This is a genomic window from Tenacibaculum profundicola, assembly GCF_057220795.1.
The window spans coordinates 1618015-1733357 of the sequence record NZ_CM170137.1 but is presented as its reverse complement, the minus strand read 5'-3'; the positions used below and the strand labels follow the sequence as shown (position 1 = coordinate 1733357).

The following is a 115343-nucleotide window of genomic DNA, read 5'->3' as shown; positions in this document are numbered from 1 at the left end:
TAAGAGATCCAGTACAGCTAGCTAATAAGATGAAAGTAATTGAAGATAGAATAATTTTTTTCATTTTAGTGAATTTAACAAATGATGTTAATCGTGTAAATCAACCTCAAAATCGTAGTGTAATGCCATTTACCATTTGAATTTACCTAATAAAACGTCGCTTTTCCCTTTCTATTTCCATATAAAAAGAAGTCATAGCTACTGCTATTATTGATTTTCCTATCTTATATAAAGAAAAAAAATGCTCGTTTTATTTTACAGTAAATTCAAACAATAACTGGTATAATCATTATCGTAAAACAAGTTTCTTTGTTAGGCTTTTATTGTTATTCGTAATTTTAACAAGGTAAATACCACTCGAAAACTTGTCAAGAGAAATGGTTTGATGAGTTTTACTCATGCTTGTATTATTGATGACTCCACCTATAATATTGTATATTAATACATTCGTTTTTCCAGTTAGATTGTGTAATCTAATATTAAAAACTTTAGTGTCTGTTGGGTTCGGGTATAAAGTAACCGCCTCTTCTGGGAGTTTACTTTTGTTGATATCCAATGCTGAAGGATCTATCGATACTTCCCAAACACCTCTTCCATAGGTTGAAGCTCTTAACTTATTCGTTGCATAATGAATTTCAATATCGCTTACAATAACATTTGGTAACCCGTTACCTAAACGAATCCAATCTTCATTAGTGTTTGTTCTATAGTAAACACCAAGATGTGTCGCTAAAAATAATTCTCCATCTGAGCTGCCAGTTTTATAAATGATTTTATAGGTAGGGACATCTGGCAAAGAACCTGATATGTTCGTCCAATTCACTCCTTCATCTGTTGATTTGAATACTTTGGCTCCTGAATATCCAGAGTAGCAGATATATATTTCAGAGGGGTTTGTTGGGTGTACTTCTATACTTTTCACGAAGCCTGATCTAGGAAGCGTAACAGCAGACCACGTGGCTCCTCCATCTAATGTTTTTTTTACCGTTCCATTTTCACCAGAGACATAAATTACATCTGGATTAGAGGGTGAGATAGAAATGAATTCAATTGCTCCTACTTGAGAATTCAAGTTAACCCAGCTATCACCTCTATTTGTTGACTTATAAAGATCTCCAAATCCACCAAAAATTATTGCAGGGTTGGTTGGATGTATTTCCAATTCCCAAACAAAAGGAGCTCCATTTGGTGTGTTAATATAGGTTGCAGGAGTACTAAAACCATTTAGTGTTCTTTTCATTTGTCCGGCCTGACTGCAGGCCCAAGCAATGTTAGAGTTAGAATAGTCCCATAAGCCGTCAACACCATCACTACCTGGGTTTTCTCCTTTAAACCCGTTTGCTCCGTCGTACACCGCAATGTCGTTGTCTTGAGCGCCCAAAATCAATTTACCTTCGTCTTGAGGGGTTCCAGAAACATTGTAATATTGAGTAATAGCTAAGCCAGAAGATAAATCTTCCCATTTGTTATTTAAGGAAGCATCACCTTTAAAAACACCGCCGTCATTAACTGAGAAGGCGATATTTGTTTCTGGAATAAACATCATATCATGATGATCCGAATGTACGTAGAAGTAAGGGTTTCCATTGACCCAATAACCATCTAAATATTTTTCCCAAGTTGTTCCTCCATTTTTTGAACGCCAACCATCTACTCCTCCTGCTAAAATTAAGTTTTTGTCAGTGGGAGAAATAGCCAGACACATATTATACCCTCCTTGTGAATTGAAACCAGGTATGTTGGAGACAGTCACCCATGTACTGCCTTGATCAGAAGATTTTTTAATTGCCCCATTATTATTTATGGAGAGAATTAAATTTGGGTCATGAGGTGTTTGCGCGATATCGATTCTACTAGAAGAAAGGGAAGAAGTAGTTGACCAACTAACACCATTATTTGATGAAGTGTAGAATCCCCCTCTATATGAAGTAGCATAGATTAAAGAGCCGCTGTCGGTTTTATACTCAATATCATTGAAGTAGGCGTTATTTTGTATAAAAGCATCTGTCCAAGTATCGCCTCCATCTGTTGATCTTTTAATACTGTTTTTTGTAGTTGCAAAAAGGATGTTTGAATTGTTAGGGTCGATGAGTAATTTACTAATACTATTATTTTCTTGTAGAGAGAAACTTAACCCTGTAACGTTCCAAGTTTCGCCTGCATCGGTTGACTTAAGAACGCCAATTGATCTATTGTTATGACCATCCCAGTCACCAGTAGCTACATAAAGAGTGTTTGTGTTATTTGGGTCTATAATGATATGAGAAACACCCATGTTTGGTAAGTTATCACCCTTAGCTACCCAGTTTTGACCTCCATCTGTTGTTTTCCAAACGCCGCCTCCAGGGCTGCCAACATAGATTGTATTGGTATTTGATTTATCTATTGCTAATGTATTTAATCTTCCCATGCCAGGATAGTAGGTAATTGAAGATTCTGGAAACGTAGTCGGGCCTACTAAAGACCAGTCAACGCCCATTACGGTTCTATTCTCTCTTAATCTTGAATATTTTTTCCATTCTTTTTTCCATTCATTAAAGTTATGGGTAGCAGTAACGAAAGAACCATCGGGTAAAATTCGGTCTTTCCACAAGGCGGCCCAGCGTTCAAAATGTTTGATGTTTTTCTTGCTTTTTTGATCGTTCTTTGATCGAATGCCTTTTAAGGCTCTTCTATTTTTTTTAACAACATCAAAATAGTTGCTGTTTTCATCAAGCGTAGCAGTTCTCCATGAATAATCTTGTGCATTTAAAGAATAGGAAAGGAAGGTGATGATTCCCAGAACAAGAAACAGTTTAGTTTTCATTATAGTATTATTTGAGTTACTATAACGACAGTTAAAATATAGAAAACCCTACTTCATTTTTTTTAATTAAAGCAGGGGTCTCTTTGTAATATGTTGTTTTTCAGAGCGTTAGAACGGGTTGCTTATTTAAAGTATAATATCGTTTTTCCAAACATAGGGAGCAGGTATATTTGAATCATCAATCAATTCACGAATGTCAATCTCAATACTTCTTGAGAGATCTGTAATAGGAACATCATTCGGGCCTCCTTCAAATGGGTTTTCTGAGTTTTCACCTATTTCTTCCATTGTAAAGAATACCCAAGATATTAAAACGCTAAAGGGAATTGAAAACCACTCGAAATGGAGAGCTATAAACTTTTGTATTCGATGCATGATGTCAGTTCGTATTTCATTTTTTGAAAGGGTATCTAATATCCGATCGCCTAACGATTCAAATTCTTGCATCATTCCGTATGGCAGTAAAATGATAAAAATCCAAACAAAAATGAAGTTTAAGGTAGCAAATTGCCTTGGGTATGGAAAGTTTTTGATACGTTCTGACTTCCCTTGCAATGTGTATAACTCAACTATTATTTTTTCAATTTCCATATGACGGAAATTATCAATGAATCCTTGATTTTGCAATTCTTTAATTCGCCTAGATTGAATTCCGAGTAGTTGGGAAGCTTGATTTCCTTTAGCAAAAACTTCCTTGTATTCTTTTTTTGTAAGGTAGGGCCCAATTGCTTCTTCTATCGGAATCTCGTTTTCTAAAATACGAATATGTTCTGCCCGATATTCTCGGTTTGATTTGTTGGTGTTTAGATGGTTTTCCCATGGTTTGTCTTTCCGTAGTTGATAACGAAGAGCTGTTAACCAAGCTATATGGCGGTATACTAGTTCTTTGTGAATTACTTTCAGTTGGTTGTTAGAAAGAGAGTCGTTTTTTATAAAATCTTTTACCATCACTGTAAAAGAACGAGAAGTGTTTACGATTCCTCCCCATATTTTACGAGCTTCCCATAAACGATCATAGGAAGCATTGTTTTTAAAACTGACAATAAAAGAAACCGCAGTCCCTAAAACACCTAGTGGTAACCATGGCACATATAACCATTTCCAACGTAAGAGGTCAAACAAAAAAACGGGGATAAAACTTAGTAGTAAAAACACATAAATATATCTTCTAGTCCAACGAAGCATTCCTGCAAGTGGGTAAGTTTTTTTAATGTACATAAATAGAAACTTGTTTTCTTCGAAATTAATAAAAAAATAGGTTAATAAAGGTAAGGTCTATGTTTTTGTGAGTAAGTCAGGTAAAGTAAATTCATCTATGCATATGTTTTTAAAATTTAGCTTATTTGTAACAAAACAACTATTCAATCGTCTTTATTAAAAATACTAAAGAGATCTATGAGTTTATTAAGAGTTTTACTGGCTATACTTTTTCCTCCATTAGCAGTTTTGGGAAAAGGGTGTGGCTCTGTTGTTATTGTGCTGCTGCTTACACTTTGTGGTTGGGTTCCTGGTGTTATAGGAGCTTTAGTGATTTTGAATAATCCGAATTAAATGATGTTTTTTTGTAAGGATTTCGTAGCTAATGTGACTTTCTATTTAAAGATGTGTCATAATAGTGTAACAATGATTTAAAACCCCCAATATATGAAGTCCCTTAAAAAAATCTCCTTAGCATTTCTTCTACTCTGTTTTTTTACAGAAATCCCTGTAATTTTTTCGCAACAGGTAATAGTAGAAAATGGAGTTGAGTATTTGATTGAAAAAGATGACGTAGAAGATGAAAACTCATTATCACTAGACCTAGTTCGATCTGTAAAAAGTGTAGAGAATAAAGTTGTGGTTAAAAAAAAGAAAAAAAGAGTTCGAAAGGTGAATCCAAAAGATTTGGAAAATCTTATGAATGCAGGAAATAGTTTGAGATATAGAAAGGTGCGAGAATCGAACAAATGTTTTAAAGAAACTACGGAGAAACAGTGTGAACCAAAAGATAAAAAAAACGCTCAATAGAGCGTTTTTTTATTTTAAAACTTCTTCAATTACTTTTCCAGTACTACCATTAGGAAACTCTATTTGCAAGAGGTTCGAAATTGTAGGGGCAATATCTATGATTTCATATTTTTTCTTTGATGAACCTTGTTTTATACCGTGACCATAAAAAATGACAGGAACGTGAGTGTCATAAGAATACCCTGAGCCATGAGTAGTCCCTTTTTTAGGATAGATAATGGTTGATGGGTTAGGAATTAACAGTACATCTCCAGAAAATTTTTGATTATATCCATTCTGTAAATAGTTTAGAATCCCATCTGTAAATGTGTTATTTTGCATTGTTTTAGCAGTGACAGCTTTGTATATTCCTTTATAATTTATTGCTTCATAAGCGATTGTTTGACTTACTTTTTCATGGTCTAATTGTAACTCATTGATCTTATCTTTATTTAGAAAAATTTGAAAATTAGAAACATTCTCAATTAATTGATCAGACTTAAAGTGCTTAAGAGTAACTTCTTTTAGGAAGTTTAAAAATTTAACAGGCTTAATATAGTTCGCAGGAATTCTAAGCGATTGTAAATAAGCAGGAACTTGAGTCGCTGCATGATCAGCGGTTAAGAATAAGGTGTACTTGCCTTTTCCAACTTCAGTATCTAAAAATTTAAATAACTCTGCTAAATCTTTATCTAAACGTAAATAAGTGTCTTCGGTTTCTTTAGAAGCAACGCCAAACTGATGTCCTACATAATCTGTGGAAGAATAACTAATAGCTAAAAAATCTGTATTCTCAGATTTGCCTAAATTTTCACCAATAATGGTGGCTTTGGCAAAGTCTGTAGTAAAAGAGTTTCCACCTGGAATTGTTTTTAAAATACTGTAATTTTTATTTTTGGCTCTCAGGGAAGGAATATCATGTGGAAAAACAGGTTTTTCTTCTCCTTTGAATGGAGCTTCAAAATTATTGTTATCAACAACACTTTCGGTGTATGTGCTAATATCGTATAAAGTTTCCCATGGTTTACTTAGATATTCATCAGCTATGTTTGAATTGTTGAAATCCACTACCCAATTAGGTAATTCTTCCATATAAAAAGAAGAAGAAATCCATTGTCCTTTGTCACCACCATCAAACCAGTATGCAGCGTTCGCTGTATGTCCTGCTGGTAAAATAGCAGATCTATCTTTAATAGCAATACCAATGGTTTTACCATGCATGTTTTGTGCTAAATGTAATTGATCTGTGAGGGTGGTAGTAACCATCCTGTACGGAGATTTGCTACCTCCATTACCATCGTTGCCAATCGTGTTATACCGATCATCAGTTACACAATAAATAGATTTTTTTTGATACTTATCATACCAGTTGTTGCCTATAATTCCATGATTAGTTGGTGTGGTTCCTGTATAAATAGAGGTGTGTCCGACAGCGGTATAAGTAGGAATATAGTTAAAATGAGCATTTTCAAGTGAGAAACCACCATTTAACAAACGTTTAAAACCTTCATTGCTATATTTTTCAGCAAAACGAGTAAGGTAATCATAGCGCATTTGATCGACTACGATACCGATCACTAATTTAGGTTTTTTCGACGTGTTTTTTTTCCTTGGTTGGCAAGATGCAAATAATACTAACAACGCCAATATTAGATAAACATTTTTTTTCATTTTTAATTTAATTATAATAAACAAAGGTAATTAATTATAAAGAAAGCTTAGACATATAAATATCGGTATAGTTAATGGATTTTTATACTTTAGCAAAAGGAAAAAACAATTTTGATAAATGAATTACATTGAGCACATAGGTAAGTATTTTATGATGCTGAAAGAAGTGTTTACTAGGCCACAACGTGCGAGAGTTTTTAAGGAAGCACTGTTAAGAGAGATCGAGGAACTAGGGCACAAATCAATTGGAATTATTGCTTTTATATCATTTTTTATAGGAGGGGTAATAGCATTGCAAATGGCATTAAATTTAGAAAGTCCGTTTATACCAAAATCATTAATTGGTTTTGCTTCTAAACGGTCTGTGATTTTGGAATTTGCTCCTACCTTTTGTTCCATCATTTTAGCAGGTAAGGTAGGGTCTTATATAACATCTAGTATAGGAACGATGAGGGTTACTGAGCAGATTGATGCATTGGAAGTTATGGGGATAAATTCATTAAGTTATTTAGTATTGCCTAAAATTATAGCTACCGTATTTTTTTACCCTTTTTTAATTGTTTTAGGAATGTTTTTAGGGGTGTTTGGAGGATGGATTGCAGGGGTGTTTTCTGGACTTTTCTCAGGAATAGATTTCATAAACGGAGTACAAATGGAGTTTAATCCGTTTTTGATAACATACGCATTGATTAAAACAGTGATTTTTGCCTTTTTAATTGCTACGGTTCCTTCTTACCATGGATACTACGTAAAGGGAGGGTCGTTAGAAGTTGGAAAAGCGAGTACACAATCTGTAGTGTGGACAATCGTGGTAATTGTAATAGCTAATTATTTCTTAACTCAAATGTTGTTAACTTAAAATGATAGAAGTAAAAAACTTACATAAAGGATTTGGTGGCGTTGAAATTTTAAATGGTGTGAGCACTACGTTTAATTCAGGTGAAACAAGTCTAATAATTGGGCAAAGCGGATCAGGGAAAACAGTGTTTTTGAAATCTTTGGTAGGGCTTCATACTCCGGAAAAAGGAAAGATTTTGTATGATGGGCGGGTCAATACGGAAATGGCGAAAGAAGAAAAAAGACAGTTTCGTCAGGAATTAGGAATGGTGTTTCAGGGAAGTGCTTTATTCGATTCCCAGACGGTAGAAGAAAATGTCATGTTTCCTCTGAAAATGTTTACCAAAGACCCTGATGATGAAATGCTCGATAGGGTAAATTTTGTATTGAAAAGAGTGAATTTAGAAAACTCAAATCAAAAATTCCCAGCGGAATTATCTGGTGGAATGCAAAAGAGAGTCGCTATTGCAAGAGCTATTGTAATGAATCCTAAATATTTGTTTTGTGACGAACCTAACTCCGGACTGGATCCTAATACTGCCATTGTAATAGACAACCTCATCCAAGAGATTACAGATGAGTATAAGATAACTACAGTGATTAATACGCATGATATGAATTCTGTCATGGAAATAGGCGAAAAGATAGTTTTTTTACAAAATGGAAGAAAAGAATGGGAGGGAAGTAGTAAAGAAATATTCAAAACAGAAAATGAAGCAGTGGTTAATTTCGTGTATTCTTCGAACTTATTTAAAAAAGTTAGAAAAGCATATTTAAATGATATGTAAGTAACTTTCTGTTTTTTAAGGAGCTAAAAAAAAAGCTGTATTTTTTCAAAAAATAAATTAATAAAAAGTTTGTCTAATCAATAAAAGCTTCTATATTTGCACCCGCAAACGCAGAAATGCAAGAGCAAAAAATGACCGGGTAGCTCAGTTGGTAGAGCATCTCCCTTTTAAGGAGAGGGTCCTGGGTTCGAGCCCCAGCCCGGTCACTTAAAGACTTCTTTCATCAAGAAGTCTTTTTAAAATATACTCGGGGAGATTCCAGAGCGGCCAAATGGGACGGACTGTAACTCCGTTGTCTTACGACTTCGCAGGTTCGAATCCTGCTCTCCCCACAAAAGCCTCGATCATATAGATCGAGGCTTTTTTTTACGCATATTTTACGAATCAAGAACAATTGAAAAAACACTCATTTTCTTTTACAGTAAATTCAAACAATAACTGGTATTAGTCCTCTAAAATTAGATTAAAAATTGATCCCAAAAAAGCTCTTAGAAATTATTTTCTAAGAGCTTTTATAACTAAATCAATTGTTGTAATTGATAAAAGGATTATTGATCAGATTTTATAAATGATTTCGAGTATTTATTTTTTAGATCAAATACGGTTATGAAATATAAACCAGATGGTAGATTTTCAATATTAATGGATGGAGATAATGGCTTTCTTTCCATTATTCTTCCGTTAATGTCAGTTATTTCATAGGCTCCGTTTTTAAGAGGCACAGGAGGGTTTATCGTAAGTACTTTGCTAGAAGGATTCGGGTAAACTAGTAAGTTCATTAGAGGCGATCTGTTGCTGCCATTTGCTATAGTGTTATTTTGACGCGCAGAAGATGAAATAATCTTAACCGTATAATCTTCAACTTCACCGTCATCGAAAGATTCACATGCCGTTGGTGCGTATTTGTATTTCATTGCAACACGCATTCTTGTCAATCCTAAAGAAGCGTCTACAGGTATTTTGATAGCATAGCTATTTTTTCGACCATTTTTTGTTGTAGCGGAAACAACTTTTTCACTAGATTCAAAGATCCCGTTTTGGTTGTAATCTATCCAAACTCCAAAATGTTCTTTATAAGTACTCCCACTAAAACCGGCGCTTAGGATTAAATCATTTGTCGAATTTATAATTACGGTGGCTACTTTATCAGTAAAATCAGCATACCCATTATTTTCACCAGTAGGATTAGTCATATCATTAAAAGACACAAAATCAATCCACTCGTATGTTGTTCTGTTTCCTCGAGATTCACAATAATTTGGCAAGGTATCTAATGTAGTAATGCTAACATTATTGCTTTCTTCCGATATGTTTTCTGCATAATCAATTGCTTTAATAGAAAAGGTATAGCTAGTGTTGGCTTCTAATTCTGTTATGAAATGTTGTAAAGAGTTTACCGTTGTAATTTTTATATTATTTTGATAAACTTCGTAAGCTTTTATTTTGGCATTATCAGTAGAAGCATTCCAAGTTAGTGTTAGAGATGTTTGAGTAATATTGGATGCAGTTAAATTACTAGGGATCGAAGGTGGTTCTTTGTCAATAACGATGCTTTTATAAGTGATATTGTCAATCATTGCGAGATCTCGCCCTATGTTAACAGAACCATCTTTTTTATAGGACCATGTAAGTGTATGTTCACCTAACGGAATGTTAAAACTAGTGGTTGTCCATGGTATGTCACCGCTCCATTTTTTTAATTCTTGACCATCTAGTTTGAAAATTAAAAAGTCATATCCACTTTCTGAGGAAACAGTATAATCAAATTTTACGGTACTACTTACTGGGAAATTTTCAATTAGCGAAATATTTGACTCTTGGTTGTTGGATATATTGCTCGATTGAGTAAAATGGTTATTGTCATTCTCGATGGTAAAAGGAAATCTTTCGTTGTTGGAAAAATTAGCTTGACTAAAATCGGCTGTTTCAAAATCAATAATTGATGTTTTCACGACTTCATCGTTTCTTAATACAAGTATTGTGAATTCGTGCCTAGTAGTGTTAGAGCCGTCAGTAGCAATAACAACAACTTTGTGAGATCCAGCATCATTTTCAGATGGGGAACCCTGCAATAGGTATTGCCCATTTTTAGATTCAAAAGTTAACCATGACGGGCTTTCGGTCAATGATACTTCAATATTATCTTTTCGGTTTTCATCTATTACAGACATTTGATACTGATAATTGTTCCCAATACGTGTATATGTTGAGGGTTCAGAAGTAAATACAGGGGCAACATTTGTTGGGTACAAATTTATCATGATGGCATTGTTATCTATCCAATTGTATTTCCCACCATGTGTAATCATTTCGGTTAGATAAAAATAACCATTGCTTCTACCTGCCCAACCCCAGTTAATATGAAAGAAATCACCCTGTTCTGTTGTGTCATAACCGTCTAAAGCGAAAAGATGTCCTGCTCCGCTAGCGCTTGGGTCTTCGAGGTTTTTGCTTCTTCCAGAATAGAGTACAGGTCTTTTTTCATTAAGTTGCTCCTTAATAATGTTGTTCCAGTTTTGATCAGAATAATTATATCTATACACCATACTAGCACCTTCATTGTATTTGAAATATTGTTTTAAAGCAGACAAGGCGTCTCCTGAATAGGCACCGGACCCACCATTGGCTGATGTTCCGTAGTTCATTTCTACGGCAACTCCACAATGATATGATAGCTTTGCGTTCTCATCATCAGCGATTGTTTTGGACATATTATTCCAGTCATAAGTTTGTTGTTCGAAGTTAACTGAGAGTATTCCATATTTATGATGTGAATATGATTTTTGGGATCTACCAATGGTTGGAAACTCCCAATATCTCATTACTTGGCTCATTGCTGTAGCAACGCAACCTACAATTGCTTGCCCATCATCGTCAGTTGGACAATATTTATTAAATCCATTCGATTGTGTATAAAGAATGTCGTCCATGAAAGGAGGTATAACCTTTGTTCTACTCTGATTTTCAGTTGAATTGAGTAGTGTTTTCCATCCTGGATTTGCAACAGTTTTTTTACCATGTTTCTGTGCTTTAGCACTTTCGAAAACAAAAGATTTATAAGCGTTAAGCAAATTTTTGACTGCTGGGTTTTTCTCAGTTGAATCAAATAAATTTGTATCTGAATATCCTAAAATTGGTTTCGTAGAATCGTCTGCTGAGACAATTACAAACCCATCATTGTGATAATTAACGATGTAATAAACCAGTTTTTCACTAAAAAAAACTTCTTTGATAGAAGTGATTTTTTTTGAGATTGAATTAATTCCTTTGCTATGTATTTGGTTAAGCCATTTGTTAGCAACCAGGGTGGCTTTATTTTTGTCAATTGGATCCGCAAAAATGCTTTTAAAGCAAAGTAATAACACAATGCTAAGTATTGTAATTTTATCTTTCATTATAAAATAGTTTAAATTCGAGGGCAAAACTATATAATATTAATACGTTGTAAAATAAGTGGTTATACCATATGTTCATGGGGGTTTTTCTCATTTTATATAGGGAGTGCTAAGGAGTAGGGCTTAGGGGTAATGAGTATGGTAAAGTCAACAATTTAGTGAAACGGAGTAATTATTAAATAAGTGGTAAAAATTACATCCATAAGTTATGGATGTGTGAATTTGTTTTTTGGGGTAAAATACTACCTGTTTTTTTAAATAATTACACAATAATGTTTAATGTTTTCTGTTTTTTGATAAACAAAATGTATATTTGCCTTCTAACTATATATTTATGAAGAAGCTAGCATATATTTTTTTAACCTTTAATTTCTTGGCATTAAATGCTCAAGATTTTGGCGTTATAAAAGGAAAGATAATAGATTCAAAAACTCGTGAAACGATTCCTTTTGTTAATGTATTTATTGTTGGAACTCAAAAAGGAGGAACCACCAATGACCAGGGTGAATTTACAATAAAAGATGCACCATTAGGCTACCATCAGGTTCAAGCCTCTTTTCTGGGCTACAAAACAACTGTTTCTGAAGACTATTTGGTAACAAGAGAGAAAATTCCTTACATAGTGGTTGAGATGACCGAAGATGCAACACAGCTTGCAGAAGTTGAGGTGAAAACGAAACTATTTAAAAAGACATTAGAAAGCCCACTTTCCTTGCAATCATTAGGGGTTGCTGAGATTGAAAGAAATCCGGGGGGAAATCGTGATGTTTTACGTGTAATTCAGTCTTTCCCTGGTGTGGCATCTAACCCTGGGTTTAGAAATGATATTATTATTAGAGGTGGTTCAACCTCTGAAAACAAATTTTATGTAGATGGAATTGAAGTACCTGTGATAAATCACTTTCAAACACAAGGAGCAACTGGTGGTCCGGTAGGTATTATGAATACTGACTTAATTAGAAAGGTAGATTTTTACGCAAGTGCATTCCCTGCGAACAGAGGAAATACCTTAAGTTCAATTATTGAGTTCACTCAAAAAACAGGAAATCCTGATCGATTAAATGTAAGAGCTACTTTAGGAACGTCTGACGCAGGTGTTACCCTTGATGGACCATTAGGAAATAATACTACCTACACGGTTTCAGTTCGTCAATCGTATCTACAGCTTTTGTTCAAACTAATTAAGCTGCCTTTTTTACCAACGTATAATGATTTTCAGTTCAATATTAAAACAAAGTTAAACGATAATAGTGAGTTGTCGGTTATTGGTTTAGGAGCCATTGATAATTTTGAAATAAACAAAGAGGTAAATGATGGTGTAACAGAGGAGGAAACATTGAAGAGAAATCAAGTTATTCTAAATACAGTTCCAGTTAATAGTCAATGGAATTATACAGTTGGGGTGAATTATAAACGATTTGGAGAAAATGCTACCCAACAATTTGTACTCAGTAGAAATGAATGGAAAAACAAAGCGATAAAGTATTTTTTAAATGATGAATTAGAAAGACCAGAAAATTTACTTTTAGATTATAATTCTAAAGAAACTGAAAATAAATTCCGATTTGAAAACACTGTAAAAAAAGGAGAGTATGCATTTAATATTGGGGTTAATTTAGAATTAGCGAAGTATACAAATAATACATTTCAAAAAATAGTAAACACACAAAATGTAGCAGAAAAGAATTTTTCATCTACTGTAGATTTTTTTAAATATGGAATGTTTGGTCAATTTTCAAAATCATTTTTTAATAAGGCGTTAGGAGTTTCTTTTGGCTTTAGATTTGACGGAATTGATTATAATAACGAGATGAAAAATATATTTAATCAATTTTCACCGAGAATTGCAACCGTATATAATATAAATGATAAATGGTCATGGAATACTTCTTTAGGAATTTATAAACAATTGCCTTCTTATACTATTTTAGGGTATCGAAATACGGCAAACGAGTTAGTGAACAAAAACGGGTTAAAGTATATAGAGTCTCAGCATATGGTTACGGGTGTTGAATTTAAACCCAATACTACTTCGAAAGTAACTTTAGAAGGGTTTTATAAAAAATATAAAAACTATCCATTTTCTGTAAGAGATCAAATAAGTTTGGCAAACCTCGGAAATGATTTTGGGGTAGTTGGTAATGAAGAGGTAGTGTCTAATTCTGTAGGAAGAGCTTATGGTTTTGAAGTGTTAGCACAGAAAAAATCATACAAAGGCTTGTATGGTATCGCTGCGTATACCTTTGTTCGTAGTGAGTTCAAAAATAGCATGGGAGCTTATATTCCTTCTACATGGGATAACAGACATTTATTAACGATTACAGCAGGTAAAAAGCTAGCCAAAAATTGGGAAATAGGAACTAAGTTTAGACTCGTTGGAGGGAGGCCATATACACCGTATGATTATGATGTCTCTTCGGTAAAAACAAATTACGATGTGAGTAATGGTGGGATTTTGGATTTTGCTCGATTAAATGAAGGACGTTATAAAATGTATACCCAATTAGACCTTAGAGCTGATAAAACTTGGTATTTAAAGAGATATTCTATCAATTTGTATGTAGATGTGCAAAACCTATATGCTAGCATTGCTGATGGGCAACCGTTTTTATTACCTCAAGAAGATGCTGATGGCAATAGATTGTCAGATCCTAATGATTCTTCCAGATATTTACTAGAGGAAATTGAAAGTTCTTCTGGGAGAGCTATACCGAGAATTGGAGTAATTGTAGATTTTTAATTTTTATTGATAGATACATTTCAAATCTTTTTAAAAAAAGGTAAATTGCCGTCAAAACAACTAAATAAAAATATAAGATGAAGCAACTATTCATTGCAACTGCTTTTTGCGTGCTGAGTATAACCGCTATTAATGCTCAGAAATATCAATTTGAAACGGTAAAGGATATAGAAAAAACGGAAGTAAAAAGCCAAGGAAGAACAGGTACTTGCTGGAGTTTTTCTACTACGTCATTTTTAGAATCAGAGGTTATAAGATTGACGGGGAAAAGAATAGATCTATCAGAAATGTACACGGTTCGCAATACCTATTCAGAGAAAGCCTTGACTTATTTATACCGTCAGGGTAAAGCGCAGTTTAGTCAAGGTGGTTTGGCACATGATGTGATTAATTCAGTTGCCAAGAAAGGCCTGGTGCCAGAAGAAGTGTTTACGGGACTTGATTTCGGACAAGAAAAACACAATCATGCAGAGTTGATTGCTGTATTAAAAAGCATGTTAGATGCCTATATTGAAAACCCAGCAAAACAATTAAGTCCTAAGTGGAAGCAAGCTGTAGAGGCTGTGTTAGACGTCTATTTAGGTAAGAATACAGATGAATTTGTGTATGAAGGGAAAAAGTATACCCCGAAATCATTTGCTGAATATGTAAACATTGAACCTTCAAATTACGTAACAATTTCTTCATTTGAACACGTTAAAAAGTACGATAAATTTATCTTAAATATTCCTGATAACTTTTCAAATGGGGCTTTTTATAATGTGTCATTAGACGAGTTAGTAGCTGTTACAGAAAAAGCTATTGAAAATGGGTATACTGTTGAATTAGATTGTGATGTTTCTGAAAAAACTTTTTCATCTAAGGCTGGAGTGGCTGTAATTCCTGTAATGAGTTCAGAGAACAAAAAAGGGTTGGAAGAAATTGTTCAAGAAAAAAACATTACTGCGGCATACAGGCAAGCTGAATTTGAGAATTTTAATACTACTGACGATCACTTGATGCATATTGTGGGTATTGTAAAAGACCAAACAGGAAATAGGTATTTTAAAGTTAAAAATTCTTGGGGTACTCGTCAAGGAAATCAAGGCTATGTGTTTATGTCAATACCTTATTTTAAACTGAAAACAATTTCGGTATTATTGCACAAAGATGGAATTTCTAATTCTTTAAAAGATAAGTTAAGAATACAATAGTAGCTCAATATATAAGCAGTAAGTAATACGGTTTTCTTATGTAAGAAAAATAGTACACCTCTTAACATTCGACGTTTTAACAAAGCACCATTATCATGGTGCGTAAAATGAAATAGGTGGTTTTAAGTATAAAATAGGTGTGCTGTGTAAAATATTTTTTAAAAGCCTTAACATAGGTGTAAACCCGAAGTATGAGTACTTCGGGTTTGTTTTTTACCATTTTATTAACTATGGAATTTTGTATCTTTCCACAGATAAAAAAGCGATACGTATGGAAGAAAAGCTGAACAAGGATAAGTCTGTAGAAGAATCAAAACAAGCGGTACAAGACGATGCTAAAGGATTATGGCAAAGCTCTAAAAAGTTTTTGATAGAATTACTAGATTTTCGCCATGACACTGATCAAGAAGCAACCATTGAGGCAATAAAGGGAGATATTGCCTTTAAAGGAGCCACGGCATGGATTTTAATTTGTTCTATTTTTGTGGCATCCATTGGTTTGAATGCTAATTCAACAGCCGTAGTTATTGGAGCGATGTTAATATCACCACTAATGGGACCTATTTTAGGAATAGGAATGTCTATTGCGATTAATGATATTGATACCTTGAGAAAATCATTAACAAACTTAGCAACTATGATTGTTTTAAGTTTATTAACCGCTTTTTTGTTTTTTGCCATATTTCCGCTAAAAGAAGAAACTTCTGAGTTATTAGGAAGGGTTAAACCAGATATCAGAGATGTGTTAATTGCCTTTTTTGGTGGATTGGCATTGATTATTGCCAGAACAAAAAAAGGAACTATAGCTTCTGTAATATTTGGAGTAGCGATAGCCACGGCTTTAATGCCTCCTTTGTGTACAGCTGGGTATGGTTTGGCTATTGGGAATTATGATTATTTTTTGGGTGCCATGTATTTGTTTACTATTAATACCATCTTTATCGCTTTAGCCACTTTTGTTGTGTTGAAGTTATTAGGTTTTACGATGATGCGTTACGTAAATTCAGCAAAAAGGAAAAGAATTGCTCGCTTGGCATCATTTGTTGCTATTTTAGTTATGATTCCGGCGGTTTTTACATTTATCAGAGTATATAAGGAAACCGTAATTATGGCCAATTATGAGGCATTTATAAAATCGAAGGTTGAGGCAAATGAAAATTTATGGCTACAACGAAAAAGTATACACAAGAAATCTAAAGAAATAAAACTGTTTTTTAACGGAGAAATTTCTCCAGCGATAAAATCGAGTTTAAAAAATGAGTTGAAAAGTTTTGAAAAAATAAAAGACTTTAAGTTACTATTTAATGAGAACAGCGCAAAAAGTTTAGATGATTTATCAATGTCATTGCAAAGATCGTTTGCTGATTTAGATGAAAAAAATAGTATTATCAAGGGGCTACGTCAAGAAGTTGAGGAATTGAAAGGTACTATTGCCAATTTAAATGAACGTATTGAGCAAGAAGCAACGAATAGAGATAAAAACAGTATTCCTTTTGGTTCAATTGCAAAGGAAGCGAAAATTAGGTACAATGATATAACGTCTATCAGTTTCTCTAAAAAACTTATTTCTAAAGATTTTATTAAGGTCGATACTATTCCTGAAATAGTAGTTACCTGGAACAAAATATTACCAGACTCTACGGTTCTTAAAAAAGAAAAAGAATTGGAAAAATGGTTAAAAAAAGAACTGGCGATTGATAATTTGGTGCTAAAGCAGTACTAAAATGTTTTGTGCAAAAATGAGTGGTTTTTCTCTTAGAGTCCAATTTGTCTATGATTATGAATCTTTTAGGTTGGAAATAGATTTACATTGTATATATTTGTTCTAGTACATTGAGTTATGTATGTCTTTATGAATTAAATATATTTTTATGTATAAAACAACGGTAAAAAGAATTATTACATTTATTGAGAAATACGGAGTTTCGGCTGAAGAAATGGAAAGAATTATAGGGGTCGAAATAGGGATGCTTGAAATAGCAATTGAAGAAGAACCAGAAATGCGCGATAGATTGGTTATTGAGATTTTAAAGAATCATCCTGATTTAAATGCGAATTGGTTGATTCATGGAGTAGGTAAAATGTTTACCGATAGTGGATCTAGTGAATATGTGGTTGATTTGCGAAATGTAAGTAGAGAAGATGTATTAGATTATATTTTAAGTAATCCAGATGCTTTTAGAGAAGAACCCAAAATTGATGCGGTAGTCACGTTGTTTTCAAATTTTGAGCAACAACGAGAACTTAAAAAGGTTTATCATAAAATTGAAAAATACGAAAAGTTACTAGATGATGATAAACAGGATTGATTTTTTTAAAAAGAAATCGGTTTTTTTGTTTAAAAACGTACACATTTTCTGATCAACTTGATCATTAATTCTATGGGTGTTGTTTTCTTCAGTTAAATGAGAATCGGTTGATTCATGGAGTAGGTAAAATGTTTACCGATAGTAAATCTAGTCGATATGTGGTTGATTTTCGAAAGGGTAAGTAGAGAAGATGTATTAGGTTATATTTTAAGTAATCCAGATGCTTTTAGAGAAGAACCCAAAATTGATGCGGTAGTCACGTTGTTTTCAAATTTTGAGCAACAACGAGAGTTTAAAAAGATTTATCATAAAATGGAAAATACGAAAAGTTACTAGATGATGATAAATAGGGCTGATTTTTTTAAAAAGAAATCGGTTTTTTTGTTTAAAAACGTACACATTTTCTGATCAACTTGATCATTAATTCTATGGGTGTTGTTTTCTTCAGTTAAATGAGAATCGGTTGATTCATGGAGTAGGTAAAATGTTTACCGATAATAAATCTAGTCAATATGTGGTTGATTTCCGAAACGTAATAGAGAAGATGTGTTAGATTATATTTTAAGTAATCCAGATGCTTTTAAAGAAGAACCAAAAATAGATGCGGTAGTTACGTTGTTTTCAAATTTTGAGCAGCAATGAGAGTTTAAAAAGATTTATCATAAAATTGAAAAATACGAAAAGTTACTAGATGATGATAAATAGGGCTGATTTTTTTAAAAAGAAATCGGTTTTTTTGTTTAAAAACGTACACATTTTCTGATCAACTTGATCATTAATTCTATGGGTGTTGTTTTCTTTATTTAAATACGAATCGGTTGATTTATGGAGAAGGTAAAAATGTTTACCGATAGTGCATCTAGTCAATATGTGGTTGATTTTCGAAAGGGTAAGTAGAGAAGATGTATTAGGTTATATTTTAAGTAATCCAGATGCTTTTAAAGAAGAACCAAAAATAGATGCGGTAGTTACGTTATTTTCAAATTTTGAGCAGCGACGAGAGCTTAAAAAGATTTATCATAAAATTGAAAAATACGAAAAGCTACTCGATGATGATAATCAGGACTGATTCCTTTAAATAGAAATCGGTTCTTTTTTGAGTAAAAACGCACACATTTTCCGATCGACTTGGTCATTGATTCTTTCGGTCTTGCCTTCTTCTTCAAGAACTTTTTCAGCGATCTCAATAATTGTTTTCTTCTCACGGTTTTTTAGTTGCTCCCGTGTGGAATACGTTTTCTTTCTAAAAATTCTTCTTATTATGTTTGCTAGTAATGTTTTCATAATGTTAATGTTGGCTAAACATTTTTTAATGTGGTGGATATGTCCTTGTCAAAGGCATTTGCGTTTTCTTTAACGCTATCAGTAGACAACATGGGTTTACCGTTTTTTTCGAAAAACAAAGCTTTTAGTGCAACTCGTGGATAGTGAATGGTTTTAATTCGATCAATTAATGACAGTTGTTTTAAAATAATATCGTCTTTATAGGTGTAGTTTTTAACAAAGAAATATGTAAAAAGGCTAGATAAAATCGCACATCCCAGAATTACGACTATATAACTGTTTTTAGTGAAATCCTTTTGGGTAAGAAAAGTAAGGTGCATTAACCAAAAAAACGATACGGTTATTCCAGTTAATGATAAAAACTGGAATTTGTAATTACTTCCACTAACAAGGTCGTGATAAAGTGATTTACAGCTAAAAAATAATAAGGCCGTAACCAAACCAAAAACAAAAATCCAAAAATGAAAGCTATTTCTTCCTCTGAAATTGTGTTTCTTTTCTAATAATCTCTTTTTTTTCGTGTATTCTTTAAGATTATTGTTAGAAGATTTGTAGTGTTCTTTGTAATCGACTAATAATTGAGTCGATAAAATTAATATTGAGTCTCTATTGGTTTTGTTTTTTACTGCATGATTGAAATCTCTGATTAATTTAATAGTGTTTGAGTCTCGCTCCTTGATAATTCCTTTGTAGGTTGTTTTGTGTGCCAAAAAATCTTTAGAATAGGGAGAAAAGAAAACATGAAATAGGGACATGGTAACTAAGGTAAAAGAAACCATGCCTACTATTAATCCTTTTAATTTATGAGGGAACGTTTTTTTTCTAAGCTCCTTCTTCTTCCTCGTCAGCATCCGCACCTCCGTCATTTTGTGGGTCGACGAATTGGATGCTGTTGAACTCTCTGATTTCTTGTTCTTCATGTTTTTCAATTTCCTCTAATGAATTGTCTGTACAACTAACAGATAATAATAGACTTAATATAACAGTAAAAATTGTAACTACTTTTTTCATGATTTACTCTAGGTTTTAAATTATCAATAGAGTAAATGTAAGACTTATTTAATTTTTAAATGTTAAATTATCTGTCTTTTAGAATATTAACTCATGTAAATGAAGTCAAACTTACTTCGTTTTTTTAAAAAATACAATACCTAATACCCCTAGTTTTCGCTCAGGGTTTTCCCTAGTGTGTCAAGATCGAATCTTTTTTTTTATAGTTGTTTTGGTTAGGGAAAATAACACCAATTCTGACGTTAATTTACCGACCATAATTGTTATGGTAAATTGATCTATAGGTAGATACTGTTTTAACGTTAAATTATCGCTATTACTTTGATGGTATAGAGCCTTATAGTTATTTGAAACCTCTTAATGAGTGAAGGAGAATTAAAAGGTAACTTCAAAACCCGATCGGTATAAAACATAAGCATCACGGGAAAGAAATATTTATCGGTAAATCGTATAATTCGGGTTTAACTGAAAATTGTAGAAAGAAAGAAACCGAGCATGGCTCGGTTTCTTTCTTTTGATTACTTTGTTAGAGTAATTGCAGTAGGTATGGAGTTACTTTTGATTAATAACTCTAAATGTGGTTCTACGATTAGCAGCGTGCTCTCTTTCTGTACAAGAAACACCATCAGCACATCTATTAGTCAATCGGTTTTCACCGTAACCGTTAGCGGTTAATTGACTTGGGTTAATTCCTTTTGAAATTAAGTAATTAACCACCGATCTCGCCCTTCTTTCAGATAAAGATTGGTTGCTTTCTTTGGTACCTCTTGAATCTGTATGAGATTCAATTGACACAGCAATACCTCTTCTTAAAATAGGTAATAATCGGTTTTCAATTAATTTTTTAGCGCCTGATGTAAGCGTAGCACTGCCTAAATTCCAGTTAATTGGTAAAGGAGTACTTTCAACTAACTTACATTCTACTTCTTTCCACGATGTTAAGCCACCTTTAGAAACTAATGTTTCTTTTGTGATAGTCTTACTTTTTGCAGCTACCGGAATCTCTTCCTTCCATGCGTCTTTAACTAATATCGTCTTTTTAATGGTCTTATAAGTAGGTTTACCTTTCACTAAAGTTGTTGAAGGTGGCGTTGCCATAACCGTTTTCTTCATGGTTGTAGTAACCTCTGGAATATCAATAACCTTAGTAGTGGTAACAGCTGGTATTTCTTTTTTAATCGCTGTGGTAGCTTCTGGTATTTCAATAGTTCTAGTAGAAGGAGGAGTAGTCATTACTCGTTTCTTAATTACCTTGGTTACCGCAGGTACTTTAATTGTTCTTGTTGTTGGAGGGGTTACCATTACTCGCTTCTTAATAACCTTGGTTTTAGCCGGTATCTCTACAACTCGGGTTGTTTCAGGAGTAATAACGGTTTTCTTAATAACATTCGTTTCTGCTGGTATTTCAATGGTTCTAGTGGAAGGAGGAGTAGTCATTACTCGTTTTTTAACGATTTTTGTTACTGCAGGTATTTTAATCGTTCTAGTAGAAGGAGGTGTAACCATTACTCGTTTTTTAACGGTTTTTGTCACAGCAGGAATGTCAATTGTTCTAGTACTAGGTGGAGTTTTCATTACTCTTTTTTTGTAACTAGCTATTCCACATCCTTTTGAGCCAGCTTTGCTTTCATCACATTCTGGTGTAGATACCAACGAAGCGTCTTTTTCCAATACAGTTTTATTGATGTTCTGATATTGAGCGGGGACTTCTTTATAACACCAGTAACGACAATCATTCGGGTCAGAAGATTCACAATCGGGTGCTTTTTCACTCATTTGCCATCTAGCCGATTTTGCTCTTACTTCGATAGTTTCCATATCTTGATTAAAAGAGGCTGGTATGATGCTTAATTTAGAACCGTAAACTTTTCTCTTGTAAGTTACTGTTTCTTCTGCGTAAATAGCAGGAATCGCCTCTAATCGCTTCGAGGCTTCTTTAATGGTAACCACAACATCTTTCATTTCGTATTTAGCAGGAATCAGTTCAATTCTTTCTCCCGCTTCTTTAATGGTAACTACTACATCGCGCATTTCATATTTTGCAGGAATAACTTCTAAACGTTTAGAAGCTTCTTTCACAACCACAGATTCATCTACGATACTAGTTTTAGCCGGAACTTTAACTAAACGTTTGCTTGCTTCTTCTACCGTGACAACAACGTCTTTCATTTCGTATTTAGCAGGCACTATTTCTAATCGCTCTGTTGCTTCCTTAACGGTCACCACTACATCACGCATTTCATATTTTGCAGGAATAACTTCTAAACGTTTAGAAGCTTCTTTGGTAATTACTGATTCAGTAGTTACTCTAGCCTTTGATGTCGATTTTGTAATACGCTTGGCAGCTTCTCTTGTAACTACTGAAAAGGTTTCTGTTTTATATTTGGCTGGAACAACAACTAATTTCTGGCTTCCTTCATCCACCAAAACTCTCTCTGTAATTGTTTTGTATTCTGCTGGGTGTGTGATGATTCTTTTATAAGCAGGCGCTACTTCAATTGTAACATTTTCATTTTTCCATATTTCAGGAGTCTTACATCGAACATAACATTTCCCTGGTTCCGCATTTGTTGGTAAGTCTTGCGAAAAAGCCGAGTGTCCAAAGACTAGTAAAGCTCCAGATAATAATAGTTTCTTCATAATTGATAAAAATTTGTATTGTGATTATTTAGTCTCTGTCTAATATGACACGTTGAGGGGTAGCTAGGTCACATGTACACAAATATATACAATTTTATCAGATGTTAAAGCTTTGTTAAACTAAATTATAATTTGTTAAAATACAAACTTTTAATAATACCGTCTGAGAGCCCTATTTTAGGGACAAATATTTTTCGTGCGCCGCTCCATTTCATAGCAGAAAGATAAATTTTTGTTGCAGGAACAATAACATCTGCTCTGTCTGGGTTAAGTCCCAGCTCAGATATTCTGTCTTTGTATGACATTTTCTTTAAAAATTGGTATTGCGCATTTAAGTAGATATAAGAAATAGGCTTGTCGTGTTGTCTACCAGACATCTTAAACAGTTTATTTATGTTTCCTCCAGAACCAATTAAAGATATTCTTTTGTAGTCTTTCGTGTTCTCTTCTACCCAGTTTTGAACCTTTTTGAAAATTGCTTTGTTTTCAGGTTTTTTGTTGTTTATAAGTCTTACAGTACCTATTTTAAAAGATTTAGAATTTATTATTTTTCCTTTTGAAAATAAGGTGAATTCAGTGCTACCTCCACCAACATCAACATATAAATACGTACTGTCCGATTCAATTAACTGATTTAAATCGGTATATGATATTATAGCGGCCTCTTTTTTCCCGTCTATTATATCTATTTCAATATTTGCTTTTTGCAATATTATTTTAGCAACTTCTTTTCCATTAGAGGCTTCCCTCATTGCTGAGGTAGCACAAGCTTTGTATTTTTCAACTCCATGTACTTTCATAATAAGTTTGAACGCTTTCATGGCATCTATCATTCGGTTGGTATTGTCTTCTGAGATAATTCCAGAAACAAAAGCGTCTGCTCCCAATCGAATAGGAACTCGAACTAATGAAGATTTTTTAAATTGGGGGGAGCTGTTTTCTTCTTCAATTACGTTGGCAACCAATAATCTTACAGCATTTGAACCAATATCAATGGCCCCGTATTTTGTTATTTTCAAAACTAGTTAGTTTTATCTATGATTTTTAGGAAATTCAACTAGTATTGTATTTCCTTTTTTAATATTCTTCCAGTGTTTTTCGTTAAATTCAATCCCTACTACGCCGCAGGTTGGTACATGCGCTATGGGCTTACTACCAAATTTATTTACAAAGGTGTTTATACCATGGTCATGACTAAAAATAATAGCGCTACTAAAACTGTCATCTAAGGCTTTTACAGTTTTTACCAAGTAACCATCACTAAAACTGTATAATTGACGTTTAATTTGAAGGTTTGATAAAGGGTAACCAAAGTTTTCACAAAAAATCACAGCAGTATGCAAAGCTCTATTAGCACTGCTAGAAACAAAAACATCTGGTTTTCGAATTTCTTTGGCTAAAAGTTTAGATAGCATTTGTGCATCATTAATACCACGCTCTTTTAGTGGTCTATCAATGTCTTTAACACTATCATATTTCCATGATGATTTTGCGTGACGTACGATGTATATTGTTTTCATCTATTTATAAAAGATACGTAAATATATAATTAAGGAGCCAAACGTTCAAGTTTCCAAGAAAAATCTTTTTGCAGGCAATATCGAATCCGATCGTGCATTCTATTAGGACGCCCCTGCCAGAACTCAATAGAAACAGGCTTTACTAAAAAACCACCCCAATGTAAGGGTCTAGGGATGTCTTGGTCTTTAAATTTAGCTTCAAACGAAGCTAAATTGTTTTCCAATTCTTCACGAGATGCGACGACTTCACTTTGGTTCGAGGCCCAAGCACCAAGTTTGCTTCCTTCAGGTCTTGATTCAAAATAACCATCAGATAAGTTAGGCGCTAACTTTTCAGCAGTTCCTTTTATAATTATTTGTTGTTCAAGACCTGACCAAAAAAATGATAAGCATATACGATTGTTTTCTACCATAGCTTTTCCTTTTTCAGAATTGTAATTGGTATAAAATATAAAACCTTCCCAGGTGTATTTCTTGAGTAAAACAACTCTACTCTTAGGAAAGCCATCTTTCCCTATAGAAGAGATTGTCATGGCATTGGCTTCATCTACCATTGCAGATTCATTGGCGTTTATAAACCAATTCCTAAATAGCTCAATTGGATTTTCAGGACAGTTTGTTTCTAACAGCTCTTGCTTTTCATAAGATTTTCTGTAATTACTTAAATCTTGCACCATTGTTAGTGTTATATAGTTGCAGTAAAGGTACAATTTTTAGCAAGATTTATAAACTAAATAGCAAGAAATGTAAAGCTCCTATCGCCTGTTTAGAATTATGTTAGTCCTATTACAATTCGTCAACAAAAAGTTACAATTGGGTATTTCTTTTTATATAATCAGTACTAACAGTTGCAATTTTGAACTGTGATAATTAATTAACGACAATAATTTATAAAATGAAACAAATTTCACTAGTTTTAGGAGTGCTATTAATGTGTTTTTCAGTAAAATCTCAAACAACAATTTCAGGAAAAGTAACCGACAAAAAGGGAGAGCCAATCATGGGAGCTAATATCTATTTAGAAGGAACGTACGATGGAACGTCATCTGATGAAAAAGGCTATTTTAGTTTTACAACTGATGAAAAAGATACGGTAACATTGGTGGTTTCTTTTATTTCTTTTGAAACCTATTTGAAAACTGCTGCTGTTTCAGCGTTACAAAATATGAATATCAAATTGAAAGACGATGTAAACACATTAGATGCTGTTACTATTAATGCAGGAACGTTCGAAGCAGGTGATAATGCAAAGGTAACCGCCTTAAAACCTCTTGATGTGGTTACTACAGCAAGTGCCTTGGGTGATTTTGTTGGAGCAATTCAAACCTTGCCAGGAACATCAACTGTTGATGAAGATGGGCGTTTATTTGTAAGAGGTGGTGACGCCGATGAAACTCAAATTTTTGTTGATGGTATAAAGGTATTTACACCGTACGCACCATCTGCTAGAAATATTCCTACACGTGGTAGATTTTCTCCTTTTTTGTTTAAAGGATTTTCATTTTCTACAGGAGGATATTCAGCAGAATACGGACAAGCATTGTCAGGTGTTTTAACCATGAATACTATTGATGAGCCAACTCAAGAGAAAACGGATATATCGCTTATGACTGTGGGGGCAGGGCTAGGGAATACCCAAATATGGGGTGAAAATTCATTGAGTGTAAATGCGTCTTATATAAATTTAGCGCCGTATCAAAAAATGTTTCCAGATAGAAATGAATGGAACAAACCCGTACAGGCAGCAAGTGGCGAAATGGTTTATAGACATAGAACTAACAATGATGGTTTGCTAAAATTATACGGTGCTTTTAGTCATACTGAGTTCGATATGATTCAAGACGATATTAATTATGAAAACGGATTTCACTTCGGACTTAGAAATAGAAATTTGTATGTTAATAGTTCTTATAAACAGCGTTTTGGAGATAATTGGAAGTTTTCAGGAGGTATGAGTTATACGAATGATTATTCAACGATTGGAATTATAGAGGATGAGATAAAAGATAATGAGAATTCAATACATATAAAGGCAAAACTTCAGAAAAAAGTATCGAATAGATTCAAAGTGAATTTTGGAGCAGAATATTTACTAACTGCTTTTGATGAACATTATAACAGGAATATTGTTGGAAAGTTTAATTACCAATTTAACAATGATATTACTAGTGCTTTTGTGGAGACGGATATATTTTTCTCTAAAAAATTAGCTTCTAAAGTTGGTGTTCGTTTTGAACATGCTGGTTTGCTAAATCAATCTACGGTATCACCAAGGTTATCGTTAGCTTATAAAACAGGTAAAAAAGCCCAGTTATCGCTAGCATACGGTCGTTTTTATCAGAACCCTAAAAATGAGTATTTAAAATTTTCTCAGCGGTTAAAAGCGGAGGAGGCGACTCATTTGATAGCAAATTATCAATACGTAAATAAAAAACAAATATTTAGAATAGAAGGGTACTATAAAGCTTACGATAAATTGGTGAAATATGACACACAGCTCATGTTGCCAACTTCTAACTTTACCAATGAGGGAGAAGGATATGCTAAAGGAGTGGATGTGTTTTGGAGAGATGGTAAAAGTATTAAAAACACGGAATATTGGTTGTCGTATTCTTATCTAGATACGGAGCGTAATTATAAAAATTATCCGGTTAAAGCTACCCCAGGGTTTGCTTCTTCTCACAACATGTCGGCAGTTGCTAAGCATTTTGTGAAAGATTGGAAAAGTCAGTTAGGGTTGAGTTATACTTTTGCCTCTGGAAGAACTTATACCAACCCAAATAAAGATGGCTTCCTAAATCAAAAAACAATTAATTATAATTCTGTTAGTTTTAATTGGGCGTATTTAATTAGTCAGCAGAAGATCCTATATTTTTCTGTAAATAATATATTAGGAACTCAAAATATACTAGGGTATAATTATAAGGACATTCCTAATAGTAAGGGGGTTTTTGATAGGCAAACCATCATTCCGTCGGCAGATAGATTCTTTTTTGTAGGCTTTTTCTGGACAATTAGTGATAACAAAAAAGATAATCAACTGAATAATTTATAACATTGGTGAACCTTTTAAAGCAATTCAGCAATGAAATATGACAGTTGAGTTATAAGAGTTTTAAAATAACAAGGAATAATAGGATATTTGAATAGAAATTAAAAACTAGAATCATGCAAAAAATAATTCTAATTAGTGCAATGTTTATATGTGGGTTAATAGCTTCATTTGCACAAGAAAAATATACGTTGACCGTTGAGTTTTCAGGAATGACTTCTGATAAGGGAGATTTGTTTGTCGCCTTGTACTCTAAAGAAACGGATTTTTTAAAGAAAGCATATAAAGGGAAAATTGTCGCCGTTAAAGATCAGAAAGCAAAAGCGGTATTTGAAGAAATTCCTGCTGGCATTTACGCTGTTTCTTCTTTTCACGATGAAAACGACAATAAAAAAATGGATACTAAAATTTTTGGAATACCAAAAGAACCAGTGGGGATATCAAATGACGCGAAAGGTTTTATGGGGCCACCAAAATATAATAAAGCCAAGTTTGATTTACAAGAAGACAAAACGATTCACATAAAAGTTAACTAAAATAAAAGAATTAAATGAGGACAATTACCGTATTAATTGTAATGATGCTTACTGCGAATATCGTAGGGCAAAGCCAATATGAAAAAGGAATGGAGAAAGCCTTTGAATTATGGGATGCTAAAAAGCAAACTGAAGCTTCACAGTTGTTTGAGCGTATTTCTAAAGTAGAAAAAGAAAATTGGCTGCCGCCTTTTTATGTAGCCACTATAGAGTCGTTGGAGGCTTTCAGAATAAAAGATGAAACAACCTTAGAAGCTAAGTTAAAGAGAGCTCAAGAGTTTTTAGACGAAGCAAAGTCATTATCAGAAAACAATGCTGAAATATTGATTGCTCAAGCCTTACTTAATACCGCTTATATTTCGTTTGACGGTCAGAAGTATGGGATGTCTTTATCGATGAAAAATGCAAGCTTATACGCTGAGGCAGAAAAACTAGCCCCAAAAAACCCAAGAGTAATTTTAGGAAAAGCAGAATGGGATATGGGAAGTGCTCAGTTTTTTGGGCAGCCCATAGCTCCTTATTGTAAAGATGTGGAAAAAGCTTTAGAACTTTTTAAAAGCTATAAACCTGAAAAGTTTCATCCAAATTGGGGTAAAGATAGAGCCGAAAAGATCATGAAAAAATGTAAAAAAACACAATAAAAAGAACAGTACATTCTTTACTGTTTACTAAAAGCTTCATTACTGTCAAGTCATGAAGTTTTTGTGTGTTTTATCATTAGATATTCCATTTACCTTGACTGATTTCTACAACACCTCCTCCAATTTTAAGTACATAGTTACCATCCTTTACTTCGCCTTCCAAATGTATATATGACTTCCTACCTATTTGAAACCCTTGTTCGTTAGTCGCTTTTATGTTTGGAGATTGGTTTTTTAAGAGATAGGCTAAAAAACAGCCGTTAGCACTTCCTGTTGCAGCGTCTTCGACTAAATTTTCGTTCTCTATGCAAAACATTCTCGTATTAAAATCATGCTGTTCTTCAAAGGTTTCCTGCGTTATAAAAAAAAGAGAAGAGCTAAGACCATTGTTGCTATTCGTTTTGTATTTCTTATGACGGATTAAAAAATCTATCATTTTCTGAGTATCCAGTTGCAGTGAATTCATGGCGTTTAAATTTGCAAGTGGAATAATAATGTATGGCAAACCAGTAGTCACTTCTTCAATAGGGTTATTTTTATCTAACCAAGCTAGTTTTATCCCTAATTCAATCGCAACATCCTCATGTTTAAAAGTGGTTAAGAATGCTGGTTTTGATTGTTGCATTACAAGTTTTCTATTCGTAAGGTTTTTATTTGCGTTTATATCAATGGTAACTTCTGAGTGTTTTAGGTTGAGGGTTATTTTTTTTGGAGGTTTTGAAAGAAGGTATTTAGAGATAATAAACGCTGTACCGATAGAAGGATGACCAGCAAACGGAACTTCATATTCGGGCGTGAAAATTCTAACATCGAATTTTTCGTTGTGATCATTGTTTTTAATAAAGGTTATTTCAGGGAATTTCAGCTCCTGTGCTATCGTTAGCATCTCCTTTTCCGAGACCTGATTTTCGTAGTCAACAAAAACGGCTAAAGGATTTCCGCCATATTTCGATGAGGTAAAAACATCAACTATGTAATAATTTATGAGTATCATTTTTTATTTATCATGAATTTTAATGATATCAATAGGTATCTGATAATGAGTCTTGTAAGGGAGGTCAGCAACAAAAGAGAAATGTTTTTTTAACTTTTTGAGCTATCTAGTACATTTACCATTTGAATTTACCGTAATAAAACGTCCTTTTTTCCCTTTCTATTTCAATATAAAAAGAAATCATAGCTACTGCTATTATTGGTTTTTCTACTTTATATAAAGAAAAAAACACTCATTTTCCTCTACAGTAAATTCAAATAATAACTGGTATAATATATTTATAAACAAGTGTCTTTTTTAACTGTTTTTTAGTTGATTATCAGTTACTATCGACCTTTGTCTGGGTAGTTGTTAAACTTCTATTTTGTATTTCACAATTTCGTTGACATATAAACAGGAGTTTTGCTCATTGAATTTATAGGTGTTGTTTTTAAAAACACCATCTTCTGTTTTGTCTAGAATAATTGATTTTGGTTCGTTTGGTAAAAATAATTCGATTTTGGTTTTGCCCTCGTTAAAAACAATGAAAGCACTTATAATTGCCTTATTTTTTTCTAGATCAGTAGGATTTAATCTCGTTCCTATTTCGAAAACTCGAATACAATTTTGTTGTAGTATGCTCCATGTTTGGCCTGCCGATGACTTACAGCCGTGTTTGTCAGCATCATTGCCAATAACTTTTTTTATTTCTGTGTTCTGTTGTTCAGTTGAATTAGTCGACTTGTTTTTCGCATAGTTACACGCAACAAGCACGTGTAATCCTAAAATTAGAAAGCTTAGTTTTTTCATTACTAAAGGTTATTTAATAGGTGTGTTAAATGATGTTTAGGTTAATTGTTATGAAATTATGTGTAGCACCACGAAGGTTTCATTTATTGATAAACGTATTGGTTATAATTATACATGTATTAAGGAGAATCAAAGGCTCCTAGCATTTCTTAGCTTTTGTTATGTGTATGTTGTTTTATTCGTACGAAGATTAATTTGTGTTTACTTTTGATGTTTTCTCGTTGCTCAACTTCAAATCTACCAATTGATTTAATTAGAGGTGTTAATTTATCAAAGCCATAATTTCTAGAGTCAAAATTGGGTTGCTTTTTCTGTAATAAACTCCCTACATCTCCAAGAAAGGCCCAACCATCTTCATCGGATAAGTCATTAATTGTGGTAGAAATTAGTTTTATGTCCTTCTTAGTAATTTTATCTACGATTTGTCCGTTTGATTCTTTATTTTCAACTTTTTCTTCTGTTTGTTTCTTTAAAATCTCAATATAAATAAACCTGTCACAAGCTACTATGAACGGATTTGGTGTCTTTTTTTCACCAATTCCTATTACTTGCATACCTGCCTCTCTTAATCTTGTAGCTAAGCGCGTAAAATCACTATCACTTGATACAAGGCAAAAACCATTAACCTTACCACTATAGAGAATATCCATGGCGTCAATGATCATCGCTGAATCTGTCGCATTTTTACCCGTAGTATATCCATATTGTTGAATAGGGGTTATGGCATTTTCAAGAAGTAGATTTTTCCATTTAGTTAAACCAGGTCTAGTCCAATCACCATAGATTCGTTTTATAGTAGGAATGCCATATTTCGCTATTTCTTCCATCATCTCTTTCACGTGAGCTGATGGTATATTGTCACCGTCTATTAAGACTGCCATTTTTAAATTATTCATTTATATTTTTTTACTTTTCAGATTCCAATTTGTATTGTATGTAAGTATTGATATTTCTTTTTTTGTGAAATTACTTTTGGGTTATTCCAAATTTAACAATATTTATGTTGATTCTTTTCAGCATTTTGCTTTTTATTTTATTTTTTGATGTAAATAACACCATTTCTGTTGTTAATTTGCCGATTATTCGTATGTATGGTGCATATCCGATCTATAGGGGATACTATTTTAACGTTGAAATATCTCTGTTAATTTGATGGGCATAAAGCCGATGGTTATTTGAAACCTTTTAATGAGTGAAAGGAAATTAAAAGGTAACTTCAAACTCCAATCCGTATAAAAAAGCATAACTGAAAGGAAATGAGTTGTAGCGGCATTGTATTTAATGGTTAATGTATCGTACTTGATAAAATTTGGAAATCGAAGTGCTTTAGGAAAGCCTTTGTATATGTTTTTGCGGAGTGACACCATTTGCCATTTTCTTTTACAATAAAATCAAACAATAACTAGTATTAGTATAACGACATGACAAAAGCATTCATTCTATTAAAATGAAGAATGATATCTTTTAAAAGAGCAATTTGCACTTTTGTTCTGACTAAATTATGAGTAGGGTAGTCTGTTTTATAATAGGTATCTCCATTCAAATAGTCTCCTAAAAAACGAATAGCTTGTTCATAAGTAATAATTTTGGCACCTAAAACCAAGGTTTTTATTTCTTCCGGAGTTATAAAAGGTTTCGAATTTTCGGCATATCCTTTTGCAAAGGCTTTAAACAAGGGGAAATTTAAGGACACCTTTGAAATATCTTTTTCACTTTCGGAAGCTGTGTTCATTCCTGTTCTTACAGCATCCCCGAAATCATATCCTAGATAGCCTGGCATGGTAGTGTCGAGATCAATAATGCAAATAGTTTTGTTTTGAGTATCAAATAGTATATTACTTACCTTGGCATCTTGATGGATGATTCGTAAAGGAATTTTCTGTTGATTACCCAGTTCAATGATCTCATGCATTTCAGAAGATAGGTCTAACAGATAATTAATTTCTTCCACAGCAAATGGCAGTCTGTTCCTTTTGTTGTTTTTAACAGCATCTTTAAATTCTAGTATTCGAACAGAGGTGTTATGAAAATTTGGTAGTATTTCAAATAGCGGTGGCTCGGGGAAGTCAATCAAAAGCTGATGATACTTGCTAAATGCTTTTCCTAAAGCTTCCGCTTGCTTTTCATTACGTAAAATTTCAATAGTCTTTGAACCAGTTATAAAATTAAACATACGCCAGTAGCAACCATCTTTGTCCTTATAGTACCCTGTATTAGTTTTTGTGACTATAACTTGTAATATTTCGGTGTGTTTTTCTTTGGGAGTTTTATGCTGGATATGCTCGGCAATTCTATGGGTATTCTGTGTTAACTGATCAATGTTTTTAAAAATTTGATGGTTAATTTTTTGCAGAATATAACTAGCTTTTGATGTTGTAATTTTATAGGTAGTGTTGATATAACCCGAATTGATTATTTCAGATTTAACAACACTACCTTGTATTTGAAAAGAATTAATAATTGGCAATAAATCCATTGTTTATTTGTTCCAAAGTTGGTCAGGATATTCTCCTTTAGACGTTAATTCCTTGATGCTGTTTTCTACGACTAACTTATCTTCTTTATAGGTCATGCCGAACCATTTTGAACTAGTGGGCACTACTTTTACGGTGCTTTTGTTGTTAGAAATAAGGTTGTTGACTACCGTTGGCAGGTAGAATTCAGCTTTCAGGTCAGTGATGTTTTCATCTAGAAAATAGATGAAATCACTTTCGAAAGAGGAAAAAACAGCAGGTGTTAAACCAAACATGTTCATTGAAGTAATTTCGCTTGGTTGCAGTGATGTTTCACTAGTATCTTCAATATAAACAATAGCGTTATCTTTTTTCAAAATTTGAGTACGTTCAGTGATAGAAGCAAGGTTATCGTTAGAATCTACTTTACAAATCCCTCTTGAAACACTTCCGTTTTCGGAAAGCGTATTCATCAGGTGATACCCTACCATGCATTGTTTTGAAATAGCTGTTTTATCAAGTGAACTTAAATAGTTGGCCATGATTTTAAATGAGTCACTGCCATAAAAATCATCCGCATTAATTACAGCAAAGTTTTCGTTAACTACATTTCTTGCTGTCCAAATAGCATGACCCGTTCCCCAGGGCTTTGTTCTTTCTGTGGCAATATAACCTTTGGGTAGGTCTTGAGTATCTTGAAACACAAAATCGACCTTAATTTGATTTTTATATTTATGGGTAATTTGTTCTCTAAACTCATTTTCAAACTCCTTTCGGATCACAAAAACAACATTGTTAAATCCAGCTCTCTTTGCATCAAAAACTGAATAATCAATAATAGTTTCGTCATACGAATTTACAGGGCTTAATTGTTTTAAGCCTCCAAAACGGCTACCCATCCCGGCAGCCAAAACTAATAGTGTTAAATTCATTTTATAATAATTAAAAATCTCTCATTATTTCTAAAGGACTTTCCTTTTTCCATTGTCCATTGGTGAAATCTGGTATCGGAATAGACAGGCTTTTACTTGCAACGGAAATTTCAGATAATGGTGTTATAGCACTCCACATAACACTATCATAAGCGTTAATGTCTAATGGTAAACCGAGATTCAAACATCTAATAAGTCGGTAAATCATTACGAAATCCATACCACCGTGTCCTTGTTTAAAACTTTGACTAATAGTCTTTAATTTCTTAATAATAGGGTGTGTATATTTGTTAGAGTAGCTTTTGTAGTCGTCGTTCGACAACCATCTATGGCCCCAATAAGCTAATTCTTCATTATCAATATATAATCTACCTGGGTAACCATCATGGGTGGCTTTGGTACCAACAACTTTGTTAATTCTTGAGTATGGTCGGCCAGTATGTACGTCAAATTGCAATAGAATAGTTTTTCCTTTAACTGTTTTTATCATGGTAGAATTCATGTCTCCACATTTAAAACTAGTATATGGAGAATTCATTCTTTTGGCAGTTTCACTCAAGTTTAATTCTCTTGAACTCATAGATGTTAAATGATCATAAGTGTCACCACGTCCGATATTTAAATAGAAACTGATAGGGCCTAATCCATGGGTTGTATAAAAATTACCATCTCTTGTTATATGATGTTTTAAACGCCATTGATCTTGATAGTAATCTGAACTTAGCATATGGGCTCTTAAATCATGTAAGTATGCTCCTTCTGTGTGTGTTATATCACCAAAAACACCATTTTCGATCATATTTAAAACGAATAATTCCTCCTCATTGTAACAGCAATTTTCAATCATGATACAATGTTTTTGATTTCTTTCCGCTGTTTCGATTAACTCCCAGCACTCACTCAACGTATAGGCAATAGGCACTTCACAGGCCACATGTTTACCATGATTCATTCCAAATACACACATAGGAGAGTGAAGCTCCCAAGGTGTAGCAATTAGTATCAGGTCAATATCATCTTGCTGTACTAGTTTTTTCCATTGGTTTTCATTTCCAAAATAGGTTTTTGGTTTCTTTTTTTGCCATTTACGTAATCTTTTCGCTGCTTTTGATACCTTTTTTTCTTGTAAATCGGCAAGTGCTGAAATTTCACAATAGCCTTGTGCTGCCAACCATTCAAACATTTGAAGTAAAGTAGTACCTCTATTTCCAAGACCAATGATTCCAACTTTTACTGTTGGTATAGGTGCATCTTTAAATCCAAATAAATTCCCTTTGGTAGCTTTAGAAGTGGAATGTATAGCTCCTAATAAAGCATCATTATCATGAGCATATGAAGAAAATGGTAACGATATAAAAGCAGATGCTCCAAGAAGCGATTGTATAAAGTTTTTTCTATTCATAAGATGATTGTTTTATTGCTTGCTTATCATAATATAGAAGTTGTTATTAACGACAAGTTTATTAGTGTTCGTTGTTAGTGTTTTCCAGTTTTGAGTAGGTTTTAATAACATACTTTCGTTGTTAATACTAACGTTCAAGGGCATGTCAAATCCGTCTATAACATTGCTCCAACGATAAACTAGAACTCCATCATTTAACGTGTACTCAAAAACAGGGATTTTTATAGTTCTTAAATATTGGTCAAATACCTTAGATAAATCGATACCTGAATGTTTAGATATATAATTTTCAATTTCTTGAGTAGTCACGGTTTTATGATAAAAATCAGTATTCAAGCCTCTTAAAATTTGACGCCATTTCTCATCATTATCAATAAGATAGCGAATGGTGTGTAACATATTTGCTCCTTTATAATACATGTCTCCAGAGCCCTCATGATTCACGTTATATTGACCAATAATTGGAATATCATTTTGTATCAATCTTCGGGTTCCTATGACATATTCAGAGGAAGCTTCTCTTCCGTAATAATAGTCTAAAAATAAATTTTCAGAATAGGCTGTGAAGCTTTCATGGATCCACATGTCAGCAATATCTTTGTTTGTAATATTATTGGCAAACCATTCATGACCAGCCTCATGTATGATGATAAAATCAAATTTTAAGCCCCAGCCAGTACCTGATAAATCACGACCTAAATATCCTTTTTGGTATTGATTTCCATAGGTAACCGAACTTTGATGCTCCATCCCTAAATACGGAACTTCTACCAATTTGAAACTATCTTCGTAAAAGGGGTATTTTCCGAACCAATATTCAAAGGCTTTCATCATTTTGGGAGCATCTTTAAACTGTTTTTTTGCTTTCTCTAAATGATCACGTAAAACGTAATAATCTAAATCTAACTCACCAGCTTCACCTTTATATTTCTCTGAAAAATTAACATAATCGCCAATATTCACATTAACCCCATAATTGTTAATTGGGTTTTTCACAAACCAATGGTATGTTGTAGTATGATCATTGTGGCGTTCAACCTTGCGCAACCTTCCATTGGAAACGTTTACCAGATCTTTAGGAACGCGAACACTGATCGCCATGCTGTCAACCTCATCATACATATGATCCTTATTAGGCCACCAAATACTAGCGCCTAAACCCTGACATGACGTTGCTATAAAATGATTACCGTTAGTATCTTTTTTCCAAGAAAAACCGCCATCCCAAGGGGCTCTAATAGCTTCTTTAGGATGTCCTTCGTAATAAACAAGAATAGAGTTTGTATCTCCTATTTCTTGTTTTTCTTTTAACTGAATGAAATGGGCATTGCCTTCTGAGGTAACTGCTAACTTTTTTCCGTTTTGTGTAACTTTTGTGATTTTTAATGGAGGTTGCAAATCAACTTGTAGAACGGACGCTGGTTTTAAAATTCGATATCGAATTTCGTTTTTTCCTTTGATAAACTTTTTATCAGGATTTACAGTAATATTTAAATGATAAAAAGTTAAGTCCCACCAAGCTCTTTCCAGGGTAATAGAACCTCTCAGGGAATCTTGACGCGTAAAGGTTTTCGAATGTTGAAAAAGGGATGTTTGAGCAAAAGTTAAAATACTTGTAAGCAATAAAAAGACACTGAAGATTGATTTTTTACCCATAGTTTTCCTGAATTGGAATGCTAATATAAGTTTTTAAAGTGTTTTTTTATTGACTTTAACTTTAGATATTTGTATAAAATTATAAGTAATGTCTAAAGTTATATTTATTACTGGAGCTTCTTCTGGAATAGGAAAATCAGTGGCACTCTATTTACATAGCATGAACTACAGAGTTTACGGAACAAGTAGAAACCCTAACAAGGTAGCAGTTCCTTTTGCGATGGTAGCCCTAGATGTAACCAAAAAAGAAACGATTAAAACAGCGATAGATGATGTAGTGAAAAAAGAAGGTAAAATTGATGTTTTGATAAACAATGCAGGAAAAGGAATAACAGGGCCCATAGAAGATACACCAACAGAGGAAATGAAATCAAACTTTGACACCAATTTTTTCGGAGTAATTGATGTTATAAAAGAAGTGTTGCCAAATATGAGGAAACAAGAAAATGGTCTTATTATCAATGTAACTTCTATAGCAGGGTATATGGGGTTACCTTATAGAGGCATTTATTCGGCTAGTAAAGGAGCATTGGAATTAGTTACCGAAGCATTAAGTATGGAGGTTCAAAACTTTGGAATAAAGGTGGTTAATGTTGCACCGGGTGATTTTGCTACAAATATAGCAGCAGGCAGATACCACACACCGGTTTTTGAAGATTCAGCATATAAAGAAAGTTATGCCGAAAATTTAGCCTTGATGGATGCCCATGTTACTTCGGGAGCAGATCCTATTATGATGGCACAAACAATTCATAGCATTGTAGAGGCTAAAAAAACAAAAATCCACTATAAAGTTGGTGGCTTTATGGAGAAGCTTTCAATTGTTTTAAAGAGAATTCTGCCCGATAAAGTTTATGAAAAACTCTTGATGAATCATTATAAATTGTAAATTCGCAACGGATTAAGTAAGAGTATGTTTTTACTAAAAATAGTGTAACAAACTACTGAACACAAATTTTAAATATAGATAGATGAAATTTTTTATTGACACAGCTAATCTTGATCAAATTAGAGAAGCACAAGCTTTAGGTATTTTAGATGGGGTAACAACTAACCCGTCTTTAATGGCAAAAGAAGGAATTACAGGAGAAGAAAATATTATTAATCATTACAAAGCTATTTGTGATATTGTTGAAGGAGATGTTTCTGCTGAAGTGATTTCAACTGATTTAGAGGGCATGATACGAGAAGGAGAGGCATTAGCCGCTTTAAACCCTCAAATTGTTGTAAAATTACCAATGATCGCTGATGGAATTAAAGCATGTAAGTATTTTTCTGATAAAGGAATCAAAACGAATGTGACATTAGTGTTTTCAGCGGGGCAAGCGTTATTAGCAGCAAAGGCTGGAGCTACTTATATGTCTCCTTTTATTGGACGTTTGGATGATATTTCTACAGATGGATTGAACTTAATAGCTGAAATCCGTCAAATTTATGATAATTATATGTTCGAAACACAGATTTTGGCAGCTTCTGTGCGTCATACGATGCATGTGATTGACTGTGCTAAGATTGGTGCCGATGTAATGACAGGTCCTTTAAGTGCTATTTCAGGATTGTTAAAGCACCCGCTAACGGATATAGGTTTGGAAAAATTCTTAGCAGATTATAAAAAAGGAAACTAAGTATATAAAATAATATAATGTTGAGTCAGAAAGTCGAGAGAGGTACATAACTTTTTAAGGCTTCTGACTTTTTTTGTGCCAAAAAAATTACTAAAGACAAAAAAAATAAAGTTACTACCTTTACAAACTGAAGAAATGTACCCAAAAAAACAGTTAGCACAATTAGTAATTTCAACTTGTAATCAATTTAATATTGATACGGTAGTTATATCTCCAGGATCAAGGAATGCTCCATTAACAATTGGCTTTTCGAATCATACTGGTATAAAAGCATACAGTATTGTTGATGAACGTTGTGCAGGTTTTTTTGCTATGGGAATGGCACAACAGCAACAAAAACCGGTGGCGGTGGTATGTACGTCAGGGTCTGCTTTGTTAAATTATCACCCAGCGATTGCCGAGGCTTTTTATAGTAAGATTCCTTTGGTTGTTATTTCTGCTGACAGACCCAAACATTTGATCGATATTGGTGATGGACAAACCATAAGACAAGAAAATGTGTTTGTTAATCATATTTTGTTTTCAGCGAATTTAGTTGACGAAGAGAAGGAAGTTGAAACGAATACCGCACTTTTATGTAAAGCTTTGCATACAGCCATTGCAAAAAAAGGCCCCGTCCATATTAATGTGCCTTTTGATGAGCCTCTATACGATACCGTTAAAGAATTAGATGAAAGTATAATGGATAGGGTAAAATATGGAGCGCAGAAAATAGCAAAAACGTACGGAGATACAGTGATTAGTGATGAGAGTTTCGTTGAAATGTGGAAGAAAGCCGAGCGTAAAATTATACTGATTGGAGCAAATGATCCTGCGAGCAAACTACAAGACTTATTAAGTAGATTTGCCGATGATGATTCTGTTTTGGTTATGACAGAGACGATATCAAATGTCTGCCATCCAGATTTCATTAATAGTATTGATCAGCTGATCACATCACTAACAGAAGATGCATTCAAAAAATTACAACCTGAGATATTGATCACCTTGGGTGGTATGATTGTATCAAAAAGAATTAAGCAGTTTTTTAGAAAATACCAACCCATGCATCATTGGCATGTGGATGAGTTAACAAAACTAGATACTTATTTTTGCCTCAGTGAGTTTATACAAAAAAAGCCTGAAGAGTTTCTTTTGACGTTGTTAAATGGAGAGAAACATATAGAGAGCAATTATAGAAGAAGTTGGTTGAAAATTAAAAAAGACGTAAAAGCAAGCCATTCAAAATATATAAAAGAAGTTCCCTATTCAGATTTGAAGGTGATTGGTATCTTACTAAGATCTGTTCCTAATGATTGTCAATTGCAATTGAGTAATAGTGCCGTAATTAGATACACACAATTGTTTGACATGAACCCAACATTACGTGTTTTTTGTAATAGAGGAACCAGTGGTATTGACGGAAGCACAACAACAGCAATTGGAGCGGCGGTAGCGACCAAAGAGCAAACGGTTTTTATTACAGGAGATATTAGTTTTTATTACGATAGTAATGCTTTGTGGAATAATTATATCCCCAATAATTTTAGAATTATTATTGTAAATAATTCTGGTGGAGGGATTTTTAAAATTATTCCTGGTCCGAAAAAAACAAATGCATTAGAATTCTTTGAAACACCTCATAATTTAACGGCGGAGCATATTGCAAAAACCTATGGTTTTGGATATACGGCAGTAACGAATAGTAAAGAACTACATGGTTGCCTTACTAGTTTTTACCTAAAATCGGAAAAACCAAAAATTTTAGAGATATTTACACCTTCGGATGTAAATGATCATATATTAAAACAATATTTTAACAGTTTATAATGGATTTAAAAGTAGGAGATAAAGTTAATTTAATAATAGGAGTACAGACTCCTTTAGGGTATACAGTTTTAATTGATGAAACCTATGAAGGCTTGTTGTATAAAAATGAGGTTTTTACAGAGCTGGAAGAAGGTGTTCATGTTGATGGTTATATCAAAAAAATCCGTGAAGACGAAAGAATTGATGTGTCATTGCGACCTCAAGGTTTTAAAAATGTGATTGATTTAGATATGGAAAAAATCCTTGAAAAACTGAATGAAAAAGGAGAATTATTGTTAACAGACAAAAGCTCACCTGAGTCCATTAAGTTTCATTTGCAAATGAGTAAAAAAGCATTCAAAAGAGCTATTGGCAGTTTGTATAAACAGAAGATAATAGAACTAAAAGACGATAGAATTGAGTTAAAAAAATAAAATCCGTATTGATTTAATTTTTAGAATTTGACAAACCCTCTAATACTAGTATTAGAGGGTTTGTTGTTATTTGGTTTTCATTTTTTTCTACAAAATACTATTTGACTTCTTTTAATGAATTAGTTATTAAAAGCTTCAATTGATTTTTGTGTGCTTTTGTAGCCGTATTTCCTGTGCCTTTACTAACCCATGACTTTATGCGGTTTAAGTTGTATAAAGCCATTGCTTTTGAAGCGTTGGTGTATCCTTTACTACCTTTTCCTACAACCATTTTCAATAACATTTTCGTGTATTCTGTTTGTAAATTCTGGCGGAAAGAGTTTATGTTCGAATATAAGTCAGCTTTGAAAATAGCATTGTTAAGATCGGTCATAAAAGCAGATAAGGTATATTTATTTCCATACAAATGAGAATCGGTAATTCTTTGTAAGGTGTTTCTATGTAAAATATGATCTAAAACTCTTTTTTGGTATCTTAAAACTTGGGCGTGAATCTTAGGGTCTTCAGGTCCGCTAAAGAAATTATAGCCACGTCTTTGTCTGGCCAAGTAATTGTATAAGTCTGATGGAGCTTTAAACGCATTTGGTGCAAAAATATATGTTTTTAAGGCGTTCATAGCTCTTTTTTGATCAATTAAACTAACTGGTGTGTAAGGCTGAGTGCCTTCTTTTTGTCCAGAAACAGCTCTATCGACGTACACGCCACCAATAAAACGAGAAATAACGTCACCAGCTGTTGCAGCTTGATTACTTAAAACATAATAAGCATTTCTCAATTCTTCATAAGTTTCTCCATCTTTGGAGAAGCGAGTTTTTATATCTTTCATGATATTATTGGCTAGCTTTATTCTATCTATAGAGTAAGCTATTTGATCATTTGATAAATCACCAATCATTACTCTGGGATCAATCGCTTTGCCTGGTCTACGCATATCATCCGCATCATTGCCAAATATCAATTCAGGTTTTGTGGATAATGCTAGAAGAGCTTTTCTTTCAGCGTTATTTTTGAAAGGTGTATAACCAAATTGAATAGCCCAGATATCGTAAGGGCCAACCGCAGTATCATAATATTGACCTTGCTTTGATCTATCTAAAGTTAAGTTAATCGCAGCATAATCCATAACAGATCCTGTTAGGCATTTTCCTTCAATGAAATTAGCATCTGCTAATTGCGATGGAGAGAATAATTGACTGGCCTTCATATTATGATTTAAGCCTAAAGTGTGCCCTACTTCATGCATAATAAGAGCTTTCATAGCTTCTTTTTTCATTCCTTCCATTTCTAAATCAGAAGCACCAGAGGCAGTAAGAACAGCTCTACCAAACATGGTATTTTCATGCATTAAGTGTCCAGCAGAACAGAACATGTGGTTTTCTTTGTTTGAGAAAATAGTATGCGCTTCTTCTTCCGTTGAAGCTTTTGAGATTTCACCAAAAATTCTATCATATTTAACTCGATTAGTGAAATGAACGTATTCTAGCATAATGTCAGCTCCTAGTATTTCTCCAGTTCTTGGATTTACAAAACTAGGGCCGTAACCACCGAATGGTGGATTCGGAGAAGAGGTCCATCTCAAAACATTATAGCGAACGTCACCAGCGTCCCAATCGGCATCATTTGGTTGAATCTTAGCAACCATGGCATTTTTGAATCCTGCTTTTTCAAAGGCTTTGTTCCAAGCTAAAACACCTTCTTTTATAGTTTCTATAAATTCAACGGGCGTCGAATTTTCGATCCACCAAGTAATTGGTTTAACTGGTTCTGATAGCGCTAATTCAGGGTTTTTCTTAACGAGTCTCCATCGATTTATAAAGTCTCTGTAGTTTACCGCCTTTGTAGATGTCATATCATTTGTGGTTGTTAAGAAATACCCAACCCTAGGGTCATCCATTCTTACTTGATAATCGTCTTTTGGCATTTTCATAAAAGTATGGAATACTTTAATCGATATAAACCGTCCATCAGTTATAGCGTCTGAACCACCATTTAAGATAGAAGGGTTGTTGTAAACGTATTCTGTTTTAATATTGGTGTTTTCAGGATAATTCTTTATGGCATTGATTTTTGATTTCTTTTTATCGAATTTACCTAGTTTAAATGCAAAAGGAGAACTTTTGGGGAAGTTTGGAGGTTTAATTCGGGTAAGAACTTCAGAAAGGAAAAGGTCATCGGCCTCAATTAGGTACTCACCAGTTTTTTCATCAGAAGCCAGTATTTTGGTACTTGATACAACAGCATCGCTGATATTTGCTTTTGAAGATTTGGAAATAGCGTTGTTTTTCTCAAAGTAGAAGGAGGTATTCGGAGTAATGAATTCAATTTTGTTAAAGTATTTTTTAATGTTGAAAATACTTGATCCTCTATATGACCCTCTATAAGCCCTTACCTCGGCGACACCATCAGCTATTTGCGAAAAGTAGATGAAATCTTTATTTAGTTGTTCTTTTTTTATGAGTAATTTTATGTTACCAGTAACCGTATCTTGATAGATTGGGAATAAACCATTTATTTTTTTACTGCTCTCTGTAAGCTCAGCTATTGTTTTTTTCTTCTTTTCCTTTTTTGAAGGGGTTTCCGTTTTGTCTTTGCCTTTTTTCTTTCTTCTTTGAGCATTCGTATCATGAATACCTAAAAGAGTAACTGTTAAAAACATAGATAATAGCAGCCTTAGCCTGAATTGTTTTTTATACATATTAGTTGAAGTTGTATTTTCAAAACACAAATTTACTATTTGAAACGTCTAAATTTGTTAATGTTTTAATAAAAAAAATAGAGCCAATGTTTAGGGTCAAGTTTTTGATTAGTAGTTTGTTAGTTGTGAGTCTTGGTTCTTCTAATAACAGAAAACCTCTTGGTTAATTCAAGAGGTTTTTTGTTAATATTGGTAACGTAATTATTTTTAGTTCTAATCATTATCTTCTTCTTCTTCTTCTTCTTCAATTGGATTCCCTTCCTCTAGTTTTTGTTTCTCTAATAAATCATTAACACGCTTTATGTTTTCATAAAAATCATTTGCAAAAGGATCAGAAGGATTCATTTTTCCGTATGCTGCTTTATAGTAAAAATCTGCTTTTTCATAATCTTTACCCAATTCATAGTATTTACCAATGTAATAATCACCTAAGTGCATGTCAGGGTATTTTATGCTAACAAAATCACCTAATACTCTTAAATAATCTCCGTCTTGCTTATCGATGACAATACCTTCAATAGCATAAATATCTTCTAGGCGTACGTTTAAATTTGTTCCATATAGGTATTGAATGTCTAAGTATTTTTTCTCTAGGTATTTAATGGCTTCTAGAGGCTCTAAATCTTTAACGTTTTTTTCAAAGTCACTTTTCGAAATTTTAGCATATAAAGAAAATATCTCAGAGAAAGCTCTAGGGATAGTTTCACTAATAGTCGACAAAAAGCTAGGAGAATTTGCGAATTGATCAAATGTTACATGTAAGTTTTTATTGTCAAAAGAGGATAAAAAAGTACCGATTTCACTAAATCGGCCGAAAAGCTCCTGCGATGTTTGGTTTTTAGAATTACTAGCAAAAAAGAAATAAGTATTGTCTATAGTTTCGAGCCTTTTAAGAGTATATGATTTGATCATCTCAAAAGAAAACCTTGCAAAATCAGGAGTTGCACAAATATAAGCATTAAAAACAGGCTCAGGTTCTTTTAAAAAATGTGTAAGAAAATTAGCAGCTTTACCCTCTCCTGTGATTGTCATAAAAGGAGAAGTTTTAAAATTAGCTTCTAAAAAAGGAATGAGTTCGTGTTTTATAAAATTATAAAAATGAAGAGCATTGTTAGTAAGTACATTTGTTGTTGGAACGATAGAAATATCTTTGGTATAGGTTGTATTCATATCAATACCAACAACTATCTGTCTAGGCGCTTTATCAACATTGGCAAAAAGTTTTGCATTTCCAACATATAGGTCAAATAAATATTGATCACCTAAGACAATTGCTACTGGATAGTTAGCGGTTAAATCTTTTTTGTAATTTTTGGGAAGGTAAATTTTAATATTTCGTTTTCTTTTTAATTCTTTTGAATCAATTGATTTTGTAATCACTTGCTGAGAAAAAGAGGAAATAGATATACAAAAAACAAGCAAAAAAGATAGGTGTTTCATGGGAGATCAGTTTAATAAGATTCAAATATAAAAAAGAAAATAAAGTTATTATGCTATTTTTGTATCATATAACGATAATAGTTAAGAATTATGATAGAACCTCAGTGGAAAACTGTAAAAGAGTATGAAGATATTACTTATAAGAAATCTAATGGTGTTGCGAGAATAGCATTTAATAGACCAAATGTTAGAAATGCTTTTAGACCAAAAACAACAAGTGAATTGTTAGATGCTTTTAAAGATGCGCATGAAGATACTTCTATTGGTGTTGTATTGCTTTCAGGTGAAGGTCCTTCTACAAAGGATGGTGTTTGGAGTTTTTGTTCTGGCGGTGATCAAAAAGCTAGAGGAAATCAAGGCTATGTTGGAGAAGATGGGTACCATAGGCTAAATATATTAGAGGTTCAACGCTTAATTCGTTTTATGCCAAAGGCTGTTATTTGTGTGGTGCCGGGTTGGGCAGTTGGAGGAGGGCATAGTTTGCATGTAGTTTGCGACTTGACCTTAGCAAGTAAAGAACATGCCATTTTTAAACAAACAGATGCGGATGTAACCTCATTTGATGCAGGATACGGATCTGCCTATTTGGCAAAAATGGTAGGACAAAAGAAAGCCAGAGAAATATTCTTTTTAGGTAGAAATTATTCAGCGCAGGAGGCTTATGAAATGGGAATGGTAAATGCGGTAATTCCACATGAAGAGCTAGAGTCTACCGCCTATGAATGGGCACAGGAAATCATGGAAAAATCGCCTACATCGATTAAAATGTTAAAGTTCGCAATGAACTTAACTGATGATGGAATGGTAGGTCAACAGGTGTTTGCAGGTGAAGTAACTCGTTTAGCATACATGACCGATGAAGCTAAAGAAGGACGGGATGCGTTCTTAGAAAAACGCTCGCCTAACTTTGAGAAAAAATGGATTCCATAATCGAGATAAATGAACACATAAGAATTACGAATTGTTTAATTCGTAATTCTTTAATAGTTATAATATACTGCATAGAATGAAAATAATTTGCATTGGGCGCAACTACGCTAAGCATATAGAAGAATTAGCAAATGAAAAACCGGAGAATCCCGTGGTTTTCTTAAAGCCAGATTCTGCTATTTTACCTAAAAAAATGCCTTTTTTTATTCCTCCGTTTTCGAATGATATTCATTATGAAGTAGAGGTTTTGGTCAAGATTAATAAGGTGGGGAAATATATTTCACCAAAGTTTGCACATAAATATTATGATACTATTGGTTTAGGTATTGATATGACAGCTAGAGATGTGCAAGCGAAATGTAAAGAGAAAGGATTGCCGTGGGAAAAGGCCAAAGCGTTTGACGGTAGTGCTGTTGTCGGTGAATTCTATCCAAAAGAAAATTTTGATATAAATAACCTAGCTTTTCAGTTAAAAAAGAATGAGACTATTGTTCAAGATGGAAACACACAATCAATGCTTTGGAAAGTAGATGAGCTAATAAGCTATGTATCAAAATATTTTACGCTTAAAAAAGGAGATATTATATTTACAGGAACCCCGGCTGGAGTTGGAAAAGTAGAAGAGAATGATGTGTTAACGGGAATACTAGCTGGAAGAGAAGCATTTCACGTAAAAATAAAATAAGAATTAAATAAAAGAGTTATGATTGGAATTTTAGGGCTAGTACTGCTATACACCATAGGCAAAAAGTTTTATGAACTAGCAGATGAATACGAAAAGAGTAAATGGGGGTTTGCAATTTTGGGAGTGGTTGCATATTATGCAGGAACGATGATTTTTGGGTTGTTACTTGGTATTATTTTAGCAATTCTTGAATCAGACTGGGTCGAAGAAACTAATAATGCCGTATTAGGTTTGATTGTATTGCCTTTTGGTATTTTAAGTTGTTATGGATTGTATTATTACCTAGAAAAATATTGGAAAGAAAAAAAACCAAGCACTACCAGTATGATTGATCAAATCGGCAGTGGCTCTGATCAAAATTAAACCATTGTATGGCGTCAGCAATTCCTTTTTCAATAGGGGGTTGTTTTAGTTCTCAAAAAGCCAGTGACCTTTATGTTTTTTGAAGAAGAATACTTGTTATGTTGTTGGTTAATATATCTTTGGAGCTAGAGGTTAAAATTATCAGGATCTCTCAATTTCTTTTTTTATTGCATTGCTTAATAGTTTTATTTTGGTACTTAAAGGAAGTAGTCTTAAAATGATTACACTTAATTTATTGAGCTTTCTTGGAATTACTGTTTTTTTACTCTGTAGCATTTTTTCAATGCTCTGAAAGGCTATTTCATCCAAGCTGACTACACCTGATCTAACAAAAGAGCTCTGTTTTTTAAGTCTAGTAGTAACATCATTGTTTGTTTTCATGGGGTCAGGATACACCGCCGTAACAGAAATATTTGTGCTTTTTAATTCTTCTCTTAAACCTTTGGAAAAATGATCAATAAATTTTTTAGATGGGGGATAGACTGTTTTAAAACCTATGGGGCAGAAAGCAGCCATGCTTGATATGTTTAAAATGTAACTAAGATTATTTTTGGCTAAATTCGGGATTAGAAATTAAAGTAGTTGATGTGATGTTTAGCAGAATGATATTCTCGATATACTGTAAGGAAGCCCCCATTATTTTTTTGAGCCTCCACAGCCTGAATTATTAACTAAAATGGATGTTGTATGTTGATTAGCCCAGCTACAAAGATTTATGATATTGGTTCTTGAAGTTAAATCTGTTTTGAAAAACTGTACAATAATATCGAATTCTCTTTCTAGCTCTTTAGAAATCAAAGGCAAGTTTTCATAGGGTAATGAAACTAGCAGTAAATTATATTCTCTACTAGCTAATTCTTTGGCTAGGTATAATCCTTAGCCTTGATTGGCTCCAGTTATCAGAGCAAAGTTCTTTTTCATAAGTTTTTTTAAATAAAGACCAAAAAGTATTGGTAATGTGACATTTTATGTCAGAAATATTAATTATATATTTGTTAAAAATAAATTTAAAAAATTTTTTGAACGCAGAAATAATTACCATTGGAGATGAAATACTCATCGGACAAATAGTAGATACTAATTCTCAATGGATTGGTCAAGAGTTAAACAAAATAGGAGTATCTGTTTATCAAATATCTTCCATTCAAGATGAAAAAGAACATATCTTAAAGGCATTAAAGGAAGCTGAAAGTAGGGTGGATATCGTCATTATCACGGGAGGTTTAGGGCCAACTAAAGATGATATTACTAAAACAACAATAGCTACATATTTTAATGATGGAGAAATTGTTGAATACCCAGAGGTTATTGAAAATATAAAATACTTGTTTGAAAAGGTAAAGCACCCTTTTAATGAAGCGCAAAAATACCAAGCACAGCTTCCATCGAAGGCAACTTTGTTAATGAATCGGTTTGGAACTGCGCCCGGAATGTGGTTTTACGAAAATAATACCGTCTTTGTATCTTTGCCAGGAGTGCCTTATGAAATGAAGGGATTGATAACCTATGAAGTACTGCCGAAACTCCAGCAAAAGTTTAAATTACCCTTTATTATTCATAAAACTATTATGACCTATGGCACTGGTGAAAGTGTCATTGCTGAAAGGATTGTAGATTGGGAAGAAAGCTTGCCATCATGCATAAAATTGGCATACCTACCATCTTTTGGAAGAGTGCGCTTGAGGTTATCAGCTAAAGGAAGCGATAAGTTTTTTTTAGAAGAAAAAATGAAAGAAAAAACGCTAGAGTTAAGTGAATTAATACCAGATATTATTGTAGGGATTGAAGATGGAAATTCTATTGAAAAAAGAATAGGAGTGATGCTAAAAGAGAGAGGTGAGACACTCTGTACAGCGGAAAGTATAACAGGTGGGAAAATAGCCTCTACCATTGTATCGATACCTGGGTCATCGGCATATTATATGGGAAGTTTTATTACCTATACAATTCGTTCAAAAGAAGAGTTGTTAGGTGTGTCAAGTGAAACAATTGAAAACTATTCAGTAGTAAGTGAGCAAGTAGCGAAACAAATGGCTCTTGGAGCTAAAAACAAATTAAACACAGATTATGCTATTGCGGTAACTGGAAATGCAGGTCCAACCACCGATAATAACGATAAAAGTGTAGGTATTGTGTATATTGCGATTGCCTCAAAAGATGAAGTTGAGGTTCAAGAGTTTAATTTTGGGCAACCGAGGGAGAAGGTAATAAATAGAACGGTAACAAAGGCTTTAGAGCTATTACAGAAAAAGATTCTAAAAAATTAATACCGAATATTTTGTTTAATTCTTTTTAAAGTTCGTATATTTGCACCTCGTTTAGAAATAACACTATAAAACTGTCAAGAAGATGTCTAGAGTTTGTGAATTAACAGGAAAAAAAGCGATGGTTGGTAACAATGTATCACACGCTTTGAACAGAACTAAAAGAAAGTTTAACGCTAATTTAATGACTAAGCGTTTTTATATTCCAGAAGAAGATAAATGGATAACGTTAAAAGTATCTGCTTCTGCATTAAAAAATATTAATAAAAAAGGAATCTCTGCTGTCATTAAAGAAGCTAGAGAAAAAGGTTTCTTAACTAAATAATTCCTTACTAGATAAAAATTTAGAGAGATGGCAAAAAAAGGGAACAGAGTTCAAGTGATTTTAGAATGTACCGAGCATAAAGCTTCTGGTCAAGCAGGAACGTCACGTTACATTACAACCAAGAATAAGAAGAACACTCCAGATAGAATGGAATTAAAGAAATTTAATCCAATCTTAAAGAAAATGACAGTTCATAAAGAAATTAAATAATAAGCTACGGCGTAAATTTTATATAAAATGGCAAAGAAATCAGTAGCAACGTTACAAACAGGTTCAAAAAGATTAACAAAAGCTATCAAAATGGTGAAATCTCCAAAAACAGGAGCTTATACATTTGTTGAAGCTATTATGGATCCAACACAAGTAAACGATTTTATAGCAAAAAAGTAATTCTTGTAAACAGTTTAGATAAAAGCTACTTTCAATATTTGGGAGTAGCTTTTTTTATGTAGTAAAAAATTGTACTTTTAGACATTGCATTCCCCTTGGTAAGATCCTTTAAACTGAATTATGCATTGGGATATCAAAATGATACTATTTTAACGTGGTACTTTCTGCTAGTATTGTTATGGTATAAGGCTTGAAATAGTAATGAGGTAAGTGATTGTTTTTTAGGAGTTTTATAGGGTGTAGTAGTTTTCTAATATATAATATGGGTTTACTATTTCACCTAATTGAAAAGAGTTTTATAAAATACTATCCACCTAGTGAAAAGTCGTCGTAAAAGAATGACAATTTGACCATAAACAGAATTTGGTATAGTTTTTAACCTATTTAAGAAATTATTAAATTTGCCCATGAGTTTTTTTAAAAAGATCTTCTCCAAAGAGAAAAAAGAAACATTAGATAAAGGATTAGAAAAAACGAAATCAAGCTTTTTTACGAAGTTATCGAAAGTCGTTGCTGGAAAAGCAACAGTTGATGCGGATGTCTTAGATAATTTAGAAGAAGTTTTGGTCTCTTCTGATGTAGGTGTCGATACCACTTTAAAAATTATTGAAAGAATAGAAGAGCGCGTAGCTCGGGATAAATATTTAGGTACTGATGAATTAAATCAGATTTTAAGGGAAGAGATTGCTGCATTACTCTCAGAAACGAACACTGGTGATGAAACAGACTTTAATATACCTACTGATAGCAAACCATATGTTTTGATGGTTGTTGGAGTTAATGGAGTAGGAAAAACAACTACCATTGGTAAGTTAGCTTCTCAGTTTAAAAAGAAAGGATTGAAAGTGGTTCTAGGGGCAGCAGATACCTTTAGAGCTGCAGCAATTGATCAATTACAAGTTTGGGCAGATAGAACAGGAGTGCCAATTGTTCGACAGGAAATGGGCTCTGATCCTGCTTCTGTTGCTTATGATACATTAAAATCAGGACTTAATCAAAATGCAGATGTTATAATTATTGATACGGCAGGACGTTTACATAACAAGGTAAACTTAATGAATGAGCTTACCAAAATAAAAAGAGTTATGCAAAAGGTAGTTTCTGATGCACCTCACGATGTATTGTTGGTGCTAGATGGTTCTACCGGACAAAACGCATTTGAACAAGCGAAACAATTTACTAAAGCAACGGAGGTGACTTCGTTAGCGGTTACAAAACTTGATGGAACTGCCAAAGGAGGCGTGGTAATTGGTATTTCAGACCAATTTCAAATACCCGTGAAATATATTGGAGTAGGAGAAGGCATTGATGATTTACAGGTATTTAATAAATTTGAATTTATAGATAGCTTTTTCAAATAAGAGGATCTGTAAAAGGAAGTATATAAGAGCTGAAAAATTAAATCTATGAAAAAGAAGTTATTGGTATTGCTATTATTTACTGGTTGGGCTCTTAACGCTCAAATTGCTAATATATCTGAAATGGCCGCAGGTAAATTGGAAATGTTTGTTCCAATTTTAGAGCCAAATGAAGATGTATATGGTTATTTTGCTATCTACCAATTAGAAAGAGTTAGTAAAACTGAAGACAGGTTTGAATATGTTTTTTTTGATAAAAACTTAAATAAAGTTGCAAATGGTGAATATACAGAGATCAATTATAAGAAATATGATAAGAGGTTTTATTCACCCGAAAAAGTAGGGGATAAACTTATCTTGAGTAGACTGCATTACCGATATAATTACCCTAGTCTAATTTTCGTTACAAATCGTATTTTGGATTTAAAAACAAATGAAATTTCTGATTCATTTTATTTTCAAAGAGATCATTTTGTAGACGGAAGCAGATCCATAAAAAAAATAAATAAAGAGATAAGAAAGTTGAAAACTTTTGAGTATCCCCTTACGTTTAAGGAAGGTTTTTTTATGGTGGAGAAATTCAAGAATGGTAGACAAGCACCTAAAAAAGTGAAAAGCCTAAAAGCTTTTGACTTGTCAAAAAAACCGAAATGGGAATATGTGTATAATCCTAATTCCGAACGCATAAATTACGATATCGTTGAAATGAATAAAGACTATATCGTGTTGTCTACAGTACACCGTTATATGAATTCGAAAACATTTCATTTCATTAACCCAAGTACAGGGGAGTTGTTTTTTACGTATGAACTGGAAAACAAAAAGTCGGAATACAGCCATCAATTTAGTATTGAAACTCATAAAAATGAAGTGGTTATTGTTGGTAAATTTAGCCCTTATGATTCGTATTATGGTTATAGTTCTGAAGATGCCAGAGGTATATACCGTATTGTTTTAGATAAAAACGGCAATGAGCGTTCAAAAAAATATTTAAAATGGACTGAACTTCCAGCTGATATTATTAAACTAAGTAAGAAGGGTAAAATGGAAGATGGGTTTAAATTATATGCACGACGTTTTTTTGTTTTTGAAGATGGGTCGATCTCCGTTTTAACTGAAAAATATAAAGACAGTCAATATTTCGTTTTATTTAGTACAGCTCCGAAATCAACAGATTTTATTCTTCTTAATTTTGATAAAAACTTCGACTTAGTTGATACGAAAACCATTAAAAAGGATAAGACTAAATGGGGTAGCTCAGATTATTTGTACTCTCAGAAGATAAAAAATGGAAAAGGAACGGTGTTCTTTTATAGAGATTATAAAAAAGAAAAAGATTCTAAAGAAAAAAATTGGGTTTTAGGTATTGTTAGTATTGTAGAAGGTAACATAAAACATGAGGAGATACCTATGTCATCTGAAGAACATTTTATTTATCCATATATAGCAAAAGAAGGATATATCTTGTTAAGAGAATATAACAAAGATGATGACTATGACCAAATTAGGTTGGAAAGGCTAAATTTTTAAATAGATAGGATATGGGAAATGTTTTATCAAGAAACTCCTTTATTTTACACTATAATGTTCAGAAATCAGACGCATATCTTCTAAATTTAAATTCCATAGAAAACTAAGAAACTGTTGATAGCTATCATCTTGCTCTTTGGGAGCTAAGCGGTCTACATATCTGTTAAATCTATATTTTTTTTTGGCATTAGATAATGCTAAAAAATTTTTACCTAACCATTGTTTGTAGTATTTGTTATCGGGTTCTTTAACCAATTTGTATAGGCATAAATACGTACTAACTCCGTATTTTTCTAGATAATGAAGGTTAGCGACATCCTCTTGTAGAGCGATATTTTGAAGCCTTATAAATTGTTTACTAGCTCTCTGAGATTTACCGATACTTAACTCAGGGTACGCGTTTTTGAGTTTTAAAATTCTATCTACAATTTCAGGATGTGATTTTACTGAGTCATTATTTATTTTATTTTTATAATGGTTATAATTATAAGATGAAAAATCTTCAATATCAAGCCATGCTTCTTTAAAAGAAAGGGTAGGTAAATTGAAAAAGTTTTTATAAACCTCTTTTTTTAACTGAATAGTAGAAAGGGAGTCTAGCTCGGCTAGTTTTTCTAATGCTTTAATAAAATCTATTTTTGGATTCGTAGTATTTTTGAAATAAAGATAGCCAAGAGAATCTGCCTCTAATTCATGTTTTTTATGTCTTTTACTATTGGTGTAAATAAGCTCCTTCATAACCCTAAAGGCCTTGTCATATTGATTGTACTTCTGCTTTTTAATTTTTTTAGCCTGTCGTCTTCGGTTTTTTGAAGTGTTTAATTTTGCAGTATAGATGATATTTTCTTCAACATGATTTAAAGTCTGATGTGCTAATTCATGTGTTATTACCGATACTAACTGGGCATCATTATCTAAGAATTTAAAAAGACCGATGTTTAAAATAATGATATTATTACCCATATTTAAGGCATTCGGAGAATTGTGTTTCGATAAATAAATTTTAAAGTTTTGATTCTGTACTTCACTATTATTAGTGATAATGCTTTTTTTTATGGAATCTAAGTAGTTCGTGAAAATTGGGTCAAAAATGAGTTTCTTTTTTTTTATGTTTTTCACAAAATTTTTGTGGATTTTTTCATAAGAGATGTAAACGTCTTTTCTCAGTGCTTTTTTTATCCTTTTTTTTAGGGATGATTTCACCCCTTTAAAAGAGTTTTTATGATCTTTTATTAAAGAAACACGTTGTTCATAATCACTTGTATCTACAGTATGGAAATTTTGAGAAAAGGTGTTCAGCGTGAAGAGAAAGCATGTTAGACTTATCAATAGTACTTCTTTTTTCATAGGATAAAAACAGGTTGTATGTCTTTCAAATAAATTTTACGTAAAACTATGAAAGTTTTTGAATAAAATTGATGTTCCTTTAAATTATTATAAGAATATGATGGTATGGTAGATTTCGTTCGTTTATTCTTTTGTTAGAATCACTTATCTTTGATAATCAAATACATAATAAATGAAACAACTTTGTATACTATTAATAGTTGCTTTAGTTTTTGTTACCTGTAAAAGGGATTTACCGAATTTATCATTTAATAAATATGATGAATCTATTGAAATTACGGAGCAACAAAAACATCAGATTCCAAGAATGAAGTTTAAGCTCATCCAATCGAAATATCTCGATTTGAACAAAGTGTTTACACCGTTTCTAAAAGAGTTGGGGAATTTTTCAGAAGAAGAATATAATAGTTTAAAGCCATTGATCTTAGAACAAAGTATTCCTGCAATCCAACAAAATATTACGGAAAAGAAGCTTACCTACGAGAAATTAACCTTGTTTTACCTGTATCGAATACGGAAGTTTGAGAGTGATAGTACAAAATCATTAAACGCAATAATTTCTTTGAATCCGAATGTACTCCAAGAAGCAAGAGAAAGGGATCAAAACAGTACCACGCCTTCGAATCTGTTTTCGTTATATGGAATCCCTATTTTGTTAAAAGATAATATCAATACAAAAGAGATACCTACTACTGCAGGTGCTGTTGCTTTGGAAAGAAACCGTACAAAAAGTGATGCTTTTATTGTTGAAAGACTGAAAGCAAATGGCGCTATAATTTTAGGAAAGACAAATTTAAGTGAATGGGCGTATTTTTTCTGTAATGGTTGCCCTTTAGGATATAGTGCCATTGGAGGTCAAACTTTAAACCCCTATGGTAGAAAGGTTTTTGAAACAGGAGGTTCTAGTTCAGGAAGTGGTGTATCTGTTGCGGTAAACTATGCGGCGGCGGCTATAGGCACAGAAACGTCTGGGTCTATTACTTCTCCATCGAGTCAAAATTCAGTGGTCGGTTTAAAACCAACCATTGGCTTACTGAGTAGATCTGGAATTGTACCCATTTCTACTACACTTGATACACCCGGCCCTATGACTAAAAATGTCATTGATACTGCCTTGTTATTTCAAGCAATGTTTGGCTATGACCCGCTTGATGAAGCTACAGTTTTAGCGAAAACGAGCAATATTGATTTTAGCACCTTTGATAAGGGTGAAAATTTGTTGAGAAATAAGAAGATAGGAGTGATAACTGACTTGTATTCAGATTCCATCTATAAAGAAACAATATCGAAATTAGAGCTGTCTGGAGCTGAAATAGTAAGGTTAAGCCCTGCAGAAATGAACTATGATGGTTTTTTGAATCTTTTGACCACAGAGATGAAACACGACCTTCCTGAGTATTTGAAATCGTATACGACCCATTCGATGCAGTTGTCAGGTATTGAACAGATAGTTAGTTTTAATAGGAAGGACACTATAAATAGAGCGCCTTATGGTCAAGAGCTCTTTGAAGGAATAGTACAAGATACTACCTCAGAAAAAAGACTATTGGAAATTAAAAATCAATTAAAAATGGCTGGTGAAACATATTTATTAGCTCTAAAAAACGATGAAGTGTCCGTAATTTTATCCATCAACAATTACCATTCAGGAATTGCTGCAGTGGCTAAATACCCAACCTTAACGGTGCCCATGGGCTTTAAACCCTCTGGAGAACCTGTTAGTTTAACTTTTATTGGGAAACCTGAATCAGAACACGAATTGTTAGCGTTAGGCTTTGCTTTTGAACAATTGACAAAAGTAAGGAAGCTACCAGAAAACTATCAATAAAGACCATAGATAGAAGTCGTTAAAAAACCATACTTTTGCACACTGAATTTTCTTAAGATGCGTACGAAAACAACAAAACAAAATAAAATCAATGTAGTAACCCTAGGGTGTTCTAAAAACATTTATGATAGTGAAGTGTTGATGGGGCAGTTAAAAGCTAATGGTAAAAATGTAGTACATGAAGATGAAAACGATGATGGAAATATTGTGGTTATTAATACTTGCGGTTTTATAGGTAAGGCAAAAGAAGAAAGTGTTGACACTATTTTGCATTACGCGCAAAAAAAGCAAGCAGGAAAAGTAGATAAAGTTTTTGTTACAGGATGTTTGAGTGAGCGTTATAAACCCGATTTGGAAAGAGAAATAACGAATGTTGATCAATATTTTGGCACTCATGATTTACCGAATCTGTTAAAAGTTTTAGAAGCCGATTATAAGCATGAGTTAATAGGAGAGCGTTTAACAACCACTCCAAAACATTACGCTTATTTGAAAATAGCAGAAGGATGTGATCGCCCTTGTTCGTTTTGTGCCATTCCATTAATGAGAGGGAAACATAAATCAACGCCAATTGAAGAGTTAGTCATTGAAGCTACGAAATTAGCTAAAGATGGAATTAAGGAGTTAATGTTAATTGCTCAGGACTTAACGTATTATGGGTTAGACTTATATAAAAAAAGAGCTCTAGCTGATCTATTAAAGGAGTTGGTGAAAGTAGAGGGAATTGAATGGATTAGACTTCACTATGCATTTCCTACAGGATTCCCAATAGATGTTTTGGAGGTCATGAAAAATGAGCCTAAGGTTTGTAACTATTTAGATATTCCTTTACAACATATCAATACTGATATTTTAAAGTCTATGAAAAGAGGAACTACTCATGAAAAGACTACAAATTTAATTAAAAAGTTTAGAGAGTATGTGCCTAATATGGCTATTCGTACCACACTAATTGTAGGATATCCTGGTGAAACAGAAGCGCAATTTGAGGAATTAAAAAACTGGGTGGAGGAAATGCGCTTTGAACGTTTAGGGGCATTTGAATACTCACATGAAGAAAATACAGGAGCTTACGATTTGGAAGATGATGTTCCTTCTGATGTTAAGTTTAGAAGAGTAAACGAAATTATGGAAGTACAATCTCAAATTTCGTGGGAACTTAATCAAGAAAAAATAGGAAAAACATTTCGTTGCTTGTTTGATCGGAAAGACGGTGAATACTATTATGGCAGAACCGAATCTGATTCTCCTGACGTCGATAATGATGTAATTGTTAGTGCCAAAGATCATTATATAAAATTAGGTGAATTTATAGATATAGAAATTTATGAAGCGGGTGACTTTGACTTATATGGCACCCCTACTGATGAAGAAAATATATAGCTGAAATTGTTGTTTTTTAGGAATTAAGCCATGGATAAGTTAATTAAATACATTAACGGTTATGTTACCTTAGAAAAAGAAAATTTGGCTGATATTTTGTCTTTTTTCAAGCGTGAAATGTGGTTAAAAGATAAGTTTATAATAAAAAAAGAACAAGTAGTAACAGATTACTATTTTATTGCTTCGGGAGGCCTTATGATTTATGATATAAAAGATAACGTTCAGTTTACAAGGTATTTTGCCTTTGAAAATGAGTTCATCGGAGACATCTCTAAAATTAGGAATAAAGGACGATCAGATTCTTATATTAAAGCTATTGAAGACACTGAATTGTATAGTATTTCCTATAAGGATATGGAGTCTTTGTACAATCGTTTTCCGCTTTGGCAAAAATTTGGGAGACTTGTATGGGAAGATGCTTTTGCAAGTGTATTATATGGGATCCATAACTTCCAATCGTTAACCGCAAAAGAACGTTATCTAGACTTATTAAAACGTTCTGATTTAATATTTAGAGTTCCATTAAAAGATCTTTCTTTGTTTTTAGGTATTACACCACAATCGTTAAGTCGTATTCGTAAAGAAATAAGTTCGTCAAAAACATAAGATTCTGTTAATATTATGTTTAAACCTTGTTGGTAACTACCTTTGTTTGTTTTGAGCTCTGACTGATGAGTTTATATTTTTGTGACTTCCTTTTTTACAAAACGATGATACCTTTTCTGATGTTAATACCGGTTATTGTTTGAATTTACGGTAAATTCAAATGGTAAATGGTGTAATTTACCGAGGATACTTGGTTATGGTAAATACCGATCTATAGGGAGTACACCAGTATGACTGCAAGAAAATAATTGTGACTTTACCTATGAATCGGTATGGTTGAGTAATTCTTACCTAAGAATTGGTGTTAATTATCATTTGGTAATTTTAGGAGGACCAAATCAGGTAATATTTGTATTGAATTTAATCAATACAAATTATGTTTAGAAAAAAAATAGCAATCATAGTAATATTTCTTCTTAGTAAAGTTTATGGGCAAGTAACTGGAGATGTATTTGTTTTGAACAGGGATAGAGATGTTTTTTATACCTATTATACTCCCGATATAAGTGATAACTCTTTATTTGATTATCAAAGGCTGAGTGGTAAACTTGGTTTTGCCCCGATAGTTGTTAATAAATTTGCTTTTTATAATACTATTGGAGCCGATTATCATTCAATGCAATACAGGGTAAATAAACCTTCATTCTTGAGTGAAAAAGAACATTATTATAATTTGAATTATAGCTTATTAGCTAAATATAGAATTGCAAAAAACTGGTCTGTAAATACATTGTTAATGCCTCATCTTATAGGGAATTTTAATGATCAAGTAAAAAGCGATGACTTTAGGATAAATGGGATGTTATTTGCGGAGAAACGTTTTAATACTAACAATAAAAACACGTATTATATTCTTTGTTTTGGAGTAGGCTACCTAACACTATCTGGTGAAACAACGGTTAACCCAGTGGTAAATATAATGGGAAATATAAATAATAAAGTATCCTTTGCTTTAGGGCTACCGAGTACCTATGTAAAATATGACTTCGATAATAAGCATTCTCTGAAATTAGTGGGTGATTTAAATGATTTTACGGCGAGAATAGATAAATATTTAGTCAGTCAGCCTAATGGTACAATTGTAGACAGGTCTGTTTTTACAACAATTTCTGTAGGAGTAGAATATAATTATTGGTTGACTAAAAATATAGGAGTTATGATAAGAGGTACTCGTTCGGTTTTTGAAAAGTATGAATTTCAAGATGCTGATAAAGAATATTTGTTTGGGTTTGATGTGCCATCAAAATCATACGTATCCGTAGGGGTAAAAATTAATACATTTAGATAGTTATAGGTTATGAGAAGTCAATATTCGGAAGGCAGTAGTTTTACCACTAAGACATTTTTACAAGTAACCATACCATCATATTTATTTCCGGCACTGATGTCATGGAGTTCGGGGTGGTTGATAAAAAATGAGGTGTTAATGCAATCAAGTTTTATGAGCATCGCGTTACCATCATTAATAGCAACCATAGTTACTTATATATTTTTATGGCAAATGGAAGTTCAACAGAAAAACACTAAAAACAAATATGTAAAAGGGTCCATGATATTAGGTCTAACGATTGGAATGGCACTGGTAGTAATAGTAATATTCCATTGGGAAAAATTTATGTTTAATATTATTTTCTCAACGATTTTAGGTACGTTAATTACAACATGGAAGCTTCCATTAAAACAAATTAAAAAACATGAAAATTAAAAAACCAACCGTGGTTGTTTTCGGTTCAACAGGAACAGTTGGAGCAGAAGTATTACGATTATTGAGCAAAAGAAATTGCTTGGTAAGGGGAGTGCTAAGAGCTCCAAAAAGACAAGTGCCTATAATGCTAAATGGACATAATAATAATATTACCTATGTTGCTGTCGATTTAAATTCTAAGGAACAAATTAGAAGAGCCTGTGCTAACGCTGACATTATTTTTATGTTGACAGGAACATCACCTGGGCAAATATTTTTTGAAACAAACATAATTGAAGTAGCGCAAGAGTTAGGTATAAAACGAATAGTAAAACTATCAGCTCCAATTGTACCCAGTAATATTTATGTTGAAGTAAGTGATTGGCATAGGCAAATAGAAAAAACGTTAGTTTCAAGCGGAATTGATCATTGTTTTTTACAGCCACATGCGTTTATGCAAAATTGGGAGCGAAATACATTTAGCATAAAACACTTTGGGAAAATATACGGGGCTATGGAAAAAGCAGAAAGAAATTATGTTGATTCAAGAGATGTTGCTGAAGTAGCAGTGAAGTATTTATTGCTTGACAGAGATTTAAAAGGAGAGTCTGTTGTTATTTCTGGTCCCGAAGCAATATCACATGAAAGTATGGCTATGCGAATTTCACATGTAACCAATAGAAAGATCGTTTATGAAAATATTACTAAAGAGGAGTTTTTGAGGAAACTAACAAAACAAGCAAGGTTACCTCTTTGGTTGGCACGACATATTGTAGAAATAGATATTTTGGCTGTAAAAAAACCTGAACCTAAAAATGACACAATTCAAACTATTTTAAATCGTAAACCTAGAATAATGGATGCTTATTTACAGGAATCTAGAGCATTTTTTTTGCCAAAAAAATGGTTTTTTTTCAAAGAGATATAGTTAAATTATGAATGAATTACTAAGCTCCTTCTTTGATTTATAAGAAGGGGCTTTTATTCTTTTAGCGTAAAATAAAAAGTAGACCCTTTTCCTAATGTTGAGGTTAGCCATATTTTACCGCCATAACTAGCTACTATTTTTTCAACAATAGATAGTCCAATTCCTGTTGAGTCTTTATAGTTTTCTAATTTTTGGAAAATATTAAATATTTTACCAAAGTACTTATCATCTATCCCCATTCCATTATCTTTCACAAAATATTCATATTTATTATTTCGATTCTGATACCCAACTTCAATAGTACCTTGTTCTTTATCGTTGTATTTAATTGAGTTGTTAATGAGGTTTTGAAATACTTGTTGTAGCCTATAAGTATCTCCTTGGATAGTAGGAAAATTCTTATGAACAATGATGTCAATATTTTTAGGCAGGAAAACGTGATGGTTCAAGGTTTCTTTAATTATTTTATTAAGATCAACAGGAGAATTTTTGAAATTTTTTAACCCGATGGTTGAGTATTTTAAAATACCACTTACTAGGGCTTCCATCCTGGAGATGTTGTCGCTAATTAACTCGATATACTCTAGCGCTTCTTTTGCCAAATTTGCACTGTGATCTTCCTTTAACCAAGTTGCTAAGGCATCTATATTTCTAAGAGGAGATTTTAAATCATGTGAAACGATATGAGCATAGTTATTTAGTTCTTTGTTTCTTTCTTCGAGTCTTTTTAATAACGATTGCTGATTGGCATAAGCCTCACAAGCTTCTAGTGTAATAGCAAACTTATTGATTACTGGTAAAAGTTGACTTAAGGTCTTTTGAGAAATGTTATTTTCTTTTGAGTATAAGAATAAAAAATTATGTTCTTTAAGTTTGAAAATAGCTAAAAAACCTGCCTGAATATTAATTGTAGTTAAACCACATAAACTATCATCATATGGAAGAACTATGTAATTTTCTATGGAATAAAGTAGCTCGGTAAGTTGATCATTTAGTTTGCGTTGTATTTGGTTACCAAAAGGAATAGAATATTTTTTTATAAAACTCCCCTCTTCATAACTTAGCACCCAGCAACCATTGAAATTGACACGTTTTAATAGAAGTTTTAAAAATTGGTCGCAGTTTTCATAATAATCTAAAGACTTACCTAAACTCATTGAGTACTCGTACAGTCTTAAAATATCTAATATTTGGTCTTCTTTTTCCATTAGTTAATTCATTCAAATAACCCTACAACAATGGTTTTATTATAAAATTCTATGTAGCCATTTCCATAAGAAGATATCTCACCAAGAGTTAAGGCACCGCTTATGGATATATCAGGGTGCTTTTCTAGTATAGCACTAGAAACATTTTCTAGTTCATATACAAATTGATCATTTAAGTATAAAATTCTTGAAATACAGTCAATTATAATAGCAGTTTTTGGTTGGTCCGCCTTAGCAAGGCTCTCTTCGGCGGCTTCCTTGGCTGCTTTAATAAGCGATGCTGGATCTCCTTTCATAATATTGATTAAGGTGTTCTCTTCTACTTCACCTACACAAACTAACTCTTTTTTAGCATTAACTGATAATGGATCTCTGATAATATAATCAAGTCCTTGTTTTATAATTCCTAGGGGGTATCCCTTTGCTAATTCAAAAAAATTTGTATCGTTAAATTTTACATTAGCATCTTCTTCAACAATGCTTTTGTACGTGTCATAAGGAGATTCCCAGTTAATTTCTTCAACGGTATTGTTTACAGCCTTTGTTACTATGTAAGGTCCATTTAATTTTTGCCAGCCATGTTTTACGCCGATACTCGATTTCATTTCCATGATACAAATAATAGCAGCATCTTCAAAAAAACCATCTTTAGAAAAAACACACGGAGCTTGTTTTAAGGAAAGACTTCCTGCTCCACCTCCAAAATAATTTGTTTTCATGCCGTAATTTTCATAGATGGCGCTTAAAAAAATGGAAATATTGGAAGTTAACCCGTCAACATAGGTAATGAGGCTATAGTCTTTGTTACTATCAAATGATATGGGGGGTACAGAAAAGTTCTTTTCACTTATTTTATGGATGGTTGATAAATGTATAACATTGGACAATGAAGAAATGACAATTCCTTTTTCGAAGGTAGCATTATCAGAAATCACTTTAGGAAAAATACCTCCAATAAAACGTACTCCGGCTTTGTTTAATGAGTCAATGAGTTCTTCAATATGAATGTCTGTATGTTCGCCTATAGATATTAAAGCAGTATTGCTATCAATATATTCTTTTATACTTGTGGTAATCTCTGTTATATTGTTGGAGGTTATGAACATAGAGGAGGGGTTTTGTAATGGAAATATACTAAAAAAAAGAACTACTTAATAATTTAGGAGTGTTATATATTGTGAAAAAACAGGTTTTAACACGTATTTTTTAATAGTAGGGGCCTAAAATTGTTCCTAGAAAGAAAGCCTTAGAATTTTTCAAATACACCTAGTCCAAACAACGCAAAATCATATTTAACAGGGTCCTTTATATCGAATTTTCGTAAGGTGATGTCTAATTCCACCAGAGCCTTCCAATCATTTTGTTTACGGTTTAGAATACCGAGTTTGCGTGCTACATTTCCTGAGTGAACGTCTAAAGGACAGTGTAAATTTGCCGTAGAATGTGATTTCCAAATCCCTAGATCAACCCCTGTAGTATCATTTCTTACCATCCAACGAAGAAACATATTAATTCTTTTAGATGCTGAGTTTTTTAAGGGATCGGATACATGCTTCAACGTTCTTGTTTGATGGGGTATTTCAAAGAATATTTTTTTAAAATCATGAATTGATTTCTGATAATTATTTATACCGCCTTTTGGTTTTAATACTCTTTCAAGACCTCCATGAGTGGTGTAAATATTTCGCAGTGCTTTTATAAAAAAAGTAAAATCCTGAGAGTTAAAAGTTCTATGAACGAAACTATCGAAATTACTGAGATTTTTCTCAGAATGATTCATAACAAAGTCATACGGAGAATTGCCCATTAAATCCATCATCCGATGTGCATTTTTAATAATCATCTTTCTATTCCCCCAAGCAATTGTTGCCGCCAAGAATCCTGCGATTTCGATATCTTCCTTTGCACTAAATAAGTGAGGAATTTGAATAGGATCACTTTCTATAAAATTAGGGTTGTTGTATTGCGTTACTTTTTCATTTAAAAACGCTTTAAGCTCGTGTTTTTTCATGTATACAGATTGTTATGCAAATGTAATAAACAAGAAAAAACCATTGTAACAAGCATGTAAAAGAATGCTCCATTGCAATCCAAATCGAATTCTTATAAAACCGAGGTACCCTCCTAAAATTGTTTGTGGAGCAATTAAAATAGGTGCTAATAGAAGAACATTTGTGGTAATTTCATAGTTTGTAATGTGCACAAAACCAAAAGCTATAGCGAAAAGGTAAAATGCTCTTTTAAACGTTTTTCCATGATGAAATAAGGTTAACGGACCTCTAAAAAAAAGCTCTTCCAAAACAGGCATAAGAACGACAGCAAAAAGAAAAACCATGGGTTTAGAGAATGAATTTAACAAGTCTTCTACAGCATGATTATCTAGATCAACTAATCCCAAAGTCTCTACAATATAAAAAAGAGGGGTTAGTAATGTGCTTGTAATGATAGATATAATAAGGAGATGTATGAATTTTTGAAAACGATATCCTACATTGGTATTATTATCTTTTTCTAAAATCGGATTCTTTAAAAAAGAAAATAGTTCTTGAAGTGTTTCTTTCATAGAGTTAAGTTTCGTGTTATATGTAGATAAGAAGACAGTATTGTTACACTAGTCAACTATAACTCCATCTTTCATCATTAGTTTTCGATCAGCCATTTTTGCCAATTCTTCATTGTGGGTAACCATTATAAAAGTTTGACCAAAAGTATCACGAAGTTTAAAAAAGAGTTCGTGTAATTTTTTAGCAGAAGTAGAATCGAGGTTACCGCTTGGTTCATCTGCTAAAATTACTGATGGTTCATTTATTAACGCCCTAGCCACAGCAACTCTTTGTTGTTCACCGCCAGATAATTCGTTTGGTTTGTGCTGTTCTCTATGAGATAAGCCAAGAAAAGAAAGTAATTCTTTTGCTTTTTTTTCCGTTTCAGTTCGCCCTTTTTTTGCTATATAAGCTGGAATGCAGACGTTTTCTAAAGCAGTAAATTCTGGTAATAATTGATGAAATTGAAATATGAAACCAATATGTTGGTTTCGGAAATTAGAAATTTGCTTATCGTTGAGGTTTTTTATAGACGTTCCGTTAATTTCTAATGTAATATTGTGTTCTTCTTGTGGTCTGTCTAAAGTACCTAATATTTGTAAAAGGGTAGTTTTTCCAGCACCTGATGGACCAACAATAGCTATTATTTCCCCTTTTTTAATATGAAGGTTAACTCCTTTTAAAACTTCTACTTCACCATATTTCTTATGGATGTTTTTAGCGACGATCATAAATAGATATGTTAGAAAGACGAAAGTATAAAAAAGAAATCAGATACACTTTATTAATAATACCATTTCTGACGCTAATTTACAGACCGTAATTGTTTATGGTAAATGCCGATATATAGGTGAAACACAAGCATGATTGCTAGGAAATGATTAGACAGCATTGCCTAAGAATCGGTATAAGTATATCTGATTTGTGATTTGTGAAAATAGGTTAGAAAATGTTTTTTAAATTATTATAATCAATAAAATAAACCAATCTTACGGAAAAAGTATGCTGCATATCTTCTTTGAAAAGAAGGTTTATATTCTCTGAAAAACTAATATCTGCTGGAGCGAAATCGTTATTAGGATTGATGGAGTTTCTGTAAAAAGCAATTAGTTGACTTCCGGGAGCAAATTGCCAGATATAGTTTAAATCTAAATTCCAACTGTTAAAATTCATGTTATGGTTTTCTTTGTAATCATTAGCAATTAAAGTACCATCAGTTTTATTTAAATGATAATATTGATTGTGATATGGAACTTTACTCCAATTGTGTCTAAAAGTTAAAGATAACGATGAATTAGTACTGAAACTGTATTTGCCTGTAATTGAATTATTATAGGTTGTCCAGTCGCGTTCTCCGAAAATAATTTCATCTAAAAGCCCAGAATGAGTTGAGTTTTCGGTTATATAGCTCTCGTCAATGGTTCTAACATACCCCTGATCTCTAGTCGTATTTCTAAATACGAAACCATACGCTAAAGAGAACTGGTTGTTAAAACGATACCTCGGACCTAAACGGAAACCATAGCTTTCTTTTGGATTGTCTTTAAAAAAAGTATAAAACCAATTATAATCTAAAGCGAACTTTTTCCTATAATCTGTACTCCCCCAATGATTAATATTGAGTCTCATAGGGGTTTTAAAATAGATGCCACTTTCGATACCTTGTCTTGGCTCAAAAAAATCTTTTCTTTCAGTTCCAAAATTTAAGTTTCCGCCAAAACCAAAACGGTTTTTAGTTTCCGACCAAAAGGATAGTCCTGAATTTGTTCCAGTGTAAGTACCTGGATTGTGTAAAAAGTTCACATTATAGTAAAAATTAATTCCATAATTGTTAAATATTCCCTTTGGTTTTAGTAATCGATATCCTAAATTCCCATAGATTTTTTGTTCGTTATTACTAAACAAAATACCAAGGTCGTTTGGATTGTAGTCTTTGTTTTCAAAATTATAGCCAATTTCACCTCGCCAATTACCCGAATGCTTACCAATGCTCGTGTCAAAAGCATAGCCATTGTTAGGTTGAGTTTCATCATCAGAAATACTACTCATTTTAAAAGAACCGTCAATATTATAGTTACTTCCTTTATCTTCTAAATGCCAAAGTAAACCAGTAACGTTGGCATCTCTAAATTTTCCATCACGAGTTACATTGGTGTTTATTAAGGTTACTGTTGAATTCTGGTTAAACTGTTGATCTAACACTAGAATATTGTAGTTTGAAAACGGATTGGTAACTACTTTTCGGCTTTCGTTAGTAACTGTATTTGTAATAGTTGCTTCTGTTTTATCTGTAATGGCATTAAAAAAACCAATACCTAATCCATTCTTAGTTCTTCCTGAGACTTTAATAGCATTTAACATATCAACATTCTCAGGGTATTTTGTGATTTCCTCATTCTCATTTACTTGTTCGTAAACATTGAATTGATCAATGGGGTTGCCGCCGATCCTTCTTGAATAAAATAAACGACCTTTGGTAAAGAGTTCAGTTCCCTCAGTAAAAAATTGACGTTGTTCGCTAAACTGTTGTTCAAACGGACCGAGATTTAAGGTGACATTATCGAACCCTGTTTGGCCAAAGTCAGGAATTAACGTAGCGTCAAGGGTGAAATTTTCAGTAATTCCATATTTGATGTCCATTCCTGCACTCCAGTTGGTTGTGGTTTCATAAGGATCAGAAATTACAGTACTTGAAGCGTAAGGGTAAAAATTTAAACGGGTAGGCGGTTTAATATCTTTTAAGCTTTCTACTAACCCATCGTATTGTGTCCAATTTCCACGTTGGTTATCTATGTGATTCCAAGTGAATTGACTGTTTATGTTTTGAACCCTTCTGTTAAAATTAACTCCCCAAGACTGTACAGCTTGATTCGAAAATCTCAAAGCCCTGTATGGTATTTTTATTTCAACGACCCAAGCATTTTCGGTTAATTTAAAATCACTTTCCCAAACAGCACTCCAATTAAAATCTTCATTTCCATTTGAAACTTTGGCATCTGCCTGAACTCCTGAACTGGTAACGATAAACTCAAAAGGGTTTTGCCCGTCATCATTTGGGTTTATGGTTACCCCAAAGAAATCAGCATTTCCAATATTATCTCTATTGGTAAACTCAGCAGGGATCTTCCCTGGGTCTGGAGCATACATTATGGCACCAATGTATACTGCGTTGTCGTCGTATACAAGCCTAACTTCTGTTTTATGAGTGTTTGGTTCTGGTTTTCCATTATCGGGTCTCATCATCACAAAATTGTCGGCTATTTCAGCATTTTTCCATGCTTCGTCATCAATTACGCCATTAATTTCAGGAACCTCGGTTACCCTAACAGCTTTAATTTTTTTTCTATTTGTATTTAAGTTTTGTGATTTTAGTGTAAAGGGAATAATCAATGAGATTAAAAAAAGTAGTATTAGTTTTTGGTGCATAGTTGTAGTAGGTGTAATGAGAAATTTATAAATCCTTAACTGTGTTAAGGACATCTAAAAAAAAGGATCGTGACAGGTAAATTGTTAAATATATGTGAAAAAACACTTAAATTATAGAAGTGGAATTAGAAGGGGTTACTTTTATTATGAGCACTAATTTTTGAGATGTTAGAAAGTATAGGGATTATTTTCAGGAAGTAAAATGTTCTTTTTATTACCCTGACTATGATTAATTTAAAAACATCGTATACCAAATATGATTAAGTATGATGCTACTGTAATAATTCAATTTATTTATTCTTAGGCTATAATCTTTTATAAACATTAAAATAAAGTATAATTTATAAGGTATTATCAATGGAATTTGTATTTTTGTTGGACTTTAAAAACATTCTTATCTAATGAACTTACACGAATATCAAGGTAAAGAAATTTTAAACAGTTTTGGCGTTCGTATACAACGCGGAATTGTAGCAAATACACCAGAAGAGGCTGTTGAAGCAGCGAAAAAATTAACTGAGGAAACAGGTACTGGTTGGCATGTAATAAAAGCACAAGTTCACGCAGGTGGTCGTGGAAAAGGAGGAGGCGTTAAGTTGGCTAAAAACTTAGATGAGGTAAAAAGTATTTCTAATGATATTTTAGGGATGATGTTAATTACCCCTCAAACATCAGCAGAAGGAAAATTAGTAAATCAGATATTGATAGCTGAAGACGTTTATTATCCTGGAGATAGTGAGCCAAATGAGTTTTATATGTCAGTTTTGTTAAACCGTGCATCGGGTAGGAATATGATTATGTATTCTACGGAAGGAGGTATGGATATTGAAACTGTAGCCGAACAAACGCCACATTTAATCTTTACAGAAGAAATAGATCCTGCATTAGGTTTGATGCCTTTCCAAGCTCGTAAAATAGCTTTTAATTTAGGATTGTCAGGAGGAGCATTAAAGGAAATGGTAAAGTTTGTTTCTGCTTTGTATACTGCGTATATCAAATCTGATTCTTCGATGTTTGAGATTAATCCTGTGTTAAAAACTTCTGATGATAAAATTATGGCAGTAGATGCTAAAGTTACATTAGATGAAAATGCATTGTACCGTCACAAAGATTATGCTGAAATGCGTGACTTACGTGAAGAAAATCCAATAGAAGTAGAAGCAAAGGCTGCTGGTTTAAATTATGTTGATTTAGACGGTAATGTTGGGTGTATGGTTAACGGAGCTGGTTTAGCAATGGGTACTATGGATTTAATTAAGCAAGCAGGTGGTGATCCAGCTAACTTTTTGGATGTTGGTGGTACTGCTGATGCACAGCGTGTAGAAACTGCTTTTGGGATTATTTTAAAAGATCCAAATGTGAAAGCAATCTTAGTAAACATTTTTGGAGGAATCGTTCGTTGTGATCGTGTAGCTCAGGGTGTTGTAGATGCTTATAAAAACATGGGAGACAAAATAAACGTACCGATTATTTGTCGTTTACAAGGAACAAATGCTAAAGAAGCAAAAGAATTAATTGATACTAGTGGAATGGAAATTATCTCAGCAACTGAGTTCCAGGAGGCTGCTGATAAAGTACAAGAAGTATTGCAAGTTAATGCATAATTAACAAATACAATTAATTTTTAGTTAAGTATAAAAAATGCCTCACTTTTAAGTGGGGCATTTTTATATAATTATTTTGAAACTAAAATAATGTAGAGTAAACATGATTACTCTAAGTAGACGTCAAAAAAAAGAGGTACATGTTATAAAAAAATTACAAATTTTCTTTTAAAACTGCAATTTCATCTCTCAATTGAGCAGCTACTAAAAAATCTAAATTTTTAGCGGCAGCCTCCATTTGTTTGCGCTTTTCACGTATGCGTTTTTCTATTTCTTGTTTGGGTAAATATTCTAAGTCTTGCTCAGCAGCTTTTTGAATAGCATTATCATATTGATAGGTGGTAATTGTATCTTTAGAAAGTGTATTGTCTAGTTTTTTGTTGATTTGCGTAGGGGTTATACCATTGTTAGTATTATACGTCACCTGTTTTTCTCTTCTTCGTGTGGTTTCATCCATGGTCATTTGCATGCTGTTGGTAATTCTATCTGCATACATAATAGCTTTTCCATTTACATTACGAGCAGCTCTACCAACTGTCTGTGTTAAGGAGCGATGACTTCGTAAAAAACCTTCTTTGTCTGCATCTAAAATGGCTACTAAAGATACTTCAGGCAAATCTAAACCTTCACGTAATAAATTCACACCAATTAAAACGTCGAATATCCCTTTTCGTAAGTCTTGCATTATTTGAACACGCTCAAGTGTATCCACATCAGAATGAATATAACGACAACGAATTTGGATTCTCGTTAAGTATTTCGCTAGTTCTTCTGCCATTCTTTTGGTTAATGTGGTCACTAAAGTACGCTCGTCTTTATCAACTCGTATTTGTATTTCTTCGATTAAATCATCAATTTGATTTTGACTAGGACGTACTTCAATTTCAGGGTCTAATAATCCTGTAGGTCTAATTACCTGTTCTACAAATAGCCCTTCTGTTTTTTGTAATTCATAATCTGCAGGTGTCGCTGAGACATAGATAACTTGATTTTGGAGTATTTCAAACTCTTCAAATTTTAAAGGACGATTATCCATAGCTGCTGGCAATCGGAAACCGTATTCTACTAGGTTTTCCTTTCTACTTCTATCTCCTCCGTACATGGCATGAACTTGCGGTACAGTTACATGGCTTTCGTCAATAACCATTAAATAATCATCTGGAAAGTAGTCTAATAAACAGAAAGGACGCGTTCCTGCTTCTCGTCCATCTAAATAGCGAGAATAATTTTCAATACCTGAGCAATAGCCCAATTCTCGTATCATTTCTAAATCAAATTCGGTACGTTCTTTCAAGCGCTTTGCTTCAAGGTGTTTTCCTATTTCTTTAAAATAATCGTATTGTTTAACTAGATCATCTTGAATTTTATGAATAGCATTTTGTAACACATCAGGTGAGGTAACAAATAAATTTGCAGGATAAATTGTTAATTTTTCTAATCGATTAATATGTTGATTACTTTCTATATTAAATGTTTCAATTTCTTCAATCTCATCTCCAAAAAAATGTACTTTATACCCGTTTTCTCCATAAGAAGGATAGATGGTAACTACGTCTCCTTTTACCTTGAAAGTACCACTTTTTATTTCTGTTTCGGTTCTAACATATAAGCTGGTAACTAATTGATGTAAAAACTTGGTGCGAGAAATCTGCTGATCTACTTCAATAGGGATTACATTTTTTTTGAATTCCGTTGGGTTTCCAATACCATATAAGCAAGATACAGAGGCTACAACCAATACATCACGTCTCCCAGATAGTAAAGAAGAGGAAGTGCTGATCCGCAACCGTTCAATTTCATCATTAATGGATAAGTCTTTTTCTATATAGGTGCCAGTTACGGGAAGATAAGCTTCTGGTTGGTAATAGTCATAATAGGATACAAAATATTCTACAGCGTTGTTAGGGAAAAACTGTTTGAACTCAGAATACAACTGGGCGGCTAGTGTTTTGTTATGGGCTAAAACCAGCGTTGGTCTATTAACTTCTGTTATAACATTGGCTACTGAAAAGGTCTTTCCTGAGCCAGTAACCCCTAGTAGTGTTTGATATTTTTCGTCGGAAGTGATTCCATCAACCAATTGTTGTATGGCTTGTGGTTGGTCTCCTGTAGGTTTAAAATCGGATTGCAAATCAAAATTCATACTGCAAAAATACGGATAGTTTATTTTCGTATTAAGGAGATTTTTCCAGTTTTTTTAATTATTTTATTATCGTGATCTACAAGTTTCGCTTCAAACCAATAATTGTTAGATGGTAATATTTTTCCATTAAAAGTTCCTTCCCATCCTTGCTCTATATTTTTATCGTTTAGAGTAAATAGGAGTATTCCGAATCTATTAAAAATTTTAATATCGATTTCTTTGAAAAAAGTAGAGTTAGCTCCTGGGATATTCCATATATCATGAACCCCATCATTATTTGGAGTAAAAAAATTAGGGAATGAAATAAGGGTAACTTCACGTTCAATGCTTGGTTCACAATTTCTTGAATCTCTTATATAAACTGTTTTTATTCCAGGGGAAACATTAGTAAAGGTATGTGAAGTTGAACTACTAGTAAAAATTTCATTGTCTAAAGAAAAATCATAGCTACTAGTTCCTGAAACCTCTATAAATACATTATTAATTCCATCGGTATTGTTTGTGTTTAATGATACAATCTCGGGAGGAGCTGGATTTGATACTACGAACTCCTTAGTATTAGAGCATTCAATACCATTTTCTGTTTTATATACTGTTAATGAATATGTACCTGGAAATGTAATCGTAATTCTATTATTAGTACTAATAATTGTGTTTTCAAAATTTTTCCATTCGAACCTATTGTTACTTGGATCACCTTCTAAAATTAATGGAGGATGACTTTCAGGCTGTATGCAAAGGGTATAATTTTCCAATAAAGATATTTTAGGTTCAGAATTTACTATAGCATTAAATGATTTAATTCCTCCACAGCCCAAATCGTTATCAACTCTTAGCCAGATAGTAGTTGATTCTGAAATAAAATTTAATGGAATTTCGTTGAATAGGGTTTGAGCATCTGTTTTTGAAGGGAAGAACCTAATTTGAGATGAAATAGGAATATTTAATAAAGTACGAACATCATTTTTATAAGATTCTAAATCGAATGAACCTTCTTCATTACCAGAAATGTTATCAGAATTTTCACAAGCTATAATTTCAGGAATATCATTTATGGTTACAAAAACAGATTCTATAGTGAATTCATTAATTTGGGTGCAATTATTTTGATTACTGGCTCTAAAATAGATAGTTTGAGGGTTGCTTAGGTTTTCATAACTCTTAGGGATTTCAATAGGATTTATATTATTGGATGCATCATTTATACTTTCGAAATAAATAAATTCTAGGTTCTCATGATCATTTGATAGTTTTTCGTTTATTGAGGTTAAATTGAAATAATCAATACCATTATTATCAATATCACATTGCCTCAATGTTTGACCACTATTTAGTTCAGGAAGAGGGTATATTTCGACGGTTTTGAAAAGAGTCGTCGATTTTCCGTTAAAAGATATGGTAACCGAAGTTTCATAACTACCAGGAGAAGTAAAGGTATGCTCTGCATTTATTTCGGTAGAAGTATTTCCATCTCCGAAATCCCAAATAACTGCGTCGATTGTGGCATAAGAGTCTACTTCGAAATTGATAGTCTCAAAAACGCAATCATTTTTGACAATAATTCTATTTCTGAAGTACGATGAAATAAAATTCGGAAGGCCTTTTAGTGATCCTCCTCCATTTAATTCACTATATTCTTCATAAGATGCCGTTGAGTATGGTTCCTCCCTATTAGGAGGGGTAATTACTCCAATTTTATCAAATGAAATTAAATCTTCTTCATAATTCTCCGAATTTGAAGGAGTAAATTTAGATACATATATTTTTTCATCATTTCCTAACTGAAGTGTTCCAAATTGAAAATTTGGATCTGCGTATTTCAGAATGATTTTTCTATCAATAGGATTTGGGCCATTTGGATATAAATCGTAAAAGCCAAGTAGACTTATTTGGTTTTCTTTTGTAAAAGACATAAAAAGAAATGATGAATCGACCGTGAACTCAATGCTAATAGGATTGTATACTTCAAATAAATCAAAAGCAGTAAATAGACTTTCTTTATATTCAAGAGTTCCAGTTTCACTATCAAAATTATAGAGGTACACTTTAGGTTCATTATTATCTGCTACCGCTAATAGTTTGCCATTAGGAGAGAACTTCATGCTACCAATATTTGATTTTACTTCTTCACCTTCAAATTGAATAGGAAAGTTTTGAATTCCATTTTCATCAATTTTAAATAGTGAAAAAATACTAGAGGGAGCTTCTGGTGTTGCCATACTTTTATTGAACGTTGCTAACCATATAGAAGAACCATCTTTATGGTGAACGGCAGCTAACCTTTCCGTGCTTGAGCTTTGCAATATCGAATTTTTATACAACACTTTTCCGTTGGGATAATTTGATGATATATCAATTTCACTATAAAATATACCACTATTACCGGGTGGGAGTATTGATTTTGAATAAAAAATGTAAAACCGCTCTTCTGATTTAGGTTTGGGAATAATTATAGAGTTTTGAAAATGATTCTCGTTTCCTTTGATATCATCTCCATTTTCCATGATTTCATGATTCTTATTCCAAACGGTTTTTCCATTGGTGTAAAATAATAAATTTCCTTCAGAATCTGAAATACTCGCACATCCTTCTGGTGTTGACATTACACCGTCAGTAAGCGGGTCGGTGGAAGCTTGGTTGAATATTAGCCCGGCTTTATCTCCAAAATACCAGTTTTTCGTTTCATTTTGGGAAAAGTTAGTTAAACTTATAAATAATGTAAATAATGTAAATAATGTAAAAAGGTTTAGTTTCATGATTTATGGGGAATAGGTTATTTCCGTAGTAGTGAGAAATGCCCATTGTGTTCATGTACTTTTCCTGTTCTGTCAACAAATACGGCATTAAACCAATAGTCATTTGAGGGGAGTTTTTTTCCATTATATTTTCCATCCCAACTTCCGTCTTTTTCATTAATTTTTGCAATCGGCTTTCCAAATCTGTCAAAAATTTTAATTTTAACAGATTTAAAGAAAATAGTATTAACACCTTGGATTTTCCAAGTGTCTAAAATACCGTCAGCATTAGGAGAAAAGTGTCTTTGGAAGTAAAGAACTGAGATTTCTTCACTTTGCGTAATACCGCAACCATTTCTGTCTCTTACAAAAATAAAGTTTAGACCAATGTCTACATTGGTAAATGTAAATGTAAAATTATTAGGGCCTTTTTTAAAGTTTGCTATGTTAGGGTTGTTTAAAGCAAATTCATAATCTCCAGTTCCACTTACGGTAACAATAATACTATTTTCACTTGGGTTTGTTTGGTTGTCGAGAACAAGAATGTTGTCAATTTGTGCTTTACTGGATTCGTTAACAATAAAAGTATTATATCCCATACATAAATCAGGAATATTTGGATGCGCTCTGTAAGCTTCTGCCTTATAAGTGCCTTTTGTATTTACGGTAAGAGTTGCGTTTGTTTCTCCAAGAATTAGTGTTCCGTTTTTATACCATTTATAGGTGTCATTTGGATTCCCAGTATTAGCATCTAAGCTAATAAAGGTGTTGAAACATAAAAATACTGGATTCAAATTCCCATTAGGGATTGGTAAGTTCTCTACGACAACATTAAATTTTCCAACGCTTACGCAGAAGTTATTAGTTTTTGAACTTATTCTGACAAATACTTCAGTATTGGAAGTGAACAAAACATCGGAGTAAGGTGGTGTAATTGGGTTTATTTGTAATGAAGCATCTGTTGCCGTTCTGTAAAATTCAATATGATGCGTATTCGTAGATAATGCACCATTGGAATTTGTAATAATTTCGTTTCTCTTTACATCGAAATCAAAAAAAGCATTAGTGCTTCCCTGGCTTTCTGTAGCGTTTGGATTGTTCGAATTATTATCTAATTCGCAGGTAAACATGTTGGCGTATATGTCAAGTCCAGAAGGGTTTACTTCTAGGGCTAAGCTTCCTTTTTGAAAACATTGTGTGTTGCTGTTAGTAACTTTAACAATAAGTGTTTGATTGAAAGGTATTGTGTTGGTGTAATTTTCAGGTGTTGTTAAAGGAGTATTCGTGTCAAAATCATTTTGAGTTTCGAAAAACTGTACACTTACATCGGCAGCACTATTAGATATTTCTTCTTCTTTGCTTTTTAGGTTAAAAGTTGTGATACCATCTGCCGGATTAGCATCAAAATCACATTGCTTATATGTATCAATAACATTTAAAATAGGCACAGGTAAGACAGTAATATTAAAACTTTTTTCAGTATTAAAACAACCTTTATCATTAACTACCCGGACAAAAATTTGTTGACTGTCTTGTGCGGTATTCTTAAAAGGATTGTTTTTGTCGATGGGGTTTAGGTTGTTTTCGGCATTGGTTAGGCTTTCATGATAGGTAATGGTATGTGTATTTGGATCTAAATCTCCTAAAATTTCATTGTCTTTAGTGTTTAACAAGAAATTAATGGAATAACCGTCTGTATTGCTACCGCTTTCAATATCGTCACATAAAGCTATATCGGACGGAGTATTAAGTAAGATCGTGTTTTTTATTATTAATCTAAAATCAGTCAAACTGAAACAGCCTGAATTTGTATTGGTTAACCGAACAAAAATAGTTTGAGGGGTGCTAGTGTTTTGGAAACTGCTAGGGTTTGCGATTGGGTTTGTATTAGTTTGTGCGTCATTTGCATTTAGATGATAACTTATATCTACATCGGTTTGCCCATTGATTATTAGATTAGCGTTTGTAGTTAAGTCAAAAGTAGTACTACCTGAGTTAGTATCAGTATCGCATTCCTCTAAGTCATAATTTGTTCCTATGGAAGGAGGTGTTATAACCGGGGGCGAATCAAAAGTAGCGCTTCCTGTCCAATCAATTTTAAAACTACTGTTACCAATAGGTCTATCAATTACTAAAAAATAAGATTCATTGTCGTTGACATCTATTGACTTAACAAAGCTATTCCCATGAGCTCCAGGCCCCTCATTGGTATCGCCTTCGGTATTATTCATACCTGTTAAATTAGTTGTTTGATTTGCTGCTAGCGGGTTAGTTGTTGAACAGCGTATTGCAAAACCAATGTTATCACAGTTGACATCAGGGCCGAAAACAAAAAAATCAAAATCTACGTTAATATCAGTGTTATGACTACCATCCGAATTTGTTGGTGTTAGTATAAAGCCTAAAGTGCCTCCTGTATTGATTTTAATTTTAAACCATAAACTATTAAATTCTTGACTAGCACATGCATTTGAACCTGATAATTCTTGTGTTCCAGAGCCAGTTGCAGTCAAATTTTGAAATCCACTATTACCACATACAATGATAGCATCGGCGCAATCATTTTGCGAGAATGAATAAAGGGAAAAAAAAAACAGAGAATAAAATAGTATATTTTTCATTTTAAAAAAAAATTAGTTACGTCATTTTCTCAATAAAGAAAAATGCCCATTATGTTGGTGTATTTTTCCTGTTCTATCAATTAGCTGAATTCTAAACCAATAATCATTAGAAGGCAAGACCTTTCCATTGAAGGTGCCATCCCATCCTTCCTCATCAACTGGAATAGTTGCTACAGGTTTACCATACCTATCAAAAATAAAAATATCACTGGAAGGGTAAAAGCTAGAATTGGCTCCTTTAACTTTCCAGGTATCATTATACCCATCGTTATTTGGGGTTAAGAATTTCGGATATTGTATAACAGACACGTCTAATGTAGCATCCGGTAAACAGCCATTTTTATCGTTAACGATAACGGTGTAAATTCCTCCACTAATATCATTAAATAATGGATCATCCTGAAAAGGTGTTTGAATGCCATTTTCGTCAGTAATAGCGAACTGATAATCACCAATACCCAGATTGTTGTTTTGGGTGATAATTTTTATAGAATAGGTATCTAAACCATTATTATTAGTGTCATCAATAATAACAATATCGTCGTCATTTAGTGTAGGGCTGATAGATTCGTTGACTACGATCTCTCTACTTCTTTGACATCCAGTACCGTCTTTCATGGTAGCAGTTACTACATAAGTGCCTCCTTGAGTTACGTCTAAGAAAGCTTGATCACTCAGTGTATTAGGGTTTCCTTTTAAGGTCCATATATAATCGTAAATCGCTAAAGGATTAATAGGTTCTAAACGAGTTTGTGGATTATTTAAACAAACAATTGTGGGTGTTTCAACAGAAAAAGAAGGTAAAGGGTTAATTTGAATATTAAAAGTTAAGTGATCATGAACGCAGCCAGTTTGTTGATTAACCACACGCACATATATTGTTTGGTTGTTAGCCGTATTTTGATATTGATTGTCATTTATAGGGTTACTGCCTGACGCGGCATCAGATACTGTTTCATGGAAAGAGACGATGAATTTATGATGATCGGTTGTACTATAGTTACCTAAAATTTCTGGAACTTTATTGATAAGACTAATATCACCGTTTATACCATTGGCATCATCATTACTTGAATCACTTTCATTATCACAATCTACATAATTGTTAATGTTAATAGGTATGTTTGGTTCAGGGTGGATAACTAATTGAAGCGTAGTAATACCATATCTACACCCAGTTGTTAGGTTAACAATGCTAATGAATAAAATTTCAATAGCAGGATCATCACTGGTAAGGTTGGCAGGGAAATTTGTTGTGGTAGGATCGTTAGCATAATTAGTTTTCGATAATGGATTGATACCATCTATGGCGTTTTGCATAGTTTTATGATAACTTACCTCGTATTGATTTGGATCTCTACCGTTTAATACATCTAGATCTCTGTCTGCTAAAACAATATTTTGTGCTATTCTATTCCTAGGGTCACTATCACTAATAGTTGGAATATCACAAACTTCTATATCAGGAATAGTATTTGTAATTGTTGGTAACGGGTGTATGATAATATCGAAAGTCAAGTGATCGTTAAAGCACCCAGTTGTATTATTTACCACTCTAACATATATGGTTTCTCTATCTTTTATAACGTTAGTATAATTTAGGTCGTTTACTATAGCGTTAGCACCTGTATTAGCATCTGGAGCATTGGTGTGAAAAGTTACCGTATACTCTAAAGGCGATTGCGTTCCAAGTATTGGATTAATATAATTAGTAAGGTTAATATTGCTATTAAATCCGTCGTCAAAAGCACCACTATCAAAGTCATCACATAACTCGATATCGTCAATAGGGTTTACTGTAGGTATAGGATCAACATTTAAGGTGATGTGATGTCCAAACCCTAAACAATCATTATCTAATTCACTATCAACACGAACGTATATATTTTGTGTTGAAGGATATCCAATATTTCTGTAATTAGAGGTATCTGTTATTTGATTTATTTCAGCTGCAGCGTCTGCTTCATTTCTATAATAAGTAACATTGATTTGTTGTCCAACGGCGATGAATAAATTTCTTATTTCAGTGTCAACAGAACTAAAATCAAAAGAACTAATACCATCAGTATCATCATTATCGACATTGTTGTTCCCGTTTTCATCTAAGAAATCATCACATACATTAAATGTTCTGAGGAATGTGTTAGGAATACCTGTAGTTGAAACAATTAAATTAACTTCAGAAATTCTGCTACATCCATTTATGTTTGTAACTGTTGCCCATATTTTATCAGTTGTAGGTGTTTGGTTTGCATATACTGTAGTATTTGCAATAGGAGCATTGTTATTTTGTGCATCAGTTAATGATTCAAAAAACGCAAATGTTTCATTTAGATAATTATTCGAAATATCACCTCTAGCTTCTTCTAGATTAAAATCAGCAAATGCATCTGTATCATTATCACACTGTTTTAATTCAACAACATTGTTTATGGTAGGTAAGGCGTTTACAATTAAATTAAAAGAAACAGAACTGTCATTACATAAGGGATTGTTATTATTTTCAACTCGCACATAAATGGGCTGAGAATTCGCATTTTCATTTCTGTACGGAGTGTTTTTGTCAATGACATCGGTAAATTTATCTGTTTGAGCACCAATTAAAGTTGTGTGATAAGAAACAGTGTATAAGATAGGATCTAAACTACCTAAAATCTCAGCATCTTTAGTTTGTAATACATAATTGTTATAGAACCCATCAATGTCTCCACCATTCATAGCATCATCACAAGCTTCATAGTTAATAGGGGTTTGAGGAAATGGGGTAGTTGTTAGTGTTAGGTCAAACGATGTTCTGACAAAGCAATTTGGAGCATTTTGATTACGTATCTCAACGTAAATATTTTCATTGGGTAATGTGTTTATATAGGTACTAGGATTTAAAATTTGATCCGTATATAAATCGTCTGAAAAGTAAAAAACTTCAAAAACTAAGGGATCCTGCCCGTTCAAAATTTCATCAGCTTTTAATGTTAAATCTATGTTTGAAATGAGATCGTTATCTGGATCACAAATAATAAGGTCAGATATGCTCGTATTGTTTATTGGAGCTTCAGAGAATTCTAAGTATATGTCATCACTGTCAGAACATTCATCCAATGTAATTTCACACGTATACGTCCCATTTCCTAGATTTGCTAAATATGACTGATTGACAGCTCCGGTAATGGCAACTCCATCCTTATACCATTGATATGAGTTTCCATCTAGGTTTGAAGTTAATAATTGTCCACCACCACAAACAGAATTATTGTTGGCTATAGTTAAATCATCGCCTAAGTCCAATCCTAATCTAAAACTACCTTTCTCAAGAAAAACAGCAGTATCAAATTGGTCATCTATAAAATCAGCAATGACTAATTTAATATGATATTTTTGGTTTGGGATAACCTCTGCAGTTGCAGTCAAAACAACCGTTCTTCCATCAAAATTAGTGTCTCCTAGGTTGCTACCTGCAAAATATTCTTCGTTTTTTGCGGGACACCCTGGAGTAAATAGAATTTCACCGTGAATATTAGTTACGCTTACTGGGGTGTCAGTATCTGGAATTACGGCAATATTTTGATAATCTGTATCTGCATCTGTTTTTAAGAGAAAAGCAAAACTATCTGCATAATTACAAGGGAAATTCTGTTGATATTCCTCGGAGGCCATGAGGTATCTAAAACTTATTTGTTCAGATTTAGGAACAAAATCAAATTCAATTGAACTTGCATCGCGAATATCTACAGCAGATATACCTAGTGAATTGCTTAAGTCAGTGTCTCCATTACCTGTTGATACATCTGAAAGATCGGTTAAGCCTACTTCACCAATAGGAAAAGCTCTTCCTGAAGTTAATATTATCCCTTCTTCAAATGGAAAATCACTACCTGCTTCTCTCTTGAAGTACCCGTAGCTTTTTGTGGTGCGATCTTCTGGGTTTCCACTTACTGATGATGTTATATTTGATACGTCTGAACATCCTCCTTCGATAAGTACGTTTGTTATTAATTCTTCAGGAGAAAATGTAGATTCAGTATCTGTTGCTTGATTGACCTTTACAGTCTGTGAATTTGCAAAATATGTGGTATTAATAAATACGTAAATAAAGATTAAATGTTTAATTTTCATTGACGGAGGCTTTTTTGTGTTTTTTTTAAATTATTATCTTCTTAGTAAAGAGAAATGCCCATTGTGTTGATGTACTTTTCCATTTCTGTCAACTAGCTGAATTCTAAACCAGTAATCATTAGAAGGTAAGGTTTTTCCATTGAAGGTACCATCCCATCCTTCCGCATCAATTGGAATAGTCGCTACAGGCTTTCCATATCTGTCAAAGATAAAAATATTACTGGAAGGATAAAAACTAGAATTAGCTCCTTTAACTTTCCAGGTATCATTATACCCATCGTTATTTGGGGTTAAGAATTTCGGATATTGTATAACAGACACGTCTAATGTAGCATCCGGTAAACAGCCATTTTTATCGTTAGCGATAACGGTGTAAATTCCTCCACTAATATCATTAAATAATGGATCATCCTGAAAAGGTGTTTGAATGCCATTTTCGTCAGTAATAGCGAACTGATAATCACCAATACCCAGATTGTTGTTTTGGGTGATAATTTTTATAGAATAGGTATCTAAACCATTATTATTAGTGTCATCAATAATAACAATATCGTCGTCATTTAGTGTAGGGCTGATAGATTCGTTGACTACGATCTCTCTACTTCTTTGACATCCAGTACCGTCTTTCATGGTAGCCGTTACTACATAAGTGCCTCCTTGAGTTACGTCTAAGAAAGCTTGATCACTCAGCGTATTAGGGTTTCCTTTTAAGGTCCATATATAATCGTAAATCGCCAAAGGATTAATAGGTTCTAAACGAGTTTGTGGATTGTTTAAACAAACAATTGTGGGTGTTTCAACAGAAAAAGAAGGTAAAGGGTTAATTTGAATATTAAAAGTTAAGTGATCATGAACGCAGCCAGTTTGTTGATTAACCACACGTACATATATTGTTTGGTTGTTAGCCGTATTTTGATATTGACTGTCATTTATAGGGTTACTGCCTGACGCGGCATCCGATACTGTTTCATGAAAAGAGACGATGAATTTATGATGATCAGTTGTACTATAGTTACCTAAAATTTCTGGAACTTTATTGATAAGGCTGATATCACCGTTTATACCATTGGTGTCATCATTACTTGAGTCACTTTCATTATCACAGTCTACATAATTGCTAATATTAATTGGAATATTAGGTTCTGGATGAATAACTAATTGAAGGGTAGTGATACCATATCTGCACCCAGTTGTTAGGTTAACAATGCTAATAAATAAAATTTCAATAGCAGGATCATCACTGGTAAGGTCGGCAGGGAAATTTGTTGTGGTAGGATCGTTAGCATAATTAGTTTTCGATAATGGATTGATACCATCTATGGCGTTTTGCATAGTTTTATGATAACTTACCTCGTATTGATTTGGATCTCTACCGTTTAATACATCTACATCTCTGTCTGCTAAAACAATATTTTGTGCTATTCTATTCCTAGGGTCACTATCGCTAATAGTTGGAATATCACAAACTTCTATATCAGGAATAGAATTCGTAATTGTAGGTAAAGGGTGTATGATAATATCGAAAGTCAAGTGATCGTTAAAGCACCCAGTGGTATTATTTACCACTCTAACATATATGGTTTCTCTATCTTTTATAGTGTTGGTGTAATTTAGAAGGTTTACTATAGCGTTAGCACCTGTATTAGCATCTGGAGCATTGGTATGAAAAGTTACGGTATAATTTAAAGGTGATTGCGTTCCAAGTATTGGGTTAACATAATCAGTAAGGTTAATATTGTTATTAATCCCGTCATCGAAAGCTCCGCTATCAAAGTCATCACACAACTCAATATCGTTAATAGGGTTGGCTGTAGGTATAGGATCAACATTTAAGGTGATGTGATGTCCAAACCCTAAACAATCATTATCTAAATCACTGTCAACACGAACATATATATTTTGTGTTGAAGGGTATCCAATATTTCTGTAATTAGACGTGTCAGTTATTTGATTTATTTCAGCTGCAGCGTCTGCTTCATTTCTATAATAAGTAACATTGATTTGTTGTCCAACAGCGGTGAATAAGTTTCTTATCTCAGTGTCAACAGAACTAAAATCAAAAGAACTAATACCATCGGTATCGTTATTATCAACGTTGTTGTTACCGTTTTCATCTAAGAAATCATCACATACATTAAATGTTCTGTTAAATGTACTAGGGATACCTGTAGTTGAAACAATTAAATTAACTTCAGAAATTCTGCTACATCCATTTGTGTTTGTAACCGTTGCCCATATTTGATCCGTTGTAGGTGTTTGGTTCGCATATACTGTTGGATTCGCAATGGGAGCATTGTTATTTTGTGCATCAGCTAGTGATTCAAAAAACACGAATGTTTGATTTAGATAATCATTCGAAATATCACTTCTAGCTTCTTCTAGATTAAAATCGGCAAATGCATCTGTATCATTATCGCACTGTTTTAATTCAACAACATTGTTTATGGTAGGTAAGGCGTTTACAATTAAATTAAAAGAAACAGAACTATCGTTACATAGGGGGTTGTTGTTATTTTCAACTCGCACATAAATCGTCTGAGTATTGATGTTTTCATTTCTGTACGGAGTGTTTTTGTCAATAACATCGGTAAATTTATCCGTTTGAGCACCCACTAAAGTTGTATGATAAGAAACGGTATATAGGGTAGGGTCTAAGCTATCTAGTACTTCTGTGTCTTTAGTTTGTAATACGTAATTGTTATAAAACCCATCGGTGTCTCCGCCATTTATACTATCATCACAGGCTTCATAGTTAATAGGTGTTTGAGGTTGGGGTTGCCCCGTTACATTTAAAGAAAATGTTTTAATGTCATAACACGCATCAGATGCCAATATGTTGTGCATTCTTACATAGATGGTTTGACTGCTAAATGCCGTAGGATTGGTATAAGGATTCGCTAGTGCATTGGCAGTATTGTTACTGTCAGCGTCGGTTTGAGATAAGTAATATACAACTTCAAAAATACTTGGATCTTGACCATTTAGAACTTGAGGAGTTACATTACCCTGTAAATCGAATGAATTAAATCCATCATTATCAACGTCACAAAAATTAATATCATTGGGAGGGGTAGCTGAAGTAGCGGGGTAAACTTCTACTTTAAAAACACCTTCTTGTTTAACGACATCACCACAGTCATCCATTAAAGATACGGTTAGTTTATATTCTCCCGCGTTATTGGTGTTTAAGTTATTTAAGTTTAGCACTAAGTTGTTGGATATAACCGAAGTATTCGTTCCGTCGTCAAAGGTCCATTCATAAACAATATTATTACCAGATACAGGATCAGGGGCAATAGTTTTGGAGTCTCCAATACAATATTGCAGTGTTTTATTGTTAACAGCAGTTCCAGTAGATTGATCTTTAATTTCAATGGGTAATAATAAGGATGAAATAAAAGGAGGAAGACCTTGGGTAGATTTTTTCCCATTGAGGTAAATAGCATCAGTAGTAAAGATAACATCACTAGCTTCCGCATCCGGATTTTCAATTACATCCAGATGGGTGGCAAACCCAGCAGCATTATCGTAGGTTTGAGGTATTGTGGCATAAATTTGACCATTTGGAGCCAGTTGTAATGCTCCTCTAAAACCCGCTTGTTGATGAATTAAGGTTTTTGTTCCTGTAACATTTGATTGAGATAGATCAAATTGAAATAATTTGTAGGTACTTGGGTTGAAAATAGAGTTTGTGAAAAACTCCGTTGTTGATACATATAGCTTTTGTGAGTTTCTTGAAAACTCTACACCGTATGCTTGACCATCAAGGCCATTTAGGAGCATTGTAGGGGTGTTTGTGACTTGTCCTGTATCGCTGTTAAAAGGATATAATATAGCTTGAGAATTATCTTGATTAGCGATTACAAGTTTCGTTCCGTCTGGTGATAATTTTAGATATCCTCGTCTCGTCAGTACGCCTCCTACGGAGGAAATAACGGGAGTGTAATCTATGCCATTAGTATCGATTTTGTAAGCATAAAACTCATCGAATGAAGAAGAAACGACCCAATAAGTATTACATTCTTTACCTCTTACGGCAGTTACTTTTTCAGTCCATTCATTGAATCTTCCATTAGATAAGTCTCTAAAATATTGTCCATCGTTGTCTTCGTCAATTAATTGCCCTAAACCTGTATTTAAAGACATGTCAATAGTATAAACATTAAACCCTTTACCCGATTCAATTAGAGCACCTGTCATGGGGTCATAATTAGGGCCATCATCAACCGTAAACAAATAATAGGTATTGGTTGATTTAGGTTTCGGAATAATCATTCCTGATTGACTACTTGATGGGTTCCCTTTTAAATCATTTGCTGGGTTTCCATTGGTATAGGTCATAACAGAATGATTTTTATCCCATACAGTAATTCCATCTGAATAGAACAATAAGTTACCATTAGAGTCTGAGAAAGAAGAACATCCTTCTAAAGTACTTAATGCTCCATCAGTTAAAGAAGTTGGTGGAGTTGTACTAAAATCAATACCAGCATTTTGTCCAAAATACCAAAAGTTGGCTTGGTTTTGAGCTGATATAAAACATGTCGTTAAAAGTGTAAGTAGTGTAAGTAGTGCAAGTAGTTTTTTCATCGTAAATAATTCGTCCCAGTTTACGACAGCTAAACTACTTAAAACCCACTATAAATCTCTTTTTTTTAACAAAAAATATGAAAGATATACAAAAATTAGGCTCCATACTAGAACGATAAAAATATTTGTGAAGTTCACAGAATAGTCTTTTGTTATTTGTGCACCTATTTGATTTACCACTGATTTTACGGCACCTAACCTTGAAAATGGCTCCTTAATTAAGTTAGACATTGATTCAAGTGGAAAAAACTGCATGATGCTATTAACCTTATTATCAATACCCGTGTCAAGATGCTTAAAATTCCAAAACAGATAACCTTTTAAAAGACTTTCAGCAAAAAACCATACAATCATGGCAGCCACAGCAAAGGCAGATCTTTTAATTAAAATACCCAGGAACAGACCAAACGAAAAGAAGCCTGTAAGTTTTATGAAAAAAGCGAATAGATACTCTAAATCTGAAAAAATAATAGCCAGTTCATTGAAATCAGAATATATTAATCCTAAAATAAGCGAAACAATAAATACAAAAATCGTTGAGAGCAAAGAAAAGGTAAGTACCGTATAAAATTTTGAGAGTATAAATTCTTTTTTACTGAGTCCATCAATTAAATTTTGTTTTAAAGTTTTAAAACTGTATTCATTTGACATCATCGAAACGATGACCAATAATAAAAAAAACTTAAAAATAGCTGCGATATAGGTGGTAAAATGCCAAATATAAGGGAAGTTAAAAATCCCTTGATCCATTAAGTTAAATTTAACTGGACCAATCTCGAATTTAATAGCAGCTACTAAAGCGATTGATGTTAATAAGCCGAAATATATAAAAGATAGAACTCTACTAGCTCTATTGTGTCTTAATTTGTATAATTCAATATCTAAAAGTCGAAACATAGTGGTTATTGTGTTTATTCGTTGGTTAGGTCTAAAAATTGTTGCTCTAAGCTAGGTTTGCGTTTCACCAAATGCGATACAGATATTTGATTTTCGAATAAATAGTTATTTAGTTTCGAGGCAGCAATGTCATTTTCAAGTTGTACGATAATTAAATCTCCATCAATACTCACACTAGCGGCTTCATGATAGTTTTTTAGAACATTGATGAGGTTATCGATGTTTCCATCTGCTTTTAATTCAATGATACCGTTTGAGGCTACCATGGTTTCAACTCGTCCATTATATAATTTCTCTCCTTTTCTTAAAACAATTACATGAGTACAAACTTTTTCCACTTCATCTAGTAAATGGGAGGCTAACAAAATAGTAGTGCCATTTTTAGCTATTTTCTTTATTATTTGTCGAATTTCATGAATTCCTTGTGGATCTAGACCATTTGTTGGTTCATCTAAAATTAATATTTCTGGATTGTTTAGCAGGGCAGAAGCTATGGCTAAACGTTGTTTCATCCCTAAAGAGTAGGTTTTAAACATATCATTTTTTCTTTCGAAAAGATTTACCGTTTTTAACTTATCATCGATATTACTATAATCAACACCTTTTATTTTACAAATTAAGCGTAAATTTTGAACGGCTGTCATGTAGGGGTAAAAGTTTGGTCGTTCTATAATTGCTCCTACTTTTTTTAAGGCCTCATGAGTAGATATATTTCCGTTAAACCAACTAAATGAACCAGACGTTTCATTGACTACGTTTAAAATAATACCTAGAGTAGTTGACTTTCCACTTCCGTTAGGACCTAATATTCCGTAAATATTCCCTTTTTGGATATCGAAAGATAGATTTTTTACAGCTTGTATTTTACCGTAATTCTTATTGAGATCTTTAATAGATATGATTGTTTCCAAGGTTCTAGTTTAGAGAGTTATGTTATTTAGACGATTAACTATTCTTTTTGTTACAAAAAAAGCTTCCTAAAGATAAGGAAGCTTTTTAATTTTGTATTAGGTTTCTTATGTTTTGTCTATTAACCTAAAACCTTCACCGTGTATGTTTAAAATTTCAACGCTTTCATCACTTTTTAAGTACTTTCTTAGCTTTGCAATATAAACGTCCATACTTCTTGAGGTAAAGTAGTTGTCATCTCTCCAAATTTTAGTTAAAGCTAACTCTCTGGGCATCAAATCATTTTTGTGTATAGCCAACATTCTGAGCAACTTGCTTTCTTTTGGAGATAATTTTTGAGGTTCTCCCCCGTTTAATGATAAATGGCGAAGTTTTGAGTTAAACTCAAAATTCCCAATTTTAAACTCAAACTCCTTGCTTTCTGTCGATTTTTCACTGTCTTTTCGTTGTAAGATTGCTTTAATCTTATGCAGTAAAACCTCAGAATCAAAAGGTTTGTTTAAGTAATCGTCGGCTCCTACTTGATAACCTCTTAAAACATCTTCTTTTAATGTTTTAGCAGTTAAGAAAATAATAGGAATCTCCTTGTTTGTTGTACGAATATCTTCTGCCAGCGAAAAACCATCTTTTCGCGGCATCATAACATCCAAAATGCACAAATCATATTCTGCATTTTTAAACATTATTAATCCGTCAATTCCGTCCTTAGCATGAGTTACGTTGTAATCATTAAGGGCTAAATAATCTTTAAGAACGGTTCCGAAATTTGGATCGTCCTCTACTAATAAAATTTTTTTACTTCCCATTGTATCCTTTCATTTTATATTAATGGTAATTTTACTGTAAATGTACTTCCTTTATTTTTCTCACTTTCAACATAAATGGTACCTTGATGGTTATCGATTATCTCTTTAACATAAGCTAATCCTAAACCGTGGCCTTTCACGTTATGAATATTTCCTTTGTGCTCTCTATAAAATTTATCGAAAACATATTTTTGAGCATTTCTACTCATTCCTATTCCTTTGTCTTTTACCTTTAAGATAAAAAAATTATTTGTATTTTCTGTAAAAATGTCAATTTTTGGTGCATCTTCAGAATACTTAACAGCATTTTCTAACATATTGACTACTACATTGGTTAGGTGAAATTGATTTCCTAAAACTTTAGTAGTTATTGCTCCGAAATGTGTTGAAACACTTCCTTCTTTACTGTTTACTAATAATTGTATATGTTCAATAGCCTCTTCAGTAATGTCGTGCATGTCTATGCTATCCTTACTAAGATCTACTTGATTTTTTTCTAGTTTTGAAATTCTAAGGACATTTTCAACCTGACCATGCATACGTTTATTTTCGTCACGAATCATTTGCACATACCTTTTAACCTTGACTTCATCATTGATGATTTTAGGGTTTTTAATGGCGTCTAAAGCTAGATTAATGGTAGCGATAGGGGTTTTAAATTCGTGCGTCATATTATTAATAAAATCAGTTTTTATTTCTGATATTTTTTTTTGTCGTACTAACTGATATAATGAGGTAGAGAACGCTGCAATAATTATACCAATAAATAATAATGAAAGTAATAAAATCTTCATCATACCAGATAATAAATTTTCACTTTTGTTAGGGAATTTAACATAAAGTTTGTATTTACTGTTTCCGTCATCATCTTCTAAAAGAGGGTAGTAAAAATTATCTTTAGGTTGTATGGTGAAATATCCAGATTTTAGAGGGGTTGCGAAACCGTCCTCATACACACCATATTTGAATTTTTGTAGTATACCTCTTTTAGCAAATTCATCTTTTAATGTTCTTTCTAATTCTTTATTGCTTATTCGTTGGTGTATAGGGGTGTAAATTTTACTTTGCTTGAATACGTCTTCTAATTGCTTTTGGAACAATTTATCATATGTTCTGTAGGTGGAGAATCTGTTTTCTGTAATGACCGGTTTGAAGTCTTTATTTTGCGATGTTATTTCTTGTGAAAAATAAACATCCTCTTTCCCGGTAAACCGCTTGATTAAAATAGAGTCATTATTGACAAAATTAGAAGGAATTTTAAAGTTTTCTTCTAAAATCGTACTTCCAAAGGTAAATCGTTGCTTGTTTGTAGTGTCAATGCGTTGAAATAGATAACTCTTTATTTCTGCATTTGTTCTTAATTTATTGTCTTTTAAGAACTGCTCATGGGTTAATATAAATTCTTTATACTCTCTTTCTTTTATCTTTTCGGAAGTTTTAGCCAAAGCAATGGTAACATTGTTTCCAAACTGCTGTTGTTTGTTCTTTATGGCATCTTTAATCCAATACACCTGAACAGAAATAATTCCTATTAAGGAAATGCTCATTAAAACAACAATAATTACGAAGATTTTTTTACCCATTGTTCAAAAATAGATGATTAAGGTGACGTGTAATTTTCTTTTAACGTAGATTAACATACAGATGTTTAATTTAAGAAAATTTTAAGAGAAATTTAAGGAATTAACAAATTATCCTATCTTATTTGTTAAAAAATTATGAACCTTTAGAATCTTGTTTTTCGTATCCTTCAAGTTTATGTTATGTACTACGTAATGAGATTGGATTAATTTTTTAGAATCTTTCCATTGGTTTTCCACTCTTTTTTTTACTTCTTCATAGGTAGCGTTATCTCTTTTTATAACTCGTTGGATTCTAAGTTCAAGAGGAGCGGTTACTGTAATTATTTTATCACAAAGTAAATGACTGTTATTTTCGAATAAAATAGCATTCTCATACAATATATGCTTTTGGTTTTTATGATTGCGTTTTATAAAACTTTGAAGGTGCTCATGAACAACTGGGTGTACAATACTATTGAGTAAAGTCAGTTTTTCTTTATTGTTAAAAACAATGTTGGCGATATATGGTCTATTGAGCTCATCGTGTTTATAAGCGTCTTCTCCAAATTCGTTAATAAGTTTGCTTTTAATTTCATCTGAGTGACTCATTAACCTTTTGGCTTCTATATCTGCGTTATAGATCGCTATATCATTAAATTTAGAAAATATGTTTGCAACGGTAGATTTTCCACTACCAATGCCACCTGTTAAACCTATAATCATTATTTGTGTATTAAAAAGTCTATTTTATTAGGAAACATTCTAACCGAAGAAATTAATTCCGTCTTAATATTTATAGTAGGGACTAAATAAGATAGATTCTTCTTGACCGATTGTTTGTAATCACAAAAAACATCGAAAGAGTTCGCGTTTACTTTGTTAAAGTTTTTTAACCCTACTTTATAGGTAACAGTTACTGTTTTAGGAAAGATGTTAATACTTTCGTTCTTAGGTAAGTTTTTGATAGTAATAGGGACCTCTATTTTACCTTCCGTAAACTTGTCAATATTTAATTTGATAGAAGCAGTATGATACCTTGCTTTTATTCTTTCTGGTAGTTTGATACTTAGTTTTTCCGAGATGTTATCTGAAATGTTAAGCAAATCTATTTTTTCAGTATACACCGCATTAATGTTCTTTAAGTCTTTTGCTGTTCCAGAGAGAAGGATAGAGTCTGGTGATATTTCAATAGGAGCCGCTAAACCAAAACCTTTTTTATAGGTGATATTTAACATTGGTTCTACACGAACATTTTTTGATTGTAATTTGCTGATTTTAAAGTGTATTGAGTCTTGTGAAATACTCACAATAGTAAGCCCTGATTTTAGTTGCTTTTGAATTTCATTTTTATGATTGCTGGATAATAAATAATAGTTGTCACCCGTTTTTTTTTGAAGCTTTTTTAGGTCTAATAAAAGTGTTTTACTGGTGAATTTAGCACCGATTAACTTAAAACCATTACCTTTTATTGTGATGTTAATGGTACTTCGAGGAGTGTTTTGTATTATTTTATCCTGATCTAAATTCTGATATTTTATCGATAGACTTATGTCTGTTGTATACTCTTTAGAAAGGTTCATTAAGAGCCAGAACAATAACGAAGCTGTCAAGAAGCCTATGAATGCTTGAGGAATGTTAAAAGCTTTTTTCACATTATTGTTTTAAAGAAAAAAGTGAGCTTTCGCTCACTTAAAATATTATTTTTTTATTTCGGTATTGTACTTTTTACTAAGCTCCATCGATATGGCTGACCGCTCGAATTTTATTTTGCCAGCGCCAGTTTCTATAGAAATGGTATTGTCGTTTTCATTAATGTCAACGATTTTACCGTGAATTCCACTAGAGGTAACGATTTTTGCTCCTTTCTTTATCGAAGTTTGGAATTGTTTTTCTTTTTTTTGACGATTCATCTGAGGACGAATCATAAAAAAGTATAAAACACCGATCATTAAAATATAGGGAAGCATGCTCATGATTCCTCCTCCGCTTGCTTGTAAAAATATTAATTGTGATAGCATATGTATATATTATTTTTTTGCTTTAGGTGTTACCATACCTGTTATTTTTACTATTTCTCTACCATTTTCGGTGTTTGTGTGTAAGGTAACAGATTTTGATTGTTTGTTTGGTTTCCCGTTCGTATTAAAGCTCACTTCAATATTTCCGGTTTCACCTGGGGCAATTGGTTCTTTTGGCCATACAGGAACTGTGCAACCACAAGTCGCTTTTGCATCTGTAATCACTAGATCAGATTTTCCTGAATTCATAATCACAAAAGTTGTTTTTACTACTTCTCCTTCCGCTACCGTTCCGAAATCAAAAACCTCTTTGTCAAACTTTGCTATTGGAGCGCCTTTGTTAATTTCACTGTCTCGTTTTTGAGCACTAGCGATATTCTCTTTTTTTATTTTAGCCTTAGCGTTTCCTTCTCCACAAGAAATAAAGAAACACGTCGAGGTGGCAAGCGCTATTGTGAATATTATTTTTTTCATGATAAAAAATTTTATTTAATGTAAAAATACTAATTTATTATAACAAGCCTCTGCCAATTTTAACCATAGTATTGGTAGCTAGATATTCCTTTGCTAGTTTATCTAATACTCCGTTTACAAAGTAACCACTTTTATTTGTTGAGTAATCTTTAGCTAACTCAATATATTCATTTATAGTTACTCGGCTTGGTATTGAAGGAAAATGTAAAAACTCAGTAATTGCCATTTTGATTAAAATCATGTCAATATCAGCAATTCTATCCGCTTCCCAGTTCGGTGTTTTTTCTTTGATGTCTTCATCGTATTTATGATGATGCAGTACTGCTTTCTTGAATAAATCTGAAACAAATTGTTTGTCGTCATCATCTTTATACAAGCTACCTAAGATAAAAGGATTTTTGATACTTTGTTTATTGAGTGTTTTGAGTACCCAAGTATTCACAAATGGCATATCATCAACCCAAGAAATCATCTTGTCTTCAAAATAATCTGCTAACTTTTGATTCGGCGCAATAATGTCTCTAAAAAAATTGATCACAAAACTACGATCTACATTGTAAGAGTCTTCAACGGTGTCCATGTATTTTGTGTACAGCTCACTGGTTAGCAGTTCCTCATAAATGATTTTCACGTATTCACTATCTGTTTCCCAGTAGTTTAATTTATGTAGCTCAACATACCCTTCCAAACTAATGCTTTCGGCAAGCATGCTTATAAGTCTATTGTTAAGGAATTTGGTGTTTGGGTTTAAGTCTTCTTTAGTCGCTAAAATTTTCTTTTTTGAAAGCCTAATTCTTTTTCTTGCTAATTTTTGAACTTCTATTAGCAGTTGTAGATTTAAAACATATAAATCAAACATTTTTTGAATACTATACTTTAAGAATTTTTCTTCTTTGACTAAATCATCACTGTCTGATTGTTGCATGGCATAAACCGATTGCATCACTTTAACTCGAATATGTCTTCTATTTATCATTTTAAAGAACTTTAAAAAAAGAGCGATAGATTATTTCTAACGCTCTGCAAAAGTAAAACTTTTATTTTTTTTACCTAATTATTTTGTTCTTTTTTACGTGTGTTAATTCTAGCTTGTGCAATATTTAATGCTGCTTTATGTGTTGAGATATTTTCTTTTTCAGCAAGAGCAAAAATCTCTAATGTGGTATTATAGATATTTTCAGTTCTTTTTAAACTTTCTTCTTTCTTATAACCAGCTACTTCAGCGTATACATTGATAATACCACCTGCATTAATCAAAAAGTCTGGAGCATAAGCAATACCTTTTTTCTGTAGCAATTTACCATGTTTAACTTCATTAGCTAATTGGTTGTTTGCGGCACCTGCAATAATTTTAGCCTGTAATTGATCGATTGTTTTATCGTTTAATGTAGCTCCTAAAGCACAAGGCGCGTAAATGTCTAGGTCTAAACCATAAATATCATTCCCTAAAACAACATTGGCATTGTATTTTTTACTTAGTTCTTCTAAACGAGGCTCGTTAATATCATTTAAAATAACCTTTGCTCCTTCATCCGTAATGTGTTTAACAAGCGTTTCTCCAACATGTCCTATTCCTTGAACTAGTATTTTTTTCCCTTCAAGGTTATCTGAACCAAATTTATATTTAGCTGCGGCTTTCATGCCCATATATACACCATAAGCTGTTACGGGTGAAGGGTTTCCTGATCCTCCAATAGATTCTGATACCCCCGTTACATGTGGTGTAACTTCACGAATTATATCCATATCGCGAGTTTCCATTCCAACATCTTCAGCGGTAATATATTTTCCACTTAAAGAATTTACAAACTGTCCAAATCTACGCATTAAATCGTCGTTCTTCTGAGTTTTAGCATCTCCTATGATAACGGCTTTTCCTCCTCCAAGATTTAGACCGGTAATTGCTGATTTAAAGGTCATACCACGTGACAAGCGCAATACATCATTTAAAGCTTCCCATTCACTTTTATATTGCCACATTCTTGTACCTCCAAGAGCCGGCCCCAAAGTTGTATTATGAATACCAATTATTGCTTTTAAACCTGTATCTTCGTCATTACAAAAAACGATTTGTTCGTGATTGTCAAAAGATAATTGACCAAATACGGGGTTGTTTTTAAGGTCTTTAGTATCAATGATTTCTGATGTCATTTGTTATTAGTTTAGTTTGAGGTTTATTTTGATAATCTCAAAAAATTAGAAGGCGAAAATATGAAATCATTGAAACATAATCAAAAAAAGCCCTATAAATTGTATTATCTTTAACAATGAAGGTTGTTAATATTAAAAATTAAGTTTAAAATTTGGAGTAATATTGGAAGCATTACAATACTTAAATAAATATTTTAGAAAATATAAATGGCGATTATTAGTAGGTGTTATTATAACCGTTTTATCAAAATTATTAGCTTTAAAAATACCTGTAATAATTAGAGATTCTTTGAATGTAGTTGAAGATTATTTAAACGGCGCTGTTAATGATATAGTTTTGGTTAAAAGAGAGTTATTATATAATGTGCTTCTTATTATTGGAGTGACGTTAGTTGCTGGTTTTTTTACATTTTTAATGAGGCAGACTATTATTGTAATGTCTAGAATGATTGAGTTTGATTTAAAAAATGAAATTTATCAACAATACCAGCGGTTAGCTATTAATTTTTATAAAAAGAACCGGACAGGAGATTTGATGAATCGGATTAGTGAAGATGTATCGAAGGTGCGTATGTATTTTGGTCCAGCGATTATGTATACGCTTAATATGGTTGTGCTGTTTATAGTTGGATTCACGCAAATGTTACAAATTGATGCGACCTTAACGATGTACACATTATTACCTTTTCCAATTTTGTCAGTTTCAATATTCGTTTTAAGTAAGCAAATCAATAAAAAAAGCACCATCGTTCAACAATACCTATCCAAGTTAACCACCTATAACCAAGAGTTTTTTTCTGGGATTAATGTAGTGAAGTCTTATTCAATTGAGAAAGCTGTGATTACAAATTTTGATACTTTGGTAGATGTTAGTAAAGAAAAGAATATTGAATTACACAAAGTTCAAGCCTTATTTTTTCCTTTGATGATATTGTTAATTGGTATTAGTAATATCATTGTATTGTATGTAGGAGGAAAACAATACATTGCTGGAGAGATTAAGATTGGAGTTGTTGCAGAATTCTTTTTGTATGTCAATATCCTTACTTGGCCAGTCGCAATTGTAGGGTGGGTAACCTCGATTGTGCAGCAAGCTGAGGCTTCACAACAGAGAATTAATGAATTTTTAGAACAGGTACCTGAAATTAAAAATTCCATAAATACGAATACCGTTTTAAAAGGAAAGATCGAGTTTAAAGATGTTGAGTTAATCTATGATGACACAAATATAAAGGCGTTAAAAAAGATAAATTTCGTAATTAATGAAGGTGAAACCGTTGCTTTGATAGGGAAAACTGGAAGCGGAAAATCTACTGTGATAAATTTGGTATCGAGGTTATATGATGTGTCCAGTGGAGAAGTGTTATTGGATGGTGTAAATATAAGAGACTGTAATTTATATGATGTAAGAAATCAAATAGGTTTTGTACCTCAAGAGCCATTTTTGTTTTCGGATACTATAGAGAATAATATTAAGTTTGGTAAGGAAGATGCAACGGAAGCCGAAATAGTTGAAGCTGCTAAAAAAGCAGTTGTTCACGATAATATTATTGGTTTTAAGAATGAATACCAAACTATTTTAGGTGAGAGAGGTGTTACTTTATCGGGAGGGCAAAAGCAACGTGTATCGATAGCAAGGGCAATTATTAAAGATCCTAGTATTTTAATTTTTGATGATTGTTTATCAGCGGTAGATACAGAAACAGAGGAAAAAATCCTATCAAGTTTGGAGAAAGTTTCTAAAAATAAGACAACATTTATCATAAGTCATAGGGTGTCATCTGTAAAAAATGCCGACAAGATTATCGTGTTAGATCAAGGTGAAATAGTTCAGCAAGGTGCTCATAATCAATTGGTAAATAAGGGTGGGTACTATCAACACTTATACAATCAGCAACTTTTAGAAAAAGAAATATAAGGTTTCGTATTGTTGAGCGAAATATTTTGTTAGATTTGTTGAACAATTTTAAATAAACAACTATACTTAAGACAAGAATTATGAACGAGAGAGTAGAACAAGAAGAAATTTTTTCACAGGTTTTAAGAGCTGGAAGAAGAACGTATTTTTTTGATGTAAGGTCGACGAAAGCAGATGATTATTATTTAACCATTACCGAAAGTAAAAAATTCACACACGACGATGGTTCTTTTCATTACCAAAAGCATAAAATTTACTTATACAAAGAAGATTTTTCTGATTTTAAAGAAATGCTTGATAAGGCCACGGATTATATAGTAAAAGAAAAAGGCCAAGAGGTAATTAGTGAGCGTCACCAAAAAGATTACAAAAAAGAAGAGACAATAGTAGAAGAATCAACTTCAACTGATAGCTTTACAGATGTTTCTTTTGAGGATATATAAATAAGTACAACTTATTTGTTCTCACCTAAAGAAAATAAACTGTTTTTTTTAGTGCAAGAATTTCAATTCAAATTCAATTTACACAATAAAATCACCAACAACTTTTGTTTTGGTGGTTTTTTTTATAAAACACTTTTCATAACATGAGCTTTGGCCACCGTTTCTTCCCACTCTTTTTCAGGAATACTGTCTTTGGTAATTCCACCTCCTACATAAATGATAGCTTCGTTGTTTTGTAGTTGCATGCAACGGAGATTCACAAATAACTGAGTCTGTTGATCTGGTAGGTTAGCTTCCCCTAAAAAACCAGTATAGTACGAACGGTCGTAGAGTTCGTTGTCAAGGATAAATGATTTAGAAACATCTTTTGGCAGTCCGCAAACGGCTGGAGTGGGATGTAAAAGTTTAATGAAATCCAAATTTTTGGTTTTGAGACCCCCTTGAATTTCTGTTTTTAAATGCAGTAAATTTCCTGCTTTTATCGTTTTTGTTTTACTAGTGTAAATAGAACTGCATATTGGGGTTAGTTTTTTCACAATATAATCTGTGACAAATTGTTGTTCTTCAATTTCTTTTTGTTTCCAAGTAATGTTATGGTTTCCTTGATAAGTTTGAGTACCTGCTAAGGCCATAGTTTTAAAGTGAATACCATTTACTTTTACTAATGTTTCTGGGGTCGCTCCTAACCATAAACCAATTTGAGGATGAAACCAAAGGTACACCATAGCGTTCTTGTACTTTTCAAGTAAATTTTGAAAAATTGAGAGAATATCAAAATGGTCAAGCTGAATATGTTCTTTTCTAGATACAACCACTTTCTTAAGAAGTTCTTCATTAATAGCCTGTATTGCTTTTTTAACAAGTTGAAGATGCGTTTCCTTTGATGATGTATCTGTATTTTTAATCGGTTTTTGGGACTTTTTTTTGTAGGGGATTATTGGCTCTTCTACAAAAGAGGCTCTGTTTTTAGGAATTAAAACAGTTTGATTTTTATCGTCAAAAGGAGCAAAAATAAACCCACTTTCTGTGTAGTCTTTTGTGGTATATAAGGCGTCGTCTTTCTGGAAAAAAGCACGAATACTTGTACTGTCAGGCTTTCTGTAGGCAACAAAAGGAATTTTTTTTTGCAGGGAATTTTCTATTTGAATAAATATACTCAATATTAGGGTTTTAAAAGTTGTTGTTTTATCAATGAAAATTGACTCCAAATTAAATCATGTCCCACATCTTGAATCGTGATCAATTGGAATTTATCTTTCGGTAATTGTTGTGCTAAAAAGGCTGAATTGCTATACGGAACTATCCAATCGGCTTTTCCATGAATGCTTAGAATAGTGTTAGAGGTATACTTCCAGTTTGATTCAAAATTTTCTAGGTCTTTGCGGTGTGAAAGTTTTTCTTTTGAAGCCTCTTTCCATAGTCGAGGAACCAGCCATCTAGTTATGTTCCATTTATATAAGTTTAGCATCCATGGCATTGGCTCTACTTTGCTGTATACTGCGGGTGCTATTAATACAATTTTTTTTACGTTCTTTTTGGTGGCTAATGCGATGGGGCCGCCATAAGAATATCCGACTAGAGTTACTTTGTCAGAAGATATAGAACTAATTAAATCGTCTAGTAAGTCTCGTTCAAAGGCAATACTTTCCTGAACGTGATTTTTATCGTTGTAATTATATCCTATTCTATCGTAAGCGATCATATTGTATTTTTTCAATAAGTCGCTATCTTTCATGTATGCTATAAAGTTACTGCAAGAACCAATAGCGCCATGTATAAAAACTAAGGTGGGTAAGCTGCTGTTTTTCCCTGTAGAGAGTACTCTGTACCTAAAACCGTTGTAGTACTGGTATTTGATAAGCGGTTTATCAGAGTTTTTTTCAAACTTGCCTAGAATTTCTCTATCTGTATTAGGGGTTGAAAAATAGGTGAAAAGTCCGTATAGTATACAAAAAACAATACTAAGAGAAATACTTACTATTTTAAGAAGCTTTTTTAGGGTTCTCATTGTTTTTTATCCAATACAATATTGGTTAGTTTACAAACAGATATAAGATTGTCTTCTTCGTCTACAATTTTAATCTCCCATAAATGTGTTGTTCTTCCTTTATGAATAGGCCTAGCGGTAGCGAAAACAGTACCTTCTTTTTTACTTTTGATATGATTAATACTCAACTCTAAACCAACTGATTTTTGGGTTTTAGTATCAATAAATAAAAAGCCAGAAGCACAGCTACCGACTGTTTCTGCCAATGCAGCTGAAGCACCACCATGCAGTATTCCATAAGGTTGATGAACTCTTGAGTTTACAGGCATTTTAGCAACAAGAAAATCATCTCCTACATCAATGAAATCGATCTGTAGAGTTTCCATAAGAGTGTTTTTATTATAACTATTTAACCTATCAAGTATTTGAAGCTTATCCATAATGTTGAACAAAAATAAGCCAAAAATACGTATTTTTGCAATAACAAAAAACAACGGAATGTATAAAATACGTGCAATATTAGATACGAAAGAGGATGTAATCAGAACGCTACTAATTGATGAGAATAAATCGTTAGAGGAATTACATTCTTTAGTAGCTAAAGCATTCGGGTTTAATGGAGAAGAAATGGCTTCTTTTTACAGAACGGATGATACTTGGAATCAGGGAGAGGAAATACCGTTATTCAATATGGAAGAAGAAGGAGAAGGGATTTCTATGGCCACTTGTGTCTTAATTGAAACCTTGCCGGTTAAAAATGATAAACTAATTTATGTTTATGATTTTTTACATATGTGGACATTTTACATTGAAGTTGTTGATAAAATTGATGGTATTTCCCAAGATAAAGTTATATTAGCAGTAGGAGAGGTTCCTGCCGAAAGTCCTGATAGAGAGTTTAAAGCAGTTGATGCCTCAGATGAATTCGACGATTTCGAAAATTTAGAAGATTTTGACAATTATTAGAAATGGCACAGTTTATAAAGTTATATAACGAAAATCCAAACCCAAAAGAAATTAATAGGGTTGTAAAAGTGTTACAAAATGGTGGGATAATCATTTATCCAACAGATACTGTATACGGCTTAGGATGTGATATAACGAATACTAAAGCTTTAGAAAAAATAGCTAGAATAAAAGGTGTTAAGCTAGAAAAGGCCAACTTTTCATTTGTTTGTAATGATTTAAGTCATTTATCTGATTATGTAAAACAAATTAACACTCCTACGTATAAAATACTTAAAAGAGCCCTGCCAGGGCCGTATACGTTTGTTTTACCAGGTAGTAATTCGTTGCCAAAAGCGTTTAAAAAGAGAAAAACAGTGGGGATTCGCGTACCTGATAATAATATTGCAAGAACTATAGTTCAAGTTTTAGGCAATCCTATTGTCTCAACCTCAATCCATGATGAAGACGAAATTATAGAATATACTACCGATCCTGAATTAATTTTCGAAAAATGGCAAAACATGGTCGATATAGTTATTGACGGAGGTTATGGAGATAACCATGCGTCTACTGTAATTGACTTAACGGATTCGGAGCCAACTATAATAAGAGAAGGTAAGGGGAGTTTAGATGTTTTATAAGGAGGTTTTACAGAAAATACCCAATGATAGTGGTCCTATATATGAAGAGACAATAGCGGGAAGATTCCCAGTGGAACCTTTTAACACGTTTAGTAATTTAATTTTTATCTTTATACTGATCTATTTTGGTCGAAAAATCTATAAAAACCGAAAAGAGCACCCATTTTTTTTATTTGCAATACCAGTAATATTTATTAGCTGGATCGGTGGTACTATGTACCATGGAACAAGAAGTCATGAATTTTGGTTGCTGCTAGACGGAGTGCCAATTACCATGGTATGCTTAGCTGGCGCCCTCTATTTTGTAGGAAAGATAAAAAAAACCTTTACTGGGCGAACTGTGTTGTTAATTGGTTTACTTTTATTGGCAATACTGCCAAGAGTGCTGTTTTTATCTAATGACTTTAAGTATTTTATAGATTATATCGTTACCGCGATAACCGTGTTAACTCCATTGCTTTGGTGGGCGTATATAAATCGTTGGAAAAACGTGCGTTATATAGTATATGGTACTGTTTTTTTTACCATTGCAATTTTGTTTAGAACTTTAGATGGTGCAGCGCCGCTTTTACCCATGGGTACGCATTGGTTATGGCATGTTTTTGGTGGAGTATCAGTATTCTGTTTGTTGAATTATATTTATTTAGAGAACCTTACTTAGCGTAAACTATCAAATTTTTTCCTACCCAAACCAAAGTATTGCCAAACAATAGAAAAGTGAATGTTGTAGTCTGATTTTTTATGTAGTTTTCGTCTTTTATTTAAAAACTTAAAAAAGTTTACGTAAAAGCTCAAATGAGCTTTCAAAATAGCCCAAGAATGCACAGGTCTTAAGTCTAAAGCAAATTTAACACCTGCGATACCATCTAAAACTAGACGAGAAAAAACAACAAATAGGAAACGTTGTTTAGGAACATTTTTTACGATGTTTAACAGGCTGTTTCTGAAGTTTAAAAAGGTTTTACGTGGGCTGTTTCCTTGCAAAGTTGCTCCACCTAAATGGTATACCGTTGAAGTACCTACGTATTTAATTTCATATCCTTCGTTTTGAGCACGCCAACAAAGGTCGATTTCTTCTTGATGAGCAAAATAATCTTCATCAAAACCGCCTAGATTGTGATAAACCTCAGAGCGAATAAACAAGCAAGCACCAGAGGCCCAAAAAATAGAGGTAATATCATTGAATTGCCCAGTATCTTTTTCTAAGCTATGAAATACACGTCCACGACAATAAGGATAACCAAAAAAGTCAATAAAACCACCTCCTGCTCCTGCATATTCAAAGGTTGTTTTATCTTTAAAATCTAATAATTTTGGTTGAATGATCGCTGTATTTTGATCATTTTGGAAAACTTCTAAAATAGGTGTTAACCAATTTTGCGTAACATCTACATCAGAATTTAACAAGCAATATATATCTGCTTCAATATCTTGTAAAGCATCATTGTATCCTTTTGCGTAACCTCCATTTGAATGGTTTCGTACAATTTTTACAGAAGGAAAATGGTGCTGTACAAATTCTATAGAGTTATCAGTAGAAGCATTGTCAGCAATATATATATCAGCTTCAGGGCTAAATTTCACTACTGATGGTAAAAATTGTTCTAACAATTGTTGACCATTCCAATTTAATATGACGACTGCAGTTTTCAAGATGCCAAAAATACATTTTAAAAATGAGTTAAACATAGAAGAAATCATTAATTTGTTGGCTAGTAATAAAAAGTATTTATTGAGCTCCTTAAAGCGAGACTTCAGCTGTTTTTATGTGAATGACACCCAAGTGTACCATGGCAATAGTATCCCGATTTATGGGTGAAACTAATACATGAATGAGAGGGAAGGATTCTATAGTTTATGTAAGAAATTGTGTTTTTTCATTTAGTAGATAACAACAATTAGTTTGTTAGCGTTTCTTATAATGATACGCATGTATATAATAAGTGGACGTTTTATTGTGGTAAATTCAAATGGTAAACAGTATTAGTAGTTGGGAAGGTCTGGCAAAAAAATATAACGTTCATTTTCGATATCTAGCATGCAATAAAAATGTTGTAATCCATTGGTAACTACTAAAAATTGAGCGTTTAGTTTTAAGTTATAGCGAGCAATTTGATCAAAGGTGTCTTGTGATATTTTTATCGAAGGAGCTTTGCATTCTACAATAATATTGGGCGTACCATCAGGTGAAAAAATGACAATATCAGTACGTTTTTTTAAATTGTTAATAGTCAATTGTTTTTCAATAGCAATTAAAGAAGTAGGATATTTCTTTTCTGTTATTAAAAATCGAACAAAATGCTGACGTACCCATTCTTCAGGAGTAAGAACTACATATTTTTTTCGTAAACTATCAAAAATAAGCGTCTTATTTTCGTTACTTTTGAGGTCAAAATCGCAGGTAGGTAAGTTTAATTTTTGCATAAGTCAAAAATACTAAAACTTTCAAATTTTAATTATTCAATAGTATATTGTTTTCAATGAATGACGTAAGCCACATAATTAACGATATTAAGAACGGAAAAATCAAACCTATTTATTTTTTAATGGGTGAAGAGCCTTATTATATTGATGAAATTTCTGAGTATATTGAAAATACATTGTTAGATGAATCTGAAAAAGGATTCAATCAGATGGTTATGTATGGTCGTGATGTTTCTATTGATGAAATTGTATCGTCAGCAAAACGCTTTCCGATGATGGCAGAGCATCAGGTAATTATTGTAAAAGAAGCTCAAGACCTGAGCAGAACTATTGATAAAATTGAAGCTTATGCGAATAACCCGCAGCCAACAACGGTTCTAGTATTTAATTACAAATATAAAAAGCTTGACAAGCGTAAAAAAGCCTATAAGGCTATTGCTAAAAATGGGTTGATTTACGAGAGTAAAAAGTTGTATGAAAATCAGGTTTCTGATTGGATTCGTAAAAGGTTGGGTAGTAGGAAATACAATATTGAACCCAAAGCAGCTCAAATGCTGGTGGAGTTTTTAGGAACTGATTTGAGTAAGATAAGTAATGAATTGGATAAATTAACGTCAATATTATCCGTTGAAACGATTATCAATGCGGCGCATATTGAAGAGAATATTGGGATTTCTAAGGATTTCAATAATTTTGAATTGAGAAAGGCCGTTGGACAAAAAGATGTGATCAAAGCCAATAGAATTATTAATTATTTTGCACAAAACCCAAAGAACAATCCGTTGGTAATGACCATATCTCTACTCAATAGTTTTTTTACTCAGTTGTTAATGTATCACGGATTGAAGGACAAATCGAAAGCATCTGTAGCAAAAACATTGGGAGTAAATCCGTATTTTGTTGATGATTATGTGACTGCAGCACGTAGCTATCCTATGCGAAAGGTATCACAAGTAATTACGTTATTACGTGACGCTGATGTAAAAAGCAAAGGAGTTGGAGCAAATGGAATGCCACAATCTGATATCTTAAAAGAATTATTGTTTAAAATTTTACATTAAAGTAGTGACGGAGATCTGTTCGAATAAAAGAATGTAAGAACCTCTTGTTTGCAGCGCAAGAATTCGGTGTTACTTGTTTCTAGCCATAAAATAAAACCATTTCTGCTATTAATATATCGATCGTAATTGTTTAGTTTTTAATGTTATAGGTGGTGGTTCTTCGAATCCTTTTAATGCGAAGTATTTATTTGTAAATTGTATAATACCTTTACAAATTAAAAGGACTACAATAAAACGCCCTTTTTTACTTTCTTCTTCATTAGAACAAAACATGATTGTCTTGTTAAGTAATTTAAAATCATAGGTATAGTTTTAAGATTTATTCGGCGTTAGTAACTCTAAATTCCTCAGTGAATCGTTCTCATTTACTTGTTGTATTTCGGTGAAATACACTTAATAAATTGATGTATAGTGTTTTTAAAAAGCTATATTTATGTTAAAGTTTTGATAATAAACAGTAAAATGTTTAATCTTTTTATATTTTTGTTAAACAATTCAACCAACTATCTACTATGAAATCAATTCTATTACAATCTAGTTTTCTTGTTTTTTTTATGCTTGTATCTTTCAAACCTAATGTACAACAAGAGTTCAAAGGTCAGGCAATATATTTTTCTAAATCTAAATTAGAGTTAGGCAGATGGGGAGCAAGAATGAGTGAAGCACAGAAAAAGCAAATCCAATCACGTCTGAAGAATAGGTTGGAAAAAACCTACGTGCTAAATTTTAATAAGAAAGAATCATTTTTTAAGGAAGAAGAAAAACTAGACGCTATGTCTGGTGCAACGGATTCTTGGGGTAAAAACTTTTCACAAGGAGAACAATACAAAAATGTAAAAGAGAATACATTAGTGCAAAGTCAAGAGTTTTATGGAAAAAAGTTCTTGGTGAAAGATAAATTACAAACTATTAAATGGAAGTTAGGTAAAGAGTCAAAAAAAATCGGACAATATTTATGTTTTAAAGCTACAGCTTCAATACCAACATCAGAATTAACATGGTATAATTTTTCATGGAGTGATTTAAGGCGAACTGAAGAAAGTGCATCAGATTCTTTACGTGTTAACAATAAAGAAGTAGAAATAAAAATAACTGAAGTAGAGGCCTGGTATACACCACAAATTCCAGTAAGCCATGGACCTGCAGAATACTGGGGGTTGCCTGGGCTTATTTTGGAAGTAGGGGCAGGCAATACGATTATGTTATGCTCTAAAGTTGTTATAAACCCTAAAGAAGAAATACTTATAGAAGCCCCTGAGAAAGGGAAGGAAATCACAAAAAGTGAATATCAAAATACCATTAGAGGCAAAATGATTGAAATGAGGAATAATAGAGGAAGAAGAAGGAGGTAATACCATTTGCCATTTGAATTTACCATAATAAGACGTTCTTTTTTCCTTTCTATTTCAATAGAAAAAGAAGTCATAGCTACAGCTATTATTGATTTTTATACCTTATATAAAGAAAAAAATACTTGTTTTTTTTACATTAAATTCAAAGAATAACTGGTATAATACTTTGTAAGTATATTTTTAAAATATTTAAGTAACGTCAATCATGAAAAAAGTACTTAGTTTTTTGATTTTAGTGATCACTAGTAATTTTTATGCCCAATTAAATCTTCAAGGTGTTGTAAAAGACAGTTTGAATAGTCCCTTAGAGCTTGCGAATGTTATAGCTATAGATAAAACAACCAGTTTGTTAGCATCTTATGGAATTACTGATGTAAAGGGTGCGTATAAATTAGCATTAAAAAAGAATCAGTCGTATAAAATACAAGTTAGTTATGTGGGCATGAAAACTTTTGAAGAGGTTTTAATAACCAAAGAAAGTGACATAAGTAAAGACTTCACCTTACAATTAGATAAGGTGTTAGACGAGGTAGAAGTAACCTATGAAATGCCAGTAATAATTAAAGGAGATACGTTGGTATACAATGCAGATTCTTTTAAAAACGGAACAGAAAGAAAGTTAGAAGATGTTCTTGAAAAATTACCAGGCGTAGAAATAAATGAAGAAGGGCAAGTAGAAGTGGAAGGCAAAGTGGTAAATAAGTTGATGGTTAATGGAAAAGATTTTTTTGACGGAGACACCAAACTAGCCACTAAAAATATTCCTTCAAAAGCAGTTGATAAAATACAAGTGTTACGTAATTATGCTGAAGTTGGTCAACTTAGCGGAGTAAGAAACAATCAGGATAATGTAGCTTTAAATATTCAATTAAAAAAGGGAAAAGAAAATTTTTGGTTTGGTAATGTCACGGTAGGAGCAGGAACAGCACCAAAAGAAGAGCTTTATGTAGTTCAGCCTAAATTATTTTACTACAGCCCTAAATACAGTCTTAATTTTATTGGAGATGTTAACAATGTGGGAGAGATAGCCTTAAGTCGCAGGGATATTAGAGGCTTTGGAGGTGGTTTCAGAACACCAAGTAGAAGTAGTGGTACGAGTATAAATTTGGGAGATAATAGCCTTAACTTTTTAACCAGTCAGGATAATGCTGTACAAATAGAAAATCAATTGGCAACAGGTAACTTTAGTTATTCGCCTAAAAAATCATTAGACCTTAGCGGGTTTCTTATTCTTAATAGTAGTCAGATACTTTCAAAAGAAACAAGTTTTGTTCAGTATACAAATAGAGATTTGGGTATTCCAGATGAAGCTACAGAACAAACGAGTAATGAACGATCGAATCAGGGATTACTTAAATTAAGTGCGTCGTATAAACCAAATGTGAATAACCAATTAGATTATGATATTATTGGACGTATATCGGATGATAGGCAAGATCAAAACGTTTTTTCATCCGTAGTAGGAACTACAAATCAAATAGATGAAGTCACACCATACAGTATCAATCAAAATATAAATTACTACTATACACTTAATGAAACTAATATTTTTGCGCTAGAGGCACAACATTTATTTAAAAATGAAGACCCTTTTTATAATGCTATTCTAATGAATGACCCCAATAGTAGTGATGATGCGTTTGATACAACGGCAAATGCTCTAGGATTGGATAGAACACTAGACTCGTATAATCTAGCTCAGGATAGACGTATCAAGTCAAACCAATTAGATGCTAAATTAGATTATTATAATATCATCAACTCCAAAAGTAATATCAACTTAACAGTAGGAACAATTTTAAGTCGTCAAGAATTTAGCTCGGCTATTTTTCAGTTTTTAAATGATGGATCAAGGTTCGATCCAATTCCCAATATTAATGATGGAAAAGCCAATAATGATATTGAGTATAATTTTAGTGATGTATACTTAGGAGCACATTATCGCTTTAAAAAGGGGAAATTTACGGTCACCCCAGGCTTTTCTGTGCATGCCTACGGAAATAAGAACATTCAATTTGGAACGGTATACGAAAATAATTTTTTTAGAATATTACCAGACTTTGAAACCAGAATCCAGTTTAAAAAGAGTGAGGCATTAACGATACGATATGAAATGCGTAATCAATTTACAGACGTGACGCGTTTGGCCGAAGGGTTGGTATTAAATAACTATAATAGCATCCAATATGGAGCGCCTGAACTTCAAAATGCATTATCACATAATTTGAGTCTTTTTTACAGTAGCTTTAATTTGTTTAATTATACAAATGTTTTTGCAAGAGCGGCATATTCAAGTAATATTGATCAGGTAAGAAGTTTAACCGACTTTGAAAATGTTATTAGAACAAGCACGTTTTTTAACTCTAATTTTGCCGATGAAAATGTTAATATATTTGGTCGCGTTCAAAGAACATTTGGGAAGATTAGAGCGAGTATAAATGCTAACTTTAATTACAGTAAGATTAATCAGTTTATTCAAGGTGTACAATCGATAAATGAGAGAAACACGCAAACGTATACACCTGGTATTCGAACAAATTATTTAAAAGCTCCTAATATAAGTATAAGGTATCGTTATAGTATATCGCGTAATAATCAAGGAAGCAATAAAACAATATTCAAAACAAATGCTCCCTCAATAGAATTGGATGCATACCTATGGAAAACAGTTACTTTTCGTACCAATTATGCATATACCAACCAAGATTTAGGAAATGGTGAATCACAGTCATTTCAAAATTGGAATGCAACGATTTCTTACAGAAAAAATAGAGATGCAAAGTGGGAATATGAAATGAAAGCTACCAATTTACTGAATATAGAGTCGCAAGTTAGAAACAATGCCAATTATTTTTCAGCCTTTAGCTCAGAAACATTTATACAGCCTCGTTTTGTAACTTTTCGGTTTGTTTATACACTTTGATTGTTAGGTTAATGCCGTTTTTGACTCGAAATGAGGGTGAAAGAAAATGATAATGATAATGATTGCTTTTATATACAAGTTGAAAAAATTAAGAAGCCTTAGCGATGGTCTATTTTTTTAATCACGACGAAAGGAGAAAAGAATGTTTTATCGACAGTAATTGTTTAGGATAAATACCGATCTATAGGTGATACCATTTTAACGCTGAATTTTCTCTATTACTTTGAGGGGATAAAACACAAGCATGACTGCATGGAAATGGTTGTGTTCTCTTATCTAAGAATCTATATAATACCATTTTCTTTTACAGTGAATTCAAACAATAACTAGTATAACAATAAAAGCTTTCTGAAAAAATGGTAGGCTTTTGTCAAATTAGTTATTTTCGCGATCCAAATATATAGGTATGATTACTGTAGATCAATTAACGGTAGAGTTTAGTGGAAAGACCTTATTTAATGATGTGTCTTTTGTAATTAATGAGAACGATAAAATTGCCCTTATGGGTAAGAATGGGGCGGGAAAATCGACCATGATGAAGATTATCGCAGGCCTAACAAACCCGACTAGAGGAGGTGTTCGGTCACCTAAAGATACAGTAATAGCATATTTGCCGCAGCATTTGCTAATGGAAGACAATTGCACGGTTAAAGAAGAAGCTTCGAAAGCGTTTGATACCATTTTTAAGATGAAGGATGAAATGGAAGCTTTAAACAAACAGCTAGAAACACGCACTGATTATGAATCAGAAGAATATATGAAAATTATTGAGCGAGTTTCTGATCTGGGCGAAACCTATTATGCTTTAGAAGAAATTAACTATGAAGCGGAGGTAGAAAGGGCATTAAAAGGTTTAGGATTTAAACAGGAAGATTTAAATCGAGCTACATCAGAGTTTAGTGGCGGATGGCGTATGCGTATAGAGTTGGCTAAAATTTTGTTACAAAAACCCGATTTAATTTTATTAGATGAGCCTACTAACCACGTGGATATAGCATCGGTGATTTGGTTAGAAAATTTTTTAATAAATAAAGCAAAGGCAGTGGTAGTGATATCACATGACAAGGCTTTTATTGATACTATTACCAATAGAACTATTGAGGTAACAATGGGTACAATTCATGATTATAAAGCCAATTATACTCATTATTTAGAGTTGCGTAAAGAGCGTAGATCACATCAAATAAAAGCCTATGAAGAACAACAAAAGTTCATAGCTGATACCAAAGCTTTTATTGAACGTTTCAAAGGAACCTACTCTAAAACCAACCAGGTGGCATCACGTGAACGTATGCTAGAAAAATTGGTTCCTGTAGAAATTGATGAGGTTGATACCTCGTCATTAAAACTGCGTTTTCCACCGTCTCCACGTTCGGGAGATTATCCAGTAAGAGTGGAAGGACTTACCAAAAAATATGGTGATTTGACCGTGTTTAAAGATGCCAGTTTTTCGATCGCTCGTGGAGAGAAAGTTTCATTTGTAGGGCGCAATGGGGAAGGGAAGTCAACGATGATCAAAGCGATTATGGGACAAATAGATTTTGAAGGAGAATGTGGTTTAGGTCATAATGCTAAAGTGGGGTATTTTGCCCAAAATCAAGCTTCGTTATTAGATCCTGAATTAACCGTATTTCAAACAGTAGATGAGGTTGCCGAAGGAGATGTTCGCACACAGATTAAAAATATCTTAGGACGTTTTATGTTTGGTGGTGACGATATTGATAAAAAAGTAAAAGTATTATCAGGAGGAGAGAGAACCCGTTTAGCTATGGTAAAACTTCTTCTAGAACCGGTGAACTTATTGATTTTGGATGAGCCTACCAATCATTTAGACCTCCGCTCTAAGGATGTTATTAAAGAAGCTTTACTGCATTTTGACGGTACCTTACTGCTAGTGTCACACGATCGTGACTTTTTACAAGGCTTGTCTCAAAAAGTATTTGAGTTTAAAGATCAGCGTGTCATAGAACATTTCGAAACAATTGATGCCTTTTTAGAACGTAATAATATCAATGCTTTAAAAGAGATTGATTTATAATACCATTTTCTTTTACAGTAAATTCAAAAAATAACTGGTATAATACGATTTACAAATAAATATTTCGCATATCTATTATTTCTTTTGTAGCTATTTTTGCGTTATAAAACTTAACCATAGCTTGGCTATGCTAAAGTTTTATGCCTTAAACTAACTTAAAATAATTCAATACCTATACACGAAATATTTATCTGTAAATCGTATAAGAGGTTCTACACACTAGCATAAACGACTATATCTTGAATGTGAGTAGGTGTTCTAGGTACGTTGTAAACACACGATATTTTTTTGAGTAAAACCATCTAATTCAAAAGGTTTTATTCATTATAGATTAATTCAATAATAGTTTTATCGATTCTTTTTCCTTTTTGGTCATCAATATCAATGAGTGTTTTTCTTGTAGTCTCAATTTTATGCGGAATTCCAGGATTATAGTAATATTCATAAACATTACGATCCTGAATTTGAAAAACAGCTGTTTTTAGCGCTTTTTCCATTTCTTTATCTTCATATTTCATCAGTTTAAAGACTTGTTTAAGCATTTCTACAGTATCCTTCGGATCTAGGTTCATTTCTTGCTTAACGGTACAAAAGCTATCTTCAAAATTGACATCTTCAATATACAGCTTGGCTTTAGCTTTTATAGGTTCTCCTCCAAACATATTAGGTAATTCATCGTCATAGGTTAAAGGCTTGGTGATATCATATTCTACACCCATAGGAAAATGAAAATATTGTAATTCTTTTAAGACTAATTGTTCAACTCCTTGTTTTGTGCTGTAAGCTTGTTTGTAAGGTTCCATTGCTTTTTTTAAAGCATCGTGTGTTTTTTGATCTTCTTTTGCTAGAACATTAACGATATCGTCAAACATATTGTTCATAATTTCTCCGACTTCCTTCCAATTCAGAATTTCAATAAAGTCGCCAACCTCTGAAGTTTTATATTTGATTTCAGTGAGTTTATATTTAGAAAACTTATCCAGTAATTCTTCTGGAATTTTATAGGTGTTGCCTAGCTCGTTTTCATAACTCCATTTAACAGTATAGGAAGTTTCTGTGGAGTCAATTACTGTAAAATTAGCAATGTAGTTTTGTTTTTGGTCTTTGGTAAGTTTACCTTCTTTCCATTGCTGTTGTATTTTTGAGACTTTAAAATCGTAACTATCTCCTATTGACCAGTAAGACACGAAAGCGACTTTTGTTGAGTCAATTTGACTAAATAGAGTTGTCGTAAAAATTAATACGATAAGTACACTTAAATTTTTATTCATTTTATTTTTTTAATGGTAAACAAAGACCTTTGTAGAATACATTTGAATTTAGTTAGTTCTTAGTTTTTTGCGTTACCGGTTATAGTTTTAAATTTAGGAATTGTAAACTTTGTTAAATTTACTTCTTCGTGTTTGTAAGCTATTGCAGTTTGAGTAATGGAGCTCATAAATCCTTTTTGTTCTATTTTGAGCGGAAGACACCTTATTTTATGAAGGATTCCTTCCCAATGACCATAAACATGACCTTGGTAAAGTTTTGCGTCCATTTTAAGATATTCACTGTTATACCAAAGAGTCATTTGTCCCATTTTTGATTTTACTACAATGCTTTTACAAGCTATGTTCAATACAATGTTTGTTTCATCGGATTCTATTATTTCTATCAGATCATCCTTAGACTCTCTACTGTTAACAGTGAAGGCTGTATCCGAACCTTTTTGCCAACTATATAGCAGTCCGTCTTTAGGATTAAATACTTGAAATCCATTTTGGTTACCCGCCTCAATTTCTGAAATGTAATTAGGACCCTTATAAAAATATTTTTGAAGCATATATCCTTTTTCTCCAAACTGTTCTTTTATTCCTTTCTGCCAAGTACTATCTGGAATCTTTTCAGGGTTGGGGTTATGAACTTCTACTTTATAAGTAATCCAACCTTCAAAATTTTGTCCAAATGAAATAAAACTTGATAAAGTTAGTACGATAGCAATTAAAAATTGTTTACAATTTCTATTCATAATTTTTGTTTTAATTAAAGCCAATACGAGCACATATAGCATACTTCGGGCTTAAGTTAAAAACCATAGCTTTGCAGTAGCCGAAAATAAGTATTATTTTGTAGTTTACAAACTGGTTTTTTAATGTTGAATATATGTATAGCTAAATGATTTTTTTATACATTTTATTGAGTATTAGCAAACGTTAGGTCTCTTTTGTTGCCACTATTCTAATTCTTTTGTAATCAGCAAACCATGTATTGTTAATTAGGCATTTAGGCAGTGTCTTTTCTTGTACTTCGTCTTTTATTTCCTCGATATGCCTGTGATCAACACCTTTGAAGAAGCTTTCTGCAAACATTGAAATCCAATCTTTAATTCCTGTTTGTTTACTAGCGAGCTCTGTTGGGCGATCAAAATGCTCTGCAAAAAGAACGCGAAAACCTGCGGATTCGAGTTCTACTGAATATTCTCCAATGGAAGGGAAATACCATAAATCCAAATTAGATTGCTCTATATAACCTCTGTTTAATAAAGAGTTTCTCAGTTGTTTAACAATCGTTTGTATGTTTCCTTTGCCTCCAAATTCAAGTACAATTTTTCCATTTGGTTTTAGGTTTTCATACATAGATTTTATAGCACCTCTATGATTTTTTACCCAATGAAGGGTGGCATTAGAAAATATGAAGTCGAATTTTTTGTCGAATTTAAAATTTGCTGCATTACCAACCTGGAAGTTTATATTTGGAAATCTAGATTTGGCATCTTCAATCATTTCAATAGATTTGTCCATTCCGATTGTTTCTATTCCATAATTAGTGTTTAATGGAAGTTTATGGAGGAGAATAAAAATACTTCTACAAAGCATTTTTGTGAAGACAAGTCACGAAGTTTTTAATATACCATTTGTAAAAATAAGAAAACTAGCCTTTTAGGGGCTAGTTTAAAATGTTTTTAAAGTTTGTGGGGTGAAACTCATTAAAGAATCTTAAGTTATGTATAAAACAAGGGCTAAGAAATGTAATAAAAACTGTGATGATTTTATCATTATTTACTTCTTAAGAAAGTGATGTTTTTGATATTTCAAAAGAAGTATATTTTTAAATTCCCAGTATTATACGGTATAATTTCTCCAGTTTATATTCGTAATCATTTCATTAGGATTCATAATTATTCTTTCTTTGACTATCCTATCAGCATGGGCTTGTGTTTTTCTTGCAGGTCCGTTAATAGAGTCTGAAATTTTCCCTAAATCCTCGTCGTGATCGAAACTAATAGATCGTCTAACGTTTGTTTGGTTGTTGGTAATGAGTACTGATGTTATTTTAAAATGCAAGTGCTTTTCGTCTCTTTGTATTTTCATAATGTGGTATTTGTTTATTCCTACTAGTGAGGCTTTTTGGAATTACGCCCCGTTTTTTAGGTGGTTTCTGGACTCCACAATGTATAATTCAGTATTTTTATTTAGATTGATCCGTTGATTAAGTTTTACGGATTATTGAAGTTTTAGTGGTCTAAATAGCTTATGTGCATACCGGACTGTATTGCTGTGATTGTCGGTTTAGTGAGTTGATCGTATGATTTTTTGATCAGTTTGTAAGTCTATATGAAAGTAGTTTAAAGTATAGCGTGCATCCGTTATTTAGCGTTAAGCGAGTTGTTTTTAGGTATAGACGTATGATATTGAGTCACCATTTTAGAATCTATGAAGATTAGAGTTGCTTTATAGTTGTTTTTTGTGGTTTTGAAGAAACAATGAAAATAAATTCAATTTTCAAAAAAAAACCTATAAAGCATTGAGGATCAGTGTTTTTGAGGTGGTAGGGGTCAAGGTTGTTCTCTACAGGTGTTTTACGTATTGTAATTTTAAATGGAAATCTGTCACTACGGACTTAAGTTCTAAATTTTTTACCATTGAGTTTTCATTTCCGTTCCAACTTTTATGAATTCCTCTTCAATATCGTTTATACGATATTCCCCAAAGCTAGTATCTGGTAATATAGAATCTATTTCAATAAAAAGATCTTCATATTCTGTGGAAAAAGAAAATCCTTTTTTAACCCCATCATTGAAACCTTTATCAATTTTAATTTTCCAATACACCAAATCACGATTTATATACCTATTCGTTTTGACTTTTTTTTTGCGGTCAATAATGGTTGCGGTGATAGGTTTTACTAAAAAATAACTCTGCCATTTTTTAGGAATAGATGCTATATTGAGGGGTTTATAAATATTATCATTAGTATTGATTTTTCGAGTAAAATAGTAACCACTTTCATCGGGCTCAATACCTAAGTTATGATAATGAGCAAATCTTTGGTAGTCATTTTTTTGATCATAATCTCTCATAGAATAGAATTGTTCAGACAATAGATATTGCTTGTTGTTCCAGTTTACAATTTGGTATATAGTGTTTATTTTGGTTAAGCTTTCTTTATATTCAAATACAGTCTTTTCTTCTTGTGTTTTGTGGTTTTCTGATATCTTGGTGATCACGCTATTTTTTGGATATAAGAAAAGCATTGAATCTAATTTTTTATAGGTGCCAAAGCACTCCTTAATTGTGGTGCTACCTAAAGAACTTATAATATCTTCTGTTAGGATAAATTTATTGGTACTTATTAGACCCAGACTCTTTCTGTAGTTAGTGGCATTAAATGAAAAGGAGATAGTATCGACGATATAGTCGGAGCTTTTTACTTGAATTACATCTTTTTTTGATCTATGTTTTTCGTGGCATGAAACCAAAAAGTTAAATGTAATAAACGCAACTAAAAGTAAATTTCTCATAATACACATGGTGACCAACTAACTATTACATAATACAGTTAGCTCTATTATTTTTTAGAGGCTAAAAAATAATAGAGTTTGATAATACTATTTAATTCGGTAACACTATTTAACGATGAACGCAATGCTTTCTTACCTATGTTATAATCCTCACGCAAATTTACTAATATATTCATGCATATTCCTGGGAAGAGTACATAATTTCGTGCCGAAGGAAAGGTAGCAATACACTGAAACTAAAAAAATGTACTTTATCTTTTTCGATTTGCATGTATGGGAATAGTTTATACCTTTTATGATTTTGATACTACTGTATACTAAAATGACGATCTTTCCTTTAAACGGATTATACTGATTTTTAGGTAAAATCACCTAGTTGTTTCTTTGCATTATACCTCCTTTATATTTAGCTGTTTTCTGTAGTAATTTTGGAAGGTTATTGTAGTATGTAAGGCTATTTTCCAACAAATAGAATTTGAACCTTAAATTTATTCGTATTGTTGGTTTTTTGTTGCGCATTAACAACAACGTAAGAGTTAATGGCTAGGTAAAGGAGAAATATTACTTTTTTCATCTATGTTTTATATTCTATATATAACCATTGAATACCACTTGTTATTTCATAGTTAGCGATGATGCAAATATTGAATGTGATCTCTGTTCAGTGCTTATCTTTGATGAAAACCGAAGTATGCGGATGTGGAAATATTTGGTTGTTTTAACTAAAAATAAGGAAACTGTTATTAAAGTAATAAATTAAAAACTCGCCTTTAAAGCGAGTTTTTTATAA

96 protein-coding genes and 2 tRNA genes (1 of these 98 running past the window's edge) are annotated in these 115343 nt (G+C 32.8%); 44 read left to right on the top strand and 54 right to left on the bottom strand.

The genetic code is table 11. From position 1 onward, the window contains the following. From AC2TDS_RS07305 to AC2TDS_RS07295, 3 genes are all read right to left on the bottom strand, one after another. A protein-coding gene (locus AC2TDS_RS07305; RefSeq protein ID WP_484738443.1) for a hypothetical protein crosses the window boundary here: on the bottom strand, positions 1 to 64 show its 5' end (the start). Its footprint begins 371 nt before the window's first position; only the first 64 of its 435 coding nucleotides appear in the window; its start codon is at positions 62 to 64; the stop codon falls past the left edge of the window. Between the two features lie 225 nt (positions 65 to 289). Further along, the gene (locus tag AC2TDS_RS07300; protein ID WP_484738442.1) at positions 290 to 2806 is read right to left on the bottom strand and encodes a T9SS type A sorting domain-containing protein; all 2517 of its coding nucleotides are present in this window, start codon (positions 2804 to 2806) and stop codon (positions 290 to 292) included. 126 nt (positions 2807 to 2932) lie between these two features. Beyond that, positions 2933 to 4024, bottom strand: a complete 1092-nt coding sequence (locus AC2TDS_RS07295; RefSeq protein WP_484738441.1) for a bestrophin family protein — start codon at positions 4022 to 4024, stop codon at positions 2933 to 2935. 177 nt (positions 4025 to 4201) lie between these two features. Here AC2TDS_RS07295 and AC2TDS_RS07290 point away from each other — a divergent pair, with 177 nt between their 5' ends. Further along, positions 4202 to 4357, top strand: a complete 156-nt coding sequence (locus AC2TDS_RS07290; protein ID WP_484738440.1) for a YqaE/Pmp3 family membrane protein — start codon at positions 4202 to 4204, stop codon at positions 4355 to 4357. A 93-nt stretch (positions 4358 to 4450) separates the two neighbouring features. After that, a complete protein-coding gene (locus tag AC2TDS_RS07285) occupies positions 4451 to 4813 on the top strand; it encodes a hypothetical protein (protein ID WP_484738439.1) in 363 nt (120 codons plus the stop codon). A 9-nt stretch (positions 4814 to 4822) separates the two neighbouring features. Here AC2TDS_RS07285 and pafA read toward each other — a convergent pair whose 3' ends face one another. Continuing rightward, complete coding sequence (pafA, locus tag AC2TDS_RS07280) at positions 4823 to 6463, bottom strand: alkaline phosphatase PafA (RefSeq protein ID WP_484738438.1); 1641 nt, start codon at positions 6461 to 6463, stop codon at positions 4823 to 4825. A gap of 118 nt (positions 6464 to 6581) precedes the next feature. On the opposite strand from pafA, the gene AC2TDS_RS07275 reads away from it, so the two are divergent. The 4 genes from AC2TDS_RS07275 to AC2TDS_RS07260 all read left to right on the top strand — a co-directional run bounded on the left by AC2TDS_RS07275 (position 6582) and on the right by AC2TDS_RS07260 (position 8420). Beyond that, the gene (locus AC2TDS_RS07275) at positions 6582 to 7322 is read left to right on the top strand and encodes an MlaE family ABC transporter permease (RefSeq protein ID WP_484738437.1); all 741 of its coding nucleotides are present in this window, start codon (positions 6582 to 6584) and stop codon (positions 7320 to 7322) included. 1 nt (position 7323) lies between these two features. Then, on the top strand, positions 7324 to 8088 hold the full coding sequence (locus AC2TDS_RS07270) for an ABC transporter ATP-binding protein (protein ID WP_484738436.1): 765 nt from the start codon (positions 7324 to 7326) through the stop codon (positions 8086 to 8088). Between the two features lie 133 nt (positions 8089 to 8221). Then, positions 8222 to 8294, top strand: a tRNA-Lys gene (locus AC2TDS_RS07265). A 43-nt stretch (positions 8295 to 8337) separates the two neighbouring features. Beyond that, positions 8338 to 8420 (top strand) — tRNA-Tyr (locus AC2TDS_RS07260). A 216-nt stretch (positions 8421 to 8636) separates the two neighbouring features. On the opposite strand, the gene AC2TDS_RS07255 is transcribed toward AC2TDS_RS07260, so the two are convergent. Further along, positions 8637 to 11483 carry a C10 family peptidase gene (locus tag AC2TDS_RS07255; RefSeq protein WP_484738435.1) on the bottom strand — a complete coding sequence of 949 codons (2847 nt, stop codon included), beginning with the start codon at positions 11481 to 11483 and terminating at the stop codon, positions 8637 to 8639. 334 nt (positions 11484 to 11817) lie between these two features. Here AC2TDS_RS07255 and AC2TDS_RS07250 point away from each other — a divergent pair, with 334 nt between their 5' ends. From AC2TDS_RS07250 to AC2TDS_RS07225, 6 genes are all read left to right on the top strand, one after another. Beyond that, complete coding sequence (locus AC2TDS_RS07250; RefSeq protein ID WP_484738434.1) at positions 11818 to 14223, top strand: TonB-dependent receptor; 2406 nt, start codon at positions 11818 to 11820, stop codon at positions 14221 to 14223. 77 nt (positions 14224 to 14300) lie between these two features. Next, positions 14301 to 15416 (top strand): C1 family peptidase, encoded by a 1116-nt coding sequence (locus tag AC2TDS_RS07245; protein WP_484738433.1) that lies wholly within the window; start codon positions 14301 to 14303, stop codon positions 15414 to 15416. A 271-nt stretch (positions 15417 to 15687) separates the two neighbouring features. Then, the gene (locus AC2TDS_RS07240; protein WP_484738432.1) at positions 15688 to 17139 is read left to right on the top strand and encodes a TIGR00271 membrane domain-containing protein; all 1452 of its coding nucleotides are present in this window, start codon (positions 15688 to 15690) and stop codon (positions 17137 to 17139) included. A gap of 148 nt (positions 17140 to 17287) precedes the next feature. Continuing rightward, positions 17288 to 17725 (top strand): hypothetical protein, encoded by a 438-nt coding sequence (locus tag AC2TDS_RS07235; RefSeq protein ID WP_484738431.1) that lies wholly within the window; start codon positions 17288 to 17290, stop codon positions 17723 to 17725. 156 nt (positions 17726 to 17881) lie between these two features. Further along, entirely contained in the window at positions 17882 to 18061 is a 180-nt protein-coding gene (locus tag AC2TDS_RS07230; RefSeq protein ID WP_484738430.1) for a hypothetical protein, read from the top strand. 538 nt (positions 18062 to 18599) lie between these two features. Beyond that, a complete protein-coding gene (locus tag AC2TDS_RS07225) occupies positions 18600 to 18794 on the top strand; it encodes a hypothetical protein (protein WP_484738429.1) in 195 nt (64 codons plus the stop codon). Between the two features lie 5 nt (positions 18795 to 18799). Here AC2TDS_RS07225 and AC2TDS_RS07220 read toward each other — a convergent pair whose 3' ends face one another. The 7 genes from AC2TDS_RS07220 to pdxH all read right to left on the bottom strand — a co-directional run bounded on the left by AC2TDS_RS07220 (position 18800) and on the right by pdxH (position 24857). Further along, positions 18800 to 19009 carry a hypothetical protein gene (locus AC2TDS_RS07220; protein WP_484738428.1) on the bottom strand — a complete coding sequence of 70 codons (210 nt, stop codon included), beginning with the start codon at positions 19007 to 19009 and terminating at the stop codon, positions 18800 to 18802. Between the two features lie 14 nt (positions 19010 to 19023). Beyond that, on the bottom strand, positions 19024 to 19860 hold the full coding sequence (locus AC2TDS_RS07215; RefSeq protein WP_484738427.1) for a hypothetical protein: 837 nt from the start codon (positions 19858 to 19860) through the stop codon (positions 19024 to 19026). After that, complete coding sequence (locus AC2TDS_RS07210) at positions 19832 to 20020, bottom strand: hypothetical protein (protein WP_484738426.1); 189 nt, start codon at positions 20018 to 20020, stop codon at positions 19832 to 19834. The genes AC2TDS_RS07215 and AC2TDS_RS07210 overlap by 29 nt, the downstream gene beginning before the upstream one ends. A gap of 552 nt (positions 20021 to 20572) precedes the next feature. Next, entirely contained in the window at positions 20573 to 22660 is a 2088-nt protein-coding gene (locus AC2TDS_RS07205; protein WP_484738425.1) for an OmpA family protein, read from the bottom strand. Positions 22661 to 22785: 125 nt separating this feature from the next. Then, the gene (locus tag AC2TDS_RS07200) at positions 22786 to 23679 is read right to left on the bottom strand and encodes a Ppx/GppA phosphatase family protein (RefSeq protein ID WP_484738424.1); all 894 of its coding nucleotides are present in this window, start codon (positions 23677 to 23679) and stop codon (positions 22786 to 22788) included. Between the two features lie 12 nt (positions 23680 to 23691). Then, positions 23692 to 24180, bottom strand: a complete 489-nt coding sequence (locus AC2TDS_RS07195) for a SixA phosphatase family protein (protein ID WP_484738423.1) — start codon at positions 24178 to 24180, stop codon at positions 23692 to 23694. 29 nt (positions 24181 to 24209) lie between these two features. Further along, positions 24210 to 24857 (bottom strand): pyridoxamine 5'-phosphate oxidase, encoded by a 648-nt coding sequence (gene pdxH / locus AC2TDS_RS07190; protein WP_484738422.1) that lies wholly within the window; start codon positions 24855 to 24857, stop codon positions 24210 to 24212. A gap of 218 nt (positions 24858 to 25075) precedes the next feature. On the opposite strand from pdxH, the gene AC2TDS_RS07185 reads away from it, so the two are divergent. The 3 genes from AC2TDS_RS07185 to AC2TDS_RS07175 all read left to right on the top strand — a co-directional run bounded on the left by AC2TDS_RS07185 (position 25076) and on the right by AC2TDS_RS07175 (position 28409). Beyond that, positions 25076 to 27235, top strand: a complete 2160-nt coding sequence (locus tag AC2TDS_RS07185; RefSeq protein ID WP_484738421.1) for a TonB-dependent receptor — start codon at positions 25076 to 25078, stop codon at positions 27233 to 27235. Between the two features lie 113 nt (positions 27236 to 27348). Next, positions 27349 to 27768 (top strand): DUF2141 domain-containing protein, encoded by a 420-nt coding sequence (locus AC2TDS_RS07180; protein WP_484738420.1) that lies wholly within the window; start codon positions 27349 to 27351, stop codon positions 27766 to 27768. Positions 27769 to 27782: 14 nt separating this feature from the next. Continuing rightward, a complete protein-coding gene (locus AC2TDS_RS07175) occupies positions 27783 to 28409 on the top strand; it encodes a hypothetical protein (protein WP_484738419.1) in 627 nt (208 codons plus the stop codon). A gap of 76 nt (positions 28410 to 28485) precedes the next feature. On the opposite strand, the gene AC2TDS_RS07170 is transcribed toward AC2TDS_RS07175, so the two are convergent. From AC2TDS_RS07170 to AC2TDS_RS07140, 7 genes are all read right to left on the bottom strand, one after another. Continuing rightward, complete coding sequence (locus tag AC2TDS_RS07170) at positions 28486 to 29403, bottom strand: PhzF family protein (protein WP_484738418.1); 918 nt, start codon at positions 29401 to 29403, stop codon at positions 28486 to 28488. Between the two features lie 351 nt (positions 29404 to 29754). Next, entirely contained in the window at positions 29755 to 30192 is a 438-nt protein-coding gene (locus AC2TDS_RS07165; RefSeq protein ID WP_484738417.1) for a hypothetical protein, read from the bottom strand. Between the two features lie 149 nt (positions 30193 to 30341). After that, a complete protein-coding gene (locus AC2TDS_RS07160) occupies positions 30342 to 31088 on the bottom strand; it encodes an NYN domain-containing protein (RefSeq protein ID WP_484738416.1) in 747 nt (248 codons plus the stop codon). Between the two features lie 512 nt (positions 31089 to 31600). Continuing rightward, on the bottom strand, positions 31601 to 32668 hold the full coding sequence (locus AC2TDS_RS07155; RefSeq protein WP_484738415.1) for a phosphotransferase enzyme family protein: 1068 nt from the start codon (positions 32666 to 32668) through the stop codon (positions 31601 to 31603). Between the two features lie 3 nt (positions 32669 to 32671). Then, positions 32672 to 33577, bottom strand: a complete 906-nt coding sequence (locus tag AC2TDS_RS07150; protein WP_484738414.1) for a nucleotidyltransferase family protein — start codon at positions 33575 to 33577, stop codon at positions 32672 to 32674. A gap of 10 nt (positions 33578 to 33587) precedes the next feature. Continuing rightward, a complete protein-coding gene (locus tag AC2TDS_RS07145) occupies positions 33588 to 34979 on the bottom strand; it encodes a Gfo/Idh/MocA family protein (protein ID WP_484738413.1) in 1392 nt (463 codons plus the stop codon). Positions 34980 to 34991: 12 nt separating this feature from the next. Continuing rightward, a complete protein-coding gene (locus AC2TDS_RS07140) occupies positions 34992 to 36635 on the bottom strand; it encodes a M1 family metallopeptidase (RefSeq protein ID WP_484738412.1) in 1644 nt (547 codons plus the stop codon). A gap of 88 nt (positions 36636 to 36723) precedes the next feature. Between AC2TDS_RS07140 and AC2TDS_RS07135 the strand changes: the two genes are divergently transcribed. The 4 genes from AC2TDS_RS07135 to AC2TDS_RS07120 all read left to right on the top strand — a co-directional run bounded on the left by AC2TDS_RS07135 (position 36724) and on the right by AC2TDS_RS07120 (position 40482). Continuing rightward, on the top strand, positions 36724 to 37524 hold the full coding sequence (locus AC2TDS_RS07135) for an SDR family oxidoreductase (RefSeq protein ID WP_484738411.1): 801 nt from the start codon (positions 36724 to 36726) through the stop codon (positions 37522 to 37524). Between the two features lie 82 nt (positions 37525 to 37606). After that, positions 37607 to 38260, top strand: coding sequence for a fructose-6-phosphate aldolase (gene fsa, locus AC2TDS_RS07130; RefSeq protein ID WP_484738410.1), 654 nt, complete (start codon positions 37607 to 37609; stop codon positions 38258 to 38260). A 135-nt stretch (positions 38261 to 38395) separates the two neighbouring features. Continuing rightward, positions 38396 to 40069, top strand: a complete 1674-nt coding sequence (menD, locus tag AC2TDS_RS07125; protein WP_484738409.1) for a 2-succinyl-5-enolpyruvyl-6-hydroxy-3-cyclohexene-1-carboxylic-acid synthase — start codon at positions 38396 to 38398, stop codon at positions 40067 to 40069. Beyond that, the gene (locus AC2TDS_RS07120; RefSeq protein WP_484738408.1) at positions 40069 to 40482 is read left to right on the top strand and encodes a S1 RNA-binding domain-containing protein; all 414 of its coding nucleotides are present in this window, start codon (positions 40069 to 40071) and stop codon (positions 40480 to 40482) included. The genes menD and AC2TDS_RS07120 overlap by 1 nt, the downstream gene beginning before the upstream one ends. Positions 40483 to 40579: 97 nt before the next feature. Here AC2TDS_RS07120 and AC2TDS_RS07115 read toward each other — a convergent pair whose 3' ends face one another. Together AC2TDS_RS07115 and AC2TDS_RS07110 are read right to left on the bottom strand one after the other, a co-directional pair. Then, positions 40580 to 43177, bottom strand: a complete 2598-nt coding sequence (locus tag AC2TDS_RS07115; RefSeq protein ID WP_484738407.1) for a zinc-dependent metalloprotease — start codon at positions 43175 to 43177, stop codon at positions 40580 to 40582. A 213-nt stretch (positions 43178 to 43390) separates the two neighbouring features. Beyond that, complete coding sequence (locus tag AC2TDS_RS07110) at positions 43391 to 44617, bottom strand: alpha/beta hydrolase (protein ID WP_484738406.1); 1227 nt, start codon at positions 44615 to 44617, stop codon at positions 43391 to 43393. A 90-nt stretch (positions 44618 to 44707) separates the two neighbouring features. Between AC2TDS_RS07110 and AC2TDS_RS07105 the strand changes: the two genes are divergently transcribed. The 3 genes from AC2TDS_RS07105 to AC2TDS_RS07095 all read left to right on the top strand — a co-directional run bounded on the left by AC2TDS_RS07105 (position 44708) and on the right by AC2TDS_RS07095 (position 46595). Beyond that, positions 44708 to 45547: a 1,4-dihydroxy-2-naphthoyl-CoA synthase gene (locus tag AC2TDS_RS07105; protein ID WP_484738405.1), complete on the top strand. Its 840-nt coding sequence runs from the start codon at positions 44708 to 44710 to the stop codon at positions 45545 to 45547. A 76-nt stretch (positions 45548 to 45623) separates the two neighbouring features. After that, positions 45624 to 46232, top strand: coding sequence for a fumarylacetoacetate hydrolase family protein (locus tag AC2TDS_RS07100; RefSeq protein WP_484738404.1), 609 nt, complete (start codon positions 45624 to 45626; stop codon positions 46230 to 46232). 18 nt (positions 46233 to 46250) lie between these two features. Continuing rightward, a complete protein-coding gene (locus tag AC2TDS_RS07095) occupies positions 46251 to 46595 on the top strand; it encodes a hypothetical protein (RefSeq protein WP_484738403.1) in 345 nt (114 codons plus the stop codon). A 141-nt stretch (positions 46596 to 46736) separates the two neighbouring features. On the opposite strand, the gene AC2TDS_RS07090 is transcribed toward AC2TDS_RS07095, so the two are convergent. Then, on the bottom strand, positions 46737 to 47162 hold the full coding sequence (locus AC2TDS_RS07090; RefSeq protein ID WP_484738926.1) for an SDR family NAD(P)-dependent oxidoreductase: 426 nt from the start codon (positions 47160 to 47162) through the stop codon (positions 46737 to 46739). A 452-nt stretch (positions 47163 to 47614) separates the two neighbouring features. Between AC2TDS_RS07090 and AC2TDS_RS07085 the strand changes: the two genes are divergently transcribed. From AC2TDS_RS07085 to AC2TDS_RS07060, 6 genes are all read left to right on the top strand, one after another. Further along, positions 47615 to 48862, top strand: a complete 1248-nt coding sequence (locus tag AC2TDS_RS07085; RefSeq protein ID WP_484738402.1) for a competence/damage-inducible protein A — start codon at positions 47615 to 47617, stop codon at positions 48860 to 48862. Between the two features lie 82 nt (positions 48863 to 48944). After that, positions 48945 to 49184 carry a 50S ribosomal protein L28 gene (rpmB, locus tag AC2TDS_RS07080; protein ID WP_105004371.1) on the top strand — a complete coding sequence of 80 codons (240 nt, stop codon included), beginning with the start codon at positions 48945 to 48947 and terminating at the stop codon, positions 49182 to 49184. A 27-nt stretch (positions 49185 to 49211) separates the two neighbouring features. Then, the gene (gene rpmG, locus AC2TDS_RS07075; RefSeq protein WP_484738401.1) at positions 49212 to 49394 is read left to right on the top strand and encodes a 50S ribosomal protein L33; all 183 of its coding nucleotides are present in this window, start codon (positions 49212 to 49214) and stop codon (positions 49392 to 49394) included. A gap of 27 nt (positions 49395 to 49421) precedes the next feature. Next, complete coding sequence (locus AC2TDS_RS07070; protein WP_093868831.1) at positions 49422 to 49574, top strand: DUF4295 domain-containing protein; 153 nt, start codon at positions 49422 to 49424, stop codon at positions 49572 to 49574. A 407-nt stretch (positions 49575 to 49981) separates the two neighbouring features. Then, positions 49982 to 50935, top strand: coding sequence for a signal recognition particle-docking protein FtsY (gene ftsY / locus AC2TDS_RS07065; protein ID WP_484738400.1), 954 nt, complete (start codon positions 49982 to 49984; stop codon positions 50933 to 50935). A gap of 45 nt (positions 50936 to 50980) precedes the next feature. Further along, positions 50981 to 52462 carry a DUF6770 family protein gene (locus tag AC2TDS_RS07060; protein ID WP_484738399.1) on the top strand — a complete coding sequence of 494 codons (1482 nt, stop codon included), beginning with the start codon at positions 50981 to 50983 and terminating at the stop codon, positions 52460 to 52462. Between the two features lie 39 nt (positions 52463 to 52501). Here AC2TDS_RS07060 and AC2TDS_RS07055 read toward each other — a convergent pair whose 3' ends face one another. After that, positions 52502 to 53809, bottom strand: a complete 1308-nt coding sequence (locus tag AC2TDS_RS07055) for a M48 family metalloprotease (RefSeq protein WP_484738398.1) — start codon at positions 53807 to 53809, stop codon at positions 52502 to 52504. Between the two features lie 172 nt (positions 53810 to 53981). Here AC2TDS_RS07055 and AC2TDS_RS07050 point away from each other — a divergent pair, with 172 nt between their 5' ends. From AC2TDS_RS07050 to AC2TDS_RS07025, 6 genes are all read left to right on the top strand, one after another. Further along, on the top strand, positions 53982 to 55637 hold the full coding sequence (locus AC2TDS_RS07050) for an amidase family protein (RefSeq protein ID WP_484738397.1): 1656 nt from the start codon (positions 53982 to 53984) through the stop codon (positions 55635 to 55637). A gap of 57 nt (positions 55638 to 55694) precedes the next feature. Further along, complete coding sequence (gene rimO, locus AC2TDS_RS07045; protein WP_484738396.1) at positions 55695 to 57020, top strand: 30S ribosomal protein S12 methylthiotransferase RimO; 1326 nt, start codon at positions 55695 to 55697, stop codon at positions 57018 to 57020. A gap of 30 nt (positions 57021 to 57050) precedes the next feature. Beyond that, complete coding sequence (locus AC2TDS_RS07040) at positions 57051 to 57626, top strand: Crp/Fnr family transcriptional regulator (RefSeq protein WP_484738395.1); 576 nt, start codon at positions 57051 to 57053, stop codon at positions 57624 to 57626. Between the two features lie 376 nt (positions 57627 to 58002). Beyond that, positions 58003 to 58914, top strand: coding sequence for a DUF6268 family outer membrane beta-barrel protein (locus AC2TDS_RS07035; protein WP_484738394.1), 912 nt, complete (start codon positions 58003 to 58005; stop codon positions 58912 to 58914). Positions 58915 to 58923: 9 nt separating this feature from the next. Beyond that, positions 58924 to 59331: a hypothetical protein gene (locus AC2TDS_RS07030; protein ID WP_484738393.1), complete on the top strand. Its 408-nt coding sequence runs from the start codon at positions 58924 to 58926 to the stop codon at positions 59329 to 59331. Further along, complete coding sequence (locus AC2TDS_RS07025; RefSeq protein WP_484738392.1) at positions 59321 to 60238, top strand: NmrA family NAD(P)-binding protein; 918 nt, start codon at positions 59321 to 59323, stop codon at positions 60236 to 60238. Before AC2TDS_RS07030 ends, AC2TDS_RS07025 begins: the two co-directional genes overlap by 11 nt. Before the next feature lie 53 nt (positions 60239 to 60291). On the opposite strand, the gene AC2TDS_RS07020 is transcribed toward AC2TDS_RS07025, so the two are convergent. The 6 genes from AC2TDS_RS07020 to AC2TDS_RS06995 all read right to left on the bottom strand — a co-directional run bounded on the left by AC2TDS_RS07020 (position 60292) and on the right by AC2TDS_RS06995 (position 67415). Further along, complete coding sequence (locus AC2TDS_RS07020; protein WP_484738391.1) at positions 60292 to 61446, bottom strand: sensor histidine kinase; 1155 nt, start codon at positions 61444 to 61446, stop codon at positions 60292 to 60294. Between the two features lie 8 nt (positions 61447 to 61454). Then, complete coding sequence (locus tag AC2TDS_RS07015; RefSeq protein WP_484738390.1) at positions 61455 to 62552, bottom strand: FIST signal transduction protein; 1098 nt, start codon at positions 62550 to 62552, stop codon at positions 61455 to 61457. Between the two features lie 140 nt (positions 62553 to 62692). Next, positions 62693 to 63457: a TIGR02757 family protein gene (locus tag AC2TDS_RS07010; RefSeq protein WP_484738389.1), complete on the bottom strand. Its 765-nt coding sequence runs from the start codon at positions 63455 to 63457 to the stop codon at positions 62693 to 62695. 12 nt (positions 63458 to 63469) lie between these two features. After that, positions 63470 to 64009, bottom strand: coding sequence for a CPBP family intramembrane glutamic endopeptidase (locus tag AC2TDS_RS07005; RefSeq protein WP_484738388.1), 540 nt, complete (start codon positions 64007 to 64009; stop codon positions 63470 to 63472). Between the two features lie 48 nt (positions 64010 to 64057). After that, the gene (locus AC2TDS_RS07000) at positions 64058 to 64720 is read right to left on the bottom strand and encodes an ABC transporter ATP-binding protein (protein WP_484738387.1); all 663 of its coding nucleotides are present in this window, start codon (positions 64718 to 64720) and stop codon (positions 64058 to 64060) included. A 211-nt stretch (positions 64721 to 64931) separates the two neighbouring features. Further along, a complete protein-coding gene (locus AC2TDS_RS06995; protein ID WP_484738386.1) occupies positions 64932 to 67415 on the bottom strand; it encodes a DUF5916 domain-containing protein in 2484 nt (827 codons plus the stop codon). A gap of 401 nt (positions 67416 to 67816) precedes the next feature. Here AC2TDS_RS06995 and sucC point away from each other — a divergent pair, with 401 nt between their 5' ends. Continuing rightward, positions 67817 to 69019: an ADP-forming succinate--CoA ligase subunit beta gene (gene sucC / locus AC2TDS_RS06990; RefSeq protein ID WP_484738385.1), complete on the top strand. Its 1203-nt coding sequence runs from the start codon at positions 67817 to 67819 to the stop codon at positions 69017 to 69019. Between the two features lie 154 nt (positions 69020 to 69173). On the opposite strand, the gene uvrB is transcribed toward sucC, so the two are convergent. The 15 genes from uvrB to AC2TDS_RS06915 all read right to left on the bottom strand — a co-directional run bounded on the left by uvrB (position 69174) and on the right by AC2TDS_RS06915 (position 94038). Then, positions 69174 to 71162, bottom strand: coding sequence for an excinuclease ABC subunit UvrB (gene uvrB, locus AC2TDS_RS06985; protein WP_484738384.1), 1989 nt, complete (start codon positions 71160 to 71162; stop codon positions 69174 to 69176). A 20-nt stretch (positions 71163 to 71182) separates the two neighbouring features. Then, positions 71183 to 73918: an FIDD domain-containing protein gene (locus AC2TDS_RS06980; RefSeq protein ID WP_484738383.1), complete on the bottom strand. Its 2736-nt coding sequence runs from the start codon at positions 73916 to 73918 to the stop codon at positions 71183 to 71185. 17 nt (positions 73919 to 73935) lie between these two features. Then, the gene (locus AC2TDS_RS06975) at positions 73936 to 76518 is read right to left on the bottom strand and encodes a T9SS type B sorting domain-containing protein (protein WP_484738382.1); all 2583 of its coding nucleotides are present in this window, start codon (positions 76516 to 76518) and stop codon (positions 73936 to 73938) included. 21 nt (positions 76519 to 76539) lie between these two features. Beyond that, positions 76540 to 80631, bottom strand: coding sequence for an FIDD domain-containing protein (locus tag AC2TDS_RS06970; RefSeq protein WP_484738381.1), 4092 nt, complete (start codon positions 80629 to 80631; stop codon positions 76540 to 76542). 33 nt (positions 80632 to 80664) lie between these two features. Continuing rightward, positions 80665 to 85221 carry a T9SS type B sorting domain-containing protein gene (locus AC2TDS_RS06965; protein WP_484738380.1) on the bottom strand — a complete coding sequence of 1519 codons (4557 nt, stop codon included), beginning with the start codon at positions 85219 to 85221 and terminating at the stop codon, positions 80665 to 80667. 48 nt (positions 85222 to 85269) lie between these two features. Then, positions 85270 to 86118: an ABC transporter permease gene (locus tag AC2TDS_RS06960; RefSeq protein ID WP_484738379.1), complete on the bottom strand. Its 849-nt coding sequence runs from the start codon at positions 86116 to 86118 to the stop codon at positions 85270 to 85272. A gap of 14 nt (positions 86119 to 86132) precedes the next feature. Further along, positions 86133 to 87029: an ABC transporter ATP-binding protein gene (locus AC2TDS_RS06955; RefSeq protein ID WP_484738378.1), complete on the bottom strand. Its 897-nt coding sequence runs from the start codon at positions 87027 to 87029 to the stop codon at positions 86133 to 86135. A 105-nt stretch (positions 87030 to 87134) separates the two neighbouring features. Next, positions 87135 to 87833 carry a response regulator transcription factor gene (locus tag AC2TDS_RS06950; protein ID WP_484738377.1) on the bottom strand — a complete coding sequence of 233 codons (699 nt, stop codon included), beginning with the start codon at positions 87831 to 87833 and terminating at the stop codon, positions 87135 to 87137. A gap of 14 nt (positions 87834 to 87847) precedes the next feature. Beyond that, entirely contained in the window at positions 87848 to 89416 is a 1569-nt protein-coding gene (locus AC2TDS_RS06945; RefSeq protein WP_484738376.1) for a sensor histidine kinase, read from the bottom strand. 108 nt (positions 89417 to 89524) lie between these two features. After that, positions 89525 to 90118, bottom strand: a complete 594-nt coding sequence (gene coaE, locus AC2TDS_RS06940; RefSeq protein ID WP_484738375.1) for a dephospho-CoA kinase — start codon at positions 90116 to 90118, stop codon at positions 89525 to 89527. Next, positions 90118 to 91047: a CdaR family protein gene (locus AC2TDS_RS06935; protein WP_484738374.1), complete on the bottom strand. Its 930-nt coding sequence runs from the start codon at positions 91045 to 91047 to the stop codon at positions 90118 to 90120. The genes coaE and AC2TDS_RS06935 overlap by 1 nt, the downstream gene beginning before the upstream one ends. A 45-nt stretch (positions 91048 to 91092) precedes the next feature. Beyond that, positions 91093 to 91413, bottom strand: coding sequence for a preprotein translocase subunit YajC (gene yajC / locus AC2TDS_RS06930; protein ID WP_484738373.1), 321 nt, complete (start codon positions 91411 to 91413; stop codon positions 91093 to 91095). A 9-nt stretch (positions 91414 to 91422) separates the two neighbouring features. Next, on the bottom strand, positions 91423 to 91887 hold the full coding sequence (locus AC2TDS_RS06925) for a DUF1573 domain-containing protein (RefSeq protein ID WP_484738372.1): 465 nt from the start codon (positions 91885 to 91887) through the stop codon (positions 91423 to 91425). Positions 91888 to 91924: 37 nt separating this feature from the next. After that, positions 91925 to 92863, bottom strand: a complete 939-nt coding sequence (gene nusB / locus AC2TDS_RS06920) for a transcription antitermination factor NusB (RefSeq protein ID WP_484738371.1) — start codon at positions 92861 to 92863, stop codon at positions 91925 to 91927. Between the two features lie 74 nt (positions 92864 to 92937). Continuing rightward, the gene (locus tag AC2TDS_RS06915) at positions 92938 to 94038 is read right to left on the bottom strand and encodes a Glu/Leu/Phe/Val family dehydrogenase (protein ID WP_484738370.1); all 1101 of its coding nucleotides are present in this window, start codon (positions 94036 to 94038) and stop codon (positions 92938 to 92940) included. A 163-nt stretch (positions 94039 to 94201) separates the two neighbouring features. Between AC2TDS_RS06915 and AC2TDS_RS06910 the strand changes: the two genes are divergently transcribed. Further along, on the top strand, positions 94202 to 95956 hold the full coding sequence (locus AC2TDS_RS06910; RefSeq protein WP_484738369.1) for an ABC transporter ATP-binding protein: 1755 nt from the start codon (positions 94202 to 94204) through the stop codon (positions 95954 to 95956). Positions 95957 to 96036: 80 nt separating this feature from the next. Further along, complete coding sequence (locus tag AC2TDS_RS06905; RefSeq protein ID WP_484738368.1) at positions 96037 to 96399, top strand: PUR family DNA/RNA-binding protein; 363 nt, start codon at positions 96037 to 96039, stop codon at positions 96397 to 96399. Positions 96400 to 96521: 122 nt separating this feature from the next. Here AC2TDS_RS06905 and AC2TDS_RS06900 read toward each other — a convergent pair whose 3' ends face one another. The 3 genes from AC2TDS_RS06900 to AC2TDS_RS06890 are packed head-to-tail and all read right to left on the bottom strand — an operon-like array spanning position 96522 to position 98826. Beyond that, a complete protein-coding gene (locus tag AC2TDS_RS06900; protein WP_484738367.1) occupies positions 96522 to 97559 on the bottom strand; it encodes an isochorismate synthase in 1038 nt (345 codons plus the stop codon). A gap of 2 nt (positions 97560 to 97561) precedes the next feature. Continuing rightward, positions 97562 to 98407, bottom strand: a complete 846-nt coding sequence (locus tag AC2TDS_RS06895) for an alpha/beta fold hydrolase (RefSeq protein ID WP_484738366.1) — start codon at positions 98405 to 98407, stop codon at positions 97562 to 97564. Beyond that, positions 98404 to 98826 carry a PaaI family thioesterase gene (locus AC2TDS_RS06890; protein WP_484738365.1) on the bottom strand — a complete coding sequence of 141 codons (423 nt, stop codon included), beginning with the start codon at positions 98824 to 98826 and terminating at the stop codon, positions 98404 to 98406. The genes AC2TDS_RS06895 and AC2TDS_RS06890 overlap by 4 nt, the downstream gene beginning before the upstream one ends. Positions 98827 to 98884: 58 nt before the next feature. Between AC2TDS_RS06890 and AC2TDS_RS06885 the strand changes: the two genes are divergently transcribed. From AC2TDS_RS06885 to AC2TDS_RS06875, 3 genes are read left to right on the top strand one after another with little or no spacing between them, the layout of a single operon-like run. Beyond that, positions 98885 to 99352: an IS1096 element passenger TnpR family protein gene (locus tag AC2TDS_RS06885; RefSeq protein ID WP_484738364.1), complete on the top strand. Its 468-nt coding sequence runs from the start codon at positions 98885 to 98887 to the stop codon at positions 99350 to 99352. A gap of 2 nt (positions 99353 to 99354) precedes the next feature. Then, complete coding sequence (locus AC2TDS_RS06880; protein ID WP_484738363.1) at positions 99355 to 99975, top strand: L-threonylcarbamoyladenylate synthase; 621 nt, start codon at positions 99355 to 99357, stop codon at positions 99973 to 99975. Continuing rightward, positions 99965 to 100636: a hypothetical protein gene (locus tag AC2TDS_RS06875; RefSeq protein ID WP_484738362.1), complete on the top strand. Its 672-nt coding sequence runs from the start codon at positions 99965 to 99967 to the stop codon at positions 100634 to 100636. The genes AC2TDS_RS06880 and AC2TDS_RS06875 overlap by 11 nt, the downstream gene beginning before the upstream one ends. Here the strand turns inward: AC2TDS_RS06875 and AC2TDS_RS06870 are convergent. Both AC2TDS_RS06870 and AC2TDS_RS06865 read right to left on the bottom strand, forming a co-directional pair. Further along, on the bottom strand, positions 100633 to 101628 hold the full coding sequence (locus tag AC2TDS_RS06870; RefSeq protein ID WP_484738925.1) for a glycosyltransferase family 2 protein: 996 nt from the start codon (positions 101626 to 101628) through the stop codon (positions 100633 to 100635). The genes AC2TDS_RS06875 and AC2TDS_RS06870 overlap by 4 nt on opposite strands. 330 nt (positions 101629 to 101958) lie before the next feature. After that, positions 101959 to 102399, bottom strand: a complete 441-nt coding sequence (locus AC2TDS_RS06865; protein WP_484738361.1) for a type I restriction enzyme HsdR N-terminal domain-containing protein — start codon at positions 102397 to 102399, stop codon at positions 101959 to 101961. A gap of 56 nt (positions 102400 to 102455) precedes the next feature. Here AC2TDS_RS06865 and holA point away from each other — a divergent pair, with 56 nt between their 5' ends. The 4 genes from holA to AC2TDS_RS06845 all read left to right on the top strand — a co-directional run bounded on the left by holA (position 102456) and on the right by AC2TDS_RS06845 (position 109773). Beyond that, positions 102456 to 103460, top strand: a complete 1005-nt coding sequence (holA, locus tag AC2TDS_RS06860; RefSeq protein ID WP_484738360.1) for a DNA polymerase III subunit delta — start codon at positions 102456 to 102458, stop codon at positions 103458 to 103460. A 512-nt stretch (positions 103461 to 103972) separates the two neighbouring features. Then, on the top strand, positions 103973 to 104812 hold the full coding sequence (locus AC2TDS_RS06855) for a GLPGLI family protein (protein WP_484738359.1): 840 nt from the start codon (positions 103973 to 103975) through the stop codon (positions 104810 to 104812). 205 nt (positions 104813 to 105017) lie between these two features. After that, positions 105018 to 107735, top strand: a complete 2718-nt coding sequence (locus tag AC2TDS_RS06850; RefSeq protein WP_484738358.1) for a carboxypeptidase-like regulatory domain-containing protein — start codon at positions 105018 to 105020, stop codon at positions 107733 to 107735. A 406-nt stretch (positions 107736 to 108141) separates the two neighbouring features. Further along, positions 108142 to 109773: an ABC-F family ATP-binding cassette domain-containing protein gene (locus AC2TDS_RS06845; protein ID WP_484738357.1), complete on the top strand. Its 1632-nt coding sequence runs from the start codon at positions 108142 to 108144 to the stop codon at positions 109771 to 109773. Positions 109774 to 110090: 317 nt separating this feature from the next. On the opposite strand, the gene AC2TDS_RS06840 is transcribed toward AC2TDS_RS06845, so the two are convergent. The 5 genes from AC2TDS_RS06840 to AC2TDS_RS06820 form a co-directional block, all read right to left on the bottom strand. Then, positions 110091 to 111044 (bottom strand): hypothetical protein, encoded by a 954-nt coding sequence (locus AC2TDS_RS06840; protein WP_484738356.1) that lies wholly within the window; start codon positions 111042 to 111044, stop codon positions 110091 to 110093. Positions 111045 to 111103: 59 nt separating this feature from the next. Continuing rightward, complete coding sequence (locus AC2TDS_RS06835; protein WP_484738355.1) at positions 111104 to 111781, bottom strand: hypothetical protein; 678 nt, start codon at positions 111779 to 111781, stop codon at positions 111104 to 111106. Between the two features lie 184 nt (positions 111782 to 111965). After that, positions 111966 to 112628 (bottom strand): methyltransferase domain-containing protein, encoded by a 663-nt coding sequence (locus AC2TDS_RS06830; protein WP_484738354.1) that lies wholly within the window; start codon positions 112626 to 112628, stop codon positions 111966 to 111968. A 246-nt stretch (positions 112629 to 112874) separates the two neighbouring features. Beyond that, positions 112875 to 113123, bottom strand: coding sequence for a hypothetical protein (locus AC2TDS_RS06825; protein ID WP_484738353.1), 249 nt, complete (start codon positions 113121 to 113123; stop codon positions 112875 to 112877). Positions 113124 to 113668: 545 nt separating this feature from the next. Continuing rightward, a complete protein-coding gene (locus AC2TDS_RS06820) occupies positions 113669 to 114553 on the bottom strand; it encodes a hypothetical protein (RefSeq protein WP_484738352.1) in 885 nt (294 codons plus the stop codon). Between the last annotated feature and the right edge of the window lie 790 nt (positions 114554 to 115343).

What these genes read in the sequence shown, in the direction of transcription:
- AC2TDS_RS07300 (WP_484738442.1), bottom strand. Translation starts at nt 2,806, where the DNA reads ATGAAAACTAAACTGTTTCTTGTTCTGGGAATCATCACCTTCCTTTCC.
- AC2TDS_RS07295 (WP_484738441.1), bottom strand. Translation starts at nt 4,024, where the DNA reads ATGTACATTAAAAAAACTTACCCACTTGCAGGAATGCTTCGTTGGACT.
- AC2TDS_RS07290 (WP_484738440.1), top strand. Translation starts at nt 4,202, where the DNA reads ATGAGTTTATTAAGAGTTTTACTGGCTATACTTTTTCCTCCATTAGCA.
- AC2TDS_RS07285 (WP_484738439.1), top strand. Translation starts at nt 4,451, where the DNA reads ATGAAGTCCCTTAAAAAAATCTCCTTAGCATTTCTTCTACTCTGTTTT.
- pafA (WP_484738438.1), bottom strand. Translation starts at nt 6,463, where the DNA reads ATGAAAAAAAATGTTTATCTAATATTGGCGTTGTTAGTATTATTTGCA.
- AC2TDS_RS07275 (WP_484738437.1), top strand. Translation starts at nt 6,582, where the DNA reads ATGAATTACATTGAGCACATAGGTAAGTATTTTATGATGCTGAAAGAA.
- AC2TDS_RS07270 (WP_484738436.1), top strand. Translation starts at nt 7,324, where the DNA reads ATGATAGAAGTAAAAAACTTACATAAAGGATTTGGTGGCGTTGAAATT.
- AC2TDS_RS07255 (WP_484738435.1), bottom strand. Translation starts at nt 11,483, where the DNA reads ATGAAAGATAAAATTACAATACTTAGCATTGTGTTATTACTTTGCTTT.
- AC2TDS_RS07250 (WP_484738434.1), top strand. Translation starts at nt 11,818, where the DNA reads ATGAAGAAGCTAGCATATATTTTTTTAACCTTTAATTTCTTGGCATTA.
- AC2TDS_RS07245 (WP_484738433.1), top strand. Translation starts at nt 14,301, where the DNA reads ATGAAGCAACTATTCATTGCAACTGCTTTTTGCGTGCTGAGTATAACC.
- AC2TDS_RS07240 (WP_484738432.1), top strand. Translation starts at nt 15,688, where the DNA reads ATGGAAGAAAAGCTGAACAAGGATAAGTCTGTAGAAGAATCAAAACAA.
- AC2TDS_RS07235 (WP_484738431.1), top strand. Translation starts at nt 17,288, where the DNA reads ATGTATAAAACAACGGTAAAAAGAATTATTACATTTATTGAGAAATAC.
- AC2TDS_RS07230 (WP_484738430.1), top strand. Translation starts at nt 17,882, where the DNA reads ATGTGGTTGATTTTCGAAAGGGTAAGTAGAGAAGATGTATTAGGTTAT.
- AC2TDS_RS07220 (WP_484738428.1), bottom strand. Translation starts at nt 19,009, where the DNA reads ATGAAAACATTACTAGCAAACATAATAAGAAGAATTTTTAGAAAGAAA.
- AC2TDS_RS07215 (WP_484738427.1), bottom strand. Translation starts at nt 19,860, where the DNA reads ATGCTGACGAGGAAGAAGAAGGAGCTTAGAAAAAAAACGTTCCCTCAT.
- AC2TDS_RS07210 (WP_484738426.1), bottom strand. Translation starts at nt 20,020, where the DNA reads ATGAAAAAAGTAGTTACAATTTTTACTGTTATATTAAGTCTATTATTA.
- AC2TDS_RS07205 (WP_484738425.1), bottom strand. Translation starts at nt 22,660, where the DNA reads ATGAAGAAACTATTATTATCTGGAGCTTTACTAGTCTTTGGACACTCG.
- AC2TDS_RS07195 (WP_484738423.1), bottom strand. Translation starts at nt 24,180, where the DNA reads ATGAAAACAATATACATCGTACGTCACGCAAAATCATCATGGAAATAT.
- pdxH (WP_484738422.1), bottom strand. Translation starts at nt 24,857, where the DNA reads ATGGTGCAAGATTTAAGTAATTACAGAAAATCTTATGAAAAGCAAGAG.
- AC2TDS_RS07185 (WP_484738421.1), top strand. Translation starts at nt 25,076, where the DNA reads ATGAAACAAATTTCACTAGTTTTAGGAGTGCTATTAATGTGTTTTTCA.
- AC2TDS_RS07180 (WP_484738420.1), top strand. Translation starts at nt 27,349, where the DNA reads ATGCAAAAAATAATTCTAATTAGTGCAATGTTTATATGTGGGTTAATA.
- AC2TDS_RS07175 (WP_484738419.1), top strand. Translation starts at nt 27,783, where the DNA reads ATGAGGACAATTACCGTATTAATTGTAATGATGCTTACTGCGAATATC.
- AC2TDS_RS07170 (WP_484738418.1), bottom strand. Translation starts at nt 29,403, where the DNA reads ATGATACTCATAAATTATTACATAGTTGATGTTTTTACCTCATCGAAA.
- AC2TDS_RS07165 (WP_484738417.1), bottom strand. Translation starts at nt 30,192, where the DNA reads ATGAAAAAACTAAGCTTTCTAATTTTAGGATTACACGTGCTTGTTGCG.
- AC2TDS_RS07160 (WP_484738416.1), bottom strand. Translation starts at nt 31,088, where the DNA reads ATGAATAATTTAAAAATGGCAGTCTTAATAGACGGTGACAATATACCA.
- AC2TDS_RS07155 (WP_484738415.1), bottom strand. Translation starts at nt 32,668, where the DNA reads ATGGATTTATTGCCAATTATTAATTCTTTTCAAATACAAGGTAGTGTT.
- AC2TDS_RS07150 (WP_484738414.1), bottom strand. Translation starts at nt 33,577, where the DNA reads ATGAATTTAACACTATTAGTTTTGGCTGCCGGGATGGGTAGCCGTTTT.
- AC2TDS_RS07145 (WP_484738413.1), bottom strand. Translation starts at nt 34,979, where the DNA reads ATGAATAGAAAAAACTTTATACAATCGCTTCTTGGAGCATCTGCTTTT.
- AC2TDS_RS07140 (WP_484738412.1), bottom strand. Translation starts at nt 36,635, where the DNA reads ATGGGTAAAAAATCAATCTTCAGTGTCTTTTTATTGCTTACAAGTATT.
- AC2TDS_RS07135 (WP_484738411.1), top strand. Translation starts at nt 36,724, where the DNA reads ATGTCTAAAGTTATATTTATTACTGGAGCTTCTTCTGGAATAGGAAAA.
- fsa (WP_484738410.1), top strand. Translation starts at nt 37,607, where the DNA reads ATGAAATTTTTTATTGACACAGCTAATCTTGATCAAATTAGAGAAGCA.
- menD (WP_484738409.1), top strand. Translation starts at nt 38,396, where the DNA reads ATGTACCCAAAAAAACAGTTAGCACAATTAGTAATTTCAACTTGTAAT.
- AC2TDS_RS07120 (WP_484738408.1), top strand. Translation starts at nt 40,069, where the DNA reads ATGGATTTAAAAGTAGGAGATAAAGTTAATTTAATAATAGGAGTACAG.
- AC2TDS_RS07115 (WP_484738407.1), bottom strand. Translation starts at nt 43,177, where the DNA reads ATGTATAAAAAACAATTCAGGCTAAGGCTGCTATTATCTATGTTTTTA.
- AC2TDS_RS07110 (WP_484738406.1), bottom strand. Translation starts at nt 44,617, where the DNA reads ATGAAACACCTATCTTTTTTGCTTGTTTTTTGTATATCTATTTCCTCT.
- AC2TDS_RS07105 (WP_484738405.1), top strand. Translation starts at nt 44,708, where the DNA reads ATGATAGAACCTCAGTGGAAAACTGTAAAAGAGTATGAAGATATTACT.
- AC2TDS_RS07100 (WP_484738404.1), top strand. Translation starts at nt 45,624, where the DNA reads ATGAAAATAATTTGCATTGGGCGCAACTACGCTAAGCATATAGAAGAA.
- AC2TDS_RS07095 (WP_484738403.1), top strand. Translation starts at nt 46,251, where the DNA reads ATGATTGGAATTTTAGGGCTAGTACTGCTATACACCATAGGCAAAAAG.
- rpmB (WP_105004371.1), top strand. Translation starts at nt 48,945, where the DNA reads ATGTCTAGAGTTTGTGAATTAACAGGAAAAAAAGCGATGGTTGGTAAC.
- rpmG (WP_484738401.1), top strand. Translation starts at nt 49,212, where the DNA reads ATGGCAAAAAAAGGGAACAGAGTTCAAGTGATTTTAGAATGTACCGAG.
- AC2TDS_RS07070 (WP_093868831.1), top strand. Translation starts at nt 49,422, where the DNA reads ATGGCAAAGAAATCAGTAGCAACGTTACAAACAGGTTCAAAAAGATTA.
- ftsY (WP_484738400.1), top strand. Translation starts at nt 49,982, where the DNA reads ATGAGTTTTTTTAAAAAGATCTTCTCCAAAGAGAAAAAAGAAACATTA.
- AC2TDS_RS07060 (WP_484738399.1), top strand. Translation starts at nt 50,981, where the DNA reads ATGAAAAAGAAGTTATTGGTATTGCTATTATTTACTGGTTGGGCTCTT.
- AC2TDS_RS07055 (WP_484738398.1), bottom strand. Translation starts at nt 53,809, where the DNA reads ATGAAAAAAGAAGTACTATTGATAAGTCTAACATGCTTTCTCTTCACG.
- AC2TDS_RS07050 (WP_484738397.1), top strand. Translation starts at nt 53,982, where the DNA reads ATGAAACAACTTTGTATACTATTAATAGTTGCTTTAGTTTTTGTTACC.
- rimO (WP_484738396.1), top strand. Translation starts at nt 55,695, where the DNA reads ATGCGTACGAAAACAACAAAACAAAATAAAATCAATGTAGTAACCCTA.
- AC2TDS_RS07040 (WP_484738395.1), top strand. Translation starts at nt 57,051, where the DNA reads ATGGATAAGTTAATTAAATACATTAACGGTTATGTTACCTTAGAAAAA.
- AC2TDS_RS07035 (WP_484738394.1), top strand. Translation starts at nt 58,003, where the DNA reads ATGTTTAGAAAAAAAATAGCAATCATAGTAATATTTCTTCTTAGTAAA.
- AC2TDS_RS07030 (WP_484738393.1), top strand. Translation starts at nt 58,924, where the DNA reads ATGAGAAGTCAATATTCGGAAGGCAGTAGTTTTACCACTAAGACATTT.
- AC2TDS_RS07025 (WP_484738392.1), top strand. Translation starts at nt 59,321, where the DNA reads ATGAAAATTAAAAAACCAACCGTGGTTGTTTTCGGTTCAACAGGAACA.
- AC2TDS_RS07020 (WP_484738391.1), bottom strand. Translation starts at nt 61,446, where the DNA reads ATGGAAAAAGAAGACCAAATATTAGATATTTTAAGACTGTACGAGTAC.
- AC2TDS_RS07015 (WP_484738390.1), bottom strand. Translation starts at nt 62,552, where the DNA reads ATGTTCATAACCTCCAACAATATAACAGAGATTACCACAAGTATAAAA.
- AC2TDS_RS07010 (WP_484738389.1), bottom strand. Translation starts at nt 63,457, where the DNA reads ATGAAAAAACACGAGCTTAAAGCGTTTTTAAATGAAAAAGTAACGCAA.
- AC2TDS_RS07005 (WP_484738388.1), bottom strand. Translation starts at nt 64,009, where the DNA reads ATGAAAGAAACACTTCAAGAACTATTTTCTTTTTTAAAGAATCCGATT.
- AC2TDS_RS07000 (WP_484738387.1), bottom strand. Translation starts at nt 64,720, where the DNA reads ATGATCGTCGCTAAAAACATCCATAAGAAATATGGTGAAGTAGAAGTT.
- AC2TDS_RS06995 (WP_484738386.1), bottom strand. Translation starts at nt 67,415, where the DNA reads ATGCACCAAAAACTAATACTACTTTTTTTAATCTCATTGATTATTCCC.
- sucC (WP_484738385.1), top strand. Translation starts at nt 67,817, where the DNA reads ATGAACTTACACGAATATCAAGGTAAAGAAATTTTAAACAGTTTTGGC.
- uvrB (WP_484738384.1), bottom strand. Translation starts at nt 71,162, where the DNA reads ATGAATTTTGATTTGCAATCCGATTTTAAACCTACAGGAGACCAACCA.
- AC2TDS_RS06980 (WP_484738383.1), bottom strand. Translation starts at nt 73,918, where the DNA reads ATGAAACTAAACCTTTTTACATTATTTACATTATTTACATTATTTATA.
- AC2TDS_RS06975 (WP_484738382.1), bottom strand. Translation starts at nt 76,518, where the DNA reads ATGAAAAATATACTATTTTATTCTCTGTTTTTTTTTTCCCTTTATTCA.
- AC2TDS_RS06970 (WP_484738381.1), bottom strand. Translation starts at nt 80,631, where the DNA reads ATGAAAATTAAACATTTAATCTTTATTTACGTATTTATTAATACCACA.
- AC2TDS_RS06965 (WP_484738380.1), bottom strand. Translation starts at nt 85,221, where the DNA reads ATGAAAAAACTACTTGCACTACTTACACTACTTACACTTTTAACGACA.
- AC2TDS_RS06960 (WP_484738379.1), bottom strand. Translation starts at nt 86,118, where the DNA reads ATGTTTCGACTTTTAGATATTGAATTATACAAATTAAGACACAATAGA.
- AC2TDS_RS06950 (WP_484738377.1), bottom strand. Translation starts at nt 87,833, where the DNA reads ATGGGAAGTAAAAAAATTTTATTAGTAGAGGACGATCCAAATTTCGGA.
- AC2TDS_RS06945 (WP_484738376.1), bottom strand. Translation starts at nt 89,416, where the DNA reads ATGGGTAAAAAAATCTTCGTAATTATTGTTGTTTTAATGAGCATTTCC.
- coaE (WP_484738375.1), bottom strand. Translation starts at nt 90,118, where the DNA reads ATGATTATAGGTTTAACAGGTGGCATTGGTAGTGGAAAATCTACCGTT.
- yajC (WP_484738373.1), bottom strand. Translation starts at nt 91,413, where the DNA reads ATGCTATCACAATTAATATTTTTACAAGCAAGCGGAGGAGGAATCATG.
- AC2TDS_RS06925 (WP_484738372.1), bottom strand. Translation starts at nt 91,887, where the DNA reads ATGAAAAAAATAATATTCACAATAGCGCTTGCCACCTCGACGTGTTTC.
- nusB (WP_484738371.1), bottom strand. Translation starts at nt 92,863, where the DNA reads ATGATAAATAGAAGACATATTCGAGTTAAAGTGATGCAATCGGTTTAT.
- AC2TDS_RS06915 (WP_484738370.1), bottom strand. Translation starts at nt 94,038, where the DNA reads ATGACATCAGAAATCATTGATACTAAAGACCTTAAAAACAACCCCGTA.
- AC2TDS_RS06905 (WP_484738368.1), top strand. Translation starts at nt 96,037, where the DNA reads ATGAACGAGAGAGTAGAACAAGAAGAAATTTTTTCACAGGTTTTAAGA.
- AC2TDS_RS06895 (WP_484738366.1), bottom strand. Translation starts at nt 98,407, where the DNA reads ATGAGAACCCTAAAAAAGCTTCTTAAAATAGTAAGTATTTCTCTTAGT.
- AC2TDS_RS06890 (WP_484738365.1), bottom strand. Translation starts at nt 98,826, where the DNA reads ATGGATAAGCTTCAAATACTTGATAGGTTAAATAGTTATAATAAAAAC.
- AC2TDS_RS06885 (WP_484738364.1), top strand. Translation starts at nt 98,885, where the DNA reads ATGTATAAAATACGTGCAATATTAGATACGAAAGAGGATGTAATCAGA.
- AC2TDS_RS06880 (WP_484738363.1), top strand. Translation starts at nt 99,355, where the DNA reads ATGGCACAGTTTATAAAGTTATATAACGAAAATCCAAACCCAAAAGAA.
- AC2TDS_RS06875 (WP_484738362.1), top strand. Translation starts at nt 99,965, where the DNA reads ATGTTTTATAAGGAGGTTTTACAGAAAATACCCAATGATAGTGGTCCT.
- AC2TDS_RS06865 (WP_484738361.1), bottom strand. Translation starts at nt 102,399, where the DNA reads ATGCAAAAATTAAACTTACCTACCTGCGATTTTGACCTCAAAAGTAAC.
- holA (WP_484738360.1), top strand. Translation starts at nt 102,456, where the DNA reads ATGAATGACGTAAGCCACATAATTAACGATATTAAGAACGGAAAAATC.
- AC2TDS_RS06855 (WP_484738359.1), top strand. Translation starts at nt 103,973, where the DNA reads ATGAAATCAATTCTATTACAATCTAGTTTTCTTGTTTTTTTTATGCTT.
- AC2TDS_RS06850 (WP_484738358.1), top strand. Translation starts at nt 105,018, where the DNA reads ATGAAAAAAGTACTTAGTTTTTTGATTTTAGTGATCACTAGTAATTTT.
- AC2TDS_RS06845 (WP_484738357.1), top strand. Translation starts at nt 108,142, where the DNA reads ATGATTACTGTAGATCAATTAACGGTAGAGTTTAGTGGAAAGACCTTA.
- AC2TDS_RS06840 (WP_484738356.1), bottom strand. Translation starts at nt 111,044, where the DNA reads ATGAATAAAAATTTAAGTGTACTTATCGTATTAATTTTTACGACAACT.
- AC2TDS_RS06835 (WP_484738355.1), bottom strand. Translation starts at nt 111,781, where the DNA reads ATGAATAGAAATTGTAAACAATTTTTAATTGCTATCGTACTAACTTTA.
- AC2TDS_RS06830 (WP_484738354.1), bottom strand. Translation starts at nt 112,628, where the DNA reads ATGCTTTGTAGAAGTATTTTTATTCTCCTCCATAAACTTCCATTAAAC.
- AC2TDS_RS06825 (WP_484738353.1), bottom strand. Translation starts at nt 113,123, where the DNA reads ATGAAAATACAAAGAGACGAAAAGCACTTGCATTTTAAAATAACATCA.
- AC2TDS_RS06820 (WP_484738352.1), bottom strand. Translation starts at nt 114,553, where the DNA reads ATGAGAAATTTACTTTTAGTTGCGTTTATTACATTTAACTTTTTGGTT.